At 53.5% G+C, this 115,343-nt stretch carries 108 protein-coding genes, 1 other RNA gene, 2 pseudogenes and 1 other annotated feature (1 of these 112 cut by a window edge); of the genes and pseudogenes, 48 read left to right on the plus strand and 63 right to left on the minus strand.

Annotated elements, in window-relative coordinates:
* On the minus strand, window positions 1-167 hold the start of the coding sequence (ushA, locus tag HU143_RS16580; protein WP_000670399.1) for a bifunctional UDP-sugar hydrolase/5'-nucleotidase UshA. 1,486 nt of this gene lie to the left of the window's left edge; only the first 167 of its 1,653 coding nucleotides appear in the window; it begins with the start codon at window positions 165-167; its stop codon lies beyond the left edge, outside the window.
* A 171-nt stretch (window positions 168-338) separates the two neighbouring features.
* Here ushA and HU143_RS16585 point away from each other — a divergent pair, with 171 nt between their 5' ends.
* Window positions 339-1,559 (plus strand): MFS transporter, encoded by a 1,221-nt coding sequence (locus HU143_RS16585; protein ID WP_001251593.1) that lies wholly within the window; start codon window positions 339-341, stop codon window positions 1,557-1,559.
* A 214-nt stretch (window positions 1,560-1,773) separates the two neighbouring features.
* Window positions 1,774-3,450 (plus strand): YbaL family putative K(+) efflux transporter, encoded by a 1,677-nt coding sequence (gene ybaL, locus HU143_RS16590; protein ID WP_000546202.1) that lies wholly within the window; start codon window positions 1,774-1,776, stop codon window positions 3,448-3,450.
* A 48-nt stretch (window positions 3,451-3,498) separates the two neighbouring features.
* On the opposite strand, the gene gsk is transcribed toward ybaL, so the two are convergent.
* Window positions 3,499-4,803 carry an inosine/guanosine kinase gene (gene gsk, locus HU143_RS16595; RefSeq protein WP_023227346.1) on the minus strand — a complete coding sequence of 435 codons (1,305 nt, stop codon included), beginning with the start codon at window positions 4,801-4,803 and terminating at the stop codon, window positions 3,499-3,501.
* A gap of 152 nt (window positions 4,804-4,955) precedes the next feature.
* On the opposite strand from gsk, the gene aes reads away from it, so the two are divergent.
* On the plus strand, window positions 4,956-5,927 hold the full coding sequence (gene aes, locus HU143_RS16600) for an acetyl esterase (RefSeq protein WP_001748996.1): 972 nt from the start codon (window positions 4,956-4,958) through the stop codon (window positions 5,925-5,927).
* On the opposite strand, the gene hemH is transcribed toward aes, so the two are convergent.
* From hemH to HU143_RS16640, 8 genes are all read right to left on the minus strand, one after another.
* A complete protein-coding gene (hemH, locus tag HU143_RS16605; protein WP_023227345.1) occupies window positions 5,924-6,886 on the minus strand; it encodes a ferrochelatase in 963 nt (320 codons plus the stop codon). The two genes, aes and hemH, sit on opposite strands and share 4 nt — an antisense overlap.
* Window positions 6,887-7,115: 229 nt before the next feature.
* On the minus strand, window positions 7,116-7,760 hold the full coding sequence (adk, locus tag HU143_RS16610) for an adenylate kinase (RefSeq protein ID WP_001220237.1): 645 nt from the start codon (window positions 7,758-7,760) through the stop codon (window positions 7,116-7,118).
* A 705-nt stretch (window positions 7,761-8,465) separates the two neighbouring features.
* Window positions 8,466-10,340 (minus strand): molecular chaperone HtpG, encoded by a 1,875-nt coding sequence (htpG, locus tag HU143_RS16615; RefSeq protein ID WP_023227343.1) that lies wholly within the window; start codon window positions 10,338-10,340, stop codon window positions 8,466-8,468.
* Between the two features lie 110 nt (window positions 10,341-10,450).
* Window positions 10,451-11,056 (minus strand): recombination mediator RecR, encoded by a 606-nt coding sequence (recR, locus tag HU143_RS16620; RefSeq protein ID WP_001195023.1) that lies wholly within the window; start codon window positions 11,054-11,056, stop codon window positions 10,451-10,453.
* A complete protein-coding gene (locus HU143_RS16625; protein ID WP_000467098.1) occupies window positions 11,056-11,385 on the minus strand; it encodes a YbaB/EbfC family nucleoid-associated protein in 330 nt (109 codons plus the stop codon). The genes recR and HU143_RS16625 overlap by 1 nt, the downstream gene beginning before the upstream one ends.
* A 45-nt stretch (window positions 11,386-11,430) precedes the next feature.
* Window positions 11,431-13,359, minus strand: a complete 1,929-nt coding sequence (dnaX, locus tag HU143_RS16630) for a DNA polymerase III subunit gamma/tau (RefSeq protein ID WP_000121955.1) — start codon at window positions 13,357-13,359, stop codon at window positions 11,431-11,433.
* Window positions 12,034-12,098: a sequence feature (DnaX frameshifting element), on the minus strand. (Overlaps the previous gene by 65 nt.)
* A gap of 113 nt (window positions 13,360-13,472) precedes the next feature.
* Entirely contained in the window at window positions 13,473-14,024 is a 552-nt protein-coding gene (gene apt / locus HU143_RS16635; protein WP_000127350.1) for an adenine phosphoribosyltransferase, read from the minus strand.
* A gap of 152 nt (window positions 14,025-14,176) precedes the next feature.
* Window positions 14,177-14,554 carry a DUF454 family protein gene (locus HU143_RS16640; RefSeq protein WP_001189860.1) on the minus strand — a complete coding sequence of 126 codons (378 nt, stop codon included), beginning with the start codon at window positions 14,552-14,554 and terminating at the stop codon, window positions 14,177-14,179.
* A gap of 68 nt (window positions 14,555-14,622) precedes the next feature.
* On the opposite strand from HU143_RS16640, the gene priC reads away from it, so the two are divergent.
* From priC to HU143_RS16655, 3 genes are all read left to right on the plus strand, one after another.
* On the plus strand, window positions 14,623-15,150 hold the full coding sequence (gene priC, locus HU143_RS16645; RefSeq protein WP_023227342.1) for a primosomal replication protein N'': 528 nt from the start codon (window positions 14,623-14,625) through the stop codon (window positions 15,148-15,150).
* A gap of 13 nt (window positions 15,151-15,163) precedes the next feature.
* Window positions 15,164-15,331: a pleiotropic regulatory protein RsmS gene (rsmS, locus tag HU143_RS16650; protein WP_000051161.1), complete on the plus strand. Its 168-nt coding sequence runs from the start codon at window positions 15,164-15,166 to the stop codon at window positions 15,329-15,331.
* 69 nt (window positions 15,332-15,400) lie between these two features.
* Window positions 15,401-16,324 carry an Rpn family recombination-promoting nuclease/putative transposase gene (locus tag HU143_RS16655; protein ID WP_000440518.1) on the plus strand — a complete coding sequence of 308 codons (924 nt, stop codon included), beginning with the start codon at window positions 15,401-15,403 and terminating at the stop codon, window positions 16,322-16,324.
* A 41-nt stretch (window positions 16,325-16,365) separates the two neighbouring features.
* On the opposite strand, the gene mscK is transcribed toward HU143_RS16655, so the two are convergent.
* The gene (gene mscK / locus HU143_RS16660) at window positions 16,366-19,728 is read right to left on the minus strand and encodes a mechanosensitive channel MscK (protein ID WP_023227341.1); all 3,363 of its coding nucleotides are present in this window, start codon (window positions 19,726-19,728) and stop codon (window positions 16,366-16,368) included.
* 118 nt (window positions 19,729-19,846) lie between these two features.
* Window positions 19,847-20,500: a multidrug efflux transporter transcriptional repressor AcrR gene (gene acrR, locus HU143_RS16665; protein ID WP_023227340.1), complete on the minus strand. Its 654-nt coding sequence runs from the start codon at window positions 20,498-20,500 to the stop codon at window positions 19,847-19,849.
* 141 nt (window positions 20,501-20,641) lie between these two features.
* Here acrR and acrA point away from each other — a divergent pair, with 141 nt between their 5' ends.
* The 6 genes from acrA to HU143_RS16695 all read left to right on the plus strand — a co-directional run bounded on the left by acrA (window position 20,642) and on the right by HU143_RS16695 (window position 27,441).
* Window positions 20,642-21,835, plus strand: coding sequence for a multidrug efflux RND transporter periplasmic adaptor subunit AcrA (acrA, locus tag HU143_RS16670; protein ID WP_001039202.1), 1,194 nt, complete (start codon window positions 20,642-20,644; stop codon window positions 21,833-21,835).
* Window positions 21,836-21,857: 22 nt separating this feature from the next.
* Window positions 21,858-25,007, plus strand: a complete 3,150-nt coding sequence (gene acrB / locus HU143_RS16675; RefSeq protein WP_195184457.1) for an efflux RND transporter permease AcrB — start codon at window positions 21,858-21,860, stop codon at window positions 25,005-25,007.
* A 495-nt stretch (window positions 25,008-25,502) separates the two neighbouring features.
* Window positions 25,503-25,877, plus strand: a complete 375-nt coding sequence (gene tomB, locus HU143_RS16680) for an Hha toxicity modulator TomB (RefSeq protein WP_000344807.1) — start codon at window positions 25,503-25,505, stop codon at window positions 25,875-25,877.
* Between the two features lie 27 nt (window positions 25,878-25,904).
* The gene (locus HU143_RS16685) at window positions 25,905-26,123 is read left to right on the plus strand and encodes an HHA domain-containing protein (protein WP_001280991.1); all 219 of its coding nucleotides are present in this window, start codon (window positions 25,905-25,907) and stop codon (window positions 26,121-26,123) included.
* A gap of 178 nt (window positions 26,124-26,301) precedes the next feature.
* A complete protein-coding gene (gene maa / locus HU143_RS16690; protein WP_001278793.1) occupies window positions 26,302-26,853 on the plus strand; it encodes a maltose O-acetyltransferase in 552 nt (183 codons plus the stop codon).
* A gap of 117 nt (window positions 26,854-26,970) precedes the next feature.
* Window positions 26,971-27,441, plus strand: coding sequence for a YlaC family protein (locus HU143_RS16695; protein ID WP_000136181.1), 471 nt, complete (start codon window positions 26,971-26,973; stop codon window positions 27,439-27,441).
* 55 nt (window positions 27,442-27,496) lie between these two features.
* Here the strand turns inward: HU143_RS16695 and ykgO are convergent, their stop codons facing one another.
* Complete coding sequence (ykgO, locus tag HU143_RS16700; RefSeq protein ID WP_001197749.1) at window positions 27,497-27,637, minus strand: type B 50S ribosomal protein L36; 141 nt, start codon at window positions 27,635-27,637, stop codon at window positions 27,497-27,499.
* Between the two features lie 5 nt (window positions 27,638-27,642).
* Complete coding sequence (locus HU143_RS16705) at window positions 27,643-27,903, minus strand: type B 50S ribosomal protein L31 (RefSeq protein WP_000801415.1); 261 nt, start codon at window positions 27,901-27,903, stop codon at window positions 27,643-27,645.
* 224 nt (window positions 27,904-28,127) lie between these two features.
* On the opposite strand from HU143_RS16705, the gene HU143_RS16710 reads away from it, so the two are divergent.
* A complete protein-coding gene (locus HU143_RS16710; protein WP_023210786.1) occupies window positions 28,128-29,678 on the plus strand; it encodes an EAL domain-containing protein in 1,551 nt (516 codons plus the stop codon).
* 49 nt (window positions 29,679-29,727) lie between these two features.
* Here HU143_RS16710 and ffs read toward each other — a convergent pair.
* Window positions 29,728-29,824, minus strand: an RNA gene (gene ffs, locus HU143_RS16715) — signal recognition particle sRNA small type.
* Window positions 29,825-29,908: 84 nt separating this feature from the next.
* On the opposite strand from ffs, the gene HU143_RS16720 reads away from it, so the two are divergent.
* Window positions 29,909-30,298, plus strand: coding sequence for an MGMT family protein (locus HU143_RS16720; RefSeq protein WP_000961285.1), 390 nt, complete (start codon window positions 29,909-29,911; stop codon window positions 30,296-30,298).
* 32 nt (window positions 30,299-30,330) lie between these two features.
* On the opposite strand, the gene HU143_RS16725 is transcribed toward HU143_RS16720, so the two are convergent.
* Complete coding sequence (locus HU143_RS16725) at window positions 30,331-30,900, minus strand: YbaY family lipoprotein (protein ID WP_000779802.1); 570 nt, start codon at window positions 30,898-30,900, stop codon at window positions 30,331-30,333.
* 214 nt (window positions 30,901-31,114) lie between these two features.
* Here HU143_RS16725 and tesB point away from each other — a divergent pair, with 214 nt between their 5' ends.
* Complete coding sequence (gene tesB / locus HU143_RS16730) at window positions 31,115-31,975, plus strand: acyl-CoA thioesterase II (RefSeq protein WP_000084176.1); 861 nt, start codon at window positions 31,115-31,117, stop codon at window positions 31,973-31,975.
* 99 nt (window positions 31,976-32,074) lie between these two features.
* Here the strand turns inward: tesB and amtB are convergent, their stop codons facing one another.
* The 5 genes from amtB to decR all read right to left on the minus strand — a co-directional run bounded on the left by amtB (window position 32,075) and on the right by decR (window position 37,989).
* On the minus strand, window positions 32,075-33,361 hold the full coding sequence (gene amtB, locus HU143_RS16735) for an ammonium transporter AmtB (protein WP_023227339.1): 1,287 nt from the start codon (window positions 33,359-33,361) through the stop codon (window positions 32,075-32,077).
* Window positions 33,362-33,392: 31 nt separating this feature from the next.
* Window positions 33,393-33,731: a P-II family nitrogen regulator gene (gene glnK, locus HU143_RS16740; protein ID WP_000780341.1), complete on the minus strand. Its 339-nt coding sequence runs from the start codon at window positions 33,729-33,731 to the stop codon at window positions 33,393-33,395.
* A 212-nt stretch (window positions 33,732-33,943) separates the two neighbouring features.
* A complete protein-coding gene (locus HU143_RS16745) occupies window positions 33,944-35,725 on the minus strand; it encodes a SmdB family multidrug efflux ABC transporter permease/ATP-binding protein (protein ID WP_023227338.1) in 1,782 nt (593 codons plus the stop codon).
* Window positions 35,718-37,490 (minus strand): SmdA family multidrug ABC transporter permease/ATP-binding protein, encoded by a 1,773-nt coding sequence (locus HU143_RS16750; protein ID WP_023227337.1) that lies wholly within the window; start codon window positions 37,488-37,490, stop codon window positions 35,718-35,720. The genes HU143_RS16745 and HU143_RS16750 overlap by 8 nt, the downstream gene beginning before the upstream one ends.
* A 40-nt stretch (window positions 37,491-37,530) precedes the next feature.
* Window positions 37,531-37,989 carry a DNA-binding transcriptional regulator DecR gene (decR, locus tag HU143_RS16755; RefSeq protein ID WP_000884593.1) on the minus strand — a complete coding sequence of 153 codons (459 nt, stop codon included), beginning with the start codon at window positions 37,987-37,989 and terminating at the stop codon, window positions 37,531-37,533.
* 112 nt (window positions 37,990-38,101) lie between these two features.
* Here decR and cdsH point away from each other — a divergent pair, with 112 nt between their 5' ends.
* Entirely contained in the window at window positions 38,102-39,157 is a 1,056-nt protein-coding gene (gene cdsH, locus HU143_RS16760) for a cysteine desulfhydrase (RefSeq protein WP_000987849.1), read from the plus strand.
* Window positions 39,158-39,206: 49 nt separating this feature from the next.
* Here the strand turns inward: cdsH and cof are convergent, their stop codons facing one another.
* A complete protein-coding gene (gene cof, locus HU143_RS16765) occupies window positions 39,207-40,025 on the minus strand; it encodes an HMP-PP phosphatase (RefSeq protein WP_000113030.1) in 819 nt (272 codons plus the stop codon).
* A 100-nt stretch (window positions 40,026-40,125) separates the two neighbouring features.
* Between cof and HU143_RS16770 the strand changes: the two genes are divergently transcribed.
* Window positions 40,126-41,826, plus strand: coding sequence for an SgrR family transcriptional regulator (locus HU143_RS16770; RefSeq protein ID WP_023227336.1), 1,701 nt, complete (start codon window positions 40,126-40,128; stop codon window positions 41,824-41,826).
* 64 nt (window positions 41,827-41,890) lie between these two features.
* Complete coding sequence (gene queC / locus HU143_RS16775; protein WP_000817202.1) at window positions 41,891-42,586, plus strand: 7-cyano-7-deazaguanine synthase QueC; 696 nt, start codon at window positions 41,891-41,893, stop codon at window positions 42,584-42,586.
* Window positions 42,587-42,691: 105 nt separating this feature from the next.
* Here queC and HU143_RS16780 read toward each other — a convergent pair whose 3' ends face one another.
* The 9 genes from HU143_RS16780 to bolA form a co-directional block, all read right to left on the minus strand.
* A complete protein-coding gene (locus HU143_RS16780) occupies window positions 42,692-43,090 on the minus strand; it encodes a YbgC/FadM family acyl-CoA thioesterase (RefSeq protein ID WP_023227335.1) in 399 nt (132 codons plus the stop codon).
* A 103-nt stretch (window positions 43,091-43,193) separates the two neighbouring features.
* Window positions 43,194-43,568: a helix-hairpin-helix domain-containing protein gene (locus tag HU143_RS16785; protein WP_000680322.1), complete on the minus strand. Its 375-nt coding sequence runs from the start codon at window positions 43,566-43,568 to the stop codon at window positions 43,194-43,196.
* Window positions 43,569-43,717: 149 nt separating this feature from the next.
* A complete protein-coding gene (gene ppiD, locus HU143_RS16790; protein WP_000969434.1) occupies window positions 43,718-45,589 on the minus strand; it encodes a peptidylprolyl isomerase in 1,872 nt (623 codons plus the stop codon).
* A 290-nt stretch (window positions 45,590-45,879) separates the two neighbouring features.
* Window positions 45,880-46,152 (minus strand): nucleoid-associated protein HU-beta, encoded by a 273-nt coding sequence (gene hupB / locus HU143_RS16795; RefSeq protein ID WP_001043544.1) that lies wholly within the window; start codon window positions 46,150-46,152, stop codon window positions 45,880-45,882.
* Window positions 46,153-46,360: 208 nt separating this feature from the next.
* Window positions 46,361-48,715 (minus strand): endopeptidase La, encoded by a 2,355-nt coding sequence (lon, locus tag HU143_RS16800; RefSeq protein ID WP_001067723.1) that lies wholly within the window; start codon window positions 48,713-48,715, stop codon window positions 46,361-46,363.
* A 185-nt stretch (window positions 48,716-48,900) separates the two neighbouring features.
* Window positions 48,901-50,172 (minus strand): ATP-dependent protease ATP-binding subunit ClpX, encoded by a 1,272-nt coding sequence (gene clpX / locus HU143_RS16805; protein ID WP_000130314.1) that lies wholly within the window; start codon window positions 50,170-50,172, stop codon window positions 48,901-48,903.
* A 251-nt stretch (window positions 50,173-50,423) separates the two neighbouring features.
* Complete coding sequence (gene clpP / locus HU143_RS16810; RefSeq protein ID WP_000122257.1) at window positions 50,424-51,047, minus strand: ATP-dependent Clp endopeptidase proteolytic subunit ClpP; 624 nt, start codon at window positions 51,045-51,047, stop codon at window positions 50,424-50,426.
* Window positions 51,048-51,293: 246 nt separating this feature from the next.
* On the minus strand, window positions 51,294-52,592 hold the full coding sequence (gene tig / locus HU143_RS16815) for a trigger factor (protein ID WP_001198403.1): 1,299 nt from the start codon (window positions 52,590-52,592) through the stop codon (window positions 51,294-51,296).
* A gap of 346 nt (window positions 52,593-52,938) precedes the next feature.
* Window positions 52,939-53,256 (minus strand): transcriptional regulator BolA, encoded by a 318-nt coding sequence (bolA, locus tag HU143_RS16820; RefSeq protein ID WP_000973433.1) that lies wholly within the window; start codon window positions 53,254-53,256, stop codon window positions 52,939-52,941.
* A 303-nt stretch (window positions 53,257-53,559) separates the two neighbouring features.
* Between bolA and HU143_RS16825 the strand changes: the two genes are divergently transcribed.
* The 7 genes from HU143_RS16825 to cyoE all read left to right on the plus strand — a co-directional run bounded on the left by HU143_RS16825 (window position 53,560) and on the right by cyoE (window position 60,903).
* Window positions 53,560-54,138 (plus strand): lipoprotein, encoded by a 579-nt coding sequence (locus tag HU143_RS16825; RefSeq protein WP_001537832.1) that lies wholly within the window; start codon window positions 53,560-53,562, stop codon window positions 54,136-54,138.
* Window positions 54,139-54,181: 43 nt separating this feature from the next.
* On the plus strand, window positions 54,182-55,657 hold the full coding sequence (gene ampG, locus HU143_RS16830) for a muropeptide MFS transporter AmpG (RefSeq protein WP_000098473.1): 1,476 nt from the start codon (window positions 54,182-54,184) through the stop codon (window positions 55,655-55,657).
* Window positions 55,658-56,109: 452 nt separating this feature from the next.
* Window positions 56,110-57,066, plus strand: a complete 957-nt coding sequence (cyoA, locus tag HU143_RS16835; protein WP_023227334.1) for a cytochrome o ubiquinol oxidase subunit II — start codon at window positions 56,110-56,112, stop codon at window positions 57,064-57,066.
* 10 nt (window positions 57,067-57,076) lie between these two features.
* Window positions 57,077-59,068: a cytochrome o ubiquinol oxidase subunit I gene (gene cyoB / locus HU143_RS16840; protein WP_000467158.1), complete on the plus strand. Its 1,992-nt coding sequence runs from the start codon at window positions 57,077-57,079 to the stop codon at window positions 59,066-59,068.
* The gene (locus HU143_RS16845; protein ID WP_000179833.1) at window positions 59,058-59,672 is read left to right on the plus strand and encodes a cytochrome o ubiquinol oxidase subunit III; all 615 of its coding nucleotides are present in this window, start codon (window positions 59,058-59,060) and stop codon (window positions 59,670-59,672) included. Before cyoB ends, HU143_RS16845 begins: the two co-directional genes overlap by 11 nt.
* Window positions 59,672-60,001, plus strand: coding sequence for a cytochrome o ubiquinol oxidase subunit IV (locus HU143_RS16850; protein ID WP_023227333.1), 330 nt, complete (start codon window positions 59,672-59,674; stop codon window positions 59,999-60,001). Before HU143_RS16845 ends, HU143_RS16850 begins: the two co-directional genes overlap by 1 nt.
* Window positions 60,002-60,012: 11 nt before the next feature.
* Window positions 60,013-60,903 (plus strand): heme o synthase, encoded by an 891-nt coding sequence (gene cyoE / locus HU143_RS16855; protein WP_000971352.1) that lies wholly within the window; start codon window positions 60,013-60,015, stop codon window positions 60,901-60,903.
* Between the two features lie 47 nt (window positions 60,904-60,950).
* Here cyoE and HU143_RS16860 read toward each other — a convergent pair whose 3' ends face one another.
* Window positions 60,951-62,420 (minus strand): tetratricopeptide repeat protein, encoded by a 1,470-nt coding sequence (locus HU143_RS16860; protein ID WP_023227332.1) that lies wholly within the window; start codon window positions 62,418-62,420, stop codon window positions 60,951-60,953.
* Between the two features lie 11 nt (window positions 62,421-62,431).
* The gene (locus HU143_RS16865; protein WP_023227331.1) at window positions 62,432-63,943 is read right to left on the minus strand and encodes an SEL1-like repeat protein; all 1,512 of its coding nucleotides are present in this window, start codon (window positions 63,941-63,943) and stop codon (window positions 62,432-62,434) included.
* A gap of 174 nt (window positions 63,944-64,117) precedes the next feature.
* Here HU143_RS16865 and HU143_RS24605 point away from each other — a divergent pair.
* Both HU143_RS24605 and HU143_RS16870 read left to right on the plus strand, forming a co-directional pair.
* A pseudogene (locus HU143_RS24605) lies at window positions 64,118-64,248 on the plus strand (IS5/IS1182 family transposase); the annotation flags it as partial.
* A gap of 230 nt (window positions 64,249-64,478) precedes the next feature.
* On the plus strand, window positions 64,479-65,843 hold the full coding sequence (locus tag HU143_RS16870) for an MFS transporter (protein ID WP_023227330.1): 1,365 nt from the start codon (window positions 64,479-64,481) through the stop codon (window positions 65,841-65,843).
* A gap of 46 nt (window positions 65,844-65,889) precedes the next feature.
* Here the strand turns inward: HU143_RS16870 and HU143_RS16875 are convergent, their stop codons facing one another.
* Complete coding sequence (locus HU143_RS16875; RefSeq protein WP_001138913.1) at window positions 65,890-66,381, minus strand: YajQ family cyclic di-GMP-binding protein; 492 nt, start codon at window positions 66,379-66,381, stop codon at window positions 65,890-65,892.
* Between the two features lie 125 nt (window positions 66,382-66,506).
* Here HU143_RS16875 and panE point away from each other — a divergent pair, with 125 nt between their 5' ends.
* Both panE and yajL read left to right on the plus strand, forming a co-directional pair.
* A complete protein-coding gene (panE, locus tag HU143_RS16880) occupies window positions 66,507-67,418 on the plus strand; it encodes a 2-dehydropantoate 2-reductase (RefSeq protein WP_000705816.1) in 912 nt (303 codons plus the stop codon).
* Window positions 67,381-67,971, plus strand: a complete 591-nt coding sequence (yajL, locus tag HU143_RS16885) for a protein deglycase YajL (protein ID WP_001275809.1) — start codon at window positions 67,381-67,383, stop codon at window positions 67,969-67,971. Before panE ends, yajL begins: the two co-directional genes overlap by 38 nt.
* A 96-nt stretch (window positions 67,972-68,067) precedes the next feature.
* Here yajL and phnX read toward each other — a convergent pair whose 3' ends face one another.
* Window positions 68,068-68,877 (minus strand): phosphonoacetaldehyde hydrolase, encoded by an 810-nt coding sequence (gene phnX, locus HU143_RS16890; RefSeq protein ID WP_023227329.1) that lies wholly within the window; start codon window positions 68,875-68,877, stop codon window positions 68,068-68,070.
* 9 nt (window positions 68,878-68,886) lie between these two features.
* Window positions 68,887-69,990 carry a 2-aminoethylphosphonate--pyruvate transaminase gene (gene phnW, locus HU143_RS16895; RefSeq protein WP_000203959.1) on the minus strand — a complete coding sequence of 368 codons (1,104 nt, stop codon included), beginning with the start codon at window positions 69,988-69,990 and terminating at the stop codon, window positions 68,887-68,889.
* A 139-nt stretch (window positions 69,991-70,129) separates the two neighbouring features.
* On the opposite strand from phnW, the gene phnR reads away from it, so the two are divergent.
* The 5 genes from phnR to phnV all read left to right on the plus strand — a co-directional run bounded on the left by phnR (window position 70,130) and on the right by phnV (window position 74,838).
* Window positions 70,130-70,849 (plus strand): phosphonate utilization transcriptional regulator PhnR, encoded by a 720-nt coding sequence (gene phnR / locus HU143_RS16900; RefSeq protein ID WP_023227328.1) that lies wholly within the window; start codon window positions 70,130-70,132, stop codon window positions 70,847-70,849.
* Window positions 70,850-71,046: 197 nt separating this feature from the next.
* Window positions 71,047-72,060 (plus strand): 2-aminoethylphosphonate ABC transporter substrate-binding protein, encoded by a 1,014-nt coding sequence (gene phnS / locus HU143_RS16905; RefSeq protein ID WP_023227327.1) that lies wholly within the window; start codon window positions 71,047-71,049, stop codon window positions 72,058-72,060.
* A gap of 5 nt (window positions 72,061-72,065) precedes the next feature.
* The gene (gene phnT, locus HU143_RS16910; protein ID WP_000928787.1) at window positions 72,066-73,175 is read left to right on the plus strand and encodes a 2-aminoethylphosphonate ABC transport system ATP-binding subunit PhnT; all 1,110 of its coding nucleotides are present in this window, start codon (window positions 72,066-72,068) and stop codon (window positions 73,173-73,175) included.
* Window positions 73,176-73,177: 2 nt separating this feature from the next.
* Complete coding sequence (phnU, locus tag HU143_RS16915; protein ID WP_000052716.1) at window positions 73,178-74,038, plus strand: 2-aminoethylphosphonate ABC transporter permease subunit; 861 nt, start codon at window positions 73,178-73,180, stop codon at window positions 74,036-74,038.
* Window positions 74,039-74,040: 2 nt separating this feature from the next.
* The gene (gene phnV / locus HU143_RS16920; RefSeq protein WP_000909791.1) at window positions 74,041-74,838 is read left to right on the plus strand and encodes a 2-aminoethylphosphonate ABC transport system, membrane component PhnV; all 798 of its coding nucleotides are present in this window, start codon (window positions 74,041-74,043) and stop codon (window positions 74,836-74,838) included.
* A 43-nt stretch (window positions 74,839-74,881) separates the two neighbouring features.
* On the opposite strand, the gene thiI is transcribed toward phnV, so the two are convergent.
* Window positions 74,882-76,330, minus strand: coding sequence for a tRNA uracil 4-sulfurtransferase ThiI (gene thiI, locus HU143_RS16925; protein ID WP_000668648.1), 1,449 nt, complete (start codon window positions 76,328-76,330; stop codon window positions 74,882-74,884).
* Window positions 76,331-76,539: 209 nt separating this feature from the next.
* Here thiI and xseB point away from each other — a divergent pair, with 209 nt between their 5' ends.
* From xseB to HU143_RS24845, 5 genes and pseudogenes are all read left to right on the plus strand, one after another.
* Window positions 76,540-76,782 (plus strand): exodeoxyribonuclease VII small subunit, encoded by a 243-nt coding sequence (gene xseB / locus HU143_RS16930; RefSeq protein ID WP_001124944.1) that lies wholly within the window; start codon window positions 76,540-76,542, stop codon window positions 76,780-76,782.
* The gene (gene ispA / locus HU143_RS16935; RefSeq protein ID WP_000348074.1) at window positions 76,783-77,682 is read left to right on the plus strand and encodes a (2E,6E)-farnesyl diphosphate synthase; all 900 of its coding nucleotides are present in this window, start codon (window positions 76,783-76,785) and stop codon (window positions 77,680-77,682) included.
* A 23-nt stretch (window positions 77,683-77,705) separates the two neighbouring features.
* The gene (gene dxs / locus HU143_RS16940) at window positions 77,706-79,568 is read left to right on the plus strand and encodes a 1-deoxy-D-xylulose-5-phosphate synthase (protein WP_000006777.1); all 1,863 of its coding nucleotides are present in this window, start codon (window positions 77,706-77,708) and stop codon (window positions 79,566-79,568) included.
* Between the two features lie 56 nt (window positions 79,569-79,624).
* Window positions 79,625-80,599: an aldo/keto reductase gene (locus HU143_RS16945; RefSeq protein WP_023227326.1), complete on the plus strand. Its 975-nt coding sequence runs from the start codon at window positions 79,625-79,627 to the stop codon at window positions 80,597-80,599.
* Between the two features lie 7 nt (window positions 80,600-80,606).
* Window positions 80,607-80,698 (plus strand): annotated as a pseudogene (locus HU143_RS24845) (hypothetical protein); the annotation flags it as partial.
* Window positions 80,699-80,702: 4 nt separating this feature from the next.
* Here the strand turns inward: HU143_RS24845 and pgpA are convergent.
* The 6 genes from pgpA to nrdR form a co-directional block, all read right to left on the minus strand.
* Complete coding sequence (gene pgpA / locus HU143_RS16950; RefSeq protein WP_000154063.1) at window positions 80,703-81,218, minus strand: phosphatidylglycerophosphatase A; 516 nt, start codon at window positions 81,216-81,218, stop codon at window positions 80,703-80,705.
* Complete coding sequence (gene thiL / locus HU143_RS16955) at window positions 81,196-82,173, minus strand: thiamine-phosphate kinase (RefSeq protein ID WP_000752138.1); 978 nt, start codon at window positions 82,171-82,173, stop codon at window positions 81,196-81,198. The genes pgpA and thiL overlap by 23 nt, the downstream gene beginning before the upstream one ends.
* Window positions 82,174-82,251: 78 nt before the next feature.
* Window positions 82,252-82,671, minus strand: coding sequence for a transcription antitermination factor NusB (nusB, locus tag HU143_RS16960; protein WP_000801129.1), 420 nt, complete (start codon window positions 82,669-82,671; stop codon window positions 82,252-82,254).
* A gap of 20 nt (window positions 82,672-82,691) precedes the next feature.
* On the minus strand, window positions 82,692-83,162 hold the full coding sequence (gene ribE / locus HU143_RS16965) for a 6,7-dimethyl-8-ribityllumazine synthase (protein ID WP_001021372.1): 471 nt from the start codon (window positions 83,160-83,162) through the stop codon (window positions 82,692-82,694).
* A gap of 88 nt (window positions 83,163-83,250) precedes the next feature.
* Complete coding sequence (gene ribD, locus HU143_RS16970; RefSeq protein WP_001150218.1) at window positions 83,251-84,354, minus strand: bifunctional diaminohydroxyphosphoribosylaminopyrimidine deaminase/5-amino-6-(5-phosphoribosylamino)uracil reductase RibD; 1,104 nt, start codon at window positions 84,352-84,354, stop codon at window positions 83,251-83,253.
* A 3-nt stretch (window positions 84,355-84,357) separates the two neighbouring features.
* Window positions 84,358-84,807 (minus strand): transcriptional regulator NrdR, encoded by a 450-nt coding sequence (gene nrdR, locus HU143_RS16975; RefSeq protein WP_000543533.1) that lies wholly within the window; start codon window positions 84,805-84,807, stop codon window positions 84,358-84,360.
* Between the two features lie 151 nt (window positions 84,808-84,958).
* Between nrdR and HU143_RS16980 the strand changes: the two genes are divergently transcribed.
* Together HU143_RS16980 and HU143_RS16985 are read left to right on the plus strand one after the other, a co-directional pair.
* A complete protein-coding gene (locus HU143_RS16980; protein WP_023227325.1) occupies window positions 84,959-85,498 on the plus strand; it encodes a DUF3251 domain-containing protein in 540 nt (179 codons plus the stop codon).
* A 299-nt stretch (window positions 85,499-85,797) separates the two neighbouring features.
* Entirely contained in the window at window positions 85,798-86,661 is an 864-nt protein-coding gene (locus tag HU143_RS16985) for a nucleoside-specific channel-forming protein Tsx (RefSeq protein ID WP_000752021.1), read from the plus strand.
* An 83-nt stretch (window positions 86,662-86,744) separates the two neighbouring features.
* Here the strand turns inward: HU143_RS16985 and HU143_RS24765 are convergent, their stop codons facing one another.
* The 9 genes from HU143_RS24765 to queA form a co-directional block, all read right to left on the minus strand.
* Window positions 86,745-86,852, minus strand: coding sequence for a type I toxin-antitoxin system toxin Ldr family protein (locus HU143_RS24765; RefSeq protein WP_000176312.1), 108 nt, complete (start codon window positions 86,850-86,852; stop codon window positions 86,745-86,747).
* Between the two features lie 438 nt (window positions 86,853-87,290).
* Window positions 87,291-87,638, minus strand: a complete 348-nt coding sequence (gene yajD, locus HU143_RS16995) for an HNH nuclease YajD (RefSeq protein ID WP_000974818.1) — start codon at window positions 87,636-87,638, stop codon at window positions 87,291-87,293.
* A gap of 169 nt (window positions 87,639-87,807) precedes the next feature.
* The gene (locus tag HU143_RS17000) at window positions 87,808-88,500 is read right to left on the minus strand and encodes a helix-turn-helix transcriptional regulator (protein ID WP_000198318.1); all 693 of its coding nucleotides are present in this window, start codon (window positions 88,498-88,500) and stop codon (window positions 87,808-87,810) included.
* A 25-nt stretch (window positions 88,501-88,525) separates the two neighbouring features.
* A complete protein-coding gene (locus HU143_RS17005) occupies window positions 88,526-88,891 on the minus strand; it encodes a VOC family protein (RefSeq protein ID WP_000793035.1) in 366 nt (121 codons plus the stop codon).
* A 147-nt stretch (window positions 88,892-89,038) separates the two neighbouring features.
* Window positions 89,039-90,010 (minus strand): protein translocase subunit SecF, encoded by a 972-nt coding sequence (secF, locus tag HU143_RS17010; protein WP_000046629.1) that lies wholly within the window; start codon window positions 90,008-90,010, stop codon window positions 89,039-89,041.
* A 10-nt stretch (window positions 90,011-90,020) separates the two neighbouring features.
* A complete protein-coding gene (gene secD, locus HU143_RS17015; RefSeq protein WP_000934808.1) occupies window positions 90,021-91,868 on the minus strand; it encodes a protein translocase subunit SecD in 1,848 nt (615 codons plus the stop codon).
* Between the two features lie 27 nt (window positions 91,869-91,895).
* Entirely contained in the window at window positions 91,896-92,228 is a 333-nt protein-coding gene (gene yajC / locus HU143_RS17020) for a preprotein translocase subunit YajC (RefSeq protein ID WP_000007628.1), read from the minus strand.
* 22 nt (window positions 92,229-92,250) lie between these two features.
* Window positions 92,251-93,378, minus strand: a complete 1,128-nt coding sequence (gene tgt / locus HU143_RS17025; protein WP_000667305.1) for a tRNA guanosine(34) transglycosylase Tgt — start codon at window positions 93,376-93,378, stop codon at window positions 92,251-92,253.
* 196 nt (window positions 93,379-93,574) lie between these two features.
* Complete coding sequence (gene queA, locus HU143_RS17030; protein ID WP_023227324.1) at window positions 93,575-94,639, minus strand: tRNA preQ1(34) S-adenosylmethionine ribosyltransferase-isomerase QueA; 1,065 nt, start codon at window positions 94,637-94,639, stop codon at window positions 93,575-93,577.
* Window positions 94,640-94,732: 93 nt separating this feature from the next.
* On the opposite strand from queA, the gene acpH reads away from it, so the two are divergent.
* The 3 genes from acpH to HU143_RS17045 all read left to right on the plus strand — a co-directional run bounded on the left by acpH (window position 94,733) and on the right by HU143_RS17045 (window position 97,484).
* Window positions 94,733-95,314, plus strand: coding sequence for an ACP phosphodiesterase (gene acpH, locus HU143_RS17035; RefSeq protein WP_001009858.1), 582 nt, complete (start codon window positions 94,733-94,735; stop codon window positions 95,312-95,314).
* A gap of 209 nt (window positions 95,315-95,523) precedes the next feature.
* Window positions 95,524-96,126, plus strand: coding sequence for a peroxiredoxin (locus HU143_RS17040; RefSeq protein ID WP_000244731.1), 603 nt, complete (start codon window positions 95,524-95,526; stop codon window positions 96,124-96,126).
* Between the two features lie 102 nt (window positions 96,127-96,228).
* A protein-coding gene (locus HU143_RS17045) for an IS3-like element ISSen1 family transposase (protein ID WP_185191060.1) occupies window positions 96,229-97,484 on the plus strand; the annotation gives its coding sequence in 2 pieces (ribosomal slippage) (window positions 96,229-96,580 and window positions 96,580-97,484; 1,257 coding nt in all).
* A gap of 28 nt (window positions 97,485-97,512) precedes the next feature.
* On the opposite strand, the gene malZ is transcribed toward HU143_RS17045, so the two are convergent.
* The 5 genes from malZ to phoB all read right to left on the minus strand — a co-directional run bounded on the left by malZ (window position 97,513) and on the right by phoB (window position 104,719).
* Complete coding sequence (gene malZ, locus HU143_RS17050; protein ID WP_023227290.1) at window positions 97,513-99,330, minus strand: maltodextrin glucosidase; 1,818 nt, start codon at window positions 99,328-99,330, stop codon at window positions 97,513-97,515.
* Between the two features lie 161 nt (window positions 99,331-99,491).
* Window positions 99,492-100,862 (minus strand): proline-specific permease ProY, encoded by a 1,371-nt coding sequence (gene proY, locus HU143_RS17055; RefSeq protein ID WP_023227291.1) that lies wholly within the window; start codon window positions 100,860-100,862, stop codon window positions 99,492-99,494.
* 74 nt (window positions 100,863-100,936) lie between these two features.
* On the minus strand, window positions 100,937-102,256 hold the full coding sequence (brnQ, locus tag HU143_RS17060; RefSeq protein WP_000149625.1) for a branched-chain amino acid transporter carrier protein BrnQ: 1,320 nt from the start codon (window positions 102,254-102,256) through the stop codon (window positions 100,937-100,939).
* A 408-nt stretch (window positions 102,257-102,664) separates the two neighbouring features.
* Window positions 102,665-103,960: a phosphate regulon sensor histidine kinase PhoR gene (gene phoR / locus HU143_RS17065; RefSeq protein WP_000893645.1), complete on the minus strand. Its 1,296-nt coding sequence runs from the start codon at window positions 103,958-103,960 to the stop codon at window positions 102,665-102,667.
* 69 nt (window positions 103,961-104,029) lie between these two features.
* A complete protein-coding gene (gene phoB / locus HU143_RS17070) occupies window positions 104,030-104,719 on the minus strand; it encodes a phosphate response regulator transcription factor PhoB (RefSeq protein ID WP_000113921.1) in 690 nt (229 codons plus the stop codon).
* Between the two features lie 214 nt (window positions 104,720-104,933).
* Between phoB and sbcD the strand changes: the two genes are divergently transcribed.
* The 3 genes from sbcD to araJ all read left to right on the plus strand — a co-directional run bounded on the left by sbcD (window position 104,934) and on the right by araJ (window position 110,618).
* Window positions 104,934-106,136, plus strand: a complete 1,203-nt coding sequence (sbcD, locus tag HU143_RS17075) for an exonuclease subunit SbcD (RefSeq protein ID WP_001221260.1) — start codon at window positions 104,934-104,936, stop codon at window positions 106,134-106,136.
* Window positions 106,133-109,273, plus strand: coding sequence for an exonuclease subunit SbcC (gene sbcC, locus HU143_RS17080; RefSeq protein ID WP_023227292.1), 3,141 nt, complete (start codon window positions 106,133-106,135; stop codon window positions 109,271-109,273). The genes sbcD and sbcC overlap by 4 nt, the downstream gene beginning before the upstream one ends.
* A 172-nt stretch (window positions 109,274-109,445) precedes the next feature.
* On the plus strand, window positions 109,446-110,618 hold the full coding sequence (araJ, locus tag HU143_RS17085; RefSeq protein WP_000755625.1) for an MFS transporter AraJ: 1,173 nt from the start codon (window positions 109,446-109,448) through the stop codon (window positions 110,616-110,618).
* A gap of 19 nt (window positions 110,619-110,637) precedes the next feature.
* Here the strand turns inward: araJ and mak are convergent, their stop codons facing one another.
* Entirely contained in the window at window positions 110,638-111,546 is a 909-nt protein-coding gene (mak, locus tag HU143_RS17090; protein WP_001219270.1) for a fructokinase, read from the minus strand.
* Window positions 111,547-111,671: 125 nt separating this feature from the next.
* On the opposite strand from mak, the gene rdgC reads away from it, so the two are divergent.
* Entirely contained in the window at window positions 111,672-112,583 is a 912-nt protein-coding gene (gene rdgC / locus HU143_RS17095) for a recombination-associated protein RdgC (protein WP_000964305.1), read from the plus strand.
* Window positions 112,584-112,620: 37 nt separating this feature from the next.
* On the opposite strand, the gene ppnP is transcribed toward rdgC, so the two are convergent.
* From ppnP to HU143_RS17120, 5 genes are all read right to left on the minus strand, one after another.
* Entirely contained in the window at window positions 112,621-112,905 is a 285-nt protein-coding gene (gene ppnP / locus HU143_RS17100; protein ID WP_000941953.1) for a pyrimidine/purine nucleoside phosphorylase, read from the minus strand.
* 70 nt (window positions 112,906-112,975) lie between these two features.
* A complete protein-coding gene (locus HU143_RS17105) occupies window positions 112,976-113,653 on the minus strand; it encodes an AroM family protein (RefSeq protein ID WP_001276437.1) in 678 nt (225 codons plus the stop codon).
* Window positions 113,654-113,903: 250 nt separating this feature from the next.
* Complete coding sequence (gene yaiA / locus HU143_RS17110) at window positions 113,904-114,095, minus strand: protein YaiA (protein ID WP_001143161.1); 192 nt, start codon at window positions 114,093-114,095, stop codon at window positions 113,904-113,906.
* A 26-nt stretch (window positions 114,096-114,121) separates the two neighbouring features.
* Entirely contained in the window at window positions 114,122-114,667 is a 546-nt protein-coding gene (gene aroL / locus HU143_RS17115) for a shikimate kinase AroL (protein WP_000983569.1), read from the minus strand.
* 184 nt (window positions 114,668-114,851) lie between these two features.
* Entirely contained in the window at window positions 114,852-115,307 is a 456-nt protein-coding gene (locus HU143_RS17120; protein WP_000158134.1) for a YaiI/YqxD family protein, read from the minus strand.
* Window positions 115,308-115,343 lie beyond the last annotated feature (36 nt).

Here is a 115,343-nt window from a genome sequence, read left to right on the forward strand (position 1 = left end):
AGACCATATTCGCCATATTCGCTGCGCCAGAAGTGACCGTGGTGATCGTTGGTATGCAGGATAGTAATTTTATAGGTTTTATCTTTTTCGTAAGCCTGTGCAGGCTGAGTCGTCAGCGCGAACGCCGCCAGTAACGCCAGCGCCACACCCCGTTTCAAAAATTTCATCTTTCTCTCCCTGACTCAATATCAACCGCAGAAATTACCTTTCCTTGCAATAATAGACAAATATGTTTTCAGAATTGAGACTTCCTTCAAACACATTTCACAGGTATGTTAGGCAAGTAATAATTACACATCCTACTATCTCCAACATCGCATAAAATTAAGTGACTTTCTATGGCCATGAGTGAACCAACCCAGCCGTTAGCCGGCGCGCCCGCAGCGGCCGCTAAAGCACGTACTTCGTTTGGTATTTTGGGCGCGATCAGTCTTTCCCATCTGCTGAACGATATGATCCAGTCGCTAATCTTAGCCATTTATCCCCTGTTGCAGGCAGAGTTTTCGCTGACTTTCGTCCAGATAGGTTTGATCACCCTGACGTTCCAGCTCGCCTCATCGCTGCTGCAACCGGTCGTCGGCTACTGGACGGATAAATATCCCATGCCGTGGTCGCTGCCTGTCGGCATGTGTTTTACCCTGAGCGGGCTGGTACTGCTGGCAATGGCGGGAAGTTTTGGCGGCGTATTGCTCGCTGCGGCGCTGGTGGGTACCGGCTCGTCCGTTTTTCACCCGGAATCGTCCCGCGTGGCGCGCATGGCCTCCGGCGGACGTCATGGTCTGGCGCAGTCTATCTTCCAGGTCGGCGGTAACTTCGGCAGTTCATTGGGCCCGCTGCTGGCCGCCGTGATTATCGCGCCCTATGGCAAAGGGAATGTCGCCTGGTTTGTGCTGGCCGCGCTGCTGGCGATCGTGGTGCTGGCGCAGATCAGCCGCTGGTATGCAGCCCAGCACCGGATAGCGAAAGGCAAGCCAAAAGCGATAATCGCTAACCCGCTGCCGCGCAATAAAGTCGTGCTGGCGGTCAGCGTATTATTGCTACTCATTTTCTCGAAATATTTCTATATGGCGAGCATCAGTAGCTATTACACCTTTTATCTGATGCAAAAATTCGGATTATCAATACAAAACGCGCAGCTCCATCTGTTTGCCTTCCTGTTTGCGGTGGCTGCCGGGACGGTAATCGGCGGGCCGGTGGGCGATAAAATCGGCAGGAAATATGTGATTTGGGGCTCTATTCTCGGCGTCGCGCCGTTTACCCTTGTTTTACCCTACGCCACGCTGTACTGGACGGGGATTTTAACGGTGATTATCGGCTTTATTCTCGCGTCGGCGTTTTCCGCCATTCTGGTGTATGCCCAGGAGCTGCTGCCAGGACGCATCGGTATGGTTTCCGGCCTGTTTTTCGGGTTTGCCTTCGGGATGGGAGGCCTGGGCGCAGCGGTGCTGGGGCTGATTGCCGACCATACCAGTATCTATTTAGTTTATAAAATCTGTGCTTTCCTGCCGCTTCTGGGGATACTGACCATATTCTTACCTGATAATCGACATAAAGCGTGATTTTATGGCGGTTAAAGGTACGCTTTAACCGCCTGTACATCCCGATGCCATCATGCTTTGCCCATCCCATACTTATCACTTTTCCGTTCCGTGCTCTTTTTACCGTCAGATTGTATTTTTTTATAAAACACAACCATTTTTTATAAACATCCTGATTGAAATTGTCATAAACTATTACCCGGAGTTTTGGAGTCCAGCAACCAAAGGAGACGGAATGCATCACGCTACCCCGCTTATCACCACCATTGTCGGCGGCCTTGTGCTCGCTTTTATTCTCGGCATGATTGCCAACAAATTGCGTATTTCTCCACTGGTGGGATATCTGTTAGCGGGCGTTCTGGCGGGACCTTTTACCCCGGGTTTTGTTGCGGATACCAAACTGGCGCCGGAGCTGGCGGAGCTCGGCGTGATTCTATTGATGTTCGGCGTCGGGCTGCATTTTTCGCTGAAGGATTTGATGGCGGTAAAGTCTATCGCCATTCCCGGCGCTGTCGCTCAGATAGCGGTGGCGACGCTGCTGGGTATGGCGCTTTCCGCCGTGCTGGGATGGTCATTAATGACCGGCATCGTTTTTGGGCTCTGTCTGTCTACCGCCAGTACCGTCGTCCTGCTGCGCGCGCTTGAGGAGCGACAACTCCTTGATAGCCAGCGCGGGCAAATCGCCATCGGCTGGCTGATTGTCGAAGATCTGGTGATGGTGCTGACGCTGGTCTTGCTGCCCGCCGTTGCCGGCATGGTGGAAAAAGGCGATGTCGGCATAGCCTCGCTGGCAGTCGATATGGGGATAACCATTGGTAAAGTGGTGGCGTTTATCGCCATCATGATGCTGGTCGGACGCCGCCTGGTGCCGTGGATTATGGCCCGCAGCGCCGCCACCGGCTCGCGCGAATTATTTACCCTTTCCGTACTGGCGCTGGCGTTAGGCATTGCGTTTGGCGCAGTAGAACTGTTTGACGTCTCTTTTGCGCTGGGCGCGTTCTTCGCTGGAATGGTGCTTAATGAGTCGGAACTGAGTCACCGGGCGGCGCACGATACGTTGCCGCTGCGCGACGCCTTTGCCGTCCTGTTTTTTGTTTCCGTCGGCATGTTGTTCGATCCGTTAGTCTTGATTCAACAGCCGCTGGCGGTGTTGGCGACGCTTGCCATTATCGTCTTTGGTAAATCGATCGCTGCGTTTTTCCTGGTGCGTATGTTCGGCCACTCGCCGCGAACCGCGCTGACCATTGCCGCCAGCCTGGCGCAAATCGGCGAGTTCGCCTTTATTCTTGCCGGACTCGGCATGGCGCTCAACCTGCTGCCGCAAGCGGGACAGAACCTGGTGCTGGCAGGCGCTATTTTGTCGATTATGCTTAATCCCGTACTGTTTACCCTGCTGGAGAAGTATCTGGCGAAAACCGAAACGCTGGAAGAGCAAACTCTGGAAGAGGCTATCGAAGAAGAGAAGCAAATTCCGGTGGATATCTGTAATCATGCCCTGCTGGTGGGTTTTGGCCGCGTAGGCAGTCTGCTGGGAGAAAAATTACTGGCGGCGGGGATTCCGCTGGTGGTTATCGAAACGTCCCGTACCCGCGTGGATGAACTGCGCGAACGCGGGATTCGCGCCGTGCTGGGCAACGCCGCTAACGAAGAAATCATGAATCTGGCGCATCTGGACTGCGCTCGCTGGCTGTTATTGACCATCCCCAACGGTTACGAAGCCGGTGAGATTGTCGCCTCAGCGCGGGAAAAAAGTCCTGATATCGAGATAATCGCCCGCGCGCACTATGATGATGAAGTGAAATATATTACCGAGCGGGGAGCCAATCAGGTAGTGATGGGCGAGCGAGAAATTGCCCGGGCGATGCTGGAACTGCTTGAAACGCCGCCCGCGGGTGAAGTCGTCGCCAGTTAAGGGTTTGCCGGACGGCCCGATGCGCGCAGCGCCATCGGGCAAGCCAGATTAGCGATCCCAGTACGACTCTTCCAGGCTGTCCTCACGCTCCGGCAGCCCGCGTGTCAGACGCGGAGAATGCTGGTTCAGTACCTGATAACTGACACGGTTAGCATATTTACACACCTGCGCCAGCGACGAATAGGTCAGCCAGGTGAATTTGTGCTTACTGGAGTTCGGTACGTTGCTACGATGGTAACTGTTCGCCGTAATATCGTGCAGCAGCGCCGCCAGCGCGCCATCGCCCGCGCCGTTGGTGTTCATGATTTTTTCCGGCCCGCCCATATACGGCGCAATATGCGAATAAACGCGTAGCGGATTAATACAATCTTTATGGCGCATTGCCCGGCTAAATTCATACTGGTTAAATTCAGCAATAGCCCCCGGCAGCAGCGGATGCTGGGTTTTACGTTTTGCTTCCTCTTCGATGAAGCCTGCCATATATAACCCTATCGGTCCGGCGGTGCATAACACCAGGTCGACCCAGTCCAGCGCCTTATCCGCCGCCAGCAGCGGGTCGTTTTCGCCGGTCAGCGCTTCCGCTTCTTCTTCGTTCATTGCCAGAATCGAGACATTCTCTTTGAGAAACGCCTGCCACCACTGCGGATTATCGGCGATCACAAATTTGGTGCCCAGCGTCATGACAACCGGCACGTTATGCTTTTTCGCGTATTCGATCGCTTTCATCGTCGCGTCAGGCATCGGTTCGCCAGGCTTACAGCGCACCAGATATGAGGTCAACACCAGCGCGGAGGCGCCAGCGATCACCGCTTCCGGAATACTTTCCGCCCGTAGCTGATTCATATGGCCGGGGCTGATAGCGAAGGTACGCTCGCCGGATTCGCCAATCAGCGTGAAACAGCGGCCAATCGGGCCATCTACCGCTTGCAGATAATTCAGGTCGGTACGGCTGGAAGTATTACACAGGTAGCGATAAGCGTAGCTGCCAATCTCAATGTTGCTGCACATCACGCCCAGTAACACCGAACGGTCATCCGCCAGTACCGAGTAATTGTGCATCGTATTGCCTATGGTGCCGCCAGCAAACTGATGGGTGATCAGATTTTCCCGCGTCAGTTCCTGATACAGCTTCTCCGCCACCTCGTCTTCTATCACCAGAGAATGCCCGGCGCTTAATCCATAGCGTGTAATAAAATCGTCATCCACTTTCGCCTCAATATCCACCAACGTCTGGTCGATACCGACGACCCAGGAGGCGTTGGTTTCCTGTTCTGGCTGAATTTGTTGCAACAACGGGTCGCGCGCATTGACGGGAAAATAGTGTTTGGATTTACGTTTACCGGGAAATTTCATGATTGTGCTTACGGATGAATAACGGAGCGCTGCATGGTAGCACATTCCCCCTGCTGCGCGCGACGGACGATGGCGTTTCAATATCGGACGACGAGATCGCAGTTTCTCCAGCCGCGTTTTTTACAATGGTTCACTTTCACAAGGAGCGTTTTATGAAGCCGGAAAATAAAATTCCCGTACTCACCCGACTGTCTGACGAAATGAAAGCCGTCGTAAACTTCCAGCAACCAGGCCTTCCCCCCTGGCCTGCCGATGGCGATATTGAGACCCAGCGTCAGTATTATCTTCTTGAGCGCCGTTTCTGGAATGCCGACGCGCCGTCCATGACCACCCGCACCTGCGTCGTCCCTACGCCTTATGGCGATGTAACAACCCGGCTCTACTCGCCGCAGCCGACCAGTCAGGCCACTTTATACTATCTGCACGGCGGCGGATTTATCCTCGGTAACCTGGATACGCATGACCGGATAATGCGTCTGCTGGCGCGTTATACCGGCTGCACCGTGATCGGCATTGATTATTCGCTGTCGCCGCAAGCGCGTTATCCACAGGCCATTGAAGAAACCGTCGCGGTATGCAGCTACTTCTCTCAACATGCCGATGAATACTCGCTCAACGTGGAGAAAATCGGTTTCGCCGGGGATTCCGCAGGCGCCATGCTGGCGCTTGCCAGCGCGCTCTGGTTACGTGATAAGCACATTCGCTGCGGTAACGTTATCGCGATTCTGTTGTGGTATGGGCTGTATGGGTTGCAAGATTCGGTAAGCCGCCGTCTGTTCGGCGGCGCATGGGACGGCCTGACGCGTGAAGATCTGGACATGTACGAAAAGGCCTATCTGCGTAACGATGAAGATCGGGAATCGCCCTGGTATTGTCTGTTTAATAACGATCTCACGCGCGATGTGCCGCCCTGCTTTATTGCCAGCGCGGAGTTTGATCCGCTCATTGATGACAGCCGCTTGCTGCACCAGACATTACAGGCGCACCAGCAGCCCTGCGAATACAAAATGTATCCCGGCACGCTGCACGCCTTTCTGCACTATTCGCGAATGATGACAATCGCCGACGATGCCTTGCAGGACGGCGCGCGATTCTTTATGGCGAGGATGAAGACGCCGCGTTAACGGTACGGCGCCGTGAGTTTCAGCATCATATCAATATGTTCCGGCGTCGCGTTCAGCGCCGGAATGTACGCATATTTTTTACCGCCCGCTTCAAGGAAAATCTCGCGGTTCTGTTCCGCTATCTCTTCCAGCGTCTCCAGACAATCCGCGGCAAATCCCGGACACATGACCTGAATATGGCCAGTCCCCTTTTCACCCAACATTTTTAGCGTTTCATCGGTGTACGGCGTCAGCCACGGTTCACGGCCAAAGCGCGACTGGAACGTCATCATTACCTTTTCCGGCGGCAGTCCCAATGCGGAAACCAGTTCGCGCGTGGTATCGCGGCAGCGCTGCGGATAGTCATCGCCTTCATCCGCATAACGTTGTGGAATGCCGTGATAGGAGAGCAGAAGCACATCGGGCTCGCCGTGCCTGGCGAACGACTCACGCGCGCTTTTCGCCAGCGCATCGATATAAGCGCCGTCATCCGCGTAATCGCGAATAAATGAGATACCGGGAATACGACGTTTACGCGCCAGTATCCGCCCCAGTTCGTCCCAGACTGCGCCCACCGTTGAGCAAGAGTATTGCGGGTACAACGGCAGCACGACGATATGGTCGACGTCGCTTGCTAACAGTTCATCGACAGCGCTTTCCAGCGAGGGCAAGCCGTAGCTCATCCCCAGCGCGACGGGCGTGTCTGGCAACCGCGCGGCCAGCGCCTGTTGCTGTTCGCGGCTATATACCATGAGCGGCGAACCGCCATCCATCCAGATAGATTGATAGAGTTTCGCGACGCGCGGCGAACGCAGCGGTAAAATAACGCCACGCAGCAGCGGCCACCACAGCAGACGAGGAGTATCCACCACGCGTCTGTCGCTTAAAAATTGTTTCAGGTAGCGCTTTACCGCTTCAGGAGTTGGGGCATCTGGCGTGCCAAGGTTAGCCAGCAGGATACCGGTTTTCGTCTGACGCATTGCCGCCTCTTATCTATTCAAATTGTTGATAATTGTAGCGGAAAAGTGATAAAGAAGAACTAATTGCTGCGAGAGGTAAGACGAGAATTCGCCGAATGGCGCTAACGATACCAGCAGGCCGGATAAGGCGTTCAGGCCGCCATCCAGCACCGATTGCCTGATGGCGCTACGCTTATCAGGCTTGCGGGATAATGGCAGGCCTGATAAGCGGTTCACTACGCGAAAAAAATTAACCGAGGATTTTTTCCAGCGCTGCGCGCACGTCGGCAACGGCCTGCGTACCGTCAACTTTAGCGTATTTGGTGTTGCCCGCTTCCGCTTCTTTCTGGTAGTAGCCAATCAGCGGCGCGGTCATCTGATGATATTCCACCAGACGTTTGCGAACGGTCTCTTCCTGATCGTCTTTACGGGTCGTCAGATCTTCGCCGGTGACGTCATCTTTGCCTTCCACTTTCGGCGGATTAAACTTAACGTGGTAAACGCGGCCAGAGGCGGCGTGTACGCGACGACCCACAATACGGTCAACGATCAGTTCGTCCGGTACGTCGAATTCCAGCACGTAATCCACCACAATACCCGCTTCTTTCATTGCGTCAGCCTGCGGGATCGTGCGCGGGAAACCGTCCAGCAGAAAACCGTTACGGCAGTCTTCCTGGGCGATACGCTCTTTAACCAGCGCAATCACCAGTTCATCGGTCACCAGTTTACCGGCGTCCATGATATCTTTCGCCTGTTTGCCCAACTCGGAGCCTGATTTCACTGCGGCGCGCAGCATATCGCCAGTGGAGATTTGCGGAATACCATATTTCTCCATGATGAACTGAGCCTGAGTTCCTTTACCCGCGCCCGGAGCGCCAAGCAGAATAATACGCATTACGAAAATCCCCTCAAAGGTTGTCGATATTTTTTAAAAAGCGCTAAACGATACCACCATCACGCATTTCGCTCAAGGAAGCCGCCTGATGCTGAAACGGTTAACGAAGAGAAATCGAGAAAAGAGAAGGTATTATAAAAAATGCCGGATGGCGCTGGCGCTTATCCGGCCTACAAACAGTACTCGCCCGTAGGCCGGATAAGATGCTTCGCGTCGCCATCCGGCAGTCACAAAACAGTACTCGTCCGTAGGCCGGATAAGACGTTTCACGTCGCCATCCGGCAGTCACAAAACAGTACCCGTCCGTAGGCCGGATAAGACGTTTCACGTCGCCATCCGGCAGTCACAAAACAGTACCCGTCCGTAGGCCGGATAAGACGCTTCGCGTCGCCATCCGGCAGTCACAAAACAGTACCCGTCCGTAGGCCGGATAAGACGTTTCACGTCGCCATCCGGCAGTCACAAAACAGTACCCGTCCGTAGGCCGGATAAGACGCTTCGCGTCGCCATCCGGCAGTCACAAAACAGTACCCGTCCGTAGGCCGGATAAGACGCTTCGCGTCGCCATCCGGCAGTCACAAAACAGTACCCGTCCGTAGGCCGGATAAGACGCTTCGCGTCGCCATCCGGCAGTCACAAAACAGTACCCGTCCGTAGGCCGGATAAGATGCTTCGCGTCGCTATCCGGCAATCAGATGAGCGTTATCAGGACACCAGCAACTGGTTCATACGGCGGATAAACTGGTTCGGATCTTCCAGCGTACCGCGTTCAGCGAACAGCGCCTGATCCAGCAGCAGCTCGACCCACTCTTTAAACTGCGCTTCATCCTCGGTATCGGCAGTGCGTTTAACCAGCACATGATCCGGATTGAGCTCAAAGATGTATTTCACTTCCGGCACGGACTGACCGGCCGCGGCGAATAGTTTCGCCATCTGGGTGCTCATTTCATCCGCATCGGTGGTGACAATCGCCGGCGTGTCGGTTAAACGATGCGTCAGACGCACCTCTTTCACGCGATCGCCCAGCAGAGTTTTGACACGCTCCACGAACGGCTCAAGCGCCTTTTCCGCTTCTTTCGCGTTTTCGTCGACTTCATCCGCCAGTTTTTCGATGGACTCATCGGCTTTAGCGACCGACTGGAATGCTTTACCGTCAAACTCGGTCAGGTAGTTCATCATCCACTCGTCGATGCGATCGGAGAGCAGCAGCACTTCGATGCCTTTCTTACGCAGCAGTTCCAGGTGCGGGCTGTTTTTCGCCGCCGCATAGCTGTCTGCGGTGATGTAGTAGATTTTTTCCTGCCCTTCTTTCATCCGGGAGACGTAATCTTCCAGCGACACGGTCTGGGCGGAAGAGTCGGTATGGGTGGAGGCAAAGCGCAACAGTTTAGCGATCGCTTCCTGGTTGGCGTGATCTTCCGCCGGGCCTTCTTTCAGCACCAGACCGAACTGTCTCCAGAAGGTTTGGTATTTTTCCGCGTCGTCTTTCGCCAGTTTTTCCAGCATTTGCAGGACGCGTTTGGTCAGGGCGCTACGCAGATTACGCGTTACCGTGCTGTCCTGCAGGATTTCACGGGAGACGTTCAACGGCAGGTCATTAGAATCAATCAGGCCGCGCACGAAACGCAGATAGTTCGGCATGAACTGCTCGGCATCGTCCATAATGAACACGCGCTGTACGTACAGCTTCAGACCATGTTTGTGATCGCGGTTCCACAGATCCCACGGCGCCTGCGACGGGATATACAGCAGGCTGGTGTACTCCTGCTTACCTTCCACGCGGTTGTGGCTCCAGGTCAGCGGATCGGTGAAATCATGCGCGATGTGCTTGTAAAACTCGTTGTACTCGTCGTCTTTAATTTCCGACTTGTTGCGGGTCCACAACGCCTGAGCCTTGTTGATTTTCTCCCAGGAAATCACGGTTTCGCCGTCTTTTTCTTCCCGTTTTTCAATCTCTACCGGCAATGCGATGTGATCGGAATATTTACTGATAATCGAGCGTACGCGCCAGTCATCGAGGAATTCATCTTCGCCTTCACGCAGGTGTAAGGTGATTTCCGTACCACGGTCATTTTTGGTGATATCGGCAACGGTATATTCGCCTTCGCCTGCCGATTCCCAGAACACGCCATTTTCCGGCTTGTCGCCTGCCGCACGGGTACGTACGGTCACTTTATCGGCCACAATAAACGCGGAGTAGAAGCCTACGCCAAACTGACCGATGAGCTGGCTATCTTTCGCCTGATCGGACCCCATTGATTCGAGGAAAGATTTGGTGCCAGACTTGGCAATGGTGCCTAAGTGGTCAATCACCTCATCACGATTCATCCCCACGCCGTTATCGGCAATGGTCAACGTACGCTTATCTTTATCGAAAGAGACGCGCACACGCAGCTCGCCATCTCCTTCATACAGGTCCGGGTTTGACAGAGCGCGGAAGCGCAGCTTGTCCGCCGCATCTGAGGCGTTAGAGATGAGTTCACGCAGGAAGATTTCTTTATTGGAATAAAGAGAATGGATCATCAGGTGCAGAAGCTGTTTAACTTCTGACTGAAAACCACGCGTTTCTTGTCCTTTCATGTGGATAGACCTCAACAATGCCATTTTTAATGGTAAAAATACGTTGAGGGTGAGATGGGGACAAGCGGGTGTGATTTCAAGCGGAGGCCGCGAATGCCGCCTCCGTTTGTTCAGAAAATAATCTTATGGCGTCCCGCCAGCGAGTGGGACAGCGTCGTACCGTCGACCATCTCCAGTTCGCCGCCAACCGGCACGCCGTGGGCGATACGACTGGCTTCGACGCCGGCCTCCGCGCACAGCTCGGCAATATAGTTCGCGGTAGCCTCCCCTTCAACCGTCGGGTTGGTCGCGAGGATCAGCTCACTAATTTTTTCTGACGCCAGCCGCTGTTCCAGACGATCGAGACCGATATCATCCGGCCCGATGCCGTCCAGCGGCGACAGGTGGCCCATCAGCACGAAGTACCGCCCGGAAAATTGCCCGGTCTGCTCAATGGCGTAGATATCCGCAGGACTCTCCACCACGCAAATCTGGCCGTTTTCCTGACGCCGCGGGTTCGAACAGATATTACAAACATCCTGCTCGGTAAAGGTGCGGCAGTCGGCGCAGTGGCCGATTTCCGACATCGCCCGGGTCAGCGCCTGCGCCAGGCGCATTCCGCCGCTGCGATCGCGCTGCAACAGGGTAAACGCCATCCGCTGCGCCGACTTAGGGCCAACGCCCGGAAGGCAGCGCAACGCTTCCATAAGCTGAGTTAACAGCGGACTGGTTTGCATCAGAATGGCATCTTAAAGCCTGGCGGCAGTTGCATACCGGAAGAGACGGAGGCCATCTTCTCTTTTTGCGTCTCTTCAATGCGGCGCGCCGCATCGTTGAAGGCCGCAGCGACCAGATCTTCCAGCATCTCTTTGTCATCTTCCAGCAGGCTTGGGTCAATTTCCACGCGGCGGCAGTTATGCGCACCGTTGATGGTAACCTTCACCAGACCCGCGCCGGATTCGCCGGTCACTTCCAGCTGCGCAATCTCTTCCTGCATTTTCTGCATTTTTTCCTGCATCTGCTGGGCCTGCTTCATCAGATTGCCCAGACCGCCTTTTCCAAACATAAGCTCTCTCTCTTGATGGTTCACAATCGCAAGCCAGGCTTACGATCAAATGGGGCGGATACTCTCTTCATCCAGCTCGGCGTCGAAGAATCGACGCAGCGTCTGAATGTTATTATCCGCAATAATTGACTCACGCGCTTGCGCGAGTTTCTCTTCATAAATGGCCTGACGCCATTCCAGCGGCGTACGCACCGCGGGATTATCATCTTCAACGATGGTCAGTTCAACCGTCGTTCCCGTCAGATCGCTGAGCGCTTGCGCCAGCTTTTGCTGCGCGCCGCTGGAATTGAGGTGCCGCTGCGTCGAGCGCAGATGCAGACAAACCGCGTTGCCGTTCTGCTCCTTCCAGGCATTGAGCGCCACCTGCTCCACCAGCTTAGGCAAAGAAAGCTGGCTTACCTGCGCCGCCCACGGATCGCGCTCAATCGCTTCCGCCGCCAGTTTAGCCGCCAGCTCCGGCGTTTTTTCATGCTCCAGAGCTTTCTTAAGCGCTTTTGGCGTAGCCACCACTTCTTTGGTTTGCACTACCGGCGTGGTGGCCTTCCAGCGATAAGCCTCTTTCTTTACTGGCGCCGTTTCCAGCGCAGACGGCGCCGGACGCGCCTGTACGCGCTCCGAAACCGAGGCCAGCCGCTCCAGCGCAGAGTTATTCACCGGCCGCGCGCGGGATGCGGCTGCCGGTTCACTCTTTTTTGTTTTGGTTACTCCCTGCGCGCGCTGTAGCTGATTGCGCGCCGCCAGCACCTGACTGGTAGACGCCGGCAGCGGCGCTGGCGATGTCTGCGGCGCGGGCGCCGACGGCTGCTGCACCTGCGGCGGCGTCATTACCGCCGTTGGGGCCACGGGCGCAAAAGACTGCCGCGGCGTTTCAGGCTCCGGCAAGGGCATACGCGGGTGAAACGCCAGCGCACGCAGTAACGTCATTTCAACGCCCATCCGCCGGTCCGGCGCCCAGGGCAATTCTTTGCGACCAATCAACAACGTCTGATAATAGAGCTGAAGATCGCCGGGAGGCACCGTCCGGGCAAGTTCGCGCATCCGTTGCTCGATAGCCGCCATATCGCTGCCTAACGCGGCAGGCGAAAGTTGCACCATCGCAATACGGTGCAGCAGGCTAAGCATTTCGACCAGCAGCGCTTCCCATTCAATACCGCGCGCCGCCGCCTCGTTGATAAGCAACATGACGCGTTCGCCGTTAGCGTCAACCACCGCCTCGACTAATGACAAAGCCTGGTCGTCGTCCAGCGTACCGAGCATGGCGCTTACCGCCTGCGTCGAAACCTGCCCGTCGCCGCTGGCGATCGCCTGGTCAGTCAGACTTAATGCATCGCGCAGGCTGCCGTCAGCCGCACGCGATAACAACTGCAACGCGCGGGGTTCGTGAGCGATATGTTCCTCATTGAGAATATGCTCAAGCTGATGGCGAATCTGTTCAACATCCAGCGCTTTGAGATGAAACTGTAGGCAGCGCGACAAAATGGTCACCGGCAGCTTCTGCGGATCGGTGGTCGCCAGTAAAAATTTCACATGCGCTGGCGGTTCTTCAAGCGTTTTAAGTAGCGCATTAAAGCTGTGGCGCGACAGCATGTGGACTTCATCGATCAGATAGACTTTAAAGCGACCGCGCGCAGGCGCGTACTGGACGTTATCCAGCAGGTCGCGGGTGTCTTCGACTTTGGTACGCGATGCGGCGTCAATCTCAATGAGATCGACAAAACGCCCTTGCTCAATTTCCCGACAGTTATCGCAAACGCCGCACGGCGTCGCGGTAATACCGGTTTCGCAGTTCAGCCCCTTCGCCAGCAGTCGGGCGATAGAAGTTTTACCGACGCCGCGCGTGCCGGAAAAAAGATATGCGTGATGAATGCGCCCTAACGACAAGCCGTTCGCCAGTGCGGTCAGCACATGTTCCTGGCCGACGACGTCAGCAAAGGTTTGTGGGCGCCATTTTCTGGCTAAGACCTGATAACTCATTGGCAGGCTCTGAAACGCTGGAAGGTGGATTCATAGAAGGGTAATGCTAACACAACCTCGCCGATACAGCGAGGTTGTCTCTCTGGCTAAAATAGCAGTGCGAATAGCCTGAATCAATGCCCCGGAAACGGCACCAGGCTATAACAGGTAATTCCTTGCTTTTCCAGACGCTGCTCGCCGCCCAGATCGAACAAATTGATGATGAACGCCGCATCGGTGACTTTCCCGCCCAGACGACGGATCAGCTTCACGGTCGCCTCAATGGTGCCGCCAGTCGCCAGCAGATCGTCCACGACCAGCACGTTGTCGCCAGGTTTAATCGCGTCGACATGGATTTCCAGCTGATCGGTGCCGTACTCTAATTCATAGGTCTCGGCAATAGTTTCACGCGGTAATTTGCGCGGTTTACGTACCGGAACAAAACCAACGCCCAGCCCAAGCGCAACCGGCGCGCCAAACAGGAAGCCACGCGCTTCGGTGCCGACCACTTTGGTGATACCCGCATTTTTATAACGCTCAACCAACAGTTCAATACTGAGCGCGTAGGCTTTCGGGTCTTCCAGTAAGCTGGTGACATCACGGAAAAGAATGCCCGGTTTCGGGTAATCCTGAATGCTTTTGATGCTGTTTTTGAGAAACTCAAGCTGCTGTGCAGTCGCGGTCATGGATATATGCCTGCTAAGTACGGTGTTACTCACGGCGCAATACTTTTCAGTCAGGGGTAACGCTCGGTTACTCTTTGACCGCCTGCGCCTGTGCTCGAAAACGGTCGAATTTACTGGCTGTGAACGACAATTGCAACAGCGATTCGTGTGCTTCAGCGCTTTTGTTGCTTTTCATCAATCACCGGTATCCGCCACATAAAAATCAGCAGACAGGCCAAAATAACCAACAGCAGCACCCGCACCCACATCATATTCACCAGCCACAGCGAGATACCAAAGGTCAGCAATATCAACGCGATCGCTCGCGGTTTCGCTCCCGGCGGCATGGCCCGATAGCGCTGCCAGTGGCGCAGATAACCGCCAAACCATGAGCGGTATAACAACCAGGCATGGAAACGCGGCGACGAGCGGGCGAAACACCAGGCCGCCAGTAAAATGAACGGCGTAGTCGGCAACAGGGGCAAAACCACACCCAATGTCCCTAATACTACCGCCAGCCAGCCAATGATGATTAAAATAGTACGTTGCATAATGCGAATCGTTATCAAACAGAAGGCTACTGTAGCACAGCCTGTCTTATTTTCATCGGGGTGTTGAATTGAAAACCGCTATGCTGTTACAGACGCTGGAAGAGAGGCTGACGACGCTACGCCAACGCTGCGCGCCGCTGGCGCAACATGCGACGTTAAGCGCGCGCTTTGACCGACACCTTTTCCGTACCCGCAGTACTCTGTTGCAGGGATATCTGGAAGAGGCTGACGCCAATCTCGCCGCGTTGCGTCAGGCGGTAAAACATGAGCAACTGCCGCAAGTCGCCTGGCTGGCGGAACATCTGGCTTCGCAACTGGAGGCAATATCGCGTGAAACCGCCGCCTGGTCGCTGCGCCAGTGGGACACCGCCGCGCCAGGGCTTGGCCGTTGGCAGCGCAGACGAATACAGCATCAGGAGTTTGAACGTCGACTACTGGCGATGACACAGGAGCGCAAAATTCGTCTGGCGCAGGCGACCGGCCTTGTCGAGCAACAAACGCTGCAAAAGGAAGTCGAGATCTATGAAGGACGGCTGGCGCGTTGCCGACATGCGCTGGAGAAAATAGAAAACGTCCTGGCGCGTTTAACCCGTTAACCCTGGAGAAAGTATGTCGCTTGAAAATGCCCCTGATGAAGTCAAACTGGCCGTGGATTTAATTGTTCTGCTTGAAGAGAATCGCTTACCGGCACGAACGGTGCTACGCGCGCTGGAAATAGTTATGCGTGATTATGAAAACAAGTTAAAAAGTACGGAAGACGACTCGCAAACAGAGTAATTGCCCTCTGGTTTGTCCTCGTTGTCGCTGACAAAGTGGTCGCTACAGTCAGGCAACAAAGGACGGGGCATGGAACGTCTACCCACCACGCCGCACGATGCGGTATTCCGACAGATGCTGATGCAAAAAGAGGTCGCCCGCGACTTTCTGGCTATCCACTTGCCAGAAGACTTTCTTGCAATCTGCGATCTGGATTCACTGAAGCTGGAGTCAGGGAGTTTTGTTGAAGACAATTTACGCAGCCGCTATTCAGATATTCTCTACTCTCTGCATACCCAACACGGCCCCGGGTATGTTTACGCGCTCATTGAACATCAGAGCAAATCAGACCGGCTGATGGCTTTTCGCCTGATGCGTTACGCCATTGCCGCCATGCAGCGTCATCTGGATGCCGGCCATGATACCTTGCCGCTGGTGGTGCCAATCCTCTTTTATCACGGTCCGGAAAGCCCGTGGCCCTATAGCCTTAACTGGCATAATATGTTTGTGAAACCGGATATGGCGAAGGCCTTATACAGCCGCGATTTTGCGCTGGTCGACCTGACGATAATGCCGGATAATCAGCTTTTGCAGCATCGGCGGATAGCGATGTTAGAGCTCCTGCAAAAACATATTCGTCAACGCGATTTAAGCGAACTGCTCGACCCCCTTATCACGCTTTTAACGCAGGATCATTTGACGGACACGCAGCTCAGTGTGCTGATCAACTATATGTTGAAAGCAGGAAACGCCGCAGAACCCGGGGCGCTAATTCGTCAACTGGCGCAGGGCGCGCCGCAGTATAAGGAACAACTGATGACAATAGCGGAATGGCTGGAAGAAAAAGGCCGAACGGAAGGGTTGCAAAAAGGCCTTGAGCAAGGGTTAGCACAAGGCCGTGAGGCCGAAGCGCGCGCTATTGCCCGCAAAATGCTTGCCAACGGGCTGGAACCCGGGCTCATCGCCAGCGTCACCGGCATTACGCCGGAAGAGCTTTCTACGCTTTCGCATTAGCGGCGCCGCGCGCACTCATAAAGCGCGCAGCCCACCGCCTTTTAGCTTGCCGTAGGCGCCAGATCGCCGCCGTTGAGATCGCGCTTCACTTCAGTGACTTCATCGCCCTTCGCGTTATGCAGATGCACCTCAAGCTGGTTAAAGGCGATATTGATATCATTTTCACGGCACAGTCGATCGATCGCGCGGTTCAGTTCATCCACCGTATGGCTACGATCGCGCAATTCACGCACATACAGACGCAGTTCATGATCCAGAGTGCTGGCGCCAAAGGTGGTGAAGAATACGGCAGGTTCCGGATCGTGCATCACCTTCGGATGCTCCATCGCCGCCTGTAGCAGGACTCTTTTCACTTTCTCCAGATCCGAGCCATAGGCCACGCCAAGCCGGATCACCAGACGTGTCGTGGTATCGGAGAGGGACCAGTTAATCAGCCGCTCCGTTACGAACGCTTTGTTCGGAATGATCACTTCTTTACGATCAAAATCGGTAATAGTGGTGGCGCGAATACGAATCTTACTGACCGTGCCGGAGTAGGTGCCGATCGTTACCGTATCGCCAATGCGTACCGGACGTTCGAAGAGGATGATTAAACCCGAGACAAAGTTACCGAAGATCTCCTGTAGCCCAAAACCGAGACCTACCGACAACGCCGCCGCCAGCCACTGGAGTTTATCCCACGAGACGCCGAGCGATCCGAATACTGTCATCGCGCCAACAGCGATAATGACGTAGTTAAGGATCGTGGTGATCGCATACGAAGCCCCCTGGCGCATATTCAGACGTGAAAGCACCAGCACTTCCAACAGGCCGGGTAAGTTGCGGATGAGTGCCCAGGCCACCATCGCGGCAATAATGGCGAATAGCAAGCTGCCCATCGTCACGCTTTTCACCACCGCAGCGCCAGCTTCGGAGCCGTTGTAGTGCCACAGCGTGATGCTATCAAGATAGCTGAATACGGTGATCAAATCGGACCAAATCGCCCAGAACATAACGCCAAACAGGGCAAGCATTAGCAGCATCGTGATACGTAATGTTTGCTGGTTAATTTGCTCCAACGCGATGGTGGGTTCTTCCTGTGGCTCCGCGCCTTCCGCTCCCTCTTTTACCAGGTTCTGACGACGAGCCAGCGCGCGTCGCCAGGCAATCCGGCGCGCCGCTACGCTTAACCCGCGCAGCACCGTTTGATAAAGCAGGTTCCAGATAATGACCAGATAGACGGTTTCAATCCAGCGCCCCGCCAGGCGCAGCGTGGTATAGAAATAGCCGGTCGCCGTTAATACCATTAACGCCACCGGAATGATGGAAAGAATCGTCACGGTCACCAGTCGAATGCCGTGAGATTCTTTATCGCGCCAGCTTTCCCGGCACAGTGGCCACACCAGCAATGTTATGACCAGCAGATTGAGGAAAATAACCGCCTGCCCCAGCACGTCATCCATCAGATTCAGCGGCGACAACTCCGCCACCACAGACCAAAAGTGCAGCGGCAGCAATGCGAGGCTAATGCGTACAATCTGGCGACGCCAGTGGCTGGTCAACTGCGCTGGCATACCGAAATGGCGTATTGCCACGCCCTCTTTTTCCAGCACCTTCCAGCACAGCCCAAAGACCAGCCAGAACATTGCGAGCTTTTTACTAAAGGCCCAGAGCAGATCGCTGATATTTAGCTGCATGGTCAGCAAGATCAATCCAATCGCGAGGATAATCAGGCACACCGGCAGCGCACGGATCAGATCGATCAGAATAGCTTTTGGCGTATTGAGCTGACTATCGTTACGCAACGATCCCACGGCGGCGGCCAGCTTCTGTTGATACGCTTTTAACCATTTCAGACGCCAGCGGATTAAACCGGCGATGAGCAAGAGCGGCAACCCGGCCAAAAAAGCAATAAATACCGCGGGCCAGGCTTTTTGCCAGTTCACCGTGATTTTCATGGCGCTGAATTGCTCTTTTAACGTTTGGGGGAACGCTTTAAGCCAGTCCCAGTCCATAGGGCGGTTACTGTTCACCCAAAAAATCTGCTGCGTCAGAATGGCTTTCAGATTTTTCGAGACGCTCATCAACTGCTGCTGGTTAACTTGCAGGTTAATCGCCATCATCAGCTGGTTACCCAACTGTTTATTTAGCTGATCCAATAGCTCACGGCGCATCTCCACCACCTGAAGCAACGCATCATGAACTTCATCATTCACCTCGCTGGTATGCCCCTCCTCCAGCTTGTCGACAAAGGCATCGCTTTGGAATAAGGCATCACGCTGCTGGTTGATTTCAAACTGTTCCAGACGCAAATCCGCAATGCGGTTGGTCATATCTTCGAGTTCGTCGGCGGAGGGCAGGGTTTGCTGCTGTTGATAAAGAATACGCGACAGCAACAGGCTGCCTTTTAAGACGGCAATCTGTTCTTTGATATTTCTTTCCGACTGCAGCGCGCGATCGAGCCAGTTTTTTACTTTAATGTTTTGCTGCATCAACATATTGCCGTTTTCGGTCGCGACAATCAGACGCTGGCTGAGTTGATGGTTAATATCCAGTTCCTGTTTTACCAGCGGGTTTGCCTGGATACGCGCCGTTTCGTCCGGCGAAATGGCCTCCTGGGCCGTTTTTTCCGTTAGCGTAAGTCGTTTACTGTTGACCGCCTCCTGTAAAAGTTGAAGCTGATGTTCAAGGCGATTACTGTTGGCCGTCACGTAATCCCGCTGTTTTTGCAGGGTGTCCTGCAAAACGGTATTCCCTTCAAGACTCTTACGTTGCTGGTCGATCTGCGCATTAAGCAGCGCCTGTTGTGCCTGTAATAACACCTGTTGGCTGGGGCGAAGCGCGGCTTCGCCGACGTTATTGCCGTCCAGACGGTTACGGATTTGCTGTATTTGCTGTGAGGCGGTATACATGGCGTTTTGCACGCGCTCAGGCTGGGTCTGTAGCGAAACAAGCTGGCTGTTATAAGCGGCAAGATCGTTTTGCGAATTTTGCAAATCATCCAGTACCTGCGCCACGCGCAGCTCAAGCTGACGTAGCGAAAGCGCACTCAGCGTTTTTCGCATTTCATCATCATTATCGACATCGCTCAGCGCATTCAACGCTGCCGTCGCCTGACGCATTTTTTCAGGCGCCTGCGCCACCTTCTGCCGTAGCTGTACGGTCTCCTCTTTCACCCGCTCGATTTTCTCCAGCGTAGCTAACGTATCAATAAGGTCTTGCTGGACGAGCTTATCCTGGGCGGAGAGATCTTTTTGCTTATTCAGCGTATCCAGCTGGTTTTGCACATCCGCTTTTGACGGCAGGTCGCCATTCGTTTGCCCCCGGGCAAACGCCAGAGACTGACAGGACAGCAGGATAATAAGGACGCTAATTGTAATAAAAACAAAATGCTGTGAACGTTTATAAAGCTGCAACATAGTCATGAGAATGAAGTGTCTGAACCGGCAAGCAGACCGGAAATAATTGAGTCGCAAGAATATCACGCCTGTAACAAACAGAATAGCGACACAGAAAATGTCCAGGAGTTTTCCTGGAATATTATCAGGGGGAGCCGTTGGCCGTCGACGCGCGCAGCGTCGGACACAATTGATACATCTCCAGCAGGATCGTGACGTAGGCGCGAGCTTCTTTTTTTAAATCAAACGATTGCGGAGCAAATAACCAGTTTTCCATGAGCCCTGAAATAAAGCTGCGCATCAGTATCGCCGCACGACGAGTCAGCAGATTTTCAGGCAGCATTTTAGCATTAATACAATGTTTTAACGTTTGTTCAATCCGATCGTAACTTTCCAGACAAAGGCTACGTTGCGCCTGTTGAACCACAACCATTTCTCCGACAAACTCACATTTATGGAATATAATCTCCATCAATAAGCGGCGTCGTTCTTCTGTTACAGTAGCTTCAAGAATATGAACTAAAATTTCTCTTAATACAGATAGTGGATCGTCGGGGAATTTTGCCTGATACTCAATCTCAAGCTCACCAATATTGGATTCTGATAGCTCCCAGATCTCACTGAATAAATCCGACTTATTTTTGAAATGCCAATAGATTGCGCCGCGCGTCACGCCAGCAGCGTTCGCAATCTCCGCCAGCGAGGTTGCTGATACGCCTTGCTGCGAGAACAAACGCAGGGCCACATCCAGGATGTGTTGTCGTGTCTCCAGCGCTTGTTGTTTGGTTTTTCGTGCCATATGTCGGTGAATTTACAGGCGTTAGATTTACATACATTTATGGATGTATGTACCATAGCACGACGATAATATAAACGCAGCAATGGGTTTAAGGACCTTTGACCATTGACCAATTTGAAATCGGACACTCGAGGTTTACATATGAACAAAAACAGAGGGTTAACGCCTCTGGCGGTCGTTCTGATGCTCTCAGGCAGCTTAGCGCTAACAGGATGTGACGACAAACAGGACCAGCAAGGCGGCCAGCAGATGCCAGAAGTTGGAGTTGTCACACTAAAAACGGAACCACTGCAAATCACAACTGAACTTCCGGGTCGTACCGTTGCTTACCGTATCGCCGAAGTTCGCCCGCAGGTAAGCGGCATTATCCTGAAGCGTAATTTCGTTGAGGGAAGTGATATCGAAGCGGGAGTCTCTCTCTATCAGATTGATCCTGCGACCTACCAGGCGACTTACGACAGCGCTAAGGGCGATCTGGCAAAAGCGCAGGCCGCCGCGAATATTGCTGAACTGACGGTGAAGCGTTATCAAAAGCTGCTGGGTACGCAGTACATCAGTAAGCAGGAATACGATCAGGCGCTGGCTGACGCACAACAAGCGACTGCCGCTGTTGTCGCAGCAAAAGCCGCCGTTGAAACCGCACGTATCAACCTGGCGTATACCAAAGTCACCTCACCGATTAGCGGTCGTATTGGTAAGTCGTCCGTAACGGAAGGCGCGCTGGTACAGAACGGTCAGGCGTCGGCGCTGGCGACAGTGCAGCAGCTGGACCCTATTTATGTCGATGTGACCCAGTCCAGCAATGACTTCCTGCGCCTGAAGCAGGAGCTGGCAAATGGTTCGCTGAAACAGGAAAACGGCAAAGCGAAGGTCGACCTGGTGACCAGCGACGGTATCAAATTCCCGCAGTCCGGTACGCTTGAATTCTCCGATGTGACCGTTGACCAAACCACCGGGTCTATTACTTTGCGCGCCATCTTCCCTAACCCGGATCACACCTTATTGCCAGGAATGTTCGTTCGCGCACGTCTGCAGGAAGGGACAAAACCGACGGCATTACTGGTTCCACAACAGGGCGTTACCCGTACTCCACGCGGCGATGCCACGGTGCTGGTGGTTGGCGCTGATAACAAAGTGGAAACCCGCCAAATCGTCGCAAGCCAGGCGATCGGCGATAAGTGGCTGGTGACTGACGGGTTGAAAGCGGGCGACCGCGTAGTCGTCAGCGGGCTGCAAAAAGTACGTCCTGGCGCACAGGTTAAAGTGCAGGAAATTACCGCGGATAACAAACAGCAAGCCGCAAGCGGTGATCAACCTGCTCAGCCCAGGTCTTAACTTAAACAGGAGCCGTTAAGACATGCCTAATTTCTTTATCGATCGCCCTATATTTGCGTGGGTGATCGCCATCATCATCATGTTGGCAGGGGGGCTCGCGATCCTCAAATTGCCGGTAGCGCAATATCCGACGATTGCGCCACCAGCAGTGACGATCTCCGCAACCTACCCTGGCGCTGATGCGAAAACGGTACAGGATACCGTCACGCAGGTTATCGAACAGAATATGAACGGTATCGATAACCTGATGTATATATCCTCCAACAGTGACTCCACGGGGACCGTGCAGATCACGCTGACCTTTGAATCCGGCACCGATGCGGACATCGCGCAGGTTCAGGTTCAGAACAAGTTGCAACTGGCAATGCCGTTACTTCCCCAGGAAGTACAGCAACAGGGCGTGAGCGTTGAGAAGTCCTCAAGTAGCTTCCTGATGGTAGTGGGCGTCATTAACACCGACGGCACCATGACCCAGGAGGATATTTCGGATTACGTTGCCGCCAATATGAAAGATCCGATCAGCCGTACCTCTGGGGTGGGCGACGTCCAGCTGTTTGGTTCGCAGTATGCGATGCGTATCTGGATGAATCCGACAGAGCTGACCAAATACCAACTGACGCCGGTCGACGTGATTAACGCGATCAAAGCGCAGAACGCCCAGGTCGCGGCAGGTCAGCTCGGTGGTACGCCGCCGGTTAAAGGCCAGCAGCTTAACGCATCGATTATTGCCCAAACGCGTCTGACCTCAACGGATGAGTTTGGCAAAATCCTGCTGAAGGTGAATCAGGATGGCTCTCAGGTTCGTCTGCGGGATGTAGCGAAAATTGAGCTTGGCGGCGAAAACTACGACGTCATCGCGAAATTTAACGGTCAGCCAGCGTCAGGTCTTGGCATCAAACTGGCTACCGGCGCCAACGCGCTGGATACCGCTACCGCTATTCGCGCCGAACTGAAAAAAATGGAACCGTTCTTCCCGCTAGGGATGAAAATCGTCTACCCGTATGACACCACGCCGTTCGTGAAGATCTCTATTCATGAAGTGGTAAAAACTCTGGTCGAAGCGATTATCCTCGTGTTCCTGGTGATGTACCTGTTCCTGCAGAACTTCCGCGCGACGTTGATTCCGACTATTGCGGTTCCGGTGGTGTTGTTGGGAACCTTTGCCGTGCTTGCGGCATTCGGTTTCTCGATAAACACGCTGACGATGTTCGGGATGGTGCTCGCCATCGGCTTGCTGGTGGATGACGCCATCGTGGTGGTCGAGAACGTCGAACGTGTTATGACGGAAGAAGGCCTTCCGCCGAAGGAAGCGACGCGCAAATCCATGGGCCAGATTCAGGGCGCATTGGTGGGTATCGCGATGGTACTGTCGGCGGTATTTATTCCGATGGCCTTCTTTGGCGGCTCAACTGGGGCAATTTATCGTCAGTTCTCTATCACCATCGTATCGGCGATGGCGCTGTCGGTGCTGGTCGCGCTGATCCTGACGCCTGCGCTGTGCGCGACGATGCTCAAACCCGTCGCCAAAGGCGATCATGGCGAAGGGAAAAAAGGCTTTTTCGGCTGGTTTAACCGCCTGTTCGATAAGAGCACGCATCACTACACCGATAGCGTAGGCAATATTCTGCGCAGCACCGGGCGTTATCTGCTGCTCTATCTCATTATCGTCGTCGGTATGGCTTATCTGTTCGTTCGTCTGCCAAGCTCTTTCTTGCCGGATGAAGACCAGGGCGTATTCCTGACAATGGTCCAGCTCCCCGCCGGCGCGACGCAAGAGCGCACGCAAAAAGTGCTGGATGAGGTCACGGATTACTATCTGAACAAAGAGAAAGCCAACGTTGAATCGGTATTCGCCGTCAACGGCTTCGGTTTTGCAGGGCGCGGTCAGAATACCGGTATTGCATTCGTGTCGTTGAAAGACTGGGCCGATCGTCCAGGCGAAAAAAACAAGGTTGAAGCGATTACCCAGCGGGCAACCGCAGCGTTTTCACAAATTAAAGATGCGATGGTCTTCGCCTTTAACCTGCCGGCGATTGTTGAACTGGGCACCGCAACCGGGTTTGACTTCGAGTTGATTGACCAGGCGGGACTTGGTCACGAAAAACTCACCCAGGCACGTAATCAGTTGTTCGGCGAGGTGGCGAAATATCCTGATCTGCTGGTCGGCGTTCGACCTAACGGTCTGGAAGATACGCCGCAGTTTAAAATCGATATCGACCAGGAAAAAGCTCAGGCGCTGGGCGTGTCTATTAGCGACATTAATACCACGCTGGGCGCAGCATGGGGCGGCAGCTATGTAAACGACTTTATCGATCGCGGTCGTGTGAAGAAAGTTTACGTGATGTCCGAAGCGAAATACCGCATGTTGCCGGATGATATTAACGACTGGTACGTTCGTGGTAGCGATGGTCAGATGGTGCCGTTCTCCGCATTCTCCTCTTCCCGCTGGGAATATGGTTCGCCACGTCTGGAACGCTATAACGGTCTGCCTTCGATGGAAATTCTGGGTCAGGCGGCGCCAGGCAAGAGTACTGGTGAAGCGATGGCGATGATGGAAGAACTGGCCAGCAAGCTGCCGTCAGGCATTGGGTATGACTGGACCGGGATGTCCTACCAGGAGCGGTTGTCCGGCAACCAGGCCCCTGCCCTGTATGCTATCTCGCTGATCGTCGTCTTCCTGTGTCTGGCGGCATTGTATGAGAGCTGGTCTATCCCGTTCTCCGTAATGCTGGTTGTTCCGCTTGGGGTTATCGGCGCGCTGCTGGCTGCCACCTTCCGCGGACTGACTAACGACGTTTACTTCCAGGTGGGTCTGCTCACAACCATTGGGTTGTCGGCGAAGAACGCGATACTTATCGTCGAATTCGCCAAAGACTTAATGGATAAAGAAGGGAAAGGTCTGGTAGAAGCGACCCTGGAGGCCGTCCGGATGCGTTTGCGTCCGATTCTGATGACCTCGTTAGCGTTCATGCTGGGGGTTATGCCGCTGGTTATCAGTTCCGGCGCGGGTTCCGGCGCGCAGAATGCGGTAGGTACTGGCGTACTGGGCGGGATGGTAACGGCAACCGTACTGGCTATTTTCTTCGTACCGGTCTTCTTCGTGGTGGTACGCCGCCGCTTTAGCCGTAAAAGCGAAGATATTGAGCATAGTCATTCGACAGAACATCGCTGATTTGCTCACTGTTGATAAGGCCGCGCAAGCGGCCTTTTTTACGCAAAAATCATAAAATACGCTTATTGTTAGATTGATTATTTTTTGCCATATTAATAAAAGGTATAATCCTTACTGCGTTAAAGGCTTTTCTTAGGAAAGTTGGCCATTTCTTAATTCAGCCATTAATTAAGAAATATTAAGAATATTCCTGGCTATTTTCTCCTGTCAGAGTCTATTGTTTTAGCCTGAAAAGCTAAAAAACGTTAACCCAATGATTACACAAACAATAAAACTGGTTCCTTTTTAGGCGACCGACGATCACTGTTAAAATTCGAAAAAGTATGGCGACACACGGCTTTCACGCAATTGTAATTTTTAGTAATATGACGATGAAAAGTTTTTTAGAGTAGATTATAGTTAAATCATAAGGTGACGTGGGAAGTACCAGGTTAGTTAGTTGTATCCATCCCGAAGGTGTTCGGTTAGTTTAAGCCACTAAAAAGGGGATGCATTATGGACGAATACTCACCCAAAAGACATGATATAGCACAGCTTAAATTTCTTTGCGAAACCCTGTATCATGACTGTCTTGCAAACCTTGAAGAAAGCAACCATGGCTGGGTTAATGACCCGACCTCAGCAGTCAACCTGCAGCTCAATGAGCTGATAGAGCATATTGCAACTTTCGCGCTTAATTATAAAATTAAGTACAATGAAGACAATAAATTGATTGCGCAGATAGATGAATACCTGGACGACACCTTTATGTTGTTCAGCAGCTATGGTATTAATACGCAGGATTTGCAAAAATGGCGTAAATCGGGCAACCGCCTGTTCCGTTGTTTCGTCAACGCCACCAGGGCCAATCCTGTTAGTTTGTCTTGTTAAAAATTATTACAATCATAGGTAGAATTTATGTCTGATAAACCATTAACTAAAACTGATTATTTGATGCGTTTACGGCGCTGTCAGACAATTGACACTCTGGAGCGCGTCATTGAGAAAAATAAATATGAATTGTCTGACAATGAGCTGGCTGTATTTTACTCAGCTGCGGATCACCGTCTTGCAGAATTGACGATGAACAAACTCTACGACAAGATCCCCTCTTCAGTATGGAAATTCATTCGTTAATCACGCAACATTACTTTTTAGAGAACACACAGGTGTTATCTGCCTCCTCGTTCAGGCTAATAACACAACGGGCTATTATAGAACAGTGATATAGATCACATACCAATAGCAGGGAACGTTCCCTCTAATACTTTATTATTGCTTCTATTGCGATAATATCCACCAAGGGGAGCGCGCGATGAGTGACGAAAAACAAAAAATGATCGCTGGGGCACTGTATTGCCCGACCGATGAAACTTTATGCCAGGATCGACTGCGGGCGCGTCAACTCATCCATCAATACAATTATACTACGCCTGATGAAATAAATAAGCGTCAGGCGATTTTACGCGACCTGTTGGGTCGATGCGAAGACGCCTATATTGAACCTTCCTTCCGTTGCGACTACGGCTATAATATTTTTCTTGGTCACTCCTTTTACGCTAACTTCGACTGCGTCATGCTTGATGTTTGCCCAATTCATATTGGCGATAATTGTATGCTCGCGCCAGGGGTACATATCTATACCGCCACGCACCCGCTGGACGCCGTCGAACGCAACAGCGGCAGAGAATTAGGTAAACCCGTCACTATCGGAAATAACGTCTGGATAGGCGGACGAGCCGTCGTTAATCCTGGCGTAACCATCGGCGATAACGTCGTCGTCGCTTCAGGCGCTGTGGTGACAAAAAACGTACCGCCAGATGTCGTGGTAGGCGGAAATCCGGCGCGAATCATTAAAAAATTGTAGTCAAAATGATAACTGTTATGCTAATTCGTGGTTAATCTGTTACTTTTCTCACGTTACACCTCCCTTTAAAATGGGCTGTTATTACCCCCTATGTCGCAGAAATCATGAAGGCAAAAGATGACAGAGATACAGCGCCTGCTTAGCGAAACTATTGATGACTTAAACATCCGTGAAAAACGCGATAACAGGCCGCGTTTTAGTATCAGTTTTATCCGCAAGCATCCTGGGTTATTTATCGCGATGTATGCAGCCTGGTTTGCGACGCTGGCGGTCATGCTGCAATCAGAAACGCTGGTGGGGTCAGTGTGGCTGTTAGTGGTGTTATTTATCGCATTTAATGGCTTCTTCTTTTTCGACATCGCCCCGCGTTATCACTATAACGACATCGATGTGCTGGACCTCCGGGTCTGTTACAACGGCGAATGGTACAACACCCGCTTTGTTCCCCCCACGCTCATTGAGACGATTCTTCAGTCTCCACAGGTGGATAATGAACATAAAGTCCAGCTGCAAAAAATGGTTGCCCGTAAGGGCGAACTTTCCTTCTACGATATTTTTACGCTGGCCCGCGCAGAAGCCAGCCGGTAATAAAAAAGTGCGCACCCTCCCTGGTGCGCACTGCTTTCCCTGAACTGTTGGTTTTTTAACGTCTTTTTTTACGCCCCTGAACCGCCTTAAAACGCGGATTTGTTTTACAAATCACGTATAAGCGTCCTTTGCGTTTGACTATCTGGCAATCCGGATGCCGTTGTTTTGCATTGCGAAGTGAGTTTAACACCTGCATTTCATTTACCCCCTTTTAGCGCCGATAAAATGACCGAAACGTTTCTGGAAGCGTGCGGCGCTACTTTCGCTATCAAACGTTTTCTGTCTACCGGTATAAAAAGGATGCGATTTTGATGACACATCAATAGTGACATACGGATATGTCACGCCGTCCAGTTCGATTTCACGTTCAGTTTTGATAGTTGATCCCACTTTCACATATTCATTTGCGCTGGTGTCGTGAAATACGACGGTGCGGTATACAGGATGAATATCAGGTTTCATTGCGCTCTCTCAATTATGTTATAACATAACAATAAAATACGCTATCAACGCTCCTTTTTCAACCGGTAAACATTCACGATCTCTTCCTGGCAGCAAAAGCAACGTGGCGTAACGCGTTAGCCTGGCGCCTGAATCTGTAAAATCGATAAAATAGCTTTATCATTCGAGGGCGCGATTTACGATCGGATATACTTTCTCTACGCTGTGTTTATAAGGACATCACTGTGACAACACGACATCTGGTCAGCCTGGTAACGGGAGTGCTTATCCTGTCTGTCCTTTTCCCGATAGGATTGAGTCTGTGGCTGGCGCACCGTCAAGTTGAAAAGAGGTTTAATGAAGAGCTGGATATCTTCTCGTCCCGGGTGGCGCTACGTACAGAAAGGGTCAGTGACCAGGCAAAAGCCGCGTTAACGCATATTGCCTCCTTTAAAGGCGAGCCCTGCAGCAGCGCCCATTTACTCGCCATGCGCCGCGTGTCTTATAGCTTTCGGTATGTCCAGGAAGTTCTGTATCTTAAAAATTCGATTCCCGTTTGCTCTTCGCTTGAAAAAGAGAGCCATATTCCCGCGTTCCCTCCGCCTATGAAAATCACTCGCGACGGTTATCGCGCCTGGTTTACGGCGCAAAACGATCTGGGTATAAAACGCTATATGGCGGCACTCGGGAGCGACAGCTATATCGTGATGATCGACCCGGCGTCCTTTATCGATGTGATTCCGTTTGGCGCATGGCCGATTGACGTCGCTATTATTGGCCGGGAACGCAATACTGTGGTTGCCAGCAGCGGTAACCTTGACTCCGCTATTCTTCCGCTCATTCACCATGAGACGCCCCTGCGGCTGGAAAACCGAGGCATTCAGTATGCTATCCACCCCTTTCCGGAAATGGGCATTACTATCGTAAGCTGGGCACCGACCGCTCCGCTGGAAAGGAGCTGGTATCGACAGGCGTTTATCTGGCTACCGGCGGGCATCGTAACGGGTCTGCTGGCCGCGGCCTTTATTCTGCGTATTTTGCGTCGACTACAGTCGCCCCGCCACCGTCTCCAGGATGCGATAGACAATCGCGAAATTAACGTACACTATCAGCCTATTGTCTCCCTGAGCAGCGGAAAAATTGTCGGTGCCGAAGCCTTAGCTCGCTGGCAACAGGCGGACGGCACCTTCCTTTCGCCGGAAATTTTTATCGCGCTGGCTGAACAAACCGGGCTCACGGAGCCGCTAACCCGGCTAATCATCGAAACCGTTTTTGAAGACATGGGGAGTTGGTTAAAGTCCCATCCCGAACAACATATTTCAATCAATCTTGAGGCATCCGATCTGGCGTCGGAAACGTTGCCGACGCTGTTAAGCACGCTGCTGAACCGTAGCCAAATTTCTCCGTCGCAAATCGCGCTTGAATTAACGGAACGCGAGTTCGCCGATCCGAAAACCAGCGCGCCCATTGTCGCCAGATACCGTAACGCGGGACATTCCATTTATATTGATGACTTTGGCACCGGCTATTCCAGCCTCAGCTACTTACAAAATCTGGATGTGGATGTCCTTAAAATTGATAAATCTTTTGTCGATGCGCTGGAATATAAAAACGTCACGCCGCATATTATTGAAATGGCGAAAACGCTCAAACTTAAGATGGTCGCAGAAGGCATCGAAACGACCAGGCAAGAACAGTGGCTACGCCAGCATGGCGTACATTATGGTCAGGGCTGGTTATACAGTAAGCCCCTACCCGCTACGGCATTTATTCTTTGGGCGGAACAGCGGCTATAACGTCGCACAGCAGAAAAGAACAGTATGGAGAGGCACAAATGGGTGGGGGCCCTGCCAGCTACATCCCGGCACACGCGTCATCTGCCTTGGCTGCTTCCTTCCGGACCTGACCTGGTAAACAGAGTAGCGTTGCGGGAGAACCAACAGAGCCCCCATTGAGAGCGTTGTGAACCAACGCGCAGGCGCATTATCACTGCTATATCGTGCAATTGCAACCCATCAGGCATCGGATGCTGGTTTCTTGCGCATCCGGGCTTTCCTCCCCCCTTATTCCAGATTATCCTGAAGCATTAACGCAGGATTCTATTATGGATATTCAGGACACATTTCCTCAACGCGTCTGGCAAATCGTCGCTTCGATCCCGGAAGGGTTTGTCACGACCTACGGCGATGTCGCCCGGCTTGCCGGTTCCCCTCGGGCAGCGCGTCAGGTCGGCGGAGTTTTAAAACGTCTGCCGGAAGGCAGCACTTTACCATGGCATCGGGTGGTGAACCGCCACGGCGCAATATCACTTACCGGGCCGGATCTACAGCGGCAACGTCAGGCATTACTGGCGGAAGGCGTGGTGGTGTCGGGAAGCGGACAAATCGATTTACAACGCTATCGCTGGGTGTATTAACCCTCTCCGTAACGGAGAGGGTTGGCGCAGGATTAATACTGGGTAGGCGCAGGAACGGCAGAAGACGGATTGACCTGGGTCGGCGAAGTCGATGGAACCGTCGTCGTCGCACCACCGCTGGCCTGCACAGGCACCGCCGTTTGCTGTACCGGTACCAGCGTCAGATCCGCTTTAGTGCCGCCATTGTTAATCACCGGTTTCACGCTATCGGTAATAAATACCAGCTTATTGTCAACGGTGATGGCCGCGCTCAGGAGAATACGCGCGTTAGGTTGAATATCTGATGGGTTAAACGGCAACACAAAACTGAAAGGCGCCTGTTTACCTTCGGTACGTACCGCTTTTTGCGACAGCACCTTAGACGGCGCATCAGCCAGCGAAGCATCTGAAAGCGTCACGGTCAGCACCGCATCTGGCGGCAGAGCGACCTTCTGGCGGATCCAGACGGTACCGGAAACATTGGGTTGCTGAATAGTAGACTGGTTAGCTGTAATCGACATGTTAGGGTTTGGCGCAGGCGTCTGGATATCAGCGCTTTTATCAGCGCAGGCCGCCAGAGATATCGCAACCGCTAAACCACTTACGATGTGCACGAGTTTCATTCAATTCTCCTTATCATCAATGCACCAGCAGGCCTTTCCCCCCGCCGGAAGAGTGGTTAACAGAAACATAACGTGATTAAGTGTGGCACATGTCACTCATTTTTGCCTGGAATTGGTCTGTTATTCAGACTTTTGTACCCATCGGACCACTTGCAAAATTGCGTTATACTCTGCCCTACCTCGCTTCGGCATCGTTGTCACCTGGAGAGTATGTATGAGTCAGACACTGAATAATTTGCTGACATTATTGAATCTGGAAAAAATTGAAGAAGGACTCTTTCGGGGCCAAAGTGAAGACTTAGGGCTGCGCCAGGTATTTGGCGGTCAGGTGGTGGGCCAGGCGCTCTATGCCGCCAAAGAAACGGTGCCGGAAGCGCGACTGGTGCATTCATTCCACAGTTATTTTCTGCGGCCAGGCGACAGCCAAAAACCCATTATCTATGACGTAGAAGTGCTGCGCGATGGGAATAGCTTCAGCGCCCGCCGCGTTGCCGCTATTCAGAACGGGAAACCCATCTTTTACATGACCGCCTCATTCCAGGCACCGGAACCGGGTTTTGAACATCAAAAAACCATGCCGACGGCAGTCGGGCCGGAAGGACTACCGTCAGAAACGGAAATCGCGCAATCGCTGGCGCATTTACTGCCGCCGATTCTGAAAGAAAAGTTTCTCTGCGATCGCCCGCTGGAAATTCGTCCCGTCGAATTTCACAATCCGTTGAAAGGTCACGTCGCCGCGCCTGTGCGTCAGGTATGGATTCGCGCCAACGGCACCGTTCCGGATGACATTCGCGTCCATCAATATTTACTGGGATATGCCTCGGATCTGAATTTCCTTCCCGTCGCGCTTCAGCCTCACGGCATCGGTTTTCTGGAAAAGGGCATTCAGATCGCCACTATCGATCACTCTATGTGGTTCCATCGTCCGTTCAATTTTAATGAATGGCTACTTTATAGCGTGGAGAGCACTTCCGCCTCCAGCGCCCGGGGCTTTGTTCGCGGCGAGTTTTATACTCAGGATGGCGCTCTGGTCGCTTCAACCGTGCAGGAAGGGGTAATGCGTAATCACAATTAAAAAACATGCCGCTATGCGGCGTTAATGGCCTGATGACGCTGCGCTTATCCGGCCTACGGTAGACTAGGTAAGCGCAGCGCCATCAGGCATGTTGCGCAATCACGCGTTATACGCATTCTCGCCGTGACTGTTCACATCCAGCCCCTCGCGCTCCTGCTCTTCCGGTACACGCAGTCCAACAAGGATATCCGCCAGTTTGTAACCAACAAACGCGACAACGCCGGACCAGACGACCGTAATAGCAATACTTTCCAGCTGTACCATCACCTGATGTCCCATCGTAACGCCGTCGACAAAGCCAACGCCGCCCAGCGAACTGGCGGCAAAAACGCCGGTCAGGATACAGCCGACTATTCCGCAAACGCCGTGAACGCCAAATACGTCGCACGGATCATCTACCCGTAGCAGACGTTTAAGCATGGTGACTCCCCACAATCCCGCCAGACCCGCAATAACGCCGATAACCAGCGCGCCGCCAACGCCAACATAGCCACAGGCTGGCGTCACGCCGACCAGACCGGCAATCGCGCCGGAACAGGCTCCCAGCAGGGAAGGCTTACCGCGTAGCGTCCACTCGCCGATAATCCACCCCAGAATCGCGGCGGCGGTCGCCACCACGGTGTTCACAAAGGCCAGCGCTGCTATCTCGTTTGCGCTACCCGCAGAACCCGCGTTAAATCCAAACCAGCCGATATACAGAATCGCAGTACCGGTAAAGACCATCGGCAGGTTATGGGGTTTAAATGCTTCTTTCCCAAAGCCGACGCGTTTGCCAATTAAATAAGCCCCTACCAGCCCGGCGATAGCGGCGTTAATATGCACCACCGTACCACCGGCAAAATCCAGCGCGCCGTGAGCAGCCAGCAGGCCGCCGCCCCACACCATGTGCGCAATCGGGATATAAGAGAGCGTGAACCACACCACGACAAAAATCAGTACCGCCGAAAAACGAATACGCTCCGCCAGCGCGCCGACAATCAGCCCGACGGTAATACAGGCGAAAGATCCCTGAAATACGACATGAATATACTGATAAATCGTACCCGTTACCGCCGTCAACGCGATATTCTTCAACATCGCCCCATCAGCATTACCGAAGAAATGATTCCCTTCGCCAAAAGCCAGCGAATAGCCGTACACCACCCATAAAATACAGACCAGCGCAAAGGTGACGGTCACTTGCGTTAACATTGACAGCACGTTCTTGGCGCGAATTAATCCGCCGTAAAACAGCGCGATACCCGGTATCGTCATGAACAGCACCAGCGCGGTGCAAATCATCATAAAAGCACTATCCGCTTTATCGGCAACCGCCGGCGCGGCTATCGTTAGCCCAGGCAGCAGCGCCAGTGAAGCCAGTGTGGTTTTTATCATCGCTATCTTCATTTTTTCATTTCCTGTTGCTGTGTGGCGGGTCTTACAGCGCTGCTTCGTCAGCTTCGCCGGTACGAATCCGAATAACGCGCATGAGCTCCGCGACGAAAATTTTGCCGTCGCCAATTTTTCCGGTGTAAGCCGCTTTACTGATGATATCGATCACCTCTTCCAGTTGGTCGTCGGCGATAGCCACATCAATTTTGACCTTCGGCAGGAAATTCACGCTGTACTCCGCGCCGCGATACAGTTCGGCGTGTCCTTTCTGACGGCCAAACCCTTTCACTTCGGTGACGGTCAGTCCCTGAATGCCAATGGAAGAAAGCGCCTCCCGCACGTCCTCCAGCTTGAACGGTTTGATAATTACGGTAACCAGCTTCATAGAACCCTCCAGTCAGAATTAGGTAACGGCTGCCGCCGCGCATGGACTCTTCAGAATGGATATTGCAAAGGATGTGCCAGAAGCTGGCGAGCGAGGAAAAGCGCGGTTAGCGGCGCGTCTTTATATTGACGCGCCCCAAAATCGAAGCAGGGAAAGAAAAACGCACCACGACGGTGCATGATGGGCGAGGCTTTGCCCTGTGGCTCCAAACCTTACGCTGCAGGGCCGGGTTCTTCGTGTACGCTGGCGGCTAACTCCTCGCCAACTAACTGTAATTGATACATTTGCCAGTAGCGCCCTTGCGCCGCCAGCAATTGTTGATGCGTCCCGCGCTCCACCGCCTGGCCGCGATGGAGAACCAGAATGGTATCCGCCTCCACGATTGTCGATAGCCGATGGGCAATAACCACCAGCGTGGTGCGCTCGCGAATCGCCGCCAGCGCCTGCTGTATCGCCTGCTCAGTGCCGGAATCGATGCTGGCCGTCGCTTCATCAAGAATTAATATTTGCGGGGCGTCAACCAGCACGCGCGCCAGCGCCAATAGCTGTTTTTGCCCGACGGACAGCGTATTTCCCTGCTCGCCGAGATGCGTATGCAGCCCGTCGCTCAGACCGCGCGCCAGATCTGCCAGTTGTACTGTTTCCAGCGCCTGCCACACCTGCGCCTCGGAGACATCGCGCCCCAGCGTCACATTAGCCAGAAAGGTATCCGCCATCACTACCGGGTCCTGTTGAACCATCGCCACGCCCTGGCGTAAAACGCGATGATTAAGAGAGGCGATTTCTCGCCCATCCAGCCGAATTTCGCCTTGTGTCAGGGGGTAATACCCCATTAATAAGCTGGCGAGCGTGCTCTTCCCGCTGCCGGTGTGCCCCACCAGCGCCACAAAGCTACGGGACGGTACTGAGAGCGTAATGTCCTGTAAAACAAGATTATCGTCGCGGTAAGCAAACGACAGATGATCAATATCAATCGCTCCGCTTTGTAACGGCCTGTCGTCGCTGCCATAGCGCTGGCGCGGGCGATCCATCAGTTCAAAAACACGTTCTCCCGCCACAACCGCCTGCTGTAGCATGGATTGCTGGGTGGTCAGTTCAATGAGCGGCTCGTTCAGACGTGATAAATAGCTAATGAACGCATACAGCACCCCGACCTCAATCGTGCCGGCAGACGTAAAGCTGAAAAGCATCAACAGACCGCACAAAGTGAGCGCAGAAAAGAGGCTAAGTAGCGGACGCAATAAAAAGCCGTCTAAGCGTAGCGTCTGCATCCGCGCCATGTAGTGCGAGCGGCTGGCCTCGCCCATGCGTTCGCCGAAGCGCGCCTGCTGGCGAAACTGCTGGATTACGCTCATCCCGTTGATGATTTCGTTAAAGCCGTCGTTAATATCCGCCAGATATGCCCGCACGCGGCGTACAATCGGCGTGCTGTAGCGCTGATAAATGATCATCACGGTCAATACCGCCGGAAAAATCAAAATCGCCACCAGCGCCATCCGCCAGTCAAGGCTGAACATGGCGACCAGCATGGCGCCGATCAACGCCGCGCTACGTAATACCGTTGCGACGACCGTGACGTATAGATCGCGGATGACTTCCGTATCGTTGGTCACGCGTGAAATTAATTGTCCGACAGGCTGCGTGTCGAAGGCGCTTAGCGGCTGGCGCAAGGCGGCATCCATGACGTCCGTGCGCAAGGACTGAACCACGCCAACGGCCGCCCGGTTAAATAATAAAGACTGGGCGTAATGCAGACCCGCCGCCAGAAATTGTAGCCCCACATAGGCGGCCGCCAGCCCCGCGACCTTGCCCAACGGTAAATGGTGGCGGGCCACCATGTTATCAATGAAATAGCTGATCAGCAGCGGACCGCTAACCTCCGCCGCTGCCGCAATCCACAGCATAATCACCGCGACAGAGAGCGGTTTTCGCCATGGCGAGCCATACGCCAGCAACCGTTTCAGCGTCGGCCATAGCTGTCCAAAACTACGCATTCGCCGCCTCCTCGCCGCGTTCCGGCGCGTCATCCAGCGCGGCCTCCAGTTGCTGATAGCGATACATATCGCGATACCAGCCAATCTGCTGCGCCAGTTGATCGTGATCGCCGCGCTGAACAACATGACCATGTTGCATAACGATAATTTCATTGGCGTCGGTCAGCGCGGATAAACGATGCGCGCTGATGATGACCGTACGCCCTTCGCCCCACTGGCGCAAATTATGCAAAATCTGATGCTCCGTGCGGCCATCTACTGCAGAAAGCGCATCATCGAGAAGCAGAATTTCCGCATTTAACAGTAGCGCTCTGGCAATCGAGATACGCTGTTTTTGCCCTCCCGATAACATGACGCCACGTTCACCTACCTGCGTGTTGTAGCCCTGAGGCAAGCGGAGAATATCCTCATGTACGCTGGCTAAACGCGCCACCCGTTCAATCTCTTCCTGAGTCGCCTCCGGGCGTCCGAGCGCAATATTATTGGCAATAGAGTCCGAGAACAAAAACGGCGTCTGGCTGACGACCGCCAGTCGGCTACGCCAGCTATCCAGCTGCAGATGCGTCAACGGCACGTCATGGAATCGGATCTCTCCCTGCGTCACATCAAAATGGCGCTGGATAAGCGACAATATTGTGCTTTTCCCCGCGCCGGTCGGACCGCATATCCCCAGCATCTGACCCGGTTTAAGACGAAAGTTCACATTCTCCAGCGCCGGATGCGTCGTTTGCGGATAGCAAAACTCACGAATGGCCGCCGTCAGTTCGCCGCGCCCCGCCGGGACCGGCTCTTCGCCATCCTTAACTACCGGCGCTTCCGCCAGCATGGCGCGGATGCGGCTGTATGCGGCGCTACCCCGCTCCACGATATTAAACATCCAGGCCAGCGCCAGCATCGGCCAAATCATCAACCCCAGATACATCATAAAGCTGGTGAGTTCGCCCAGCGTCAGGCTGCCGTTAACCACCATCCAGCTTCCGCCGCTAATCGCGAGCAGGTTCGCCATGCCAATGGCGATGTAAATGGTTGGATCAAAACGCGCGTCAATACGCGCCACGCGCATATTTTTCTTGCCGGTATCTTCGGCATCCGCCGCAAACAGCGAAGACTGGCGGTCCTCCAGACCAAACGCTTTGATCATACGGATGCTGGTCAGACTCTCCTGCGTGCGGTCGTTCAGGCTGGAGAAGGCGGCCTGCGCCAGTTTGAAATAGTCATGCAGCCGATCGCCGTAACGTTTGATCATCAGCGCCATCACAGGCATCGGCAACAGTGCTAATAGCGTTAGCTGCCAGCTAATTTGCGTCGACATGACAATCAGTACCGCACAGCCCATTACCAGCGAGTCAACCAGCGTCAGAACGCCCTCGCCCGCTGCAAATACGACGCGATCCACATCATTCGTCGCACGCGCGATAAGATCGCCCGTCCGATGGCGCTGATAAAATTCAGGATGCTGACGACTCAACTGGCGATAATAATCTTCACGCAGTTCAACGGCTAATTGATAAGAGGCGCCAAATAGCAGCACGCGCCAGACATAGCGCAACAAATAGACCACTACGGCGATCAGGGCAATGGTGCCAATCCACATCGCTATTCGGCCTGGAGTAAAATGCTGTGCGGTTACGCCATCCACGACAATCCCCACCACTTTGGGCGGGATCAGCTGAAGCATCGCAATAAGCATAAGCAGGGCCACCGCGCCAAGATAGCGACGCCATTCCCGGCGAAAGTACCAGCTTAATTGAGCAAATAATCGCACGCGTTATTTCCTGATATGATTTCCGGCAATACCGGGAGAATTATTCAATGGGCAGAGAGGTGGTGTACTTAATCTGTTCCATCGCAAAACTGGAGGTGACGTCTGACAGTCCTGGGACGCTATTGACCAGACGTTTATAGAAGTCGTCATACCGCTTCATGTCGGCCACCTGAACTCGCATCAGATAGTCGTATTCCCCCGCCATCCGCCAGAAGCCAAGCACTTCCGGCATCTCAGAGACGACGGTCACGAACCGACAGTACCATTCACTGCTGTGGTGCTGCGTTTTTATCAACACAAAAGCGGTTAATCCCAGACCCAGTTTTTCCGGGTCCAGCAGCGCGACCCTGCCAAGCAGGATACCGTCATCTTCCAGGCGTTTAAGCCGCTTCCAGCAAGGCGTTGTCGTCAGATTAACGGCATCCGCCAGCGCCTGCAAAGAGAGGGTACAGTCCTGCTGCAATAAGCAAAGCAGTTTACGGTCAATTTTATCTAACATACCCACTCCATAGAGAATATTTTTCTCCTTACATTGTAATTTAAAGGTCAAATAGCAACAATTTTTTCCGTACTTTTCGCTACTCTTGGCACAAAATGATAAATGGATATTAATGATGAGTAGCAATTGGGTTAAAAATGCCATTAATGAAATTAACGCTGACCACCAGCGCTCGGCGGATACGCATCTTATTCGTTTGCCCCTGTCGGCATTTCCAGGTATCCAGCTTTACCTGAAAGACGAAAGCACGCATCCCACCGGTAGCCTCAAGCATCGTCTGGCGCGCTCGCTGTTCCTTTATGGGCTGTGCAATGGCTGGATTAAAGAAGGCACTCCGATTATTGAAGCGTCATCAGGCTCAACGGCGATTTCCGAAGCCTGGTTCGCGCGTTTACTGGGACTGCCGTTCATCGCCGTCATGCCCGCCTGTACCGCAAAACGTAAAATCGAACAGATTCAATTTTACGGCGGCCACTGTCATTTTGTGGAGAGCGCCTGCGAAATTTATGCCGCCTCCGAGCGGCTGGCGCATGAACTGAACGGTCACTATATGGACCAGTTTACCTACGCAGAACGAGCTACCGACTGGCGGGGCAACAATAATATTGCCGACAGTATTTTCCGCCAGATGCGCAACGAACCCCATCCGGTACCGCGATTTATCGTCATGAGCGCCGGAACGGGCGGAACCTCTGCGACGATTGGGCGCTATATTCGCTGCCAGGGCTATGATACTCAGCTCATGGTGGTGGATCCGGAAAATTCCGTCTTTTTACCTTACTGGCAGGATCGCGACGCTTCATTACGCAGCCCGGTGGGCAGTAAAATTGAAGGAATTGGTCGTCCGCGAGTAGAGCCTTCTTTTATTCCGGATGTCGTGGATGAGATGCTGCGCGTACCGGACGCCGCCAGCGTTGCCACCGCACACTGGCTGGAAACGCAGCTAGGCCGTAAAGTCGGCGCCTCTACCGGCACGAATATGTGGGGAGCGCTGCAGCTTGCGGCCCGGATGCGCGAGGCTGGAGAAACCGGCGCTATCGTAACGTTATTGTGCGATAGCGGCGATCGCTATCTGGATACCTATTACCATCCGGCCTGGGTTAGCGACCATATCGGCGATTTGACGCCGTGGTCAGCGGCCATCGCAAAATTACTTACCGGCGACTAGAAACCAAAAAAAAGCCAGACTGAATGTCTGGCTTGCTGGAAGAGATCTCTCATTCGGGGGAATAAGGTAGATGCGGATTGTCCAGCCAATGCGTCAAAAAGTGTGATACCGCTTGATTACCACAATGTCCGATAACCGAAAGGTGTGGCAGCGCGGCGATAAGCTGCGGCATGGCATTGCCCATAATGAGCCCCCGCCCGACGCTGCCCAGCATTTCCCGATCGTTCATCGCGTCGCCAAACGCCATGCAATCTGCCAGTGAAAGCCCTAAATGGTTGCTCAATACCGCCAGCGCCGATCCTTTATTGCACCCCAGCGGTAGCACTTCCAGGCAGTCGACGGCAGAGAAACAGAGGTGCGCGCGTTCTTCCAGCGCCTCATTGAGCTGAATGCGCAAACGGATCAGATCGTCATGATCGCCGCAAAAACAGATCTTCGTCACCTGATGGGCCGGAATACTTTTTATATCGATAACCTGATAACGAAAGCCGCTGTAGACGTGCGCCTGGAGTAGCGCGGGGATCTCCTGGCCTGTAAACCAGCCGTTGTCATTAAACACATGCATACTGGCTCGGGTATCCCAGGCATGGTGCATCACCGTATCGGCAACCTGAGGATCGAGATCCTGACGATGCAGCACGTCGCCTTCCAGCGAGTGAATTCGCGTCCCGTTACCGGTAATAAGATAAGCATCCAGTGAAAGCGTCCCCAGAATATGCCGCATTTCCAGCACATGACGGCCCGTAGCGAATGTCAGAGTGATATCGCGTTCGCGCAGACGCGCCAGCGTGGCGATCGTTTCTCTACCCAAATGGTGATCGGGCATTAATAACGTGCCATCCATATCAAATGCTGCCAGACGGGCCATCTCTTTCTCCATACTGTGACGCGGTTAACTTGTTGTTCAGTATTACCTGAGATATACGGAAGTAATAGTGAACAGATAAAAGGAAGTGTTCCGGGTTTCTATGAGGCTACTGAATCGGCTTAATCAATATCAACGCCTCTGGCAGCCTTCCGCCGGGGAAACGCAACATGTCACCGTTAGCGAACTGGCCGAGCGCTGTTTTTGTAGCGAGCGCCATCTGCGAACGCTGCTGCGTCAGGCCCAGCAGGCAGGTTGGCTAAGATGGGAGGCGCAGTCCGGGCGCGGGAAACGTGGACAGCTCCAGTTTCTGGTCACGCCGGAATCGCTCCGCACCGCCATGATGGAACAGGCGCTGGAAAAAGGGCAGCAGCTCAACGTACTGGAACTGGCGCAGCTGGCGCCGGGTGAGTTACGGGCGATGCTCCAGCCTTTTATGGGCGGCCAATGGCAAAACGATACGCCGACATTGCGTATTCCCTACTATCGTCCGCTTGATCCGCTGCAGCCGGGTTTTCTGCCAGGACGCGCGGAACAGCATCTCGCAGGGCAAGTTTTTTCCGGGTTAACGCGCTTCGACCGCGACAGTCAATATCCTTGCGGGGATTTGGCGCATCACTGGGAGGTTTCCGCCGACGGTTTACGCTGGGATTTTTATATTCGTTCCACGCTACACTGGCATAATGGCGATGCGGTGGATACCGCGCAGCTACACGAACGCCTGGAAAGGCTGCTTACCCTACCGGCGCTAAGCAAATTGTTTATTAGCGTCGCACGGATCGAAGTAACGCATCCTCAGTGCCTGACCTTTCTCCTTCACCGACCTGATTACTGGCTGGCGCATCGTCTGGCGAGCTATTGTAGCGGTCTGGCGCATCCTGACCTGCCGCTTATCGGCACCGGTCCTTTTCGCCTGGCGTTGTTCACGCCGGAACTGGTGCGTCTGGAAAGTCATGACCATTATCACCTCAGCCATCCGCTGCTGAAAGCGATTGAATTCTGGATCACCCCGCAACTGTTTGCCCAGGATCTGGGCACCAGTTGCCGCCATCCGGTGCAGATTGCCATCGGCAAACCGGAAGAGCTGGCGACGCTGAGTCAGGTAAGTAGTGGTATCAGTCTTGGCTTTTGTTATTTAACCCTCAAAAAGGGCTCACGGCTCAACGTACAGCAGGCGCGGCGTCTGATACATATTATCCATCATACTTCGCTGCTGAAAACCTTGCCGGTAGATGAGAACTTGATTATGCCAAGTCAGGGGCTGCTACCCGGCTGGACAATCCCGCAATGGCAGGACGTTGATGAAACGCCATTGCCGAAAAAACTTACCCTGGCGTACCACCTTCCCGTAGAGCTGCATACGATGGCGGAACAACTTCGACATTACCTGGCGACGCTCGGCTGTGAGTTAACGTTGATTTTTCATAATGCCAAAAACTGGGATAACTGCCCTGCGTTGGCGCAAGCGGATCTGATGATGGGCGACAGGCTGATCGGCGAAGCGCCGGAATATACGCTGGAGCAGTGGCTACGTTGCGATCAGATCTGGCCGCATGTCCTGGACGCGCCTGCGTTTTCCCATCTGCAGGCTACGCTTGACGCTCTGCAAATTCAGCCCAATGAAAAAGATCGCCGCGCCGCGCTACAACAAGTTTTTGCCAACCTGATGGATGATGCCACACTTACGCCGCTGTTTAATTATCACTATCGCATCAGCGCCCCTCCGGGCGTTAACGGCGTTCGGCTCACCCCTCGCGGCTGGTTTGAATTTAGCGAAGCCTGGCTTCCGCCGCCTTCGCCGTGAAGAAGCTGGTCGGGATTATCCGTACGCGTTACCATATTGGTTTTCGTCATTGATCAGGATAACTATGAAACGCGCCGTTGTTGTATTTAGTGGAGGTCAGGACTCCACCACTTGTCTGGCGCAAGCGCGGCATCAGTATGATGAAGTGCATTGTGTCACGTTTGATTATGGTCAGCGCCACCGCGCAGAGATTGATGTCGCACGGGCGCTGGCGTTAAAACTTGGCGCACGCGCGCATAAAGTGCTGGATGTCACTTTGCTGAACGAACTGGCGGTCAGCAGCCTGACGCGGGATAGCATTCCGGTGCCGGACTATGAACCGAACGCTGACGGTATCCCCAATACTTTCGTACCGGGACGCAATATTCTCTTTCTGACGCTGGCGGCGATTTACGCTTATCAGGTCAAAGCCGAAGCGGTGATCACCGGCGTTTGCGAGACCGATTTTTCCGGCTATCCAGACTGTCGCGATGAGTTCGTCAAAGCGCTGAATCACGCGGTGAATCTGGGCATGGCGAAAGATATCCGTTTCGAAACGCCCTTAATGTGGATTGATAAAGCTGAAACCTGGGCGCTGGCCGATTATTGGGGCCAACTGGATTTGGTTCGCGAAGAGACGCTGACCTGCTATAACGGCATTAAAGGCGATGGCTGTGGTCATTGCGCAGCCTGTAATCTGCGCGCTAACGGCCTGAATCATTATCTGTCGAATAAAGCGGCGGTGATGACGGCAATGAAGCAAAAAACCGGGTTAAGGTGATTGTTTTGCCGGATGGCGGCGCACGCGCCTTATCCGGCCTGGCGATATTCACCATGGTCAATATCGCCAGGCCGGACAAGTTCAACGCCATCAGACTGCGAGGCGTTATTGCACCATCTGTTTCAGCTTTTCACGCAATTCGCCTTCCAGCGGCAGCGCTTTTTGCGTTTTTAAATCAATACAAACAAACGTGATGAGCGCATCGGCCACCACCTGCCCTTCTGGCTCCAGCGTAATCGTCTGGCTTAATACGCCGCTTTTACCGTTAAGCTGTTGTACCTGGCTGGTCACGGTCAGTAGATCGCTCAATACCGCCGGGCGACGGTAATTTATATTGATGTTTACCACCACAAAGGCAATATTGCGGGCCGTCATCCACTGAAAGCTGTCGCTGTTTTCCAGCCCATCCCAACGGGCCTCTTCCAGAAATTCCAGATAGCGGGCATTATTAACATGTTGATAAACATCAAGATGATATCCACGAACTTTGATTTGTGTTTGCATAGCGCAATAACCTTACGTTGTTGTTATAAGTAAACGACAAGTACAGAGGTCATAACTGGTATGACCTCTACAGTCTGGCAAATTTTGGCCACTGTGCAAGTGATTACAATGTTAAAACTGCCAGATTACGCTCCACCAGCGCGCTTCCCATTCCCGGCACCTGCTTTAAATCATCCACCGTTTTAAAAGGACCATACTCCTCCCGATAGCTCACAATAGCCTGCGCTTTTTTCAGCCCAACGCCGTTCATCACCCGCGCCAGATCCTCCGCAGACGCGGTATTAATGCTCACCCTGGTACCTTCATCATCGCTGGCTTTAGCAGGTAATGCCGCTTTGGCGGAGGATGAAGAAGGCGTATCCGCTTTTGTTTCCACCGCTGCATTTTTTGCGACAGGCGTCGCCGCCAGCGCGCTATGGGCCATGCCCGCGCAGGTTAAAGAAAGCGTAATAAGCAGTGCTTTAATTCCGTGTTTCATACTGTTTTCTCCTTGTTTGTTAACAGTGCAGCCACGATAGCGGGGCGGAGAAAAACGAACAAACGGCAATTCTCAGAAATGGAAAAGGCCGGGAAAGCGGCCTTTGTGGGATACAACGTTTTGCAATTTTTTGCGAAGCGCCTCGACGATTACTGCTGTTCCAGAGCGTCGCCGATTTTGATTTTCGCCTCTTTACGCAGATTGCTCATCAGCGCCTCAAAGACAATTTGCGCATTGTTCTGCGTGATGCCCTGCACCATCGCTTTTTTCTGCGCTTCCGGCATGGCGCCCGCTTTCACCTCGTCAAACGCCAGCAGAACGACGTTACCCTGCATATCGTTCGCCACGCCATAAACTGGCTTATCTTTCGTCGGAAGGCTTAATGCAAAGGCCGCCTGACTCACCGGATCCTGACTGGTACGACTTAACGTTTTAGGCTCGCCAAAACTCAGACCCGCCGCTTTCATCGCTTCCGCGCCTTTGCCCGCTTTCAGCTCGACCAGCAGTTTTTCCGCATCCAGCTTCGCCTGTTGTTCCGCTTTATTATGCTTCACCAGGGCAGTGACCTGTTCTTTCACTTCTGCCAACGGCTTCACGGCTTCAGGTTTATGTTCGCTCACGCGTACGACAAAAGCCCGGTCACCATCCACGGTGATAATGTCTGAATTCGGCCCCGGCGTACCGTTTTCGCCTACCAGACCGCCATTAAAGATAGCATCGGCTACCGGTTTGAAGTTCAGCTCTTCCGGTAAGGTGTCACGGCTAAACCAGCCGGTTTCAACGGCTTTTACGCCAGCGACCTGTTCAGCGCCTGCTAACGACTCATTGTCGTTGCTTGCCGCATCGCTCACTTTCTGCTGCAACGCATAGTAAGCATCCAGCGCTTTTTCCTGTTTCACTTTCGCGGCAATGTCGTCGCGAACCTCGCTTAACGGTTTCACTTTGGCAGGCTGAATATCATCCAGACGCGCCACCAGAAAACCGACAGACGACTTAATCACGCCAGATATCTGGCCTTTTTCTTTTAATCCGGCGTTTTTCAGTTCCGGCACCGTGGCAGACTCTTCCAGCCAGCCCATATCGCCGCCATTACGCGCAGAGATGATATCGGTAGATTTCTCTTTCGCCAGCGTGGCGAAATCTTCGCCCTTGTTCAGCGCATCCAGTACCGCTTTCGCATCATCTTCCGTTTTGGTCTGAATAATGCTGTAACGAATACGCTCCGGCTGAGTAAACTGATCTACATGCTGGTCATAATAGGCCTGAATATCCGCATCGCTGACCGGTGCCTGCATCGTCGCGGCATCCAGCTTGATATAGCTTACGCGGAACTGTTCCGGCGTCATAAAGCGGACTTTATTCTGATCGTAGTAGCTGGACACTTCCTGATCGGTCACCTGCTGCTTCGCCGCCAGCGCGTTGACATCAATAACGGCTTCACGCACCACGCGCTGTTGAGAGACTAATGCCGCCAGTTCGTCGGTTTCCCCTTTCAGCATAAAATCAGTACCGGCCACGCCGTTGATCAGTTGCTGAGTGGTAAGCTGGTTACGCAGCGCCTGAGCGTACTGATCGGCGGTCATTCCCATCTGATTCACAATCGCGTTATAGCGGTTGTTGTCAAACTTACCGTCCACCTGAAAAGCGGGAGTGGCGAAAATCGCCTGTTTTACCTGCTCATCGCTGATGCCCAGTTTCAGTTCGCGGGAATATTGATCCAACAGCGCTTCATCTATCAGACGATTCAGCACCTGCTGGCGCAGGCTTTTCATATAACCTTCGTTGGCCGCCAGTTCAGAATACCTGTCGCCCAACTGCTGCTGCATACGGTTACGTTCGTTGTTAAACGCATTCTCAAACTGTGCCCGGCTGATTTCCTGGCCATTCACTTTTGCGGCGTAGTTATTGCTTCCGCCAATCAGGTAACCACTAACGCCGGTCAAAATGAACGACACGATAATGATAACGAAAATAATCTTGAGCACGAGACTGTTTGCAGCCGTGCGTAAGCTGTCCATCATGGTGTAACCACACTCCGCTGTAGGTGACTTTACACTTTATCTTTCAGGCGGCTTCTCTGCTGGCTACTGAGTGATTCGCTCAGTAGCCGCGTCGACGCAACCTGAATGATTTGCGTATAGAGACTTCACGCGCATCGCATTTTCTGAACGCGGCGCACAAAAGCCTATTGTGACAAGAAACGAGGGCAATTGTCAGCCCGCAACGCACAGAAAGTCCCGAATCGCCAATAAAAAAGGCACATCAGTTGATGCGCCCTTGTACTTTGTCACATCCCCCGAGGGGATCACGCTTAGTTTACCGCGTCTTTCAGCGCTTTACCTGCACGGAAACTCGGCACTTTGGCAGCGGCGATGGTGATCTCTTTACCTGTTTGCGGGTTGCGACCAGTACGGGCAGCACGCTCTTTAACAGCAAAAGTACCAAAGCCTACCAGTGCAACGTCATCCCCTTCTTTCAGAGATTCGGTAACAGAAGCAATAATCGCATCTAACGCACGTCCAGCCGCAGCCTTAGAGATATCAGCCCCTGCAGCAATTTTTTCGATCAGTTGAGATTTATTCACTCTTCTCTTCCTCTTTATAATTTATATCGCACCTGAATCCTTCGAAGTACGACCGCGCAGCAGTTATATCAGGCCTGCCACGCCCTTACAACACCCGTTAATGGTGGCAGACCCAATCAACCATCTAAATTAGCTATACAAAAAAAGGCTGGCAAGTCCGAAATAGCCTGCCAGCCCTGTTTTTATTAGCGCTATTTGCGCGAGGTCACTATTTTGCGGTTACAACCTGCATTCCAGACGGTTCGTTTTGCAGAGCAAGCGTCAGAACTTCCTCAATGCGCTTCACAGGATGAATATCCAGATCGGCAATCACGTTGTCCGGAATTTCCTCCAGGTCACGTTTATTTTCGAATGGAATTAAGACCGTTTTAATCCCGCCGCGATGCGCCGCCAACAATTTTTCTTTCAGGCCGCCGATCGGCAATACCTGACCACGCAGCGTGATCTCGCCGGTCATTGCCACATCTGCGCGCACCGGATTACCGGTCAGGCAGGAAACCAGCGCGGTACACATCGCGATACCGGCGCTTGGACCGTCTTTCGGCGTTGCGCCTTCCGGCACGTGAACGTGGATATCGCGTTTTTCGTAAAAGTCCGGATTAATACCCAGTTTTTCCGCGCGCGCGCGCACCACGGTCAGCGCCGCCTGAATAGATTCCTGCATCACTTCACCGAGCGAGCCGGTGTAGGTCAACTTGCCTTTGCCCGGTACGCAGGCGGTTTCGATGGTCAACAGATCGCCGCCCACTTCCGTCCACGCCAGGCCCGTCACCTGACCTACGCGGTTTTCGCTATCCGCGCGGCCATAATCAAAGCGCTGCACACCGAGGTAGTCGTGCAGATTATCGCCGTTAATTTCGATATGTTTTAACGACTTATCGAGCAACAGTTGTTTAACCGCTTTGCGGCACAGTTTGGAGATTTCACGCTCCAGACTACGCACGCCCGCTTCACGCGTGTAATAGCGAATAATACCGATAATCGCGCTATCGTCGACCGTCAGTTCGCCTTTCTTCAGCGCGTTACGCTCGATCTGCTTCGGCAGCAGGTGACGTTTAGCAATATTCAGCTTCTCATCTTCGGTATAACCGGACAGACGGATCACTTCCATACGATCCAGCAACGGCGCCGGAATGTTCATGGAGTTGGAGGTGGCGACGAACATCACATCGCTGAGATCGTAATCCACTTCCAGGTAATGATCGCTGAACGCCACGTTCTGCTCCGGATCCAGCACTTCCAGCAGTGCGGAAGCCGGATCGCCGCGCATGTCAGAAGACATTTTGTCGATCTCATCGAGCAGGAACAGTGGGTTTTTAACCCCCACTTTGGCCATTTTTTGGATCAGTTTACCCGGCATAGAGCCAATGTAAGTCCGGCGATGACCGCGGATTTCCGCTTCATCACGCACGCCGCCCAGCGCCATACGGATGTATTTACGCCCTGTTGCTTTAGCGATGGACTGGCCCAACGAGGTTTTACCTACCCCCGGCGGCCCCACCAGACACAGGATCGGCCCCTTGATTTTATTTACACGGCTTTGAACCGCGAGATACTCAAGGATGCGGTCTTTCACGCGCTCCAGACCATAATGGTCAGTATCGAGGATTTCCTGCGCCTGACGCAGGTCTTTTTTGACCTTGCTACGCGCATTCCACGGCACCTGCACCATCCAGTCGATGTAGCCGCGCACCACGGTCGCTTCCGCCGACATCGGAGACATCATTTTCAGCTTCTGCAGTTCCGCTTCCGCTTTCTCTTTCGCCTCTTTCGGCATTTTCGCCGCGTCGATCTTACGCTTCAGCGCTTCGTTTTCGTCCGGCGCGTCGTCCATCTCGCCAAGTTCTTTCTGAATCGCTTTCATTTGCTCGTTCAGATAGTACTCGCGCTGGGATTTCTCCATCTGCTTTTTCACGCGGTTGCGAATGCGTTTCTCAACCTGCAGCAGATCGATTTCAGATTCCATCATCGCCATCAGATATTCCAGACGTTCGTTAACGTCGGACATCTCCAGTACGGACTGTTTATCCGCCAGTTTCAGCGGCATATGCGCGGCGATGGTGTCAGCCAGACGTGCAGGGTCGTCAATGCTATTGAGTGACGTCAGCACTTCCGGCGGAATTTTTTTGTTCAGCTTGATGTAGCCTTCGAACTGGCTGATAGCGGTACGCACCAGCACTTCTTGTTCTCGCTCATCAATGGCTGGCGAATCAAGGTACTCCGCCTTCGCGGAGAAATGTTCGCCGTTGTCAGACAGCGCGGAAATACGCGCGCGCTGTAACCCCTCGACCAGCACTTTTACGGTGCCGTCAGGCAGTTTCAACATCTGCAAAATAGAGGCCACGGTCCCGACGGTGAAAAGATCGTTTACACCCGGCTCATCCGTTGATGCTTCCTTCTGGGCGACCAGCATGATTTTTTTATCATGGTCCATAGCCGCTTCCAGACAACGGATAGATTTTTCCCGCCCTACAAATAAGGGTATGACCATGTGCGGATAAACCACCACATCGCGCAAGGGCAATACGGGGATTTCAATGCGTTCAGAACGCTCAGGATTCATAGAGCTCTCTCTTAGTTTAGTGTCCGCCAGGTAATCAGATAGTATAGCTGTGCTCCATACCACCTATAACATGTACGTCAGTATATGGGGATGTTTCCCACACATTCAACGGCGTGTTTACAGGAAAAACGAAAGGGGAGATAAAATCCCCCCTTTTTTGGCTAACTGATTGTATGAATGTTTAATTATTCGCCAGAAGCCTGCGCTTCCGGTTTGCCGTAAATCAGCAACGGCTTACTCTGACCGGCAATAACGGACTCGTCGATCACCACTTTTTCGACGTCTTCCATAGATGGCAAATCGTACATGGTATCCAGCAGCGCCGCTTCGACGATAGAACGCAGACCACGGGCACCGGTTTTACGCGCCATTGCTTTCCTGGCGATAGCGTCCAGCGCTTCGTCACGGAATTCCAGATCGACGCCTTCCAGGTTAAACAGCGCCTGATACTGCTTGGTCAGCGCATTTTTCGGCTCTTTCAGGATTTGAATCAGCGCTTCTTCGCTGAGTTCGTTCAGCGTCGCTACCACTGGCAGACGACCGATAAACTCAGGAATCAGACCAAATTTGATCAAATCTTCCGGTTCAACCTGCGACAACAGCTCGCCTTCGCTGGCTTTGTCGGACTTCGCTTTCACCGTCGCGCCAAAACCAATGCCGGAGCCGGTTTCAACACGGTTAGCGATCACTTTATCCAGACCGGCAAACGCGCCGCCGCAGATAAACAGAATCTTAGAGGTATCTACCTGTAAGAACTCCTGCTGCGGATGTTTGCGACCACCCTGCGGTGGAACCGCGGCGACGGTGCCTTCGATCAGTTTCAGCAACGCCTGCTGTACGCCTTCGCCGGAAACATCGCGGGTAATGGACGGATTGTCTGATTTACGCGAAATCTTATCGATTTCATCAATGTAGACAATCCCACGCTGCGCTTTTTGCACGTCGTAGTCGCATTTCTGCAACAGTTTCTGAATGATATTCTCGACGTCTTCACCCACGTAACCCGCTTCGGTTAGCGTGGTCGCATCCGCCATAGTGAACGGCACATCCAGCAAGCGCGCCAGCGTTTCCGCCAGCAGCGTTTTACCGGAACCGGTCGGTCCAATCAGCAGAATGTTGCTTTTGCCTAACTCGACGCCATTGCTGGTATCGCCGTTACGCAGACGCTTGTAGTGGTTATAGACCGCCACCGCCAGCACTTTTTTCGCCTGCTCCTGGCCGATAACGTAATCGTCCAGGTGGGTACGAATTTCATGCGGCGTCGGCAGCGCACTACGTTCACGGTGCGGAGCAACTTCTTTAATTTCTTCGCGAATAATGTCGTTACATAAATCGACGCATTCGTCGCAGATATACACGGATGGACCGGCAATCAGCTTGCGCACTTCATGCTGGCTTTTGCCGCAAAAAGAGCAGTACAACAATTTGCCCGAGCCATCTTTGCGTTTATCTGTCATGAGTCAAAACCTCTTCTTTGTTCTTTGTGCCGCACACGACGACGCAAATGCCATTCTCAGGCGCAAGCCGCTAATCAGCGTTGTGCCGCCCTTCATTAGTATATACACAAAATCATTCGAGCTACATCAAGGCGGCAACTCGGCGACTCCGCAGGCGCTTACATAAGTAAGTCACCGGGAGGCGCGCTGGCAACCAACACCGAGGTAGCGTGAAGGATGAAGTGTATAGCGGCACACTTGCGTCCAGGGCATCAATTACGATGGGTCAAAATTGAGTCAACCAAACCGTACTCTACCGCTTCAGGCGCGGAGAGGAAGCGATCGCGCTCAGTATCACGTTCAATCTGCTCAAGAGATTGACCCGTATGATGCGCCATAAGTTCATTCATGCGCCCTTTTACTTTCAAAATTTCGCGGGCGTGAATTTCAATATCCGTCGCCTGGCCCTGGTAGCCGCCCAGCGGCTGGTGGATCATGACGCGAGAGTTCGGCAAGCAGAAACGTTTGCCTTTCGCCCCGGCAGTCAGCAGAAACGCCCCCATAGAGGCCGCCTGTCCCATACAAATGGTGCTGACGTCTGGCTTAATAAACTGCATGGTGTCATAGATGGACATCCCCGCAGTAATTACGCCGCCAGGAGAATTAATGTACAGATAGATATCTTTTTCCGGATTTTCCGCTTCCAGGAACAGCATCTGCGCCACGATCAGGTTAGCCATATGGTCTTCGACCTGGCCGGTCAGAAATATGACGCGTTCCTTAAGTAGACGAGAATAGATATCAAAAGAGCGCTCACCGCGTGAGGTCTGTTCAATGACCATCGGCACCAGCGCCATATGAGGGGCCAAATTATCTCGTTCTCCGCTGTATGACATTTCCGTCTCCTGGATAAAAATTGAAAAAACCTGCTGTACTGATTGTAACCTGATGGACGGATTATCAGCCAGTCCCTCTGTAATGGGTACGGCATCGCCATAATTCAAGCATAACAATCTTTTGCTCTAACGCTAACACTGAAACGCGGTTTTCGCACCCTTACCATGCAAAATGCGTGACAAAAAAAACCCGTCACTGAAAGGTGACGGGTTTTTGTGCAAATTTCGTGCTTTTAACGCGAAAAATTACGCCTGCTGGTTCATCAGCTCATTGAAGGAAGTGGCTTTTTCAGACACTTTCGCTTTTGCCAGAACCGCTTCAACAGCCTGTTCTTCCAGAGCGACGTTACGCATATTGTCCATCAGCTCTTTATTTTTGCTGTAGAACTCAATCACTTCTTTCGGATCTTCGTAAGCAGACGCCATCTCTTCGATCAGGCCTTTAACGCGTTCTTCGTCCGCTTTCAGCTCGTTGGTACGAATGACTTCGCCGAGCAGCAGACCGACAACTACACGACGCTTAGCCTGTTCTTCGAACAGTTCGCGCGGCAGCTCCAGAGCCTGTTTCTCGTTACCACCAAAACGCTGCGCAGCCTGACGACGCAGAACGTCGATTTCGCTGTCGATCAGCGCAGCCGGTACGTCGATGTCGTTAGCTTTTACCAGACCTTCGATCGCCTGAGACTTAACGCGGTTACGCACCGCGCCTTTCAGCTCACGTTCCATGTTTTTACGTACTTCAGCGCGCAGACCGGCTACGGAACCATCTTCAACGCCGAAACGTTTGATGAATTCTTCGGTCAGTTCCGGCAGTTCGCGTTCTTCAACTTTCTTCAGGTTGATAACGAACTTAGCCGCTTTACCTTTCAGGTTTTCAGCATGGTACTCTTCCGGGAAGGTCACATCGATAGTGAACTCTTCGCCAGCTTTGTGGCCTTTAACGCCGTCTTCAAAGCCCGGAATCATACGACCCTGGCCCATCGCCAGAACGAAATCGGTCGCTTTGCCGCCTTCGAACTCTTCGCCGTCTACAGAGCCGGTGAAGTCGATGGTCACGCGGTCTTCCGCATCCGCAGCGCCGTCTTTTTCTTTCCAGGTCGCCTGCTGCTTACGCAGGGTGTCCAGCATCACATCAACGTCAGCGTCGGTGACTTCAACAACCGGTTTTTCAACTTCGATGGACTCGAGGCCGGTCAGCTCAACTTCCGGATAGACTTCAAACTCGACGGAGTAAGTGAAGTCTTCACCCACTTTGTATTCGCCCGGAACATAGTTCGGCGCGCCTGCCGGGTTAATTTTTTCTTTGATGATCGCGTCAACGAAGTTGCGGCTCATCAGATCGCCCAGCACGTCCTGGCGAACAGAAGCGCCATAACGCTGAGCGACGATATTCATCGGTACTTTGCCTTTACGGAAGCCGTCAATACGTACTTTTTTCGCTACGTTGACCAGCTCGCTTTTTACAGCGGTCTCGATGCTGTCAGCAGCGATTGTAATCGTTACACGGCGGCCAAGGCCCTGAGTGGTTTCAACTGAAACTTGCATCTTGTTACCTCAAAAAATCACAGTGCTCGGTCAACTCTACTCCGCAAGCACGTGCTATTTGCTTCGCGGAACCGGGATGTTCTCATAATCAATCACATTCCCTGTCGTCAGAATCATCCCGAAGACGTTCATATATAAGACGGCGCATTATAGCGGCATCACTTTTGTGAGTCGAGAACGGTGATTGTGCGATGCTGCGGCGGTTTTCACAATTCTCGGCTAATTTTTGTCTGAATACTGTACGACACGCTCAAAATTCAGACAAAACAAAACGGCCCGCAGGCCGTTTTCACATAATTCTGTAGCAACATACTGGAAAAGCGGAGGTAGTTGCAAATCCGTTTTGCTACGCGATGCTTCCCGCGCCGCGACAAGGAGGCGACGCGAAGATAGTATCCTGCAACCCTTCCCACTCTTTGAGGGTATAAGTATGCAGTGCCAGCGCATGTACGGTTGTGGAAAGTTCCGCCGTTAACGTACCGTAAATCATCCGATGACGATTAAGAAAACGTTCGCCTGTAAAGCGATCGCTCACCAGCACGACCTTAAAATGGCTTTCCGATCCTGCAGGAACATTGTGACGATAGCTTTCATCCACAACTTCGAGAAACACGGGGTCGAACGCTGTCCTTAATTTTTCTTCTATTTGCTCACGTATCATCATGAAAATCTCCTCCGACAACGCTGTGATGTCACCCATCCCTTTAAATACTAGCCGCTTTTACCGTTTCCATTACAGCATGACAACAAAAATTTAGCTTTCGTCTGATTATTTCAGCCAAACGTATGAAGTTTACTGCCTTAATCATTCTTTTAGCGCTCAAAATCCCCGCTCGCGCCGTTATCAATACCAAATCGGACATTACGACGAATTTACCTGCGTTGACCACTTCCCCTCGCCGTTAGCGGTGTTATGATGGCGGGAATTTTTACCTATCACGTTTTAAGCGTCATTGAGAGCCTGAATATGTTAAAAAAACTTCTCTTTCCGTTAGTCGCTCTGTTTATGCTGGCAGGATGCGCCACACCGCCGACGACCATTGACGTCGCGCCGAAGATCACCTTGCCACAGCAGGACCCGAGCCTGATGGGCGTCACCGTTAGCATTACCGGCGCGGACCAACGCCAGGATCAAGCGTTAGCGAAAGTCACGCGTAACAACCAGTTGGTAACGTTAACCGCCTCCCGCGATTTACGCTTCCTGTTACAAGAAGTCCTGGAAAAACAGATGACGGCACGGGGCTACATGATCGGGCCTAACGGCGCGGTTAATCTGCAGATTATTGTTAACCAACTGTATGCTGATGTTTCCCAGGGCAGCGTGCGCTACAACATCGCGACCAAAGCGGATATCGCGATTATTGCGACCGCGGCAAATGGCAGCAAGATGACCAAAAACTATCGCGCCAACTACTCTATTGAAGGGGCGTTCCAGGCCTCTAACCAGAATATTGCCGACGCGGTAAACAGCGTTCTGACCGATACCATTGCTGATATGTCTCAGGACACCAGTATTCACGATTTTATCAAGCAAAACGCCCGTTAATAGCAACAACAAGACCCGGCAGAAGCCGGGTCTGTAGATGCCTATGTCAAGTCAATATTTACGTATTTTCCAGCAACCGCGCTCAGCCATTCTGCTGATATTGGGTTTTGCCTCCGGTCTCCCGCTGGCGCTCACTTCCGGTACGCTACAGGCGTGGATGACCGTCGAGAATATCGATCTTAAAACGATTGGCTTCTTCTCGCTGGTTGGTCAGGCCTATGTGTTTAAGTTTCTCTGGTCCCCGCTGATGGACCGCTACACGCCGCCTTTTTTAGGTCGTCGTCGCGGTTGGTTACTCGCCACCCAACTGTTGTTACTGGCGGCGATTGCGGCGATGGGCTTTCTTGAACCCGGCACGCAGCTACGCTGGATGGCGGCGCTGGCGGTGGTGATTGCTTTTTGCTCCGCCTCGCAGGATATCGTGTTCGACGCCTGGAAAACCGATGTTTTACCCGCAGAAGAACGCGGCGCTGGCGCGGCAATCAGCGTGCTTGGCTACCGGTTGGGGATGCTGGTTTCCGGCGGACTGGCGCTATGGCTGGCCGATCGCTGGCTCGGCTGGCAGGGCATGTACTGGCTGATGGCGGCATTGTTGATCCCCTGCATTATCGCCACCTTACTGGCGCCGGAACCGACCGATACTATCCCGTCCCCGAAATCGCTGGAACAGGCCGTCGTCGCGCCGCTACGCGATTTCTTTGGCCGTAATAACGCCTGGCTGATTTTACTGCTCATTGTGCTTTATAAACTGGGTGACGCCTTCGCCATGAGCCTGACCACCACCTTTTTGATTCGCGGCGTCGGCTTTGACGCCGGCGAAGTCGGTGTGGTCAATAAAACGCTGGGCCTGCTGGCGACGATCGTCGGCGCGTTATACGGCGGCATATTAATGCAGCGTCTTTCGCTGTTTCGCGCGCTGCTGATTTTCGGCATTTTGCAAGGCGCGTCCAACGCCGGTTACTGGTTGCTCTCCATTACCGATAAAAACATGTTCAGCATGGGCGCGGCGGTCTTTTTCGAAAATCTGTGCGGCGGGATGGGTACTGCCGCCTTTGTCGCCTTATTAATGACGCTATGTAATAAGTCGTTTTCCGCAACACAGTTTGCCCTACTGTCGGCCCTCTCCGCAGTAGGCCGCGTTTATGTTGGTCCCGTAGCGGGCTGGTTCGTTGAAGCGCACGGCTGGCCGACATTCTACCTCTTCTCGGTTGTTGCCGCCGTTCCCGGGCTGTTACTGTTGCTGGTCTGTCGGCAAACGCTGGAATATAGCTGGCAGAACGAGCGTTTCATTCCCCGCACGCAATACCGTGGCGCCTACAATTTCGCGCTTTCAATCCTGCTCGCGGGCGTCGCTTTGCTGGCGGTATGGGTACTCCTGCTGACCATGAACGCGTTGGATTACACTAACTTCTCATTCCTGTCCGGATTGCTTGAGACTGCGGTAGCGGTTGCCGTGTGCGGCATTGTCTTTGGCGGGTTGCTGGACTACCTGGCACTACGAAAAACACGCCTGCTCTAAAACATTATTTGCCGTTGTAATAACGACCCGGAATTATAACGGCTAAATAACCATCAATTGATAAAAAATATATTTGTCTTTTTGTGCGCAACAGAATTTTGGAAATTATTGGTAATTTCTACGCTACCTATTTTCTTTACACGATTCAGCCGATTAAATTTAAATTTCTGCCGTTGATTGTCCTTTTATTGATAATAAATTGTTAAGTAATTGTTTTATTTTTACATTGGTTATACCAATTATCCCTCAACATCCCACTTACAGACCTCATCCGTTATAACGCAAAGTTTCAACAGTGTCTTAAAGTTATTTCGACATACTTGGCAACATATGTGACATGCGCGGCAGAACTTGGTAACACAGAACCAATCATGTTTACAGTAATGTAACCTTACCGTAAAATGCCCCTACACTTTAAACGCCACCAGGTCCCGTGGAATTGAGGTCGTTAAATGAGACTCAGGAAATACAATAAAAGTTTGGGATGGTTGTCATTAATTGCAGGCACTGCATTACTCAGTGGCTGTAATTCTGCGCTGCTGGATCCCAAAGGACAGATTGGACTGGAGCAACGTTCGCTGATACTGACGGCATTTGGCCTGATGTTGATCGTCGTTATTCCCGCCATCTTGATGGCTGTTGGTTTCGCCTGGAAGTATCGTGCGAGTAATAAGGATGCGAAGTATAGCCCGAACTGGTCACACTCCAATAAAGTGGAAGCCGTGGTCTGGACAGTGCCTATCTTGATCATCATTTTCCTTGCCGTACTGACCTGGAAAACCACGCACGCGCTTGAACCAAGCAAGCCGCTGGCGCATGACGAAAAACCGATCACCATCGAAGTGGTTTCCATGGACTGGAAATGGTTCTTCATCTATCCGGAGCAGGGTATCGCCACCGTCAACGAGATCGCCTTCCCGGCGAACACGCCGGTTTATTTCAAAGTGACCTCCAACTCCGTGATGAACTCCTTCTTTATCCCGCGTCTGGGTAGCCAGATTTATGCCATGGCCGGTATGCAAACGCGTTTGCATCTGATCGCCAATGAACCCGGAACCTACGATGGCATCTCCGCCAGCTATAGCGGCCCGGGCTTCTCTGGTATGAAGTTTAAAGCTATCGCCACCAAAGACCGCGCAGAATTCGACCAATGGGTCGCAAAAGCGAAGCAGTCTCCGAACACCATGAATGATATGGCGGCGTTCGAGAAAGTGGCTATGCCAAGCGAGTACAACAAGGTGGAATATTTCTCCAGCGTGAAACCAGATTTGTTCAAGTACGTTATTAACAAATTCATGGACCACGGTAAGAGCATGGACATGACCCAACCTGAAGGTGAGCACAGCTCGCATGAAGGAATGGAAGGTATGGACATGAGCCACGCGGAATCCGCCAACTCCAAGGGTTGAGGAAGATAAGATGTTCGGAAAATTATCACTGGATGCAGTACCGTTCCATGAACCTATCGTCATGGTAACGATCGCTGCAATTATCGTCGGGGGACTGGCGATACTGGCAGCGATTACTTACTTCGGTAAGTGGACCTACCTATGGAAAGAGTGGTTAACGTCGGTTGACCATAAACGCCTCGGCATCATGTATATCATCGTCGCGATTGTGATGCTGTTACGTGGTTTCGCCGATGCCATCATGATGCGTAGCCAGCAGGCGCTTGCCTCCGCCGGCGAAGCGGGTTTTCTACCGCCGCACCACTACGATCAGATCTTTACCGCTCACGGCGTAATCATGATCTTCTTCGTGGCGATGCCCTTCGTTATCGGTCTGATGAACCTGGTGGTTCCGCTGCAGATCGGCGCGCGCGACGTTGCGTTCCCTTTCCTGAACAACCTGAGCTTCTGGTTCACCGTTGTCGGCGTTATCCTGGTTAACCTCTCGCTGGGCGTGGGTGAATTCGCGCAGACAGGGTGGCTGGCTTATCCGCCGCTATCGGGAATAGAGTACAGTCCCAGCGTCGGGGTCGATTACTGGATATGGGCGTTGCAACTCTCGGGTATTGGTACGACGTTAACCGGTATCAACTTCTTCGTGACGATCCTGAAGATGCGTGCGCCGGGTATGACAATGTTCAAGATGCCGGTCTTTACCTGGGCCTCTTTGTGCGCCAACGTACTGATCATCGCCTCTTTCCCGATTCTGACGGTTACCGTCGCGTTGCTGACCCTGGATCGCTATCTGGGCACCCATTTCTTTACCAACGATATGGGCGGCAACATGATGATGTACATCAACCTGATTTGGGCCTGGGGCCATCCGGAAGTGTACATTCTGATTCTGCCGGTCTTCGGGGTATTCTCCGAAATCGCAGCGACCTTCTCGCGTAAACGTCTGTTCGGCTATACCTCGCTGGTTTGGGCGACCGTCTGTATTACCGTACTGTCGTTTATCGTTTGGCTGCACCACTTCTTCACGATGGGCGCAGGCGCGAACGTTAACGCCTTCTTCGGTATCACCACCATGATTATCGCCATCCCGACCGGGGTGAAGATCTTCAACTGGTTGTTCACCATGTATCAGGGCCGTATCGTCTTCCATTCCGCAATGATGTGGACCATCGGCTTTATCGTGACCTTCTCGGTCGGCGGTATGACCGGCGTGCTGCTGGCGGTACCGGGCGCGGACTTCGTCCTGCACAACAGCCTATTCCTGATTGCGCACTTCCATAACGTGATCATCGGCGGCGTAGTGTTTGGCTGCTTCGCGGGTATGACCTACTGGTGGCCGAAGGCGTTTGGCTTCAAGCTGAACGAAACCTGGGGTAAACGCGCCTTCTGGTTCTGGATTATCGGTTTCTTTGTAGCCTTTATGCCGCTGTACGTACTGGGCTTCATGGGCATGACCCGTCGCCTCAGCCAGCAAATTGATCCGCAGTTCCATACGATGCTGATGGTTGCCGCCGCCGGCGCCGCGCTGATTGCGCTGGGTATCCTGTGCCAACTGATTCAGATCTTCGTTTCTATTCGCGACCGCGATCAGAACCGCGATCTGACCGGCGACCCATGGGGTGGCCGTACGCTGGAGTGGTCAACCTCGTCTCCGCCGCCGTTCTATAACTTTGCCGTTGTGCCGCACGTTCACGAACGTGACGCCTTCTGGGAAATGAAAGAAAAAGGCGAAGCGTACCAACAGCCTGGACAATATGAAGAGATTCATATGCCGAAAAATAGCGGTGCCGGTATTGTTATCGCCGCCTTCGCAACGGTATTTGGCTTCGCCATGATCTGGCATATCTGGTGGCTGGCGATAGTGGGTTTCGCAGGCATGATCATCAGCTGGATTGTAAAAAGCTTTGATGAAGATGTGGATTACTACGTGCCGGTCCCGGAAGTCGAAAAACTGGAAAACCAGCATTTCGATGAGATTACTAAGGCAGGGCTGAAAAATGGCAACTGATACTTTAACGCACGCGACTGCCCACGCGCACGAACACGGGCACCATGACGCAGGCCAGAACAAAATCTTCGGATTTTGGGTCTACCTGATGAGCGACTGCATTCTGTTCTCTATTCTGTTTGCTACCTATGCCGTTCTGGTGAACGGCACCGCTGGCGGCCCGACAGGTAAGGATATTTTTGAACTGCCGTTCGTTTTGGTTGAAACCTTCCTGCTGTTATTTAGCTCCATTACCTACGGCATGGCGGCGATCGCCATGCACAAGAACAACAAGAGCCAGGTTATCTCCTGGCTGGCGTTGACCTTCTTGTTCGGTGCCGGATTTATCGGGATGGAACTCTATGAATTCCATCACCTGATTGTTAACGGTATGGGCCCGGATCGCAGCGGCTTCCTGTCTGCGTTCTTCGCGCTGGTCGGCACGCACGGTCTGCACGTCACTTCCGGTTTGATCTGGATGGCGGTGCTGATGGTACAAGTTGCCCGTCGCGGTCTGACCAGCACTAACCGTACCCGCATCATGTGCCTGAGCCTGTTCTGGCACTTCCTGGATGTGATTTGGATTTGCGTATTCACTGTTGTTTATCTGATGGGGGCGATGTAATGAGTCATTCTACCGAGAACGGCGGCGCATCCCACGGCAGCGTAAAAACGTACATGACCGGCTTTATCCTGTCGGTCATCCTGACGGTTATTCCATTCTGGATGGTGATGACTGGCGCTGCCTCTCCGGCCGTTATTCTGGGATCTATCCTGGCAATGGCAGTGGTGCAGATTTTGGTGCATCTGGTGTGTTTCCTGCACATGAACACCAAATCTGATGAAGGCTGGAACATGACGGCCTTCATCTTTACCGTGCTGATCATCGCCATCCTGGTTGTGGGCTCCATCTGGATTATGTGGAACCTCAACTACAACATGATGATGCACTAAGAGCGGCGAGTATGATGTTTAAGCAATACCTGCAAGTAACGAAACCAGGCATCATCTTTGGCAACCTGATCTCGGTGATCGGGGGATTTCTGCTGGCCTCAAAGGGCAGCATTGACTATCCCCTGTTCATCTATACGCTGGTCGGGGTGTCACTGGTTGTGGCGTCGGGTTGTGTATTTAACAACTACATCGACAGGGATATCGACAGGAAGATGGAAAGGACCAAGAATCGGGTGCTGGTCAAAGGCCTGATTTCTCCTGGCGTCTCGCTGGTATACGCCACCCTGCTGGGTATTGCTGGCTTTATGCTGCTGTGGTTTGGCGCTAATCCTTTGGCCTGCTGGCTGGGGGTGATGGGCTTCGTGGTCTACGTTGGCGTGTACAGCTTGTACATGAAGCGTCACTCCGTCTACGGAACGCTGATTGGTTCTCTCTCCGGCGCAGCGCCGCCGGTGATTGGCTACTGCGCCGTAACGGGCGACTTTGACAGCGGCGCGGCGATTCTGTTGGCTATTTTCAGCCTCTGGCAGATGCCGCACTCTTACGCCATCGCCATTTTCCGCTTTAAGGACTATCAGGCGGCCAATATCCCGGTTCTGCCGGTGGTAAAAGGAATCTCAGTCGCTAAAAACCACATCACGCTGTATATCATTGCGTTTGCCGTTGCAACGCTAATGCTCACGTTGGGCGGTTATGCCGGTTACAAATACCTGGTGGTCGCCGCGGCGGTCAGCGTTTGGTGGCTCGGCATGGCGCTACGCGGTTACAAAGTGGAAGATGATAAGGTCTGGGCGCGCAAGCTGTTCGGCTTCTCTATCATTGCGATTACCGCGCTGAGTATCATGATGTCCGTTGATTTTATGGTGCCGAATTCGCAGAATCTGCTGACTTACGTCTGGTAAGACTTTTGATGGCGTATCGCTTGATACGCCATTATTTTCGCTCGCAGTTACAGAAAAACGCCTGCCTTAAGCATATCCATCTCTTTACCGTTAACCATTCCCGTCACAGCAGTCACGCTATAGCTATCAACATCGCAAAATTCCGGCTGATAGACAGGTTGTAATGTCGATTCACGGAGCGTATCAGACTTATACCCTTGTAAATTGCGGTTCTGCGTATTTAGCCCAAAAGGCTCAAATGCGATAACCTGCTGTGACATCGCCCCGGCCTTATTTTTCAGCGCCAGTGAGACGCGTAAATTCTCTATACTGCTGATTCTGTCCGTTTTGACGACAAACTCCAGCTCGCATGCATAGCCGCTGCCCTGGCTCGCACCGAAAACACGATCACGATTGAAGGTTAACTTCGGCAAATTCTTTTCACGCATTGCCACAGCCTCAGCGCGGGCCTGTCGGTCTTTTTCGCAGGTCACCTGAAAATGGGGATCGTCTGCAAAACTTGTTCGCCCCTGAGCAAACAACTCCGCTGCCTTCCGGCAATCCGTGTCGACAAACTGACCGTTGGTATACATCCAGGCAAGATAGTTTAAAGCGCGAGACTTGCCCATCTTCGCCGCCCGTTCAAAGAATTCAAACGCCCGAGCGTAATCAAGCGGAACCTGCGTCCCGGAGTAATAGATCTCACCAAGATTTATGAGCGCATCGACATTACCCTGCGCAGCCGCCAACTCGTACCACTGCACCCCCTTCTGCAGATCGCGCTTAATCCCTCGTTTTCCATTCAAGTAGAAGTAACCGAGTATATTCTGCGCATCAGCCTGGCCCAATTCAGCAGCCTTGCGGAACCATTGCAACGAACGCGCCTCTTTATCGTCGACCTCAACAAAACCAGAGTCATAGAGGCTACCAACGATAAAGTTAAGTTCAGGGTCTCTCTCCTGCGCCCACAGCTCCGCAAGGTGCAGGATATCCGCCTTTGAATAACCCAGGCGCGTGATGAGCGCGGCCATCGCGCTCCCGCCGCCGGCATACTGGCGTAATGTTTCAATAAACCGGGAACGCTGAGTAATATCGCTTTCCGCGGCTTGCTTTGCCGTATCTATTTCGTCGGCTATCAGGCGCGTCACCGTCTGCGCATCAGTATCGGTGTCTGCTTTACTGGTTTTATCCGCAAGCTCTTTTGCCAAAACGTCATCCTGCATCACCCCCAGGCCATGCAGATAAAAATAACGAGCGTTGTAGCAGCCATAGGGTTCTTCAACATGACAAGCCTGCTTATAATACTTGATAGCCTGTATCGTATCTTTCGGCACAGCAACGCCGTACTCATAAATAAAGCCCAGCTCTGCCAGCGCTTGGGCGTTATTATCTTTGGCTAACGCTTTTAGCTCATTTAGCGCCTGAATATCCTTCTGCGCAATACGGCTATACAACGCGTCAATATCATCACCTGCCTGGCATACTGATGCGAAAGAAAGCCCAAGCAGAAACAAAATATTCCATTTCCGTTTTATCATTTTTCATTCCCTTATTTTTTATCTAAAAAGCGCACACTGTCAGCTTTCAGCAAGTCGACATTCTTACCGTTAATCGTTGCCGTAGCGGATTTCAGCGTAAAATGGATATCGCCGATCCCGTGACAAAAATCTTGCGTATACAGCGGGAGATCGTATGGGGTAACGAGAGGATCAACATCATGATTTTGCATATCTATCCCCAGTGTATTCAAACCGAATGGCGGAATCATTAACGTTTCCTCAGTTGCCATTCCATCATCATTTTTCAGCTCAAGCGTAATATGCAAATTCGCCATGTTACGGATTTTATCCGTGCTAACCTGAAAACTTAATGCGCACTCTTTCGGTTTAGCCGTTATCCCGCGAGAGAAAATACTCTCTTTTTTTAGGGTTACTTTGGGTAAAGCATCCGCGTTGTTTTTTCGACTCTGAATATCCGCTTCGCATTTACTCAAAAATATTTTTTCCTCAACTTTCTTACCTACATATCGAGATGCTTTCTTGTAATACGACCAGGCTTTATCACAGTCAGGTGCAGTACCTAAACCGTTATAATACATCCAACTCAACGGCATCGTTGAGCGCGAATTAGTACCATCATTTTCAACCTGCGTAAATAATGCCAGCGCTTTAGCGTAATCAGTGCGCCCTGTTGCGCCAGAATAATAGATTTTACCTAGCGCAATCTGTGCATCGCTGTCACCCTGCTCAGCCGCCTGCCCATACCATTTTTGTGCTTCCTGAATGTCTGGCTTAATCCCCCACTCATCGCCCTCTCCCCCCGAATAAATACCTCCCAAGAGAGATTGGGCCTCAACGACGCCTTTTTCCGCGGCGGCGCGAAACCACTTCAATGACGCAGGTCTGGCTTGATAAGGCTCGTCCGCATAGCGACCGGAAAAGTCATTAAGGGTGAGTCGCCCCATCTGATAATCCATTTGCGGGTCGCCATCCTGCGACCATAACGTAGCCAGCCGAAATGTTTTTTCCTGGTTAAATCCAATACGGCTAAAAAAAAGCGCATCGCTCTCGGGTCTATTATTTAGAGCATGAATTAGTATACTAATAAATGCCGCCCGCTGCGATTTATCCGTATCGGCCAATGCTTTTGCCATGTAAATTTCTTGCGAAAACTTATCAATATATTCTTGCTCAATCAATAAATTATCCAGATTCATTTTCTTAGCATACTTATTGGCCTGAGCGCTATCTTTCGCCACTCCGTCGCCATACTGATAGGCATACTTCACATTATAACAGCCGTAGTTACCGCCAAGCTCACAGGCCTGCTTGTAATACTGCAACGCCCGTTCGCGATTCATCGGTACATTAAGACCGTATTCATGGATAAACCCCAGTTCATCCAGAACCGAAGCTCTTTTTTCCACAGGCAAAGCATCAAGATCCTTCTGGGTAAGCGCAGTATATTTTACATCATCTTTACCGTTGTTCGCTGAAGCATTCACCTGGCTAACAAATAAAACACCCGCTAAAATACATAATGATAAGAATTTAATTTCCATAACGAATTCACTCCTTGAATAATATAATAAATGCGACTGCTGACGAACCTTCTGCCTGATAAACGCGCGCCATCACGCAGAAAGTTTGCTATCAGTCTCGGCGTTGTTGAATAAATCAAATTTTCAGGAGATGGACGGTTCTGATCATTGCCATCGTTTCAGAATCGGCTTCCTATGGCAAAGCAAAAGTTTAAAGTCACCCACTGGCCAGCCACACTCAGGCAGCGCGGTTCGCTGACAGTCTGACTTGACGAGTCTGCTATTGCTATATGGAGCAACAGCGTACACAGCCTGAAGGCCGTAGCTAACCGCTACACTATACTGAGATGGCTCAGATAGCCACTACAGCTCAAGGAGATCGGAATATGAATGAGCACAAGGCTATGCTGACTCTCCCGATCGCCCCTATCGTGTTAACAATTTATCTCTTTTTTAGCTCAACTGTTTCAAAAACATAATATTTGCTAATTAACCCTCTATTTACCCGGCACACTCCCCGCACTACACTACTCCCAGCTTTTATACAGAGGTGGCAATGAACGATTATAAAATGACGCCAGGGGAGCTGCGCGCCACATGGGGTTTAGGGACCGTCTTTTCGTTGCGTATGCTGGGCATGTTTATGGTTCTACCAGTACTGACCACATACGGTATGGCGCTACAGGGCGCCAGCGAAGCATTAATCGGCATTGCGATCGGTATTTACGGGCTGGCGCAGGCTATCTTTCAAATTCCCTTTGGGCTGCTGTCCGACCGCATTGGCCGTAAGCCGCTGATTGTCGGCGGACTGGCGGTATTTGTCGCGGGCAGTGTCATTGCCGCGCTCTCTCACTCAATCTGGGGCATTATTCTGGGGCGAGCGCTACAGGGGTCCGGCGCTATTGCCGCCGCCGTCATGGCGCTTCTGTCTGATCTCACCCGAGAGCAAAACCGTACCAAAGCGATGGCGTTTATCGGCGTCAGCTTTGGTATCACCTTCGCGATTGCGATGGTATTAGGGCCGATCGTTACCCATAGTCTGGGATTGAACGCGTTGTTCTGGATGATCGCCGCCCTCGCCACCCTGGGCATTCTTCTGACGATCTGGGTGGTTCCCAACAGTACCAACCATGTGCTGAATCGCGAATCCGGGATGGTCAAAGGCAGCTTCAATAAAGTGCTGGCGGAGCCGAGGCTGCTCAAGCTCAACTTCGGCATCATGTGTCTGCATATTTTATTGATGTCCACCTTTGTCGCCCTGCCCGGCCAGCTTGCCGATGCCGGTTTCCCTGCCGCCGAACACTGGAAGGTGTATCTGGCAACCATGGTGATCGCCTTTGCCGCCGTCGTGCCTTTTATCATCTATGCTGAAGTCAAACGGCGGATGAAGCAGGTATTCCTGTTCTGCGTGGGGCTCATTATCGTCGCAGAAATCGTGTTGTGGGGAGCGGGCCAGCATTTCTGGGAGCTGGTGATTGGCGTACAACTCTTTTTCCTCGCCTTTAATCTGATGGAGGCGCTGCTGCCTTCGCTTATTAGCAAAGAGTCGCCCGCGGGGTATAAAGGAACGGCGATGGGCGTCTATTCTACCAGTCAGTTTCTTGGCGTGGCGCTTGGCGGCTCGCTGGGCGGCTGGATAGACGGCACGTTTGATGGGCAAACCGTTTTCCTTGCCGGGGCCGTACTGGCGATGGTATGGCTGGCGGTGGCAAGTACCATGAAAGAGCCGCCCTATGTCAGCAGCCTGCGCGTGGAAATTCCAGCGGATATCGTTGCTGACGACAGGCTAAAACAGCGACTGTTGGCAATGAAAGGCGTAAGCGAAGCGCTGATCGTGGCGGAAGAGCATTCCGCTTACGTCAAAATCGACAGCAAAGTGACCAATCGCTTTGAAGTTGAACAGCTTATCAGCAAAGGATGAATGCTGTATTGCCGGATGGCGGCGAGGCTCTATCCGGCATAACAACTTAATCGCGGAAGTTTTTGAACTGGAACGGCTGGCCCAAATCGCCGCCGCGAACCAGCGCCATTACCGATTGCAGATCGTCACGTGATTTGCCCGTCACGCGAATCTCTTCCCCCTGAATTTGCGCCTGTACCTTCAGTTTGCTGTCTTTAATCAGCTTGACGATTTTCTTCTGCACGGCGCTTTCAATGCCCTGCTTCAGCTTTGCTTCCACATACCAGGTTTTACCGCTATGCACGAACTCGTCCGGTACATCCAGCGAAGCGCCTTCAATACCGCGTTTAAGCAGCTTGGCGCGCAGAATATCGAGCAACTGATTGACCTGGAAATCAGACTCGCTCAGCACCTTGATGGTTTTATTGGCATCGTTCAGTTCAATAGTCGCCTCTACGCCACGAAAGTCAAAACGAGACTCAACCTCGCGAACCGCGTTATCCACGCCGTTACGCGCTTCCTGCAGATCAACTTCAGAAACAATATCGAAAGATGGCATCTTTTCTTCTCCCTTCATTTTCGTTGCGTTGCATAATACCTGCAACGAGGCTTAACGAGAAGCTTAGCTGATGACGCTATAATTAGCGCCATAACACCTGGCGCTGTTGCAGGTGAGGAGGAACAATGAAAATTACTGTACTGGGATGCGGAGCCTTAGGACAACTTTGGCTTTCGGCACTGTGCAAACATGGACATGACGTACAGGGCTGGCTACGGGTGCCACAACCTTATTGCAGCGTAAATCTGATCGATACCGATGGTTCCTTTTTCAACGAATCACTGACGGCAAACGATCCGGATTTTTTGGCGAAGAGCGAACTGTTATTAGTCACGCTGAAAGCGTGGCAGGTTTCCGACGCAGTACGAACCCTGGCGTCAACCCTACCGGTGACATCGCCTATCCTGCTCATTCATAATGGAATGGGAACCATAGAAGAACTGCAAAATATCCAACAGCCGATGTTGATGGGGACTATCACCCATGCTGCGCGCCGCGACGGTAATATCATTATTCATGTCGCTAACGGTACTACGCATATTGGCCCGGCGCGCGAGCAAGACGGCGATTACAGTTATCTCGCCGATATCCTGCAGGGGGTACTGCCCGATGTCGCCTGGCATAACAATATCCGCGCAGAGATGTGGCGCAAACTGGCGGTCAACTGTGTTATCAACCCGCTCACCGCGCTTTGGAACTGCCCGAACGGCGAGCTGCGCCATCATACTGATGAAATCAACGCGATTTGCGAAGAGGTCGCCGCCGTGATTGAACGTGAAGGCTACCACACATCGGCAGACGATTTACGCTATTATGTTGAGCAAGTGATTGACAGTACGGCAGAAAATATCTCATCCATGTTGCAGGACGTGCGCGCCATGCGCCATACCGAAATTGACTACATCACCGGTTATTTACTCAAGCGCGCCCGCGTGCACGGTCTCGCCGTTCCGGAAAATAGCCGCCTGTTTGAAATGGTAAAGCGAAAGGAGAGTGAGTATGAGCGCTCAGGCACTGGTATGCCTCGCCCCTGGTAGTGAAGAGACCGAAGCGGTCACCACTATCGATCTGCTGGTTCGCGGCGGAATCCACGTCACTACCGCCAGCGTCGCCAGCGATGGCAACCTGACGATTGTCTGCTCGCGCGGCGTGAAGCTGCTGGCGGATGCGCCGCTGGTTGAAGTTGCCGACGGCGATTATGACATCATCGTGTTGCCCGGCGGAATTAAAGGCGCCGAGTGCTTTCGCGACAGCCCGCTGCTGGTCGAAACCGTAAAACAGTTTCACCGCTCCGGGCGCATTGTCGCAGCCATTTGCGCCGCAGCCGCTACAGTGCTCGTGCCGCACGATATCTTCCCTATCGGCAATATGACCGGTTTTCCGGCGCTGAAAGATAAGATCCCCGCCGAACAGTGGCAGGATAAGCGTGTGGTGTGGGATGCGCGGGTAAAATTATTAACCAGCCAGGGACCGGGTACCGCTATCGATTTTGGCTTGAAAATCATCGACCTGTTGGTTGGTCGTGAAAAAGCGCATGAAGTGGCTTCGCAACTGGTGATGGCGGCGGGGATTTATAACTACTACGAATAAGAATGATTGCCGGATGGCGGCGTAAACACCTTATTCGGCCTACAAAACGGTACAGTCTGTAGGCCGAATAAGCGGCAGCGCCATCCGGCAGTTATTTTACGGGCGTTCGCCCTGCGCCAGACGCGCATTAATATGCGCAATCACCTCAGGTAAATCCGCCAGTGAATCCACCACGTAATGCGCCCCGGCGGCGTACAGCTTGCTGGCCGCGTGCTCGCGGCGGACCGCAACGTCCTCTTTCGACATTGTCTGATAGGCGTCCCATGTTGCGCCGAATTCGTTACCCGATACCGCCAGCCCCACCGTCCACATCCCCGCGTTAAGCCCCTCGCTAATGCCCGGCGCGGCATCATCTACCTTCACGCAGTGCGCGACCGCATCAATGCCCAGCGCAATCACGTTTTGCAGCGCCATCCACGGCCCCGGGCGACCACCCGCGGCCAGGTCGTCCGTTGCTACCCAATGATCCGGACGATAGCCATGCTCGGCGGCGGCGGGAACCAAGCGCTCCATCACCGCTCGTGGGTAACCGGAGCAGGAGCCTATCTTGATACCCTCGGCTCGTAGCGTCGCGATCGTGTCGATAACTCCGGCAATAGGAGAAGAAAAATCGACAACTTTAGCAATCTGTAACGGCATGAAAGCGGCGTAGATGGCATTAATATCTGCTGCGCTCATGGCGCGGCCAAACTTTGCCTGCCAGCGCGCGTCAACAGCAGGTAATTTTCCCAGCGCTTCAATGTGTTGCCATTTACCCAGCCCCATTGGCACGCGTGCTTCGGCGAGGGTGATCTCCACATCAAATGCCTGACGGAACGCCTCAACGAAAATTTGCGTCGGCGCGAAGGAGCCAAAATCGACGGTGGTGCCCGCCCAGTCGAGAATAACAGCGTGAATACGGTTCATCATGGTTCCTTATTTCGTCCAGTACATGGCGGTACGAATGGCGGTCAGCAGGGCAGTGATATCGGCGGCATATACTTCGCCAATGTTGCCGATGCGGAAGCAGTCACTTTGCGACACTTTGCCTGGATAGATAACAAAGCCCTGCTCTTTGAGGCGGCGATAAAATTCGCTAAAGCGATACTGCGGGTCTTCCGGTGAATAAAAGGCGGTGATAATGGGCGAATGAAGTTCGTCATCCAGCAGCGTGTTAAAGCCCAGCGCCCGCATTCCGGCCACCAGGCTGCGCTGATTTTGCTGATAGCGTTGATGACGTGCCGCCACGCCACCTTCTTTCGCCAGCTCTTTCAGCGCCTGTGCAAACGCCAGGACGGTATGTGTGGGCGAAGTAAAACGCCATTTGCCGTGGTTATCCTCCATGCAGCGCCACTGGGCGTAGAGATCTAACGACAGCGAGCGGGAACGCCCTTTGCACGCGGCCAGTTTTTGCTCGCGGGCAATCACAAAGGCAAAACCCGGCACGCCCTGAATGCATTTATTGGCGGAGCTGATCAGATAGTCGATATGTAATGCTGCAATATCCATGGGGATGCCGCCGAAGCTGCTCATGGCGTCAACGATGTAGGTTTTGCCATAGCGATGCGCCAGAGCGCCCACCTCATCAATGGGGTTGAGCATCCCGGTGGTTGTTTCGCTATGCACCATGGCGATATGGCTGATCGTCGGGTCGGCGTTGAGGATCGCGTCGATCGCCTGCACGTCCGGGCGCGCAACTTCGCCGCAGTCGTAAGCGTGATGGGCGATACCCATAAGGCCGGCCATCTCGACCATTCGTGCGCCGTATGCACCGTTGCTGACGATCAGCACCTTATCCTGCGGACCCAATGCGCTGCCCAGTACGGCTTCCACAGCATAGCTGCCGCTGCCTTGCAGCAGTACGGAGGTGTAGCCTTCGGAGGCCGTTGCCAGTGCGGTCAACTGCTGGCGGATCTGTTCTACCACGCCGATATTGTAATCATCATCCCAGGTACAGCTATCGAACAACATCGCTTCTTTCACGGTGCGAGAGGTGGTGAGCGGGCCAGGAGTCAGCAGCAGATAGTTACGCGAAGTCATGTTATTTACCTTTGGTCTATACCAGATTGCATTTATCATGACGATCTTTGCCGCGACGGGTCAAAGAGAAAATCGCGCTGCAACAAAAAATTCATCTCTGCTTGTATAATGGCGGCAGGCAAAACGGAAGCGAGTAAGCATGAAATCTATCCCGGGCGATATCCCGCAGTACCTGTTGATCAAGGCGCAGCTTCAGGCGCGTATTCAGAGCGGTGCGTTGAAAAGCGGTGATAAACTGCCGTCTGAACGCGAACTGTGCGCGATCTTCAACACCACGCGCATTACTATTCGCGAAAGCCTGGCGCAGCTGGAGTCCAGTGGGCTTATCTGGCGCGCCGATCGTCGCGGTTGGTTCGTTACGCCGGAACGCCTGTGGCTGGATCCAACCCAGAACACCAACTTCCATAAGCTTTGCCGCGAGCAGGGGCGGGAGCCAAAAACCGCGCTACTGAGCGGCGTGTTAACCACCGTGCCTATCGAGGTCATGGAGCCCCTCCAGCTCCAGCCGTTTGATCAAATCTATCTGCTGACCCGTCTGCGTTACGCCGATGGCCGCGCCGTGTGCTACTGCGAAAACCATTGTTTGCCCGCCCGCGTGCCTGAGCTGCTGCAGTACGATCTCAACGGCAGCCTGACCGAGGTATACGAGTCGCGCTACAACCTCATCTATACCAGCATGCATCTGTCGTTCTACCCCACCGCCATGCCTGCGCAGGCCGCACAGGCGCTGGGAGTTATGGAAGGACGCCCGGCGCTGTTGCTGCGCCGTCTGAACTACGATCAACACGGGCGAGTGCTGGATCTGGATATCGAATACTGGCGTCACGACAGCCTGCGCATTGAGGTAGATACCCACTAGCGGGTGCGCCGGATGTTGGCTGCGAGCCTTATCCGGCCTGTCAATCGTATCGTCTCACGGCTATCCGGATAAGCGCAGCATCATCCCGCGTGGACTGATTTATTTCTCTTTCATCGTTTTGTCACATAAGCCGTTTAGCGTAAAAAGCAAACCTGGTATAGGCCAGAAAATGCAATGTACGCTATGAGGCTATTACGATGAAACTTTCCCGACTTGCTCTGCTGTCTGTCTTCGCTCTCGCCAGCGCCCCGTCATGGGCGGAATCGGTGGTCACGGTGTACTCCATCGACGGGCTGCATGATGGCGATAACAGCTGGTACCAGGTACAGTTTGACGCATTCACCAAAGCGACCGGCATTACCGTACGCTATGTTGAAGGCGGTGGTGGCGTGGTAGTGGAACGTCTGGCAAAAGAGCGTACGAATCCGCAGGCCGACGTGCTGGTAACCGCGCCGCCATTCATTCAGCGCGCCGCCGCCGAAAAGCTGCTGGCGAACTTTAACACCGACGCCGCATCGGCTATCCCCGATGCCAACAACCTTTATTCGCCGCTGGTAAAGAACTATCTGAGCTTTATCTACAACAGCAAACTGCTGAAAACTGCCCCGGCGAACTGGCAGGATCTGCTTGACGGTAAATTCAAAAATAAACTCCAGTATTCCACGCCAGGTCAGGCCGCTGACGGCACGGCGGTGATGCTGCAGGCTTTCCACAGCTTCGGCAGTAAAGATGCCGGTTTTGCGTATCTCGGCAAGCTGCAGGCCAATAACGTCGGGCCATCTGCCTCTACCGGCAAGCTAACCGCGCTGGTTAATAAAGGTGAAATCTACGTCGCTAACGGCGACCTGCAAATGAACCTCGCGCAGATGGAACGTAACCCGAACGTGAAAATCTTCTGGCCGGCCAACGACAAAGGCGAGCGCAGCGCGCTGGCCATCCCTTATGTCATTGGCCTGGTCCAGGGGGCGCCGCAGAGTGAAAATGGTAAAAAGCTGATTAACTTCCTGCTGAGTAAAGAAGCGCAGACTCGCGTCAGCGAACTCTCCTGGGGAATGCCGGTACGCAGCGACGTGACGCCGAGCGACGAACATTACAAGGCCGCCACTGCCGCGTTAGAAGGCGTGCAGAGCTGGCAGCCAAATTGGGATGACGTAGCCGTTTCGCTGTCGGCAGATATTAGCCGTTGGCACAAAGTGACCGAAAGCGAGTAAGCCTGATGCTGATGAAAACGACCGCCGTTCACGCCCCTGCATCGCAGGGGACATCGGGGATAGTCCTCGACTCGCTGCGCGTTGCGTATCACGGCAACGTGGTGCTTAAACCGCTCTCTTTGACGATTGAACCTGGCGAAGTGCTGGCGCTGATTGGCCCATCAGGATCTGGAAAAACGACGGTGCTGCGTGCGGTTGCGGGCTTTGTGCAACCTGCAGGCGGTCGTATTCTGATTGGCGATACGGACGTCACCCATCTGCCACCCTATAAACGCGGGTTGGCGATGGTGGTGCAGAACTACGCCTTGTTCCCGCATCTGAAAGTGGAAGACAACGTCGCTTTTGGCCTGCGTGCGCAGAAGCAGCCAAAGGCGCTAATTAATGAGCGTGTAACGCAGGCGCTGAAAACGGTTGGCATGAGTGATTACGCCGCCCGTTATCCGCATCAACTTTCCGGCGGCCAGCAGCAACGCGTGGCCATCGCCCGCGCGATTGCCGTGCGCCCGCGCGTGCTGTTGCTGGATGAACCACTGTCAGCGCTGGACGCACAGATTCGTCATAATATGGTGGAAGAAATCGCCCGTCTTCACCGTGAGCTGCCGGAACTCACTATTCTCTACGTCACCCACGATCAAACGGAAGCGCTCACCCTGGCCGATAAAATCGGCATTATGAAGGATGGTTCGCTGATTGCTCACGGCGAAACCCGCGCGCTATATCAGCATCCGCCCAATCGTTTTGCCGCCGAATTCTTAGGCCGCGCCAATATTCTCTCCGCCATCGCGCTGGGGATAACGGAGGCTCCGGGGCTGGTGGACGTCAGCTGCGGCGGTGCGGTGATTCGCGCGTTCAGCCGGGGCAGCCACCACGGTTACAACAAACTGCTGTGCATTCGTCCTCAGCACCTCAGCCTAACGCCGCGTTCGGCCTACAGCAACCGCTTCAACGCCACACTGCAATCGGTGCACTGGCAGGGCGATTTAACCCATCTGTTGTGTGACGTTGCTGGCGAAACGGTGCGGATGGTGTTGACGCATGTCAATCCGCTGCCGCGCGTGGGCGACAAGCTGGCGCTGTGGTTCGAACCGGATGATGCGGTCCTGATTGAGGTATAACCATGTCACTCATTTTACCTCTGGAAAAACCGGCGCTTAACCTACGCCCGCTGCTGTGGCTGCTGCTCCCGTTGCTGGTGCTGGCGACGCTGTTTTTCTGGCCTCTGTCGCTCATCGTTGAACAGGCGCTACGCGGTGCCAATGGCGAGATCGGGCTCGAGACCTTCCGCCAGGTGGTCGACTCGAAACGCTTTGTCGGCGCGTTACTGAACACGTTGCAAATCGCCTTTTTCGCCACCGCCGGTTGCCTGCTGCTGGGCAGCGTGATGTCGCTGATTCTGGTGTTTATTCCTTTCCCCGGCAGCGAGTTGATTGGTCGGGTCGTCGATACTTTTATTGCGCTGCCGACCTTCCTGATTACGCTGGCGTTCACCTTTATTTATGGGTCAGCGGGTCTGCTCAACGGTACGCTGATGAGCCTGTTTGCCTTTGAGCTACCGCCGGTGGATTTTCTCTACTCGATGCAGGGCGTCATTCTGGCGGAGATCACGGTGTTCACTCCGCTGGTGATGCGGCCACTGATGGCCGCGCTGCGGCAAATTGATAAAAGCCAGCTAGAGGCAGCCAGCATTCTGGGGGCGCACCCGTTACGGGTGATTGGGCAGGTGATTTTCCCGGCGGCGCTACCGGCGCTGATGGCTGGTGGCAGCCTGTGCCTGCTGTTGACCACTAACGAGTTTGGCATCGTACTGTTTATTGGCGCGAAAGGGGTTAACACCCTGCCGATGATGGTTTACAGCAAAGCGATTCTGGAGTCCGACTATACGGTCGCCTGCATGATTGCGTTGATTAACATTGTCTTGTCGCTGGGGCTGTTCTCCCTCTATCGCCTGGCGGCATCGCGTACCGGCGTAAGGAGCTAGCCATGCTAATTTGGTCACCTAAAGGACGCGCAGCGGCGGGCGTTGTGGCTAGCGTATTGTTTATCGTGTTCTTTTTCCTGCCGCTGGCGGTGATTCTGATGTCCAGCCTTAGCCAGCAGTGGAACGGTATTCTGCCGAGTGGCTTCACGCTGAACCACTTTGTTAACGCTCTGCACGGTGCGGCATGGGATGCCCTACTTGCCAGCCTCACGATTGGCTTTTGCGCCAGCCTGTTTGCGCTGCTTTGCGGCGTTTGGGCGGCGCTGGCGCTGCGTCAATATGGGGTGAAAACGCAGAAATGGTTAAGTATGGTGTTCTATCTGCCGAGTGCGATTCCGTCAGTGTCCGTGGGCCTGGGCATTCTGGTTGCTTTCAGCCAGGGGCCATTGCAAATGAACGGCACCCTATGGATTGTGCTGACAGCGCACTTTGTGCTGATTTCCGCCTTTACCTTCAGTAACGTGTCGACCGGACTGGCGCGAATTTCCGCCGATATTGAAAACGTCGCGTCGAGTCTGGGGGCATCGCCCTGGTATCGTCTGCGTCACGTGACGTTGCCGTTATTGATGCCGTGGATGATGTCAGCGCTGGCGCTGAGTTTATCGCTCTCCATGGGGGAGTTGGGCGCGACGATGATGATTTATCCGCCGGGCTGGACGACGCTGCCGGTGGCTATCTTTAGCCTGACCGACCGTGGAAATATCGCCGACGGCGCGGCGCTGACTATTGTGCTGGTGGCCATTACGCTGCTGCTGATGATGAAGCTGGAGCGCATTGCAAAACGGTTGGGGCAGAAATAAAACGGTAGGCCGGGCAGGACATAGCCGCCACCCGGCAAAGGAATTACGGGCGATACACCTTCACATTGGCAAACCCCTGCTCGCGTAGATAGAGCGCCTGCAGGCGACTCATTACGCCGCGTTCGCACCATAGCAGCCAGGTTTTGCTCTGATCGAGATCGCCAAATTTAGTGCTCAGCTTGTAGAAAGGCAGCGAAACCACGTCCACACCTTCCACTTTCAGCGGCTTGTCATCCTGCTCATCGACAGAACGGATATCCAGAATCACATCGTTGGCGCCAAAACCGCTCACGGTTTCAACTTCCACCACCTCCTGCTGGGTCTGCTGGGCGATTTCACGAATATCGACGTTGTTCGCTTCTTCTACCACCTTATCGAGAATACTGAAGTCGAAATTTTCTTCTTCGGCTTCAATTTTCGCTTTAATGGCTTTCACCGTCGGACTTTTTGAAATCACGCCACAGTATTCCGGCATCGTACGGGCAAAATCTTCCGTACCAATCTGGCGCGCCAGGTTGATAATGTGCTCTTTATCGTAAGAGATCAGCGGGCGCAGGATCAGCGTGTCAGACACGTTATCGATCAAGCGCAAGTTGGTTAGCGTCTGGCTGGACACCTGGCCCAGCGCTTCGCCGGTCACCAGCGCCTGTACGCCGTAACGTTCCGCCACTTTCGACGCCGCGCGTACCATCATACGTTTGAGCACCACGCCCATCTGGCCGTCGTCGACTTTCTCCAGAATCTCGCCGACCACCGGTTCGAAGTTAATCGCCACAAAACGCACGCGATGGGAGCTGCCAAAGCGGTTCCACAGGTAATGCGCCACCTGGCGAACGCCGATTTCATGCGCCGCGCCGCCAAGGTTAAAGAAGCAGTAGTGTACGCGGCAGCCGCGACGCATCAGCATATAGCTGGAGACGCCGGAGTCAAAACCGCCGGAGATCAGCGACAGCACGTCTTCCTGGGTGCCAATCGGGAAACCGCCAATACCTTCATAACGCCCTTTGATCAGCAGCAGGCGATCATCTTCCACTTCCAGATGCACCGTCACATCCGGGTTAGTGAGCTTCACGCGCGCCGATTCAATATGCTGATTTAATCCGCCGCCGACATAGCGCTCCACCTCAATGGAACTAAACTCATGCTTACCGCGACGTTTTACGCGCACGCAGAAGGTTTTACCTTCAAGCTGCTCGCGATACTGCGCCAACGCTTTCTCGAAAATGTCGTGCATATCGGTGAACGGCACATCTTCGACTTCAAGAATATGGTGAATCCCCGGAATGCGGGTCAGCGCGTCGCGAATCGCCAGACGCTGGTTTTCATCTTTGGCGCGAACTTCAATGTTATCCCAGTGACGGACAACCGCGAGGGTCTCATCGTAGTGCTTTAAAACGTTACGGATGTTCCCGGTTAAAATTTTTATAAAGCGCAAACGCACAGATTGGCTTTTGATAGTGATTTCCGGGAACAATTTAATGATAAACTTCATGGCGGCAATGGTTCTTTAGCAAGCTATCTAAGGCTTGTCGTGGAGAAATAGTACAGCAGCCCATACCTACGGCTGCATCCAGGCGCGGAAGTATATCACCATCACGGACATCTTGCGCATTTCCCCTTACCATTGCGCGTTATTTGCTTATCAGTGCGAGTCCGTTACCATAGACTTGTGCTGCCATTACAGAGAGTCAAACAGTCATCATGCCGAAGAAAAATGAGGCGCCCGCCAGCTTTGAAACTGCGCTGAGCGAGCTGGAACATATTGTTACCCGCCTGGAAAGCGGCGATTTGCCGCTGGAAGACGCGCTGAATGAATTCGAGCGCGGCGTACAACTGGCGCGTCAGGGGCAGGCAAAACTGCAGCAGGCGGAACAGCGCGTGCAAATTTTGCTGTCTGATAATGAAGAGGCTTCACCTGAGCCTTTTATCGCGGATAATGAGTAAATGGACTTTACGCAGCAGCTACAGGCTTGCGTAACGCAAGCGAATCAGGCGCTGAGCCGTTTTATCGCGCCACTGCCCTTTCAGAACACTCCCGTGGTCGAAGCCATGCAGTATGGCGCATTATTAGGCGGTAAACGCCTGCGGCCATTTCTGGTTTACGCCACCGGTCAAATGTTTGGCGTCAGTACGGCAACGCTGGATGCGCCAGCTGCGGCGGTCGAATGCATTCATGCCTATTCGCTGATCCATGACGACCTGCCAGCAATGGACGATGACGATTTGCGTCGCGGCCTGCCGACTTGCCATATTAAATTTGGCGAAGCCAACGCAATCCTGGCGGGAGACGCGTTGCAAACGCTGGCGTTTGCCATTATCAGCGACGCGCCGATGCCGGAAGTCGCCGATCGCGATCGTATCGCGATGATCGCCGAACTGGCAAACGCCAGCGGTATCGCCGGTATGTGCGGCGGTCAGGCATTGGATCTGGCGGCAGAAGGCCAGCGGATCACTCTGGACGCGCTGGAACGCATTCATCGCCATAAGACCGGCGCGCTCATTCGCGCCGCCGTTAGACTTGGCGCGTTGAGCGCGGGCGATAAAGGACGGAATACTCTGCCGATACTTGACCGCTATGCAGAGAGTATCGGCCTTGCCTTCCAGGTTCAGGATGACATTCTGGATGTGGTGGGCGATACTGCAACGTTAGGTAAACGTCAGGGCGCAGACCAGCAGCTTGGCAAAAGTACCTACCCTGCACTTCTGGGTCTTGAGCAAGCCCGGAATAAAGCCCGGGACCTGATAGAGGACGCCCGTCAGTCGTTACATCAGCTGGCCGCGCAATCACTGGACACCTCGGCACTGGAAGCGCTAGCGAACTACATAATCCAGCGTGATAAATAAACCCCATATCCAATGAGCTTGCGATGAGTTTTGATATAGCCAAATACCCTACCCTGGCATTGGTCGACTCCACCCAGGAGTTACGACTGTTACCGAAAGAGAGTCTGCCGAAACTCTGCGACGAGCTACGCCGCTACTTACTCGACAGCGTAAGCCGTTCCAGCGGGCATTTCGCTTCCGGGCTGGGCACGGTAGAACTTACCGTGGCGCTGCATTATGTCTACAACACCCCGTTTGACCAGCTAATCTGGGATGTTGGACACCAGGCTTATCCACATAAAATCCTTACCGGTCGTCGCGACAAAATCGGCACCATTCGCCAGAAAGGCGGTCTGCACCCGTTCCCGTGGCGCGGAGAAAGCGAATACGATGTGCTGAGCGTTGGGCATTCCTCCACCTCCATCAGCGCCGGTATCGGTATTGCCGTGGCGGCGGAGAAAGAAGGCAAAGATCGCCGCACCGTCTGTGTGATTGGCGACGGCGCCATCACCGCCGGTATGGCGTTTGAAGCAATGAATCACGCAGGCGATATCCGACCCGACATGCTGGTCATTCTGAACGACAATGAAATGTCGATTTCGGAAAACGTCGGCGCGCTCAACAACCATCTGGCGCAGCTACTTTCCGGTAAGCTTTACTCTTCTCTGCGCGAAGGCGGAAAAAAAGTCTTCTCCGGCGTACCGCCAATTAAAGAGCTGCTCAAGCGTACCGAAGAACATATTAAAGGCATGGTTGTGCCGGGAACACTGTTCGAAGAGCTGGGCTTTAACTACATCGGGCCGGTCGATGGTCACGATGTCATGGGGCTTATCAGCACATTGAAGAACATGCGCGACCTGAAAGGCCCGCAGTTCCTGCATATCATGACCAAGAAAGGCCGCGGCTATGAGCCCGCGGAAAAAGATCCGATCACTTTCCATGCGGTGCCTAAATTTGATCCTTCCAGCGGATGTTTGCCGAAAAGCAGCGGCGGTCTGCCAGGTTATTCAAAAATCTTCGGTGACTGGCTGTGTGAAACCGCCGCCAAAGACAGCAAGCTGATGGCGATCACCCCGGCAATGCGCGAAGGTTCCGGCATGGTGGAATTTTCACGTAAATTCCCGGATCGCTATTTTGACGTCGCCATCGCCGAGCAGCATGCCGTCACCTTCGCCGCAGGTCTGGCGATTGGCGGCTATAAGCCCGTCGTGGCGATCTACTCTACTTTCCTGCAACGCGCCTACGATCAGGTCATCCATGACGTCGCTATCCAGAAACTGCCGGTCATGTTCGCCATCGATCGCGCCGGTATCGTTGGCGCGGATGGGCAAACACACCAGGGCGCGTTCGATCTCTCCTATCTGCGCTGCATCCCGGATATGGTGATCATGACGCCAAGCGACGAGAACGAATGTCGCCAGATGTTATTTACCGGGTATCACTATAACGACGGCCCGACGGCAGTACGTTATCCACGCGGTAATGCGCAGGGCGTGGCGCTAACTCCGCTGGAAAAACTGCCTATTGGTAAAGGTCTTGTGAAGCGTCATGGCGAAAAACTGGCGATTCTGAACTTTGGCACCTTAATGCCTGAGGCGGCGAAAGTCGCCGAAGCGCTGAACGCCACGCTGGTCGACATGCGCTTTGTTAAGCCGCTGGACGACACGTTAATTCTGGAGATGGCCGCGCAGCATGACGCGCTGGTGACGCTGGAAGAAAACGCCATTATGGGCGGGGCTGGCAGCGGCGTAAACGAAGTGCTAATGGCCCATCGTAAACCTGTACCTGTGCTGAATATCGGTCTTCCGGATTTCTTTATCCCGCAAGGAACGCAGGAAGAAGCCCGCGCGGAGCTGGGGCTCGACGCCGCAGGCATTGAAGCCAAAATCAAGGCCTGGCTGGCATAATCCCCTCTTTGCTCCTGCTATGCTTGAAGAGTGACGGGTATAACAGGAGCGGAGTCATGCAATACAACACGTTAGGAAATACAGATCTTCGGGTATCCCGCCTTTGTCTGGGCTGCATGACATTCGGCGAGCCGAGTCGCGGCAATCACGCCTGGACGCTTCCCGAAGAGAGCAGCCGTCCCATCATCAAGCGCGCCCTTGAGGGCGGCATTAACTTTTTTGATACCGCCAACAGCTACTCCGACGGCAGCAGCGAAGAGATTGTCGGTCGCGCGCTGCGTGATTTTGCCCGGCGCGACGAGGTGGTGGTAGCGACGAAAGTCTTCCATCGCGTCGGCGATCTGCCGGAAGGATTGTCCCGCGCGCAAATCCTGCGCTCTATTGACGATAGCCTCACCCGTCTGGGAATGGAGTATGTCGATATCCTGCAAATCCACCGCTGGGATTACACCACGCCGATAGAAGAAACTCTGGAAGCGCTAAACGACGTGGTGAAGGCGGGTAAAGCCCGCTATATCGGCGCTTCCTCAATGCACGCCTCACAATTTGCCCAGGCACTGGCGCTACAAAAACAACACGGCTGGGCGCCGTTTGTCACCATGCAGGATCACTATAACCTGATCTACCGCGAGGAAGAGCGAGAGATGCTACCGCTGTGCTGGCAGGAAGGGGTCGCCGTGATTCCGTGGAGTCCGCTGGCGCGCGGGCGCCTAACTCGCCCCTGGGGAGAAACCACGGCCCGGCTGGCCTCGGATGACGTGGGTAAAAATTTATACGCTGAAAGCGATAAAAATGATGCGCAAATAGCGGAACGGCTGGCTGGCGTCAGCGAGGCGCTTGGCGCAACGCGGGCGCAGGTCGCGCTGGCCTGGCTGCTCAGCAAACGAGGCGTCGCCGCGCCGATTATCGGCGCTTCGCGTGAAGAACAGTTAGATGAGTTGCTGAATGCCGTTGATTTAACGCTCAAACCGGAGCAGATTGCCGAACTCGAAACGCCGTACAAACAGCATCCGGTGGTGGGATTTAAATAATCTGCCATTGCCCGATGGAGCGGCGCTTATCGGGCCTGTGAAATCGACATATTGTTCGGGGGTAGGCCGGATAAGGCGTTTACGCCGCCATCCGGCAAACCCTTTAAATAATACCGAGCGGCCAGTGATGACCGATAAAATACAGTATGCCGGCGGATATCACGCCGGCGACGATATCATCGATCATAATCCCCATGCCGCCGTGCACGTTGCGATCAAACCAACGGATCGGCCAGGGTTTCCACATATCCAGAATGCGGAAAATAACGAACCCGGCTGCCACCCACTGCCAGTCCGTCGTCGGCAACGCCATTAGCGTTATCCACATACCGATAAATTCATCCCAGACAATACTGCCGTGGTCGTGTACGCCCATATCTTTCGCCGTTTGATGGCAAAGATAAACGCCAATGCAGATCCCAAACATCACGACCAGCGAATAAAGCTGCCACGGCAGAAACGTCATCAGATACCAGAAGGGGATCGCCGCCAGCGAGCCCATCGTACCCGGCACCACGGGGCTCAGCCCGCTGCCAAAGCCGGTAGCGAGCAGATGCCACGGATTGCGCAAATTCAGGCGACTTTTCGCAACATCTTTATGGCGTGGCAAAATGGTCATATCCTTTCCAGTCGAAGGTGACAGGCATTCCGTCACGTACAAAATTCAGCCCTTCAATATCTGCGCTCATTTGGCCTATGCAGGTAAAGGGAACACCCAGTTGACCAATGGCGACATCCAGCGCGCCACGGTTCAGTTCCGGCACCGTAAAGCACAGCTCATAGTCTTCGCCGCCGGAAAGCGCCCAACGCAGCGCCTGCCCGTCATCAACATGGCGCATCATCGCATCGGATTTTGGCAACGCATCAACATCCACTCTTGCCCCACAGCCGCTGGCCTTGACGATGTGCCCCAGATCGGAAATCAGACCATCGGAAAGATCGATAGCCGCGCTGGCGATATCACGCAGCGCCTGGCCGTGTAAAATACGCGGCGTCGGGCGTAAATGCCGTTGAATTAAATAGTGAGCATCGGTCTCCTCCGACACCTGTAGCCGGTTTTGCAAAACCGCCAGCCCGGCAGCGCTGTCGCCCGGCGTACCGGTGACATAAATCCAGTCGCCCGGCTTCGCGCCAGATCGCTTGAGCGCGCGCCCTGCCGGGATATAACCGTGGATACCCAGCGTCATCGACAGCGGTCCACGCGTGGTGTCGCCGCCAATGAGCTGCATATCGTAGTAATTCAATAGCGCAAACAGGCTGTCGCTAAAAGCCTCCAGCCACGGCTCATCCACTTCCGGCAACGTTAACGCCAGCGTTAACCAAGCCGGGTCGGCCCCCATCGCGGCCAGATCGCTTAAATTCACCGCCAACGCTTTATAAGCCAGATCGGCAGGATCGATATCAGGGAGGAAGTGGTTGCCCGCCACCAGCGTATCGGTACTGATCGCCAGGGTCTGCTTTTCAGGAATATTCAGGAGCGCGCAATCGTCGCCAATACCGGTTTCAACATCAAGACGAGAGCTTCTTACACGGTCAAAATAACGGGCAATCAGGGAAAACTCGCCACATGCCATACGTTATGCCTCAGCAGAAAAAAAGAAAAGGCCGGAGACGGCGGGTATCGATCGCCCGCTATCTTTCCGGCCTGTGAATCACTTTTTGTTGGGACGAATCACCGGAGCTGCTTTATCCAGTACGCCGTTGACGAATTTGTGGCTGTCTTCAGCGCCAAAGGTTTTCGCCAGTTCAATCGCTTCGTTGATGGCCACTTTATAAGGCACATCGCTGCGTTTTGACAGCTCAAACAACGCAATACGCAGCACGGCTTTTTCAACCTGTCCCAGCTCTTCAAGCAGGCGGGACAGATACGGTTTCATTAAACCATCCAGGTACGCGCTGTTAGTCGCCACCCCGGATAGCAGTTCACGGAAATAGAGAACGTCGACGTCTTTTACGTCCTGTTCCGCCAGGAACTGGTATTCAACATCAGCGATGTCGTTCTGGGACAACTGCCAGGAGTAAAGCGCCTGGACGGCACACTCACGGGCGCGGCGACGAGCAGCAGGTTTCACGGAATTCCCCTTACAAAAAATCAGGCCTTAATGGCTTTCAATACATTAATCATTTCAAGCGCGGTCAGCGCAGCTTCTGCGCCTTTATTACCGGCTTTTGTACCAGCACGTTCGATGGCTTGTTCAATACTCTCGGTGGTCAGAACACCAAAGGCTACCGGCACGCCGCTGTCCTGGGCAACGCTTGCCAGGCCATTGCTGGCGCCGCCTGCCACATATTCAAAGTGCGCAGTCCCCCCGCGAATCACGGTTCCCAGCGCAACCACGGCGTCATATTTACCGCTTTTCGCCAGCGCTTCGGTCGCCAGCGGCAGTTCATAGGCGCCAGGCACCCACACTACGGTAATATTATCATCTTTTACCTGACCAATACGCGTCAGGGCATCAACCGCGCCATCCAGCAGGCTGTCGTTGATAAACTGATTGAAACGCGCAATAGTGATGGCGACACGAGCGTCAGGGGCTGCAACGTTAGCTTTAATAATGTTCATATTCTCTCTTCCAGGGTTCATTTGGCCCCGCAGGGGGGCGGATTTTATCATAATAATTTGAGCGCTGCTCCCCTTTCGACGGGAGAACTCATGCGCTTACCATATGCAGGCAAACATCCGGGCCGACATGGCGTATTTCGCTGAAGGTAAATTGCGGCGCGTCGGCGAGCTTCTCAAGCCCCGGCAATTCGCATAATCCCCGCGCCTGGGTTCCCAACAATTTAGGCGCGACATAGACAATCAGTTCATCCACCAGCCCGGCTTGCAGCAACGCGCCCGCCAGTCCCGGTCCGGCTTCAACCCATATGCTATTAATCTGCTGCCTGCCTAACTGCATCATCAGCACAACCAGATCCAAATGTCCGTTGTGCGCCGGCACGCTGATAGTACGAACCGAATCGGGCCACGCGCGGCTATCTTCCTGGGTACGCGCAATCCACGTTTCGCCAGGCTGCTGCACAATACGATGCGCAGGCGTTACCCGGTTTTGGCTGTCGATAACAATTCGCACCGGCTGGCGCAGATTTTCCTGCGGGTAAGACGCCTGCGTAGAGGCGTCTAACTCCGCCCAACGCACCGTCAAGGCCGGATCGTCAGCCAATACCGTCGCGCTACTGGTTAAAATAGCGTGGCTTTGCGCACGCAAGCGCTGAACGTCGCGCCGGGCCTGTGGCGAGGTGATCCACTGGCTTTCGCCGCTGGCCATCGCCGTCCGTCCATCCACGGAGGCGCCCAGTTTAAGCTGAAGATAAGGGAATCCGGTACGCATCCGCTTGAGGAAGCCTTTATTGAGCGCCTCCGCTTCACTCATCATTAACCCGTGGCTGACCGCAATACCCGCCTGTTGCAGGCGATACAGCCCGCGCCCGGCGACCTGTGGGTTCGGGTCCTGCATCGCGGCGACCACGCGCGCGACGCCGGCCGCAATCAGCGCATCGCAACATGGCGGCGTTCGCCCATGATGGCTACAGGGTTCAAGCGTGACATAGGCGGTTGCGCCTTTGGCTTTTGCGCCCGCCATCCGCAGCGCATGGACCTCGGCGTGCGGCTCTCCGGCGCGATGGTGATAACCTTCGCCGACGATGTCGCCATTGTTAACAATGACACAGCCGACATTAGGGTTCGGGTGAGTGGTGAAACGTCCACGCTGCGCCAGTTTTAGCGCTCGCGCCATGTAAAACTCATCCTGCATGGCTTAGTCCTGTAGGCGAGCGATTTCTTCGCCAAAGTCTTTGATATCTTCGAAACTGCGATAGACGGAGGCAAAGCGAATATACGCGACTTTATCGAGTTTTTTCAGCTGCTCCATGACCAGGTTGCCAATCATCTTGCTGGGAACTTCACGCTCCCCAGTGGCACGTAATTGTGACTTAATATGGTTCAATGCCATTTCAACATCATCTGCGCTGACGGGTCTTTTTTCCAGCGCTCTCAACATGCCGCTACGCAGCTTATCCTCATTAAAGGGTTCGCGCACATCGTTGCTTTTTATCACGCGCGGCATGACCAGTTCAGCCACTTCAAAGGTCGTAAAGCGTTCATTACACACCAGACACTGCCGACGGCGGCGCACGGACGAGCCCTCGCCTACAAGACGAGAGTCAATGACTTTGGTATCTACGGCGAAACAAAATGGGCAATGCATACGGCGTCCTGACCAGATGATTTAGGAAATGCTATTTTACCCTGAACTGGCGCGACAACAAAGGCGGAGCGCTTTTGAGATAAAGGATCGGTGCCTTTGTGCGTATAGCGCACTACCATTACGCTATCGGACCACGAAGGAAATGATCGACATGACAAGACGTTACCTAAGAATTCTCCTGGTGGGAAGTCTCTTGAGCCTGACCGCCTGCGCGCCGCAGAGCGAAGTTCGCCAGATGCATCAAAGCATTAGCACCCTGAATAAAGAGATGACCCAACTGAATCAGGAAACGGTAAAAATTACCCAACAAAATAAGCTGAATGCGGATTCAACCCGCGGCGTCTATTTGTTGCCTGGCGCCAATACGCCTGCCCGGCTGGAGAGTCAGATCGGTACGCTACGTATGACATTGCTGGAAATTACGCCTGTCGCTGACGGCGCTCACGCAACGTTACGCATTCAGGGCGAGTCCCGCGATCCGCTACCGGCATTCAGCGCTACCGTAGAGTACGGGCAAATTCAGGGCACTACGGAGAACTATCAGGAGGTGAATGCGCAGAGCCTTCTGGTAAATGCCCCTGCCAGCATGCTGGCGCCCAGTGATGTTAATATTTCGTTACCGTTGAAGGGGATCACACCGGCGCAGTTAGGCTTCATTCGCATCCATGATATTCAGCCTGTTAATCAATAAACGTTCTGGCGGAGCGTTTTGTGCGCTCCGCAACATCCCCCGCGCGACTTTTGTTGCCCTACTGACATTTCCGTCATTTATGGCATGGATTGGTAATATTCATGAAAGACAGTACTGTCGCCGCATCTAAAATGCGCAAACGTGAACGCAATCGATTACGTAAATGATAGATATGTGAAACAAGACATATTTTTGTGAGCAATGATTTTTATAATAGGCTCCGCAGAAACACGAAATATTTAGAAACGCAAATTGCGTTCTTTTCACTCCCGCAAGGGATTTCAAACAGTGGCATACATATGAAAAAAACTTTACTCGCAGTCAGCGCAGCGCTGGCGCTCACCTCATCTTTTACTGCTAACGCAGCAGAAAATGATCAGCCGCAGTATTTGTCCGACTGGTGGCACCAGAGCGTAAACGTGGTAGGCAGCTACCATACCCGTTTCTCGCCGAAATTGAACAACGACGTCTATCTGGAATATGAAGCATTTGCCAAAAAAGACTGGTTTGATTTCTACGGCTATATCGATATTCCCAAAACCTTTGATTGGGGTAACGGCAACGATAAAGGTATCTGGTCCGACGGTTCTCCGCTGTTCATGGAAATCGAACCGCGTTTCTCGATTGATAAGCTGACCGGCGCAGACCTGAGCTTCGGCCCGTTTAAAGAGTGGTATTTCGCCAACAACTACATCTACGATATGGGCGATAACAAAGCCAGCCGCCAGAGCACGTGGTATATGGGTCTGGGGACCGATATCGACACCGGCCTGCCGATGGGCCTGTCGCTGAACGTGTATGCGAAATATCAGTGGCAAAACTACGGCGCGTCCAATGAAAACGAATGGGACGGCTACCGTTTCAAAGTGAAATACTTCGTCCCCATCACCGATCTGTGGGGCGGTAAACTGAGCTATATCGGCTTTACCAACTTTGACTGGGGATCTGATTTAGGCGACGATCCGAACCGTACCAGCAACTCCATCGCTTCCAGCCATATCCTGGCGCTGAACTACGATCACTGGCACTACTCGGTCGTTGCGCGTTACTTCCATAACGGCGGACAGTGGCAGAATGGCGCAAAACTGAACTGGGGCGACGGCGATTTCAGCGCGAAATCTACCGGCTGGGGCGGCTACCTGGTCGTGGGTTACAACTTCTAAACCTGCAAAAAAGGCCAGAGGTCGCCCTCTGGCCCGTTTCGGGCGCATGCTGCCATGCGGCGGCGAGTCGCGCCCACTTCACATTACTTCCGGCGATGCCACCAGCCTAAAAACAGACCTGTCGCAATCCCGACCAGCGTTGGTGCCGCCAGATCGTGCCAGATAGTAATGCTCAACTCTGTGAGCGTCATATTGCCGCCTTTGTTGCAATGGCAACGGTTCGCGGCTATCCTCAACTTGTCTAGGGTCAAGTTAGCCCCCGTAATGTTGCCGGTGAATACCGAACAATGTGCGGGGGTTTTCTCTTTCCAGCGACAAGGCCACCGGGGATCAAGCCCCCGCAACATTGCGCCTCACCGGGTTGCCCCGGCTTACCGCTGATTCTACTCTGCTCGCCAGTATCGGCAGGACTTAAAAACAAAAAAATCCCAACCTTGCGATCGGGATTCCAGTGACAATGTATGCGTTACAGGATGTTTGGGGGCTGACGACAAACTCCGGGGCTGAAAAAATGTCGGATTGCATCCGACCTACGAAAACCAATAATTCATTTATATTGCGGATTCCGTTGGGTGGAGCGAAGCGTAACCTAACATTCAACAGCACCAACAGCTTTGTCAGCAGTCTGCTTATTTCTTTTTGTTCATCATCGCTTTCAGATCGGCAAACGGGTTATAAGTCGCCTCGCCGACATCTTTTTGCGCATCTTCCCCAGCAATGACCGTCGAACCGTACTGATCGGCTTCGGTATATTTGGAATGCTCGTGATCGTGGCAGTAGAGGCACAATAGCTCCCAGTTGCTGCCGTCTTCCGGATTATTGGTGTGGTCATGATCGATATGATGCACCGTCAGCTCACGCAGATTTGAATACACAAACTCACGGGAACAACGTCCGCATACCCACGGAAACAGCTTCAGCGCTTTTTCACGATAGCCGCTTTCCAGGCGCGCATAGTTTTTGGGGATGATAGCCATAATCAACAGGTACCTGAATAATACAAAGGGTTATGCGCAGTTTCCCGCGAAGCCGGGCTTTTAGCAATGATTCTGTGCAACTTATATATCCAGGTAAGAAAGGCTATTTCAGGCAAACTGATGACCAATCAACCCGTTTTACAAGCGTTGGAGGTATCGCTATCACATCTTACGGCATTTTTTCGTGCTCGACTTTACGCAAAAAATCACGCAAAGAACGGTCGATTGTTTCACGAAATCGCCGGTTAAGCGGAGTAATTTGTAAACAGCGATCGAGGCGAAAACACCGATAGTCTTCCCGTCTCTCACACCAGGCAACCAGTAGCCAGTGCTCTCCCCAGAAAAACAATCCCAGCGGTTGTATATCCCGCGAAGAGAGATGCCCCGCTTCATCACGATAATGTAGCGCCAACACCTGCTGCGCCGAAACGGCCTGATGGATAAGATCAAACGCGCTGCGCGAATGTGGAGATGTACCCAAATCCGGAGCGTAAATCCGTGTCTGCTCCGCTTTACGACGGCTCTCTTCTGGTAAAATAGCCAACACTTTTTCCTGGGCGGATTCAAGCTCGCGCGATAGCGAATCGCCGCCCCAGGTTTTCAATAACCGTATAGCCACCATCAGTGCTTCCGATTCACGATGGGTAAGCATCAAGGGCGGCAGATCAAAACCCGCCATTAAACGGTATCCGCTCCCCGCTTCACCTTCGACAGGCACGCCGGATAACGACAGATCGCGAATATCGCGATAAATCGTCCGTTCAGAAACCGCAAGCCGCTGTGCCAACAGCGCTGCCGTCGTCAGTCGTCTACCCCGCAAAATTTGCACGATCTGAAACAAACGGTCAGCGCGTCTGGTCATATTGACTCTCTACATTTAGCAAATATCACGCAGGTTGATGTAAACCTATTCGGTTACCTTCGCTGTCAATAAACAACGCGATGGTTCCAATGTCATCTCCGGGAACCATGGGTTCCAGAACACACTTGCCACCGGCAAGGACGACACGTTCAATCGAGGCTAACAAATCGGCGGTATGCAGATAAATAACGACTCCCTGCGCAACTGGAGCGACATCATCCTGCTTTATCAGCGCTCCGCCGGGTCCGGGTTCAGCATACGGGAATACGGCCAGGTCCGCCCCATCCATGGTTTCCCGACGTAACGATATCTGCATCACTTGCTCATAAAAGGCGATTGCACGCGCCATATCAGTAACTGGAATTTCAAACCAGTTAATCAAGTTTTTCATACATCCTCCTGCGAGTGTGGGTAAATTCATGAGGAGTGTATGACAGGGCTCCTGACAGCATACTGTCAGTAATGTTTATCGTCATGGTACATAAATAAAAAAATCCCGATCGCATGACCGGGATTCAGATAACACTTAAATACGTGTTTACGGCAGAATGGACGGCTGATCCGCCCCTTCTTTTTCGACTTTCTGCTGCAGCATATGCTCGCGCTTCATACCGAGTTTCAGCGCCAGCGCCGATGCGACATAGATAGAAGATGCCGTACCAATAGAGACACCGATCAGCATCGTCAGCGAGAAGCCTTCCAGTACCGGACCGCCGAAGAGGTACAGCATCAGAATTACCACTAACGTCGTACCGGAGGTAATCAACGTACGGTGTAGCGTCTGGGTCAGCGACACGTTAAAGATTTCGTAAGGCGTCCCGCGACGGATTTTGCGGAAGTTTTCACGAATACGGTCGGAGACCACGATACTGTCGTTCAGCGAGTAACCGATCACCGACATCAACGATGCCACAATGGTCAGGTCAATCTCGATATGGAAAAGCGACAGTATCCCCAGCGTAATGATCACGTCGTGCGCCAGCGCGATGACCACCCCTGCCGCCAGTCGCCACTCAAAGCGGAAACCGACATAAACGAGGATAGAGATCAACGCCACCAGCAGCGCCATAGCGCCGGTTTGCGCCAGATCGGCGCCCACGCTTGGCCCCACGAATTCAATACGCTTCACGGCCGCGTTCTGGTTGGTGGCTTCATTAATGATCGTCACCACTTTGCTACCCAGTACCTGACCGCCGGTTTCACCTTCGGTTGGCGGCATACGCACCATAATGTCGTGACTGCTGCCAAAGTTCTGCAACTGCGGCTCTTCATAGCCCGCTTTTTGCAGCGCTTCGCGCATCACGTCCATTTCAGCCGGTTTTTCCAGCGTGATTTCAATTACCGTGCCACCGGTGAAATCCAGCCCCCAGTTAAACCCGCGTACGCCCATAATGACAATGGCCGCGATCAGCAACAGCCCGGAGATGCCGAATGCCCAGAAGTCCCAGCGCATAAAGTCATAGACTTTACGGCCGTGGTTTAGTTGTTCAACAGTGTATTCCTGTGCCACATCGCACTCCTCAGATTGACAGCTTAGTGACGCGCTTGCCGCCATATAGCAGGTTTACGATAGCACGCGTACCGATAATCGCGGTAAACATCGACGTCGCCACACCGATACCGGTCGTAATCGCGAACCCTTTAATTGCCCCGGTACCAACGGCATACAGAATGATGACTTTAATCAGCGTCGTGATGTTCGCATCGAAGATGGAACTGAACGCGCCGGCATAGCCTTCGTTTATCGCCTGCTGTACCGTGCGGCCATTACTCAACTCTTCTTTGATACGTTCGTTAATCAGAACGTTGGCGTCGACCGCCACCGCAAGGGTTAACACGATACCCGCAATCCCCGGCATACTGAGCGTTGCCCCCGGCAACAGCGACATGATACCGACAATCAACACCAGGTTAGCCACTAACGCGCTGGTCGCAATCAGACCAAACTTCTTATAGAAGAAGATCATGAACAGGATGGAGACCACCAGACCGGCCAGACAGGCTTCCAGGCCCTGCTTGATGTTCTGCATACCCAGAGTCGGGCCAATGGTGCGCTCTTCAACGATCTGAATCGGCGCAATCAGGGCGCCCGCACGCAGCAACAACGAGAGCTGACGCGCTTCGTTCGGGTTGCTGATACCGGTAATACGGAAGCTGTTACCCAGCCGAGACTGGATGTTGGCAATGTTAATCACCTCTTCCTGTTTCACCAGTACGGCGCGACCGTTAGCGTCTTTCTTACCGCTGTCTTTATACTCCACAAACAGGGTCGCCATCGGTTTGCCGATATTGTCCTTAGTGAAGTTAGACATGATATTGCCACCTGCGCTATCCAGCGAGATGTTAACCTGCGGTTGGTTATATTCATCCTGGCTGGACGTCGAGTCGGTGATATGGTCGCCCGTGAGGATCACGCGTTTGTACAATACCACCGGCTGGCCTTCGCGGGTCTGTTTCACTTCGGAATCACCCGGTACGCGCCCGGCAGCAGCAGCGGCCTGGTCAACGTTGGTATTCACCAGACGGAATTCCAGCGTCGCGGTCGCGCCGAGAATTTCTTTCGCGCGAGCGGTATCCTGGATACCCGGCAGCTCAACCACAATACGGTCTGCGCCCTGACGCTGTACGACAGGTTCCGCGACGCCCAGTTGGTTAACACGGTTACGCAGAATATTAATGTTCTGCTGAACGGCGTATTCGCGCGCTTCGCTCAGGCGCGCATCGGTCATTACCGCGCGAAGTTGATTACCGCCCTGGCTGGAAATCACCAGGTCACGATGACGCGGCGTCAGATAGGCGATCGCCTCATCACGCGCTTTACTGTCACGGAACGTGATGCTCAGCCCATAATTATTTTCTTTACGAACGGTGGTATAAGGAATGCCTTTTTCACGCAGATCGCTGCGCAGGCTATCGATATTTTGTTCCTGGAGTTTACCTAACGCGGTATCCATATCCACTTCCATCAGGAAGTGAACGCCGCCGCGCAGATCAAGACCGAGCTTCATCGGATCGGCGTGAATAGCCGCCAACCAGCGCGGCGTAGCCGGCGCAAGGTTAAGCGCCACGACATATTTATCCCCCAGCACGCTCATCAGCGCTTCACGGGCGCGTAGCTGGGTATCGGTGGTGTCGAAGCGCGCAAGAATAGCGCCCTCTTCCAGTGCCACAGACTTAGCGGGAATTTTTTCTTCTTGTAACGTTTTCTGGACCTGGATCAGCGTTTGCTCACTGGCGGCGACGCCGCGCACGCCAGTGATTTGAACAGCCGGATCCTCACCATACAGGTTGGGAAGTGCGTAAAGCAGGCCGACGATAATCACGACGACCAGCATGATGTACTTCCACAAAGGATAACGGTTTAACACGGCAGTTCCCTTTGGGAAAACGAAATATTACAGCGCCTTCATGGTGCCTTTCGGCAGAACGGCAGCTACGAAGTCACGTTTGATAACCACTTCCGTGGTGTCATTCAGCGCGATGGCAATGTAGCCGGCTTCCGCTACTTTGGTCACTCGACCGACCAGACCGCCATTCGTCAGAACTTCATCACCTTTCGCAATGGAGTCCATCAGCTTTTTGTGCTCTTTGGTGCGCTTCTGCTGCGGGCGCAGGATCATGAAATAGAAAATCAGACCAAACACCACCAGCATTAAAATCAGAGACATCGGGCTGCCCTGCGCTGGAGCACCTGTTGCCGCTACCGCATCAGAAATAAAAAAGCTCATTCAAATTCCCTCATTATTAAAATTAATCAACGTTCAAAGGTGGAACGGGTCGCCCCTGACGTTGGTAAAACTCGGTTACGAAGCTCTCTAATTTACCCTCTTCAATAGCCTTGCGTAAACCCGCCATCAAACGCTGGTAGTAACGCAAGTTATGAATGGTATTGAGACGCGCACCTAATATTTCGTTGCAACGGTCGAGATGATGCAAGTAAGCGCGTGAATAATTGCGACAGGTGTAGCAATCGCACTCGGCGTCAAGCGGGCTGGTGTCGCTTTTATGCTTTGCATTACGAATCTTCACCACGCCGTCGGTCACAAACAGATGACCATTACGGGCATTTCGCGTTGGCATGACACAGTCAAACATATCAATACCGCGACGCACCCCTTCCACCAGATCTTCCGGTTTACCCACGCCCATCAGGTAACGCGGTTTGTCAGCCGGGATCTGCGGGCAAACGTGCTCCAGAATGCGGTGCATATCTGCTTTCGGCTCACCGACAGCCAAACCGCCGACAGCGTAGCCATCAAAGCCAATCTCTACCAGACCTTTCACCGAGATATCGCGTAAATCTTCGTAAACGCTGCCCTGAATGATGCCAAAAAGCGCATTCTTATTGCCAAGGCTATCAAAACGGTCGCGGCTACGCTTCGCCCAACGCAACGACATCTCCATCGAGCGTTTAGCATAGTCCCAGTCTGCCGGGTACGGCGTACATTCATCAAAGATCATCACGATATCGGAACCGAGATCGTACTGGATCTCCATCGACTTTTCCGGATCGAGGAAAATCGGATCGCCGTTGATCGGGTTACGGAAGTGCACGCCTTGCTCGGTAATCTTACGAATATCGCCGAGGCTGAAGACCTGGAAGCCGCCGGAATCGGTGAGAATCGGCCCTTTCCACTGCATAAAATCGTGCAGATCGCCATGCAGCTTCATGATTTCCTGACCCGGGCGCAGCCACAGGTGGAAAGTGTTGCCGAGAATAATCTGCGCGCCGGTCGCTTCCACTTCTTCCGGCGTCATGCCTTTTACCGTACCGTAAGTACCCACAGGCATAAAAGCAGGCGTTTCCACTACGCCACGATCAAACACCAGACGACCGCGACGCGCGCGACCATCGGTGGTATCTAACTCAAATTTCATTATCACTCCTGCGTCAGAAAAACAGTCCGACGTTTAACGACTCGCTACGGAATGATTCCATAGCTAATAAATTCCCGAAGGCGTCATCGGCGCAGCCAGTTTGGGGTCGACCAGCGCACAACCACCGGAGCGTACACGCAGTACGTGAGGATGGCGAGCACTGCCCGGCGTCAAAATGGCAAGTGAGATAGCCTTCTTACGGACGCTCAGAAATAGCCTGCGGATTGTACGTGATAAACATCGCGTCCCCGTAGCTAAAAAAGCGATATTTTTGTTCTACCGCAGTCTTATAGGCATTCATGGTGTGTTGATAACCGGCAAATGCGGAAACCAGCATAATCAACGTCGATTCCGGCAGATGGAAGTTGGTGATCAGCGCATCAATCACTTTGTATTGATAACCTGGATAAATAAATATTTGCGTATCGCCGAAGAACGGCTCTATCAAATCGCTTTTTGCCACCTGCGCCGCGCTTTCCAGTGAGCGTACCGAGGTGGTGCCGACCGCAATCACGCGGTTGCCGCGCGCTTTCGCCGCCAGCACCGCGTCGACCACCTCTTGCGGCACCTCAGCATATTCGGAGTGCATGATGTGATCTTCAATGGTATCGACACGCACCGGCTGGAAAGTGCCCGCGCCGACGTGTAGCGTAACAAACGCCATTTCGACACCTTTCTCACGAAGCGCCGCCAGCAGCGGCTCGTCAAAGTGCAGCCCGGCGGTCGGCGCGGCGACGGCGCCCGGTTTTTCACTGTAGACCGTCTGGTACAGTTCGCGATCGGCGTCCTCGTCCGGACGGTCGATGTACGGCGGCAACGGCATATGGCCGATGGCGTTGAGAATATCCAGCACCGGACGCGGGTCATTAAACTCAACTTCAAACAGAGCGCCGTGACGCGCGGTCATGGTCGCGTGGATACTTTCGTCGTCGCCCAGTAGCAGTTCCGTGCCCGGTTTTGGCGCTTTAGAAGCGCGAATATGCGCCAGGATGCGTTTATCATCGAGCATACGTTCGACCAGCACTTCTATCTTGCCGCCGCTGGCTTTACGGCCAAAGAGCCGCGCCGGGATCACGCGGGTATTATTGAAGACCAGCAAATCGCCAGGGTTGAGCTTATCGAGCAGATCGGTGAAAGTACCGTGCGTCAGCGCGCCCGTCGGCCCCTCTAATGACAGCAAACGGCAGCGACTGCGTTCCGGCTGTGGGTAGTGGGCAATCAGGGATTCGGGTAGTTCAAAGGAAAAATCGGTAACGCGCATGACTCTGACTCAGACTAAAATAAGAGGCGGGTAGTCTAGTGCCGGGGCGTTCCCGCTGCAACCGTTACCCGCTTTTTGGACAGAGAATCAATAATGAATTTTCTTGCTCACCTGCATCTGGCGCACCTTGCCGACAGCTCGCTTTCCGGTAATCTTCTGGCCGATTTTGTCCGCGGTAACCCGGCAACGCATTATCCTCCTGACGTGGTAGAGGGTATTTATATGCATCGGCGTATTGACGTCATGACCGACAACCTGCCGGAAGTTCGTGAGGCGCGAGAGTGGTTCCGCCATGAAACTCGGCGCGTGGCGCCCATTACGCTGGACGTCATGTGGGATCATTTTTTATCGCGCCACTGGACGCAAATCTCCCCTGATTTTCCACTTCAGGCGTTTGTCGGCTACGCCCATGCGCAGGTCGCGACGATTCTGCCCGACTCCCCGCCGCGCTTTGTCAACCTGAATGATTATCTTTGGTCAGAAAAATGGTTAGAGCGGTATCGCGATATGGATTTCATTCAAAACGTGCTGAATGGCATGGCGAATCGCCGTCCCCGGCTGGATGCCTTGCGTGATTCCTGGTACGATCTGGACGCGCACTACGACGCGTTAGAAGAGCGCTTCTGGCATTTTTATCCGCGTATGATGGCACAGGCCGCCCGCAAAGCGCTGTGACGGCCTGATAGCGAGGGCGTGCGTCAGATCCGCCGTTGGCAGAAAGATCGTTCGCTGTCATAAAAGGGTCATCATTACGATTTATAATGACCCGATCGATAGGCAAAAGCTGTCTCATTGATTGTCAAGACCGCATTGTTTTGTCGCTTCGCCCTCCCTATACTGCCCGCGTTGCGTTCTAAAACCCTTAATATTGCAGGAGAATTATTATGGTACTGGTTACTCGTCAGGCCCCGGATTTCACCGCTGCGGCGGTACTGGGTAGCGGTGAGATTGTTGATAAATTCAACTTCAAACAGCACACCAATGGTAAAACGACCGTTCTGTTCTTCTGGCCGATGGACTTCACTTTTGTTTGCCCGTCTGAGCTGATCGCCTTTGATAAACGTTATGAAGAATTCCAGAAGCGCGGCGTTGAAGTGGTCGGCGTTTCTTTCGACTCTGAGTTCGTTCACAACGCATGGCGTAACACCCCTGTCGATAAAGGCGGCATTGGCCCGGTGAAATACGCAATGGTCGCCGACGTGAAGCGTGAAATTCAGAAAGCTTACGGTATCGAACACCCGGACGAAGGCGTTGCGCTGCGCGGCTCTTTCCTGATTGACGCTAACGGTATTGTTCGCCACCAGGTCGTAAACGATCTGCCGCTGGGTCGTAACATCGACGAAATGCTGCGTATGGTCGACGCGCTGCAGTTCCACGAAGAGCACGGTGATGTCTGCCCGGCGCAGTGGGAAAAAGGCAAAGAAGGCATGAACGCCTCTCCGGACGGCGTGGCTAAATACCTGGCTGAGAACATTTCCAGCCTGTAAGTCAGTGCATTGATAAAAGGCTCGCGAATGCGAGCCTTTTTTATGCGTGTGACCCGTCCTGAATAGCGTTGACACGTTCCAGACTTAAATCCGGAGAACGTGATGATGACTGAGTTCAAACGCACCCAACGCGATTATCCTCTATCCTTTAAAATAGCCGTCGTTGAGCAGGTCGAAAAAGGCGAGATGACCTATAAACAGGCCCAGCAGCGATATGGCATTCAGGGGCGCTCCACCGTACTTGTCTGGCTGCGTAAATATGGCCGGCTTGACTGGAGACCCGGACTTCCTGACCTGGTGAAGAGGAAACTGCCTGTGGCTCAGACAACTATCCCGCTGACACCCGAGCAAAGAATCAGGGAACTTGAAGAACAGCTTGAGCTGGCAAACCAGAAAGCTGAGTTTTTTGAGTCCGTTATCAACGTCCTGAAAAATGATTACGGGGTAAGTGTTGTAAAAAAGCGGCCCGGCAAGTCCTCACGCAAAGTCAGGCCCCCAAAATAACAGTTACGCGTGCATGTCAGTTCCTGGGGCACAGCAGACAGGCGTGGTACCAGTACAATACAAGATGTAATAAACGGCAGGAGCATCATGCTCAGGTTCTTGATTTTGTTGCCCGTACCCGGTGCCGCCAGCCGCGAATCGGTACGCGTAAACTGCACTATCTGCTGAACATGCAGGCCGATAAAACGCTGAATATCGGACGGGACCGTCTGTTTAATCTGCTGGGTGAATACCGGCTCCTGGTACCCGTGAAACGGGCATATCACAAAACCACCAACAGCCATCATCGCTTTTACCGGCATCCTAATCTGCTGAAACCCGGCCCTGAACAGGTTACCGCCCTTGAGCCAGAGCAGGTCTGGGTCGCCGATATTACTTACCTTCCACTACGCAGCGGCACGGCCTGTCTGAGTCTGGTCACCGATGCCTGCTCCAGAAAAATCGTGGGTTACCATGTCGGGGAAAACCTGCAGACAGAAAATGTGGTAAAGGCGTTCAGGCAGGCTCTGAGGCGGAGAAAAACGACAGGTCCGCTGGTACATCACTCTGACAGAGGACTGCAATACTGTTCGGTACTTTATCAGTCAGTTCATGAGCGAAACGGAATAACCTGTTCAATGGCCGATGGTTACGACTGCTACCAGAATGCGCTGGCTGAGAGAATAAACGGGATACTGAAAAATGAGTTTTTACTCTCGCGTCCTGCAGACCTGGAGCAAGCGCGGGAAATAGTAAAAGAGTCCGTGGCAATTTATAACCATGAACGGCCACACCTGGCCCTGAAATACAAAACGCCCGATGATGTTCATCAGGCGTTTTACAGACAAAAAACTGTCAACCTATATCAGGACTAGTCAGTGAGGTATTATGAACCACCTCGCCTCAACGATTCATCCATACCGTCGCGGAAATCGCGGGTAAACTAAGTCTTCCCTCGCGGATGTCACCGCTTCCCGTTTTACATTGCCATCCGGCCACGTTCAGCAACGGCAACGCTTCCAGCGCCACCTCACAGGCCTCGCCCCGGTTAATCGCCACCAGCGCCCGCTGCTGCTGATAAACTCGCACGAATACCACTACGTCACCTTCGGCATACAGCGCCTGGCATCCGCCACGACGCAGCGCCAGACTGCGCTGGCGCAGTTTCGCCATACGCTGGTACAGCGCCAGCAAGTTGCCGTCCTGCTTGCGTTCATCCCACGGGAACGGTTTGCGGCACATGGGGTCATTTGCGCCGTCCACGCCGACTTCATCGCCGTAATAAATACATGGCACGCCGGGCCAGGTAAACAGCCAGACCACCGCCAGCGGCAGGCGCGCCGCGTCTTTACCCAGCAGGGTTTTAAAGCGCGCAGTATCATGGCTGTCGAGTTGATTAAACATGCGCAGTTGTTGCTGATGTGACAGCCCGGCGCGGTAGTTATCCATCCACGCGATACAGGTCCGGGCATCAATATGCTGTGGTTCGTAAGCGATATCAGTATTGGCGAGAAATCCCCATAGCGGGAAGGTGAAGCCGCGATAATTCATGGCGGCATCTTCCGCATCGGCCTGTAGCCACTGCCGCGCATCGCCGAAATGTTCCCCCACAATATAGGCTTCGGGCTGCGCCTCTTTTGCCGCCCGGGTAATACCGGCGACGTGCTGCAAATTGTGGCGCGCCCCGCCCGCCTCGCCCAGCATATGTACGACATCCAGCCGCCAGCCGTCCATATTCCACGGTGCCTTTAGCCAGTGACGAACGATACTGTCCTCACCGCGATAGATCTCATCCACCAGCGTTTCTGATTGATAATCGAGTTTCGGCAGGCTCGGATAACCCAGCCAGTCCAGCGCCACGCCTTGTGGTGAAAAGGAGTACCAGTCGCGCCACGGCGAGTCCGGGTGATGGCACGCGCCGCCAGTGCTGCGGTTATGCCTGTCAAACCACGCATGCGAGTCGCCGCTATGATTAAACACGCCATCCAGCACCAGCCTCATGCCCTGCGCCTGGGTTTCACGCCGCAGGCGTAGCAGCGCCCGATCGCCGCCAAATTGCGGATCGACATGACGATAATCTTCCGTGTCGTACTTATGGACGCTCGGCGCGGTAAATACCGGATTCAGATATAGCGCTGTGACGCCCAGTTTTTTCAGATACGGCAGCTTCTCACAAATGCCATTCAGACAGCCGCCGTAAAAGGTGGAACCGCCCGCCTGGGGGGTTAAAGGATCGTCCCAGTCGCGCAGCACAATCTCCTGACCTGCGGCATGATGGTAATACACCCGGTCCTGATCGGCTTCACGCGTCGCGCTGCGGGCAAAACGATCCGGGAAGATCTGATAAAAAATTTGATCGGCGACCCACTGCGGTCCGCTATCCGGCACATCAACGGCAAATTGTTCCAGACGCGCCGGTGGGAAGCGGTTAAATCCCTGCGGCGTAAACCAAAGCTGGCGGTCGTGCCAAAGCAATTTAAAGCTGTAACGGCGACGGGGTTGCCCTAACGCGATATTGAGCGTCGCTCGCCACGCCGTCACGCCCGGCTGCGGCTGGCGGCGCTGTTTGCGCATCGCCAGTGAGATTTCTTCATTATCGAATTCTGAGCGCAACGTCACGCGAGACGGCGGATTTTCTCCGCTCAGCCACAGCGTAATGGTTAATTTATCGTTATGTTGCTTCACAAATGGGGCAACCGGTAAGTGCCAGGCATTCAACATCTCGTATCCCCTCTACTGAAAATGGGGCCACCTTGCCACAGAGATTTAAAGGATAACTCATCATCCAGGGGTTTATTAGGGGAGGAGGCTCCAGGAGGAGAAGCGGCTCCGCTTATCCGGTCTACCGTTGCCTGCAGACCGGATAAGGCAGAGAAAAACGACTACGCCTGCGCCAATTGACGGTCGCGACGGCGTTTAAATGTCCAGCCAATCAACAGCAGAACTATCCAGGCGAAGCCCACATACAGTGAGATGCGGGTATCCGGATGGTAGCCGATAAGCGCAATAATGAACACCAGGAAAATCAGACCCGCTATCGTCGTTACGACACCGCCCGGCACCTTAAATTTCAGCGCTTTTACCTCTTCCGGCGGTAAACGACGACGGAAGGCGATTTGCGACAGCAGGATCATAATCCATACCCATACCGTCGCAAACGTCGCCAGCGAAGCAATCACCAGGAAGACGTTTTCCGGCATGATGTAGTTCAGGTAAACCGCAAACAGCAGCGCAATCGTCATCACCAGTACAGTGACCCACGGAATACCACGGCGTGACGTTTTGGCAAAGACTTTCGGCGCGCTCCCCTGCTCCGCCATACCATGCAGCATACGGCCTACGCCAAACACATCGGAGTTGATAGCGGAAAGCGAGGCGGTCAATACCACAAAGTTCAGAATGCTGGCGGCAAAGGTAATCCCCATATGCTGGAACGTCAGCACAAATGGGCTGCCGTTTGTGCCGACCTGATTCCACGGATAGATAGACATAATGACGAACAGCGTACCGACATAAAATACCAGGATACGCATCGGTACTGAGTTAATGGCGCGCGGAATGGATTTCTCCGGGTCTTTCGCTTCCCCGGCGGTGATACCGATAATCTCAATCCCGCCGTAAGCGAACATCACCATTTGCAGCGACATGATCATTCCCAGCCAGCCATTGCTGAAGAAGCCGCCGTTGCTCCACAGGTTATGAATGCCGGTCGGCTGCCCGCCGTTGCCAATTCCCCACACAATGATGCCGATACCCGCGACAATCATGATAATAATGGTGGCGACTTTGAAGAAGGAGAACCAAAACTCCAGCTCGCCGAACACCTTGACGCTCATCAGGTTGATGGCGCAAATGATCAGCACCACGCTAAGTACCCAAATCCAGTGCGGCACGGCGGGGAACCAGACTCCCATGTAAATGCCGAACGCGGTCACGTCGGCAATGGCGACGATCAGGATCTCAAAACAGTAGGTCCAGCCGGTAATATAGCCCGCAAGCGGGCCGAGGTTTTCCTGCGCATAGCGCGAAAATGAGCTGGCGGCAGGGTTGTGAACGGACATTTCCCCCAATGCGCGCATAATGATATATGCCGCGACCCCGCCAATAATATAGGCCAACAGCACGCTCGGCCCCGCCATTTTGATGGCGTCCGCCGAGCCGTAAAACAGGCCGGTGCCGATTGCCGAACCTAATGCCATAAAGCGAATGTGCCGGGTGCTCAGCCCACGCTTTAGCTTATTATTGCTTTCCATCAATTTCTGACCTATCAACACAATAAAAAACCACGGGGCGTTAAGCCCCGTGGTGTACACATATGTCAGCGATTTTAGTGAGCGCTGGAGGTCACCTGCCGACCCGCCGCGCGATCCCAGATAATCGCCAGGATCACCATCACCACCGTTGGCATCAACCACGCCAGTCCCTGTTCCGCCAGCGGCAAACGCTGACTCCAGGCTGGCAGCATATCGCCAAAGGCAGATGCTTTGATGCCGTCAAGGATACCAAAAAGCAGACTGATAAACATGGCCGGCGCGATGATACGGGTGGAATTATGCCACCATGAGCGGGTAAAACTTAATACAACCAGTGCGATACACGGCGGATAGATAGCCGTCAGCACCGGAATGGAGATTTGAATCAGATGGCTCAGTCCAAGGTTTGACACCACCATAGAGAAGCCGCCGAGAATAAAGACCAGCGTGCGGTAAGACAGCGGAATATACTGCGCGAAAAACTCAGCGCAGGCGCAGGTCAGCCCCACCGCCGTCACCAGACACGCGATAAAGATCAGCGCCGCCAGCAGGAAGCTTCCCGCGCCGCCAAAGGTATGCTGAACGTAGGCATGAAGAATCGCCGCGCCGTTCGCTGACTGATCGACCAGCGTCGCGCTATCAGAACCTAAGCGGAACAAGGCAAGGTAAAGCAGCGTCAGCCCCACGCCCGCCATCAGGCCGGCCCAGACCGTGTAACGCGTCAACAGGCGCGCTTCGGTCACGCCGCGAGAACGCGCCGCGTTCACAATAACGATACCAAACACCATCGCGCCCAGCGTATCCATCGTCAGATAGCCGTTCACAAACCCGTTAGAAAAGGCCGCATTCTGATAAGCGTCCAGGGCGTTGCTGATTGGACCGGCAGGCCAAACGATAGCCGCGACGGAAAGGATGACCAGCGCAATAATTTTCAACGGCGCCAGGAAATTCCCCACCGTATCCAGCAGTTTACCCGGATAGAGGGAAACCAGAATAACGATAGCGAAATAGACCACGCTGTAAATCAGCAACGGCATTGCAGAATCGCCGGTCAACGGAGCGATACCGACCTCAAACGACACCGTCGCGGTACGCGGCGTCGCAAATAACGGCCCGACGGCCAGATAGCAAACGGTCGCCAGCAGGAGTCCCGCCACTTTACCAATCGGCGTACTGAGGCTGTCTACGCCGCCGCCGACTTTCGCCAGCGCTACAACAGTAAGAACCGGTAGCCCTACGGCGGTAATCAGAAAGCCAATAGCGGCTGTCCAGACGTGTTCACCCGCCTGCAAACCGACCATAGGAGGAAAGATAATATTGCCTGCGCCAACGAACAGCGCAAATGTCATAAAGCCCAGGGCGATGATATCGCGCGATTTTAACTGATGGGTCATAAAGTCTTACTGCCTGTGGATGGTGATGTTGTAAACATTAAAATTTTTGCCTTTCCCGGAGGATTATAAAGCGGCGTTTTTTATCAATTTCAGCGGGAAAAGCTCCCGGACCGATGCGGCGAAGAATTGTTTTTCGATTTACCGCGCAAATGCAGTCGTAATGACAGCACCTGAAGCGCAATTTAAACGCTTATAACGTTTTAAAGCAAGGTGGGATCTAAAAACCAGATGAATATAGCGATATGAAATTTACAACCAGAATAAAACACCATTCTCATGAAAAAGTTATGGCTAATCATGCGAACAAAAAATCACCAAACGTTGAATGTTTCAACGAGCCCGTCTTAACTGCAAAGAAAATAAGCCAGCATCCGCTGGCTTATGGAAAGTTATACTTACGAAAGGCAATTAATCGCTATTTTTGGCAATTAAACGTTCCGGCAGCACAAAGCTAAATCGCGTTCCTTTGCCAGGCGAACTGTCGATTTCAAGGCGGCTTTCATGGTGATTCAACGCATGTTTCACAATCGCCAATCCCAGGCCGCTGCCGCCCGTTTGCCGCGAACGCGCTTTATCGACGCGGTAGAAGCGTTCGGTCAGACGAGGAATATGCTCGGCAGCAATACCCGGACCGTTATCTTGAATGCAAAACTCAGCGCCATGCGCGACACGTCGCCAGCTCACCGTAATATGCGTTCCCGCCGGCGTATGGTTTACCGCGTTATACACCAGGTTTGAGATCGCACTACGTAGCTGCTCTTCATTGCCCAGAACGCTAAGACTATCGTCGACCTCAAACGTAAAGGTATGTTTCTGCTGGCTGAGCGTCTGCGCTTCGCGCTCCACGACCCGCAGCATCATCGGTACATCCACTTTTTCATTTAATAACAGCGCCGGGGCCGCCTCAATTTTAGACAGCGTAAGCAGTTGTTTTACCAGCCCTTCCATACGATACGTTTGCTCGCGCATCGTATGCAGCGCTTTCTCTCGCGTCGCCCCCTCCAGCGCCTGTTCCTGCATCATTTCCAGATAGCCTTGCAATACCGTCAATGGCGTACGCAACTCATGGCTAACGTTGGCGAAAAAGTTACGTCTGGCGCCTTCAAGCTGATGCATTTGCGTCACATCGCGCGCCACCATCAGGAGTTGTTTATCGGTATAAGGCATGACGCGGATCTCCAGATGCCGCCCGGTATTGAGCACCAAATGAAGCGGACGGGTGAAATCACGCGTTTTTAAATACTGGGTAAACTCCGGATAACGCAGTAGATTGAGAATATTCTGCCCGTTGTCATCCGGCCAGCGTAGCCCCAGTATCTGTTGCGCCAAACCGTTACACCAAAAAATGCCGCCTTCTTCTGTGGTCAGTACCACGGCATCAGGCAGCGACTCCGCGCCGCTGCGAAAACGTTTAATCAGGTTCCCCAGCTCGCGGCGACGCTTCTTATTTCGCAACTGCATCTGGTGTAAACCGTATAACAGCGGTTCCCAACTTCCCCGTCCCGGCGGCGGCGTCATACTTCTGTCGACCCAAAGCCACCAGGAGAGGCGTAATAAATTCCAGAAATGCCAGACAAGCAGTCCCGTCACCGCCGCCAGTAAAAACCACGGCAGATAACCAAAAAAAGCGCTAAGGATAAGCGCGGGGATGCAACAGAGCACCAGCTCCAGCACCAGCCTTTTCCATGACAGCCGTTCCAGCACGCGTCATACTCCCTCAAGAATGGAAAGCCTTCTCCGCCAGAAACCTGTGATCAACTGGCGGAAAAGGCATTAAAAGCGGGTCGAAAAACGATACCCTGTCCCGCGTACCGTTTGCACCATCCGGTCGTGGCCGCTGTGCTCCAGCGCCTTACGCAAACGGCGAATATGCACGTCGACCGTCCGGTCTTCAACGTACACATTGGTGCCCCAGACATGATTGAGCAGCTGTTCGCGGCTGTAAACCCGTTCCGGGTGCGTCATAAAGAAATGGAGTAATTTAAATTCGGTCGGCCCCATATCCAGCGGGCTGTCGCCGGTCATCACGCGGTGAGAGCCAGGATCAAGGCTCAGTCCCTGCATCTCGATCACCTCTTCGACCGCCATCGGCGAGATACGCCGCATAACGGCTTTAATGCGCGCCACCAACTCCTTGGGGGAAAACGGCTTGGTAATGTAATCGTCAGCGCCGGTTTCCAGCCCGCGCACACGATCTTCTTCCTCACCTCTCGCGGTCAGCATAACCACAGGAATATCCCGGGTCATGGCCTCACGTTTGAGATGTTTAATAAACTGTAACCCTGACCCGCCGGGCAACATCCAGTCAAGAAGGATGAGATCCGGCCAGGGTTCATTAAGTTTATTCACCGCACTGTCATAATCTTCGGCTTCTACGGGCTGAAAGCCATTTTGTTCGAGCACGAAGCACACCATTTCACGGATCGGCGCCTCATCTTCTACGACCAGAATACGTCTCGCCATAATTTGCCCTGTTAGTCGTTAGTTATCAATGCCGCGCCATTATGCGTCAGATTTATGACAGATTTATGAAAAAAAAAGGCGGCATTGACAGCATGTTGATGATTTATGACACCGGTGAAACCGTGCATTACCGTGTACCGGCGGTAAATTGCGCCCAAAAATGGAGGGGATGACGTGTATAATCCCGTTCACGCTTTTTTTGCATGGAACAATTATGCGCATCCTCCACACCTCTGACTGGCATCTGGGACAAAACTTCTACAGTAAAAGCCGCGCCGCGGAGCATCAGGCTTTTCTGGACTGGCTGCTGGAGACCGCGCAGGCCCATCAGGTGGATGCCATTATTGTCGCTGGCGATATTTTTGATACCGGTTCGCCGCCAAGCTATGCCCGAGAACTTTATAACCGTTTCGTCGTTAATTTACAGCAAACGGGCTGTCATCTGGTGGTGCTGGCCGGTAATCATGATTCCGTCGCCACGCTAAACGAGTCGCGCGACATTCTGGCGTTTCTCAATACAACCGTGATCGCCAGCGCGGGCTATGCGCCGCGGCTACTTCATCGTCGCGACGGTTCTCCGGGCGCCGTACTGTGCCCCATTCCCTTTTTGCGCCCGCGCGACATTATTACCAGTCAGGCGGGGTTATCCGGCAGCGAGAAACAGCAGCAACTTCTTCATGCGATTGCCGATTATTATCAACAGCAGTATCAGGAAGCGTGCCAGCTACGCGGCGAACGAAAGCTGCCGGTTATCGCGACGGGACATTTAACCACCGTCGGCGCCAGCAAAAGCGATGCGGTTCGCGACATTTATATCGGTACGCTGGATGCCTTTCCGGCGCAGCATTTCCCCCCCGCAGATTATATCGCATTAGGACACATTCACCGCGCGCAATGTGTCGGCGGCACGGAGCATATCCGCTATTGCGGCTCGCCCATCGCCCTCAGCTTTGATGAGTGCGGCAAAAGCAAATGCGTGCATCTGGTGACCTTCGACCAGGGGAAATGGCAAAGCACCGAAAGTCTGGCTGTCCCCGTGACTCAACCGTTGGCGGTTTTAAAAGGCGACCTGGCATCAATTACCGAACAGCTTGAGCAGTGGCGCGGCGTTGAGCAATCGCCCCCCGTCTGGCTGGATATTGAAATCACAACCGATGACTATCTGCACGATATCCAACGCAGAATACAGACATTAACGGAGTCACTCCCCGTAGAGGTATTACTGGTGCGCCGTAGCCGCGAACAGCGCGAGCGCTCGCTGGCGAACGAGCGGCGGGAAACATTAAGCGAGCTTAGCGTGGAAGAGGTTTTTGCGCGGCGTCTGGCGCTGGAAGCGTTAGATACCCCGCAGCGCGAGCGCCTGAATCAGCTCTTTTCCAGCACGCTCTACGCGTTGAATGAGGAGCATGAGGCATGAAAATTCTCAGTTTGCGTCTGAAAAACCTGAACTCGCTGAAAGGAGAATGGAAGGTCGATTTTACCGCCGAACCGTTTGCCAGTAACGGGTTATTCGCTATTACCGGCCCGACCGGCGCGGGAAAAACCACCTTACTTGACGCCATCTGCCTGGCGCTGTACCACGAAACGCCGCGCCTGAATACGGTATCGCAGTCACAAAACGATTTGATGACGCGCGATACGGCGGAATGTCTGGCCGAAGTGGAGTTCGAGGTAAAAGGCGAAGCCTGGCGCGCGTTCTGGAGCCAGAACCGAGCCCGAAATCAGCCTGACGGCAATCTCCAGGCCCCACGCGTGGAGCTGGCGCGGTGTTCAGACGGAAAGATCTTTGCCGATAAGGTAAAGGATAAACTGGAGATGATCGCCACGTTGACCGGGCTGGACTACGGGCGCTTCACCCGTTCGATGTTGTTATCACAGGGGCAGTTCGCCGCCTTTCTTAACGCCAAAGCGAAAGAGCGCGCAGAGCTTCTGGAGGAGCTCACCGGCACTGAGATTTACGGGCAGATCTCCGCACAGGTATTTGAAAAACATAAATCAGCCCGTCTCGAACTGGAAAAGTTACAAGCGCAGGCCAGCGGCGTCGCCCTATTGGCGGACGAACAGTTACAGCAACTGGAAGCTAGTTTGCAGGCGCTTACTGACGAAGAGAAACGCCTGCTGGCCGACCAGCAGGTACAGCAGCAGCACCTTCACTGGCTGACCCGAAAAAACGAGCTCCACACTGAATTACACGCCCGGCAGCAGGCGCTGTACGCAGCGCAAGAGGCGCGAGAAAAAGCGCAGCCGCAGCTCGCGGCGCTGACTCTGGCGCAACCTGCTCGCCAGTTGCGTCCGCATTGGGAGCGCATTCAGGAACAAACCCGCGCCGTTGAGCGTGTTCGCCAGCACAGTGATGAAGTGAATGCTCGCTTACAAAGCGCGTATCGCCTGCGCCAGCGTATCCGCGCCTGCGCGCATCGACAATTCACACAACTGAACGCCACAGGGCAGCGGTTGAAGACATGGCTGGCGGAACACGACAGCATCCGCGTCTGGCGCAGCGAACTGGCGGGGTGGCGAGCATTATTAACACAACAATCCCACGACCGGGCGCAACTGAGCCAATGGCAACAGCAGTTGCTGAGCGATACGCGTCAGCGTGATGCGCTACCGCCGCTCACGCTCGACCTCACGCCACAGGCGCTGGCGGAAGCCAGGGCATTGCATACCCGACAGCGTCCGCTACGCCATCGTCTCGCCGCGCTTCAGGGGCAAATTCTCCCGAAACAAAAGCGTCAGGCGCAGCTACAGGCAGCTATCGCGCGTCATCATCAGGAGCAGGCGCAATACACCCAACGTCTGGCGGATAAGCGCCTGAGTTATAAGACTAAAGCGCAGGAGCTTGCGGACGTTCGCACTATTTGCGAGCAGGAGGCGCGCATCAAAGATCTGGAAAGCCAGCGGGCGCACTTACAGTCCGGCCAGCCGTGTCCGCTTTGCGGCTCGACGACGCACCCCGCCATCGCCGCCTATCAGGCGCTGGAACTGAGCGCGAATCAAACCCGCCGCGACGCGCTGGAAAAAGAGGTCAAAACGCTGGCGGAAGAAGGCGCGGCGCTGCGAGGACAGTTAGATGCCTTAACGCAACAATTACAGCGGGATGAAAGCGAGGCGCAGTCGTTGTTGCAGGAGGAGCAAGCGCTTACTGAGGAATGGCAAACGCTGTGCGCTACGCTGGGCGTTCAGCTCCAGCCACAAGAAGACCTAGCGGGCTGGCTGACCGCCGCGGAAGAGCATGAGCAACAGTTGGATCAGCTCAGCCAGCGTCATGCTCTACAAACGCAAATCGCGGCGCATACTGAACAGGTAGCGCGCTTTACCGCGCAGATTGCGCAGCGTCAGGCGTCGCTGACGACTGATTTGGCGCAGTATACGCTTTCCCTTCCTGCGCCAGAAGACGAGGCTTCGTGGCTGAATGAGCGCGCCGACGAAGCGAAAATATGGCAACAGCGTCAGACCGAGTTCGCGGATTTGCAAACGCAGATCGACAGGCTTGCCCCGTTGCTGGAGACGCTACCGCAAACGGATACCGCGGATTCCGACGACGACGTGCCGCTGGATAACTGGCGGCAGGCGCATGATGAGTGCGTGTCATTACAAAGCCAGTTGCAAACCCTGCAGGAACAAACGACGCAGGAGCAGCAGCGCGCCGCCGAGGCGATAGCGCACTTTGATGCGGCGTTAAAAAATAGCCCGTTTGACAGCCAGGCAACGTTCCTGGCGGCGTTGCTGGATGAAGAGACCGTGACCCGTCTGGAAAAACAACAACAAACGCTGGAAAGTCAGCTACAACAAGCGAAGGCGTTAAGCGCGCAGTCCTCGCAGGCGCTGGCTGACCACCAGCAACAGCCGCCCGCCGGTCTGGACCCAACGTGTACGGCGGAGCAGCTCGCGCAGCGGCTGGCGCAGTTGGCGCAACAACTGCGTGAAAACACGACACGCCAGGGGGAAATCCGCCAGCAAATTAAACAGGATGCAGATAATCGGCAGCGCCAACGCGCGCTGATGGCGGAAATGAAGCAAGCCTCTCAGCAAGTGGAAGACTGGGGCTATCTCAATGCGCTGATCGGCTCTAAAGAAGGTGATAAGTTCCGCAAATTCGCCCAGGGACTGACGCTGGATAATCTGGTCTGGCTGGCGAATCATCAGCTCACCCGCCTGCATGGCCGCTATTTATTGCAGCGCAAAGCCAGCGACGCGCTGGAACTGGAGGTTGTCGATACCTGGCAGGCCGACGCCGTGCGCGATACGCGAACGTTATCAGGCGGCGAAAGTTTCCTGGTCAGCCTGGCGCTGGCGCTGGCGTTATCAGATTTGGTCAGCCATAAAACGCGCATTGATTCTTTGTTCCTCGACGAAGGCTTCGGCACGCTTGATAGCGAAACGCTGGACGCCGCGCTGGATGCGCTCGACGCGCTGAATGCCAGCGGGAAGACCATCGGTGTGATTAGCCACGTGGAAGCCATGAAAGAACGTATCCCCGTGCAGATAAAAGTGAAAAAAATCAATGGGCTTGGTTATAGCAAACTGGACAAAGCGTTTGCTGTGGAGTAACGCGAGTGTCATCCTGCACACAGCATACCGTCATGACATAGCATAATAATGAATACACAAAGACGAATAAGGAATGGTATTACCTCGCGCTTATCCGCAAGCTATACGTTGATTGGCTGTGACAATTCATAGCCGCAGCGCGCGACATGCGTCTTCATTTTCGGCAGGTGGTATGAAAAAAGTTATTTTTTCTTTGGCACTGGGTACGTTCGGCCTGGGGATGGCCGAGTTTGGCATTATGGGCGTGCTGACGGAGCTGGCACGCGATGTCGGAATAACGATTCCCGCCGCCGGGCATATGATCTCGTTTTACGCCTTCGGCGTCGTGCTGGGCGCGCCCGTTATGGCGCTCTTTTCCAGCCGCTTTTCGCTTAAACATATACTGCTGTTTCTGGTCACGCTGTGCGTGATGGGCAATGCCATATTTACCTTTTCCTCGTCATATCTGATGCTCGCCGTCGGCAGACTGGTTTCCGGCTTTCCGCACGGCGCCTTTTTTGGCGTCGGCGCCATTGTCCTGTCAAAGATTATCCGCCCCGGGAAAGTCACCGCCGCCGTCGCGGGTATGGTTTCAGGGATGACGGTGGCGAATCTGGTGGGCATTCCGTTCGGCACTTACCTGAGCCAGGAATTTAGCTGGCGCTACACCTTTTTATTGATCGCGGTTTTCAACATCGCCGTGCTCACCGCAATTTTCTTCTGGGTGCCGGATATCCGTGACAAAGCCCAAGGCAGCCTGCGCGAACAGTTTCACTTCTTGCGTAGCCCCGCGCCGTGGCTCATTTTCGCCGCCACGATGTTCGGCAATGCGGGCGTTTTTGCCTGGTTCAGCTATATCAAGCCATTTATGATGTACATCTCCGGTTTTTCGGAGACGAGCATGACGTTTATTATGATGCTGGTCGGGCTGGGGATGGTGTTAGGCAATCTGTTAAGCGGCAAACTCTCCGGCAGATATACGCCGCTGCGCATCGCGGTAGTGACTGACCTCGTTATCGTGCTCTCTCTCATGGCGCTCTTTTTCTTCAGCGGATACAAAACGGCATCGCTGACTTTCGCGTTTATCTGCTGCGCTGGTCTGTTTGCGCTCTCTGCGCCGCTGCAAATCCTGCTGCTGCAAAACGCCAAAGGCGGCGAACTGCTGGGCGCGGCGGGAGGACAAATCGCGTTTAATCTCGGTAGCGCGATTGGCGCCTGGTGCGGCGGGCTGATGCTGACGCTAGGTTTTGCGTACCACTACGTGGCGCTTCCCGCCGCCCTGCTCTCGTTTTCCGCCATGTCGTCGTTGCTGGTATACGGACGTCTAAAACACAAGCAGCCATCGGTCACGCCGGTTGCCGGATGACGCCATCCGGCTAGAAACGTTACGCCAGCGGCCACAGCCAGGCCGCGCCGCGCACGCCGCTTGAATCGCCATGCCGCGCCTTACGTACCGGCGTCTCGCACTCGCCGCCAAAAACAAACGATTTCATCAGCGACGGAACCGTCTTGTACAGGCGCTCAACATTGCTCATACCGCCGCCCAGCACAATGACATCCGGATCCAGAATATTCACGACATGAGATAATGCTTTCGCCAGCCGCAGCTCATAACGGCTTAACGCCAGTTCCGCCACGGCGTCCTGCGCGTCGACCAGACGAATAATCTCATCGCCTTTTAGCGCTTTACCGCTCAAACGCTGGTAATCCGTGGCAAATCCCGTACCGGAAATAAAGGTTTCGATACAGCCTTGTTTACCGCAATAACAGGGAATTTCTTCGCGGTAACGCAACTCATCGTCATCCATCCACGGCAACGGATTGTGGCCCCATTCGCCTGCCGTACCGTTGCCGCCGATGTGCGCCCGGCCATTTAGCGCTACGCCCGCGCCGCACCCGGTACCGATAATCACCGCAAACACCGTTTGCGCCCCCGCCGCCGCGCCATCCACCGCCTCTGATACCGCCAGGCAATTGGCATCGTTGGCTAACCGCACTTCACGCTTCAGACGACGGCTCACATCGCTATCGAACGGCTGGCCGTTAAGCCACGTAGAGTTAGCGTTTTTTACCACGCCGGTGTAAGGCGAGAGAGAACCGGGAATGCCAATGCCAACGCTACCGGTCTGGCCGGTCGCCTGTTCCGCCATGTCGACCAGCGTAGCGATGGTTTCTATCGTTTGCTGATAATCCTCCCGCGGCGTAGGCAGACGATGGCGAAACCGCTGCTCTCCTGCATCATCAAGCGCAATGACTTCCGTTTTTGTGCCGCCTAAATCGATACCAATACGCACATACCGCTCCTCATTTTTTGGGAATATCAACAGGGTAGAATTCACCGTTCTGATTGGCAATGCAAGCCTGCCGACAATTCGTTACTATACCGCCTGGATTTAACGACAAGGCCGTGGAAATTATCATGCTGTGGTTCAAAAATTTAATGGTTTACCGTCTTAGCCGCGATATCACATTACGCGCCGAAGAGATGGAGAAACAGCTCGCCTCAATGACGTTTACCCCATGCGGTAGCCAGGATATGGCCAAAATGGGCTGGGTTCCGCCGATGGGCTCTCACAGCGATGCGTTAACGCACACCGCCAATGGCCAAATTATTATTTGCGCGCGCAAAGAAGAGAAAATCCTGCCATCGCCAGTGATCAAACAGGCACTGGAGGCGAAAATCCAGAAACTGGAAGCCGATCAGGGACGCAAGCTGAAGAAGACGGAAAAAGATTCCCTGAAGGATGAAGTGTTGCATTCGTTGCTGCCGCGCGCGTTTAGCCGCTTCAGTCAGACAATGATGTGGATTGATACCGTTAACGGCCTGATTATGGTTGACTGCGCCAGCGCGAAAAAAGCGGAAGATACTTTGGCGCTACTGCGTAAAAGTCTTGGCTCGCTGCCAGTCGTCCCGCTGGCGCTGGAAAATCCGATTGAGCTGACGCTCACAGAGTGGGTGCGCTCCGGTACGGTCGCTCAGGGCTTCCAGTTGCTGGACGAAGCCGAATTGAAAGCGATGCTGGAAGATGGCGGCGTGATCCGCGCGAAAAAGCAGGATCTGGTCAGCGACGAGATCGCCGTTCATATTGAAGCGGGTAAAGTGGTCACGAAGCTGGCGCTCGACTGGCAGCAGCGTATTCAATTCGTCATGTGCGACGACGGCTCCATTAAGCGCCTGAAATTCTGCGATGAGCTGCGCGATCAGAACGAAGATATCGACCGGGAAGATTTTGCCCAACGTTTTGACGCGGACTTTATCCTGATGACCGGCGAGCTGGCGGCGCTGATTCAAAGCCTGGTGGAAGGATTAGGCGGCGAAGCGCAGCGCTAACCAGAGGGGCCCTCTCCGCCGGAGAGGGGACTCACCGTTACAAATAGCGGCACAGATACGAGGTGGGCTCAGCAACCTGGAGATGAAACTCGCTGTGGCCAGGCACGTTAAACACTTCACCGGCTGTATACACTTTCCATTCGACAGTTCCCGGCAACAGTACCTTCAACGCGCCGCTCACAACCGTCATCTCTTCGGGTTCGGCGGTGCCAAAGGTATACTCCCCTTCCGCCATCACACCAACGCTGGCCCGGCCGGTGCTACTGCTGGTAAATCCAATAGACTTCACTTTCCCGGAAAAGTATTCATTGCTTTGTAGCATAATCAGGCCCCGTCTCATTATTAAATTAACACCCAATATAGAGTCCTGACGTTCGGCCTGTCACGTAAAATTAGACAAGCAGTTCTGAAGCTAACCGCGCAATCAAAACATTAGAGAGTAAAACCGGCACATCCAGCGCCTGCTGTAAAATATCCCGATGACGCTGATGAAAACCCAGACAATCCAGCATAATGACGTCCGCGCCTTGATCCAGTAGCGCCTGTCCGGCATCAATTAACTGTTGCTCAGAACCGTGAACCGGATTCGCCAGCGAATACACCGGCGGCATTTGCAATACCTGCCATTTTTTCTCCTGGGCCGCCAGAAGTTCTGCAACAGGCACAATCACGCCCACCTGGTGCCCATCCACAATAGAGGCGACAAGCGGTGGAATAATACGCAGCGGTTCAAGCAAAATAGAATTACGGGCAGCCATACTTTTAATCGCCGCGGTGCTCATCAGAATAATGACATCATAACCCTGGTTATCCAGCACCTCGACAACGCTCTGTAAATCTCGCTCCACCTTCTGGCGGGAAACATGGGCTATCTGGTTATCATTCAGCAACGTCAAAAGCGGATCGTCGCCAGGCTCTACAGCGTAATCCGCCATAACGTCTTCCCGGCTCATTTTTCCCAGCAGGCTATGATGGGTGATGTGTTGTTCGTCGATGTATTCCGTCAGAAGCGGTAACACTTCGCTCATTGGCACAACGCCGATTGTGAGGATTGCCAACGACGCACTCATTTTTATTCCACCTTATTACTTCGTCGTAATTCCCGGGCAAATATTCACACGCTCACCGCGCTACCTGCCCTACAAATCTCAGAAAGCGTAGCAGCAGATGAGCAACGTATTGTGTAAAGATTCCAAATAACTCCAATATTGTATTGTTATCGCTTAATTTACGGTTTTAGTTGCCAGTATAAATGTTTCAAGAATGTGATGGAGATACAATTTAGGGGTACCCGGAATCCCTTCCGAGTGGTTCATGCGTCTATGATTTATCCGGATCTTCGTAACGTTTTTTCGCATCCATCGCTTCTTCTGCGGTCGGATGCTCGCTGATGAGCGAATCAGGTTTTGGATGGTCAGCCCGTAGCTGATACCACGTCACCGTCTGGCCCGGCGTGCCTTTTTCAATGGTGACGATATAAGCTTCCCGCGGATAAGGTGGTCTGGTTGGCATAGCGTTTCCTTTATTCTGGGTGAGCGTTAAGTATAGACATCTCCCTGTAACCGTTGCGTCGACGGCGGCAGCGCCGCAATAATTTCAGAAACGACCTGGGCCGGCGCTTTCGTCGCGTCAATAATGTAATGCGCCGTTTCGCGATACAACGCGTCACGCTGCTCAAGCACTTCCCGAACCTCTTCGCTCAATGGCTTGCCGGTGAGGGTCGGGCGCAGATCCGCTTCAGGTTCAGCCTCAAGCCGATTAACCAGCGTGGATACCGGCGCGCACAGATAAATCACTACGCCAACACGGTGCATATAACGTCGGTTATACTCCGTGAGAATAATACCGCCTCCTGTCGCCACGACAGTCGAAGGCGCGCTTACCGCTTCCAGAGCCGCGGTTTCCCGGGCGCGGAACCCTCCCCAGCCTTCTTTTTCAACGATATCAGCGACGCTCATCTGCACGTGCGATTGCAGCCAGCGGTCGGTATCCGCAAACCGGAAACCGGTTGCCTGCGCCAGCGCCATACCGATGGTGGTTTTCCCACAGCCCCGCGGGCCAACAAGATAAAGAGGTTGCATCATAGCAGGCGTTCCCCCAGGAACTGCGCATACGCAGGATTTGATATCAGCAATGTTATAATCATATCATCTAACTAGTACAACGCATAAATGTAAATAATAATTTACACAAAGGTACTAAATTCACAATATTAGTACTATAGCAAGAATCAGAAATGAATAAACTGTAAATTTTTCATTACACGATTTATTTTTTACGCTGGCTTTCCAGCCACCACTTATCCAGCTCGGCGGCAAAATGCTGACGATCGCGCGGCGAGAGACTGTTTGGTCCCCCCGTTTGTACGCCGCTGGCGCGTAGCGTGTCCATAAAGTCACGCATCGTCAGACGTTCGCGAATCGTGGCGTCGCTATAGCGTTCTCCCCGGGGATTAAGAGCCGCAGCGCCTTTTTCCAGCACTTCAGCTGCCAGCGGAATGTCTGCGGTAATCACCAGATCGCCCGCTTCGCATTGACGCACGATTTCGTTATCCGCCACGTCAAACCCGGCGGCCACGCGGAGCGTGCGGATAAAACGCGAAGGCGGCACGCGCAAGGCCTGATTGGCAACCAGAATAAGCGGTAACTGCATCCGCTCGGCGGCGCGGTACAAAATTTCTTTAATGACATTCGGACACGCATCCGCATCCACCCAGATGGTCATAATGTCTCCCGTACGGTATACAATCTTTTATTGTCT

Origin of the sequence: Salmonella sp. SJTUF14076, from assembly GCF_015534835.1 — a bacterium.
GTDB lineage: Bacteria > Pseudomonadota > Gammaproteobacteria > Enterobacterales > Enterobacteriaceae > Salmonella > Salmonella enterica.

What these genes read in the sequence shown, in the direction of transcription:
- yaiA (WP_001143161.1), bottom strand. Translation starts at nt 114,095, where the DNA reads ATGCCAACCAGACCACCTTATCCGCGGGAAGCTTATATCGTCACCATT.
- HU143_RS16685 (WP_001280991.1), top strand. Translation starts at nt 25,905, where the DNA reads ATGTCTGATAAACCATTAACTAAAACTGATTATTTGATGCGTTTACGG.
- rdgC (WP_000964305.1), top strand. Translation starts at nt 111,672, where the DNA reads ATGCTGTGGTTCAAAAATTTAATGGTTTACCGTCTTAGCCGCGATATC.
- tesB (WP_000084176.1), top strand. Translation starts at nt 31,115, where the DNA reads ATGAGTCAGACACTGAATAATTTGCTGACATTATTGAATCTGGAAAAA.
- HU143_RS16860 (WP_023227332.1), bottom strand. Translation starts at nt 62,420, where the DNA reads ATGATAAAACGGAAATGGAATATTTTGTTTCTGCTTGGGCTTTCTTTC.
- mscK (WP_023227341.1), bottom strand. Translation starts at nt 19,728, where the DNA reads ATGACTATGTTGCAGCTTTATAAACGTTCACAGCATTTTGTTTTTATT.
- HU143_RS16850 (WP_023227333.1), top strand. Translation starts at nt 59,672, where the DNA reads ATGAGTCATTCTACCGAGAACGGCGGCGCATCCCACGGCAGCGTAAAA.
- dnaX (WP_000121955.1), bottom strand. Translation starts at nt 13,359, where the DNA reads ATGAGTTATCAGGTCTTAGCCAGAAAATGGCGCCCACAAACCTTTGCT.
- queC (WP_000817202.1), top strand. Translation starts at nt 41,891, where the DNA reads ATGAAACGCGCCGTTGTTGTATTTAGTGGAGGTCAGGACTCCACCACT.
- HU143_RS16825 (WP_001537832.1), top strand. Translation starts at nt 53,560, where the DNA reads ATGTTAAAAAAACTTCTCTTTCCGTTAGTCGCTCTGTTTATGCTGGCA.
- HU143_RS17000 (WP_000198318.1), bottom strand. Translation starts at nt 88,500, where the DNA reads ATGACCAGACGCGCTGACCGTTTGTTTCAGATCGTGCAAATTTTGCGG.
- HU143_RS16705 (WP_000801415.1), bottom strand. Translation starts at nt 27,903, where the DNA reads ATGAAACCTGATATTCATCCTGTATACCGCACCGTCGTATTTCACGAC.
- HU143_RS16875 (WP_001138913.1), bottom strand. Translation starts at nt 66,381, where the DNA reads ATGCCATCTTTCGATATTGTTTCTGAAGTTGATCTGCAGGAAGCGCGT.
- tig (WP_001198403.1), bottom strand. Translation starts at nt 52,592, where the DNA reads ATGCAAGTTTCAGTTGAAACCACTCAGGGCCTTGGCCGCCGTGTAACG.
- amtB (WP_023227339.1), bottom strand. Translation starts at nt 33,361, where the DNA reads ATGAAGATAGCGATGATAAAAACCACACTGGCTTCACTGGCGCTGCTG.
- brnQ (WP_000149625.1), bottom strand. Translation starts at nt 102,256, where the DNA reads ATGACCCATCAGTTAAAATCGCGCGATATCATCGCCCTGGGCTTTATG.
- tgt (WP_000667305.1), bottom strand. Translation starts at nt 93,378, where the DNA reads ATGAAATTTGAGTTAGATACCACCGATGGTCGCGCGCGTCGCGGTCGT.
- HU143_RS16945 (WP_023227326.1), top strand. Translation starts at nt 79,625, where the DNA reads ATGCAATACAACACGTTAGGAAATACAGATCTTCGGGTATCCCGCCTT.
- proY (WP_023227291.1), bottom strand. Translation starts at nt 100,862, where the DNA reads ATGGAAAGCAATAATAAGCTAAAGCGTGGGCTGAGCACCCGGCACATT.
- HU143_RS24765 (WP_000176312.1), bottom strand. Translation starts at nt 86,852, where the DNA reads ATGACGCTCACAGAGTTGAGCATTACTATCTGGCACGATCTGGCGGCA.
- HU143_RS17105 (WP_001276437.1), bottom strand. Translation starts at nt 113,653, where the DNA reads ATGAGTGCGTCGTTGGCAATCCTCACAATCGGCGTTGTGCCAATGAGC.
- phnV (WP_000909791.1), top strand. Translation starts at nt 74,041, where the DNA reads ATGCTAATTTGGTCACCTAAAGGACGCGCAGCGGCGGGCGTTGTGGCT.
- adk (WP_001220237.1), bottom strand. Translation starts at nt 7,760, where the DNA reads ATGCGTATTATTCTGCTTGGCGCTCCGGGCGCGGGTAAAGGAACTCAG.
- phnR (WP_023227328.1), top strand. Translation starts at nt 70,130, where the DNA reads ATGAAATCTATCCCGGGCGATATCCCGCAGTACCTGTTGATCAAGGCG.
- ppiD (WP_000969434.1), bottom strand. Translation starts at nt 45,589, where the DNA reads ATGATGGACAGCTTACGCACGGCTGCAAACAGTCTCGTGCTCAAGATT.
- ribD (WP_001150218.1), bottom strand. Translation starts at nt 84,354, where the DNA reads ATGCAGGATGAGTTTTACATGGCGCGAGCGCTAAAACTGGCGCAGCGT.
- HU143_RS16640 (WP_001189860.1), bottom strand. Translation starts at nt 14,554, where the DNA reads ATGCAACGTACTATTTTAATCATCATTGGCTGGCTGGCGGTAGTATTA.
- phnU (WP_000052716.1), top strand. Translation starts at nt 73,178, where the DNA reads ATGTCACTCATTTTACCTCTGGAAAAACCGGCGCTTAACCTACGCCCG.
- ykgO (WP_001197749.1), bottom strand. Translation starts at nt 27,637, where the DNA reads ATGCAGGTGTTAAACTCACTTCGCAATGCAAAACAACGGCATCCGGAT.
- clpX (WP_000130314.1), bottom strand. Translation starts at nt 50,172, where the DNA reads ATGACAGATAAACGCAAAGATGGCTCGGGCAAATTGTTGTACTGCTCT.
- HU143_RS16845 (WP_000179833.1), top strand. Translation starts at nt 59,058, where the DNA reads ATGGCAACTGATACTTTAACGCACGCGACTGCCCACGCGCACGAACAC.
- acrR (WP_023227340.1), bottom strand. Translation starts at nt 20,500, where the DNA reads ATGGCACGAAAAACCAAACAACAAGCGCTGGAGACACGACAACACATC.
- phnS (WP_023227327.1), top strand. Translation starts at nt 71,047, where the DNA reads ATGAAACTTTCCCGACTTGCTCTGCTGTCTGTCTTCGCTCTCGCCAGC.
- HU143_RS16585 (WP_001251593.1), top strand. Translation starts at nt 339, where the DNA reads ATGGCCATGAGTGAACCAACCCAGCCGTTAGCCGGCGCGCCCGCAGCG.
- yajC (WP_000007628.1), bottom strand. Translation starts at nt 92,228, where the DNA reads ATGAGCTTTTTTATTTCTGATGCGGTAGCGGCAACAGGTGCTCCAGCG.
- panE (WP_000705816.1), top strand. Translation starts at nt 66,507, where the DNA reads ATGAAAATTACTGTACTGGGATGCGGAGCCTTAGGACAACTTTGGCTT.
- decR (WP_000884593.1), bottom strand. Translation starts at nt 37,989, where the DNA reads ATGTTAGATAAAATTGACCGTAAACTGCTTTGCTTATTGCAGCAGGAC.
- cyoE (WP_000971352.1), top strand. Translation starts at nt 60,013, where the DNA reads ATGATGTTTAAGCAATACCTGCAAGTAACGAAACCAGGCATCATCTTT.
- HU143_RS16785 (WP_000680322.1), bottom strand. Translation starts at nt 43,568, where the DNA reads ATGAAACACGGAATTAAAGCACTGCTTATTACGCTTTCTTTAACCTGC.
- HU143_RS16655 (WP_000440518.1), top strand. Translation starts at nt 15,401, where the DNA reads ATGGAACGTCTACCCACCACGCCGCACGATGCGGTATTCCGACAGATG.
- apt (WP_000127350.1), bottom strand. Translation starts at nt 14,024, where the DNA reads ATGACCGCGACTGCACAGCAGCTTGAGTTTCTCAAAAACAGCATCAAA.
- aes (WP_001748996.1), top strand. Translation starts at nt 4,956, where the DNA reads ATGAAGCCGGAAAATAAAATTCCCGTACTCACCCGACTGTCTGACGAA.
- HU143_RS16725 (WP_000779802.1), bottom strand. Translation starts at nt 30,900, where the DNA reads ATGAAACTCGTGCACATCGTAAGTGGTTTAGCGGTTGCGATATCTCTG.
- araJ (WP_000755625.1), top strand. Translation starts at nt 109,446, where the DNA reads ATGAAAAAAGTTATTTTTTCTTTGGCACTGGGTACGTTCGGCCTGGGG.
- clpP (WP_000122257.1), bottom strand. Translation starts at nt 51,047, where the DNA reads ATGTCATACAGCGGAGAACGAGATAATTTGGCCCCTCATATGGCGCTG.
- cdsH (WP_000987849.1), top strand. Translation starts at nt 38,102, where the DNA reads ATGATGAGTAGCAATTGGGTTAAAAATGCCATTAATGAAATTAACGCT.
- phnX (WP_023227329.1), bottom strand. Translation starts at nt 68,877, where the DNA reads ATGAACCGTATTCACGCTGTTATTCTCGACTGGGCGGGCACCACCGTC.
- HU143_RS16980 (WP_023227325.1), top strand. Translation starts at nt 84,959, where the DNA reads ATGACAAGACGTTACCTAAGAATTCTCCTGGTGGGAAGTCTCTTGAGC.
- sbcC (WP_023227292.1), top strand. Translation starts at nt 106,133, where the DNA reads ATGAAAATTCTCAGTTTGCGTCTGAAAAACCTGAACTCGCTGAAAGGA.
- HU143_RS16625 (WP_000467098.1), bottom strand. Translation starts at nt 11,385, where the DNA reads ATGTTTGGAAAAGGCGGTCTGGGCAATCTGATGAAGCAGGCCCAGCAG.
- lon (WP_001067723.1), bottom strand. Translation starts at nt 48,715, where the DNA reads ATGAATCCTGAGCGTTCTGAACGCATTGAAATCCCCGTATTGCCCTTG.
- acrA (WP_001039202.1), top strand. Translation starts at nt 20,642, where the DNA reads ATGAACAAAAACAGAGGGTTAACGCCTCTGGCGGTCGTTCTGATGCTC.
- sbcD (WP_001221260.1), top strand. Translation starts at nt 104,934, where the DNA reads ATGCGCATCCTCCACACCTCTGACTGGCATCTGGGACAAAACTTCTAC.
- nrdR (WP_000543533.1), bottom strand. Translation starts at nt 84,807, where the DNA reads ATGCATTGCCCATTTTGTTTCGCCGTAGATACCAAAGTCATTGACTCT.
- HU143_RS17120 (WP_000158134.1), bottom strand. Translation starts at nt 115,307, where the DNA reads ATGACCATCTGGGTGGATGCGGATGCGTGTCCGAATGTCATTAAAGAA.
- phnT (WP_000928787.1), top strand. Translation starts at nt 72,066, where the DNA reads ATGCTGATGAAAACGACCGCCGTTCACGCCCCTGCATCGCAGGGGACA.
- yajD (WP_000974818.1), bottom strand. Translation starts at nt 87,638, where the DNA reads ATGGCTATCATCCCCAAAAACTATGCGCGCCTGGAAAGCGGCTATCGT.
- glnK (WP_000780341.1), bottom strand. Translation starts at nt 33,731, where the DNA reads ATGAAGCTGGTTACCGTAATTATCAAACCGTTCAAGCTGGAGGACGTG.
- HU143_RS16745 (WP_023227338.1), bottom strand. Translation starts at nt 35,725, where the DNA reads ATGCGTAGTTTTGGACAGCTATGGCCGACGCTGAAACGGTTGCTGGCG.
- gsk (WP_023227346.1), bottom strand. Translation starts at nt 4,803, where the DNA reads ATGAAATTTCCCGGTAAACGTAAATCCAAACACTATTTTCCCGTCAAT.
- acrB (WP_195184457.1), top strand. Translation starts at nt 21,858, where the DNA reads ATGCCTAATTTCTTTATCGATCGCCCTATATTTGCGTGGGTGATCGCC.
- HU143_RS16720 (WP_000961285.1), top strand. Translation starts at nt 29,909, where the DNA reads ATGCTGGTTTCTTGCGCATCCGGGCTTTCCTCCCCCCTTATTCCAGAT.
- recR (WP_001195023.1), bottom strand. Translation starts at nt 11,056, where the DNA reads ATGCAAACCAGTCCGCTGTTAACTCAGCTTATGGAAGCGTTGCGCTGC.
- thiI (WP_000668648.1), bottom strand. Translation starts at nt 76,330, where the DNA reads ATGAAGTTTATCATTAAATTGTTCCCGGAAATCACTATCAAAAGCCAA.
- hemH (WP_023227345.1), bottom strand. Translation starts at nt 6,886, where the DNA reads ATGCGTCAGACGAAAACCGGTATCCTGCTGGCTAACCTTGGCACGCCA.
- yajL (WP_001275809.1), top strand. Translation starts at nt 67,381, where the DNA reads ATGAGCGCTCAGGCACTGGTATGCCTCGCCCCTGGTAGTGAAGAGACC.
- HU143_RS16865 (WP_023227331.1), bottom strand. Translation starts at nt 63,943, where the DNA reads ATGGAAATTAAATTCTTATCATTATGTATTTTAGCGGGTGTTTTATTT.
- HU143_RS16695 (WP_000136181.1), top strand. Translation starts at nt 26,971, where the DNA reads ATGACAGAGATACAGCGCCTGCTTAGCGAAACTATTGATGACTTAAAC.
- dxs (WP_000006777.1), top strand. Translation starts at nt 77,706, where the DNA reads ATGAGTTTTGATATAGCCAAATACCCTACCCTGGCATTGGTCGACTCC.
- maa (WP_001278793.1), top strand. Translation starts at nt 26,302, where the DNA reads ATGAGTGACGAAAAACAAAAAATGATCGCTGGGGCACTGTATTGCCCG.
- HU143_RS17040 (WP_000244731.1), top strand. Translation starts at nt 95,524, where the DNA reads ATGGTACTGGTTACTCGTCAGGCCCCGGATTTCACCGCTGCGGCGGTA.
- phnW (WP_000203959.1), bottom strand. Translation starts at nt 69,990, where the DNA reads ATGACTTCGCGTAACTATCTGCTGCTGACTCCTGGCCCGCTCACCACC.
- htpG (WP_023227343.1), bottom strand. Translation starts at nt 10,340, where the DNA reads ATGAAAGGACAAGAAACGCGTGGTTTTCAGTCAGAAGTTAAACAGCTT.
- HU143_RS17005 (WP_000793035.1), bottom strand. Translation starts at nt 88,891, where the DNA reads ATGAAAAACTTGATTAACTGGTTTGAAATTCCAGTTACTGATATGGCG.
- acpH (WP_001009858.1), top strand. Translation starts at nt 94,733, where the DNA reads ATGAATTTTCTTGCTCACCTGCATCTGGCGCACCTTGCCGACAGCTCG.
- cof (WP_000113030.1), bottom strand. Translation starts at nt 40,025, where the DNA reads ATGGCCCGTCTGGCAGCATTTGATATGGATGGCACGTTATTAATGCCC.
- HU143_RS16985 (WP_000752021.1), top strand. Translation starts at nt 85,798, where the DNA reads ATGAAAAAAACTTTACTCGCAGTCAGCGCAGCGCTGGCGCTCACCTCA.
- queA (WP_023227324.1), bottom strand. Translation starts at nt 94,639, where the DNA reads ATGCGCGTTACCGATTTTTCCTTTGAACTACCCGAATCCCTGATTGCC.
- ybaL (WP_000546202.1), top strand. Translation starts at nt 1,774, where the DNA reads ATGCATCACGCTACCCCGCTTATCACCACCATTGTCGGCGGCCTTGTG.
- rsmS (WP_000051161.1), top strand. Translation starts at nt 15,164, where the DNA reads ATGTCGCTTGAAAATGCCCCTGATGAAGTCAAACTGGCCGTGGATTTA.
- bolA (WP_000973433.1), bottom strand. Translation starts at nt 53,256, where the DNA reads ATGATGATACGTGAGCAAATAGAAGAAAAATTAAGGACAGCGTTCGAC.
- thiL (WP_000752138.1), bottom strand. Translation starts at nt 82,173, where the DNA reads ATGGCATGTGGCGAGTTTTCCCTGATTGCCCGTTATTTTGACCGTGTA.
- ispA (WP_000348074.1), top strand. Translation starts at nt 76,783, where the DNA reads ATGGACTTTACGCAGCAGCTACAGGCTTGCGTAACGCAAGCGAATCAG.
- tomB (WP_000344807.1), top strand. Translation starts at nt 25,503, where the DNA reads ATGGACGAATACTCACCCAAAAGACATGATATAGCACAGCTTAAATTT.
- cyoA (WP_023227334.1), top strand. Translation starts at nt 56,110, where the DNA reads ATGAGACTCAGGAAATACAATAAAAGTTTGGGATGGTTGTCATTAATT.
- HU143_RS16770 (WP_023227336.1), top strand. Translation starts at nt 40,126, where the DNA reads ATGAGGCTACTGAATCGGCTTAATCAATATCAACGCCTCTGGCAGCCT.
- HU143_RS16870 (WP_023227330.1), top strand. Translation starts at nt 64,479, where the DNA reads ATGAACGATTATAAAATGACGCCAGGGGAGCTGCGCGCCACATGGGGT.
- xseB (WP_001124944.1), top strand. Translation starts at nt 76,540, where the DNA reads ATGCCGAAGAAAAATGAGGCGCCCGCCAGCTTTGAAACTGCGCTGAGC.
- ppnP (WP_000941953.1), bottom strand. Translation starts at nt 112,905, where the DNA reads ATGCTACAAAGCAATGAATACTTTTCCGGGAAAGTGAAGTCTATTGGA.
- ampG (WP_000098473.1), top strand. Translation starts at nt 54,182, where the DNA reads ATGTCAAGTCAATATTTACGTATTTTCCAGCAACCGCGCTCAGCCATT.
- malZ (WP_023227290.1), bottom strand. Translation starts at nt 99,330, where the DNA reads ATGTTGAATGCCTGGCACTTACCGGTTGCCCCATTTGTGAAGCAACAT.
- phoB (WP_000113921.1), bottom strand. Translation starts at nt 104,719, where the DNA reads ATGGCGAGACGTATTCTGGTCGTAGAAGATGAGGCGCCGATCCGTGAA.
- pgpA (WP_000154063.1), bottom strand. Translation starts at nt 81,218, where the DNA reads ATGACCATTTTGCCACGCCATAAAGATGTTGCGAAAAGTCGCCTGAAT.
- aroL (WP_000983569.1), bottom strand. Translation starts at nt 114,667, where the DNA reads ATGATGCAACCTCTTTATCTTGTTGGCCCGCGGGGCTGTGGGAAAACC.
- HU143_RS16780 (WP_023227335.1), bottom strand. Translation starts at nt 43,090, where the DNA reads ATGCAAACACAAATCAAAGTTCGTGGATATCATCTTGATGTTTATCAA.
- ribE (WP_001021372.1), bottom strand. Translation starts at nt 83,162, where the DNA reads ATGAACATTATTAAAGCTAACGTTGCAGCCCCTGACGCTCGTGTCGCC.
- cyoB (WP_000467158.1), top strand. Translation starts at nt 57,077, where the DNA reads ATGTTCGGAAAATTATCACTGGATGCAGTACCGTTCCATGAACCTATC.